94 protein-coding genes, 1 tRNA gene, 1 pseudogene and 1 CRISPR repeat array (2 of these 97 cut by a window edge) are annotated in these 115,343 nt (G+C 60.6%); of the genes and pseudogenes, 35 read left to right on the plus strand and 61 right to left on the minus strand.

Annotation, left to right across the window (positions count from 1 at the left end; genetic code table 11):
- A protein-coding gene (rluD, locus tag EL199_RS00705; protein WP_040355191.1) for a 23S rRNA pseudouridine(1911/1915/1917) synthase RluD crosses the window boundary here: on the plus strand, window positions 1-299 show its 3' portion. The gene continues 664 nt to the left of window position 1, outside the view; the window shows 299 of its 963 coding nt (coding positions 665-963); its start codon lies beyond the left edge, outside the window; the stop codon is at window positions 297-299.
- Here the strand turns inward: rluD and EL199_RS00710 are convergent.
- Window positions 284-685: an acyl-CoA thioesterase gene (locus EL199_RS00710; protein ID WP_004141293.1), complete on the minus strand. Its 402-nt coding sequence runs from the start codon at window positions 683-685 to the stop codon at window positions 284-286. The two genes, rluD and EL199_RS00710, sit on opposite strands and share 16 nt — an antisense overlap.
- A 105-nt stretch (window positions 686-790) precedes the next feature.
- On the opposite strand from EL199_RS00710, the gene sucC reads away from it, so the two are divergent.
- The 5 genes from sucC (at window position 791) to EL199_RS00735 (ending at window position 8,407) form a co-directional block, all read left to right on the plus strand.
- Window positions 791-1,951 (plus strand): ADP-forming succinate--CoA ligase subunit beta, encoded by a 1,161-nt coding sequence (gene sucC / locus EL199_RS00715; RefSeq protein ID WP_004141292.1) that lies wholly within the window; start codon window positions 791-793, stop codon window positions 1,949-1,951.
- 148 nt (window positions 1,952-2,099) lie between these two features.
- Window positions 2,100-2,972, plus strand: coding sequence for a succinate--CoA ligase subunit alpha (gene sucD, locus EL199_RS00720; protein WP_004141291.1), 873 nt, complete (start codon window positions 2,100-2,102; stop codon window positions 2,970-2,972).
- Between the two features lie 155 nt (window positions 2,973-3,127).
- Complete coding sequence (locus EL199_RS00725; RefSeq protein WP_050768080.1) at window positions 3,128-6,763, plus strand: DEAD/DEAH box helicase; 3,636 nt, start codon at window positions 3,128-3,130, stop codon at window positions 6,761-6,763.
- 387 nt (window positions 6,764-7,150) lie between these two features.
- Window positions 7,151-7,993, plus strand: a complete 843-nt coding sequence (locus EL199_RS00730; RefSeq protein WP_004141288.1) for an AraC family transcriptional regulator — start codon at window positions 7,151-7,153, stop codon at window positions 7,991-7,993.
- Between the two features lie 12 nt (window positions 7,994-8,005).
- Window positions 8,006-8,407 carry a VOC family protein gene (locus EL199_RS00735; protein ID WP_004141285.1) on the plus strand — a complete coding sequence of 134 codons (402 nt, stop codon included), beginning with the start codon at window positions 8,006-8,008 and terminating at the stop codon, window positions 8,405-8,407.
- Between the two features lie 64 nt (window positions 8,408-8,471).
- Here the strand turns inward: EL199_RS00735 and EL199_RS00740 are convergent, their stop codons facing one another.
- The 5 genes from EL199_RS00740 to EL199_RS00760 all read right to left on the minus strand — a co-directional run bounded on the left by EL199_RS00740 (window position 8,472) and on the right by EL199_RS00760 (window position 16,195).
- Window positions 8,472-9,221 carry a carbonic anhydrase gene (locus EL199_RS00740; protein ID WP_004141284.1) on the minus strand — a complete coding sequence of 250 codons (750 nt, stop codon included), beginning with the start codon at window positions 9,219-9,221 and terminating at the stop codon, window positions 8,472-8,474.
- 238 nt (window positions 9,222-9,459) lie between these two features.
- The gene (locus EL199_RS13585; protein ID WP_126315941.1) at window positions 9,460-9,633 is read right to left on the minus strand and encodes a hypothetical protein; all 174 of its coding nucleotides are present in this window, start codon (window positions 9,631-9,633) and stop codon (window positions 9,460-9,462) included.
- The gene (locus tag EL199_RS00750) at window positions 9,557-10,402 is read right to left on the minus strand and encodes a transferrin-binding protein-like solute binding protein (RefSeq protein WP_004141283.1); all 846 of its coding nucleotides are present in this window, start codon (window positions 10,400-10,402) and stop codon (window positions 9,557-9,559) included. Before EL199_RS00750 ends, EL199_RS13585 begins: the two co-directional genes overlap by 77 nt.
- A gap of 94 nt (window positions 10,403-10,496) precedes the next feature.
- Window positions 10,497-12,317, minus strand: coding sequence for an AAA family ATPase (locus tag EL199_RS13115; RefSeq protein WP_004141282.1), 1,821 nt, complete (start codon window positions 12,315-12,317; stop codon window positions 10,497-10,499).
- A 14-nt stretch (window positions 12,318-12,331) separates the two neighbouring features.
- Window positions 12,332-16,195, minus strand: coding sequence for a UvrD-helicase domain-containing protein (locus EL199_RS00760; protein ID WP_004141281.1), 3,864 nt, complete (start codon window positions 16,193-16,195; stop codon window positions 12,332-12,334).
- Window positions 16,196-16,209: 14 nt separating this feature from the next.
- Between EL199_RS00760 and EL199_RS00765 the strand changes: the two genes are divergently transcribed.
- The 4 genes from EL199_RS00765 to EL199_RS00780 all read left to right on the plus strand — a co-directional run bounded on the left by EL199_RS00765 (window position 16,210) and on the right by EL199_RS00780 (window position 20,974).
- Complete coding sequence (locus EL199_RS00765; RefSeq protein WP_126315942.1) at window positions 16,210-17,607, plus strand: GNAT family N-acetyltransferase; 1,398 nt, start codon at window positions 16,210-16,212, stop codon at window positions 17,605-17,607.
- Between the two features lie 19 nt (window positions 17,608-17,626).
- Entirely contained in the window at window positions 17,627-19,084 is a 1,458-nt protein-coding gene (locus tag EL199_RS00770) for a subtype B tannase (protein ID WP_004141279.1), read from the plus strand.
- Between the two features lie 168 nt (window positions 19,085-19,252).
- Window positions 19,253-20,083: a factor H binding protein domain-containing protein gene (locus tag EL199_RS00775; protein WP_004141276.1), complete on the plus strand. Its 831-nt coding sequence runs from the start codon at window positions 19,253-19,255 to the stop codon at window positions 20,081-20,083.
- Window positions 20,084-20,134: 51 nt separating this feature from the next.
- On the plus strand, window positions 20,135-20,974 hold the full coding sequence (locus EL199_RS00780) for a lipoprotein GNA1870 (protein ID WP_004141275.1): 840 nt from the start codon (window positions 20,135-20,137) through the stop codon (window positions 20,972-20,974).
- Window positions 20,975-21,020: 46 nt separating this feature from the next.
- Here the strand turns inward: EL199_RS00780 and EL199_RS00785 are convergent, their stop codons facing one another.
- From EL199_RS00785 to EL199_RS00795, 3 genes are all read right to left on the minus strand, one after another.
- Window positions 21,021-21,446 carry a hypothetical protein gene (locus EL199_RS00785; protein ID WP_126315943.1) on the minus strand — a complete coding sequence of 142 codons (426 nt, stop codon included), beginning with the start codon at window positions 21,444-21,446 and terminating at the stop codon, window positions 21,021-21,023.
- Window positions 21,447-21,752: 306 nt separating this feature from the next.
- Window positions 21,753-22,502, minus strand: a complete 750-nt coding sequence (locus EL199_RS00790) for a carbohydrate-binding family 9-like protein (RefSeq protein WP_126315944.1) — start codon at window positions 22,500-22,502, stop codon at window positions 21,753-21,755.
- Between the two features lie 139 nt (window positions 22,503-22,641).
- Window positions 22,642-22,941 carry a PepSY domain-containing protein gene (locus EL199_RS00795; RefSeq protein ID WP_004141272.1) on the minus strand — a complete coding sequence of 100 codons (300 nt, stop codon included), beginning with the start codon at window positions 22,939-22,941 and terminating at the stop codon, window positions 22,642-22,644.
- Window positions 22,942-23,064: 123 nt separating this feature from the next.
- Between EL199_RS00795 and EL199_RS00800 the strand changes: the two genes are divergently transcribed.
- The 3 genes from EL199_RS00800 to glyS all read left to right on the plus strand — a co-directional run bounded on the left by EL199_RS00800 (window position 23,065) and on the right by glyS (window position 27,128).
- Window positions 23,065-23,970, plus strand: coding sequence for a mevalonate kinase family protein (locus EL199_RS00800; protein WP_004141271.1), 906 nt, complete (start codon window positions 23,065-23,067; stop codon window positions 23,968-23,970).
- A 186-nt stretch (window positions 23,971-24,156) separates the two neighbouring features.
- Entirely contained in the window at window positions 24,157-25,062 is a 906-nt protein-coding gene (gene glyQ / locus EL199_RS00805; protein ID WP_040355401.1) for a glycine--tRNA ligase subunit alpha, read from the plus strand.
- On the plus strand, window positions 25,059-27,128 hold the full coding sequence (gene glyS / locus EL199_RS00810) for a glycine--tRNA ligase subunit beta (protein ID WP_004141269.1): 2,070 nt from the start codon (window positions 25,059-25,061) through the stop codon (window positions 27,126-27,128). The genes glyQ and glyS overlap by 4 nt, the downstream gene beginning before the upstream one ends.
- Window positions 27,129-27,390: 262 nt before the next feature.
- On the opposite strand, the gene EL199_RS00815 is transcribed toward glyS, so the two are convergent.
- Both EL199_RS00815 and EL199_RS00820 read right to left on the minus strand, forming a co-directional pair.
- Window positions 27,391-27,975 carry a hypothetical protein gene (locus EL199_RS00815; RefSeq protein ID WP_126315945.1) on the minus strand — a complete coding sequence of 195 codons (585 nt, stop codon included), beginning with the start codon at window positions 27,973-27,975 and terminating at the stop codon, window positions 27,391-27,393.
- Between the two features lie 359 nt (window positions 27,976-28,334).
- Window positions 28,335-30,344 carry a transferrin-binding protein-like solute binding protein gene (locus EL199_RS00820; protein ID WP_004141266.1) on the minus strand — a complete coding sequence of 670 codons (2,010 nt, stop codon included), beginning with the start codon at window positions 30,342-30,344 and terminating at the stop codon, window positions 28,335-28,337.
- Between the two features lie 320 nt (window positions 30,345-30,664).
- Here EL199_RS00820 and EL199_RS00825 point away from each other — a divergent pair, with 320 nt between their 5' ends.
- Window positions 30,665-33,115, plus strand: coding sequence for a PEP/pyruvate-binding domain-containing protein (locus EL199_RS00825; RefSeq protein WP_004141264.1), 2,451 nt, complete (start codon window positions 30,665-30,667; stop codon window positions 33,113-33,115).
- A gap of 398 nt (window positions 33,116-33,513) precedes the next feature.
- On the opposite strand, the gene EL199_RS00830 is transcribed toward EL199_RS00825, so the two are convergent.
- The 10 genes and pseudogenes from EL199_RS00830 to pdxK (EL199_RS13590) all read right to left on the minus strand — a co-directional run.
- Window positions 33,514-34,692: an O-succinylhomoserine sulfhydrylase gene (locus tag EL199_RS00830; protein ID WP_004141263.1), complete on the minus strand. Its 1,179-nt coding sequence runs from the start codon at window positions 34,690-34,692 to the stop codon at window positions 33,514-33,516.
- A 110-nt stretch (window positions 34,693-34,802) separates the two neighbouring features.
- Window positions 34,803-35,354 carry a dihydrofolate reductase family protein gene (locus tag EL199_RS00835; RefSeq protein WP_004141260.1) on the minus strand — a complete coding sequence of 184 codons (552 nt, stop codon included), beginning with the start codon at window positions 35,352-35,354 and terminating at the stop codon, window positions 34,803-34,805.
- A gap of 138 nt (window positions 35,355-35,492) precedes the next feature.
- Window positions 35,493-36,146, minus strand: a complete 654-nt coding sequence (locus EL199_RS00840; RefSeq protein WP_040355175.1) for a CvpA family protein — start codon at window positions 36,144-36,146, stop codon at window positions 35,493-35,495.
- Between the two features lie 37 nt (window positions 36,147-36,183).
- Window positions 36,184-36,786 (minus strand): SPOR domain-containing protein, encoded by a 603-nt coding sequence (locus EL199_RS00845; protein WP_004141258.1) that lies wholly within the window; start codon window positions 36,784-36,786, stop codon window positions 36,184-36,186.
- Window positions 36,783-38,036 carry a bifunctional folylpolyglutamate synthase/dihydrofolate synthase gene (locus EL199_RS00850; protein ID WP_004141256.1) on the minus strand — a complete coding sequence of 418 codons (1,254 nt, stop codon included), beginning with the start codon at window positions 38,034-38,036 and terminating at the stop codon, window positions 36,783-36,785. The genes EL199_RS00845 and EL199_RS00850 overlap by 4 nt, the downstream gene beginning before the upstream one ends.
- The gene (gene accD, locus EL199_RS00855) at window positions 38,033-39,007 is read right to left on the minus strand and encodes an acetyl-CoA carboxylase, carboxyltransferase subunit beta (RefSeq protein ID WP_004141255.1); all 975 of its coding nucleotides are present in this window, start codon (window positions 39,005-39,007) and stop codon (window positions 38,033-38,035) included. The genes EL199_RS00850 and accD overlap by 4 nt, the downstream gene beginning before the upstream one ends.
- Window positions 39,004-39,885, minus strand: coding sequence for a tryptophan synthase subunit alpha (gene trpA / locus EL199_RS00860; protein WP_004141254.1), 882 nt, complete (start codon window positions 39,883-39,885; stop codon window positions 39,004-39,006). Before trpA ends, accD begins: the two co-directional genes overlap by 4 nt.
- 7 nt (window positions 39,886-39,892) lie before the next feature.
- Complete coding sequence (gene trpB / locus EL199_RS00865) at window positions 39,893-41,089, minus strand: tryptophan synthase subunit beta (protein ID WP_004141253.1); 1,197 nt, start codon at window positions 41,087-41,089, stop codon at window positions 39,893-39,895.
- On the minus strand, window positions 41,070-41,711 hold the full coding sequence (locus tag EL199_RS00870; RefSeq protein WP_004141252.1) for a phosphoribosylanthranilate isomerase: 642 nt from the start codon (window positions 41,709-41,711) through the stop codon (window positions 41,070-41,072). Before EL199_RS00870 ends, trpB begins: the two co-directional genes overlap by 20 nt.
- A gap of 197 nt (window positions 41,712-41,908) precedes the next feature.
- A pseudogene (pdxK, locus tag EL199_RS13590) lies at window positions 41,909-42,154 on the minus strand (pyridoxine/pyridoxal/pyridoxamine kinase); the annotation flags it as partial.
- A 200-nt stretch (window positions 42,155-42,354) separates the two neighbouring features.
- On the opposite strand from pdxK (EL199_RS13590), the gene EL199_RS00880 reads away from it, so the two are divergent.
- Window positions 42,355-43,275 (plus strand): transferrin-binding protein-like solute binding protein, encoded by a 921-nt coding sequence (locus EL199_RS00880; RefSeq protein WP_040355172.1) that lies wholly within the window; start codon window positions 42,355-42,357, stop codon window positions 43,273-43,275.
- Between the two features lie 178 nt (window positions 43,276-43,453).
- Here EL199_RS00880 and EL199_RS00885 read toward each other — a convergent pair whose 3' ends face one another.
- Together EL199_RS00885 and EL199_RS00890 are read right to left on the minus strand one after the other, a co-directional pair.
- A complete protein-coding gene (locus tag EL199_RS00885; RefSeq protein ID WP_004141249.1) occupies window positions 43,454-44,218 on the minus strand; it encodes a YggS family pyridoxal phosphate-dependent enzyme in 765 nt (254 codons plus the stop codon).
- A gap of 2 nt (window positions 44,219-44,220) precedes the next feature.
- A complete protein-coding gene (locus tag EL199_RS00890; protein WP_004141248.1) occupies window positions 44,221-44,559 on the minus strand; it encodes a zinc ribbon domain-containing protein YjdM in 339 nt (112 codons plus the stop codon).
- A 108-nt stretch (window positions 44,560-44,667) separates the two neighbouring features.
- Here EL199_RS00890 and fbp point away from each other — a divergent pair, with 108 nt between their 5' ends.
- The 3 genes from fbp (at window position 44,668) to pdxK (EL199_RS00905) (ending at window position 47,937) form a co-directional block, all read left to right on the plus strand.
- Window positions 44,668-45,693 (plus strand): class 1 fructose-bisphosphatase, encoded by a 1,026-nt coding sequence (gene fbp, locus EL199_RS00895; protein ID WP_040355170.1) that lies wholly within the window; start codon window positions 44,668-44,670, stop codon window positions 45,691-45,693.
- A gap of 184 nt (window positions 45,694-45,877) precedes the next feature.
- Complete coding sequence (locus tag EL199_RS00900; protein ID WP_004141246.1) at window positions 45,878-46,729, plus strand: C40 family peptidase; 852 nt, start codon at window positions 45,878-45,880, stop codon at window positions 46,727-46,729.
- A gap of 377 nt (window positions 46,730-47,106) precedes the next feature.
- Window positions 47,107-47,937: a pyridoxine/pyridoxal/pyridoxamine kinase gene (gene pdxK, locus EL199_RS00905; RefSeq protein ID WP_004141245.1), complete on the plus strand. Its 831-nt coding sequence runs from the start codon at window positions 47,107-47,109 to the stop codon at window positions 47,935-47,937.
- Between the two features lie 367 nt (window positions 47,938-48,304).
- Window positions 48,305-49,248: direct repeats of the CRISPR family, unit length 36 nt; unit sequence ATTGAAAAACCGTCCCTGCTCCAAAGGGATTGCGAC.
- Window positions 49,249-49,331: 83 nt separating this feature from the next.
- On the opposite strand, the gene fecE is transcribed toward pdxK (EL199_RS00905), so the two are convergent.
- From fecE to fabG, 5 genes are all read right to left on the minus strand, one after another.
- The gene (gene fecE, locus EL199_RS00910) at window positions 49,332-50,138 is read right to left on the minus strand and encodes a Fe(3+) dicitrate ABC transporter ATP-binding protein FecE (protein ID WP_004141241.1); all 807 of its coding nucleotides are present in this window, start codon (window positions 50,136-50,138) and stop codon (window positions 49,332-49,334) included.
- Window positions 50,138-51,094, minus strand: coding sequence for an iron chelate uptake ABC transporter family permease subunit (locus EL199_RS00915; RefSeq protein ID WP_004141239.1), 957 nt, complete (start codon window positions 51,092-51,094; stop codon window positions 50,138-50,140). The genes fecE and EL199_RS00915 overlap by 1 nt, the downstream gene beginning before the upstream one ends.
- A complete protein-coding gene (locus EL199_RS00920) occupies window positions 51,091-52,542 on the minus strand; it encodes an iron chelate uptake ABC transporter family permease subunit (protein WP_004141237.1) in 1,452 nt (483 codons plus the stop codon). Before EL199_RS00920 ends, EL199_RS00915 begins: the two co-directional genes overlap by 4 nt.
- Before the next feature lie 495 nt (window positions 52,543-53,037).
- Window positions 53,038-53,541 (minus strand): HdeD family acid-resistance protein, encoded by a 504-nt coding sequence (locus EL199_RS00925; RefSeq protein ID WP_004141236.1) that lies wholly within the window; start codon window positions 53,539-53,541, stop codon window positions 53,038-53,040.
- Between the two features lie 97 nt (window positions 53,542-53,638).
- A complete protein-coding gene (gene fabG / locus EL199_RS00930) occupies window positions 53,639-54,400 on the minus strand; it encodes a 3-oxoacyl-ACP reductase FabG (RefSeq protein ID WP_004141233.1) in 762 nt (253 codons plus the stop codon).
- A gap of 104 nt (window positions 54,401-54,504) precedes the next feature.
- Between fabG and EL199_RS00935 the strand changes: the two genes are divergently transcribed.
- A complete protein-coding gene (locus EL199_RS00935; protein WP_004141225.1) occupies window positions 54,505-56,094 on the plus strand; it encodes a peptide chain release factor 3 in 1,590 nt (529 codons plus the stop codon).
- A 110-nt stretch (window positions 56,095-56,204) separates the two neighbouring features.
- Here the strand turns inward: EL199_RS00935 and EL199_RS00940 are convergent, their stop codons facing one another.
- The 4 genes from EL199_RS00940 to EL199_RS00955 all read right to left on the minus strand — a co-directional run bounded on the left by EL199_RS00940 (window position 56,205) and on the right by EL199_RS00955 (window position 58,420).
- Complete coding sequence (locus EL199_RS00940; protein ID WP_004141223.1) at window positions 56,205-56,408, minus strand: glycine zipper 2TM domain-containing protein; 204 nt, start codon at window positions 56,406-56,408, stop codon at window positions 56,205-56,207.
- Between the two features lie 109 nt (window positions 56,409-56,517).
- On the minus strand, window positions 56,518-56,730 hold the full coding sequence (locus tag EL199_RS00945; RefSeq protein WP_004141221.1) for a hypothetical protein: 213 nt from the start codon (window positions 56,728-56,730) through the stop codon (window positions 56,518-56,520).
- A 107-nt stretch (window positions 56,731-56,837) separates the two neighbouring features.
- Entirely contained in the window at window positions 56,838-57,656 is an 819-nt protein-coding gene (locus EL199_RS00950; RefSeq protein WP_004141219.1) for a metal ABC transporter permease, read from the minus strand.
- Window positions 57,657-57,712: 56 nt separating this feature from the next.
- Entirely contained in the window at window positions 57,713-58,420 is a 708-nt protein-coding gene (locus EL199_RS00955; RefSeq protein ID WP_004141217.1) for an ATP-binding cassette domain-containing protein, read from the minus strand.
- A 60-nt stretch (window positions 58,421-58,480) separates the two neighbouring features.
- On the opposite strand from EL199_RS00955, the gene EL199_RS00960 reads away from it, so the two are divergent.
- The 3 genes from EL199_RS00960 to EL199_RS00970 all read left to right on the plus strand — a co-directional run bounded on the left by EL199_RS00960 (window position 58,481) and on the right by EL199_RS00970 (window position 61,289).
- Entirely contained in the window at window positions 58,481-60,631 is a 2,151-nt protein-coding gene (locus EL199_RS00960; RefSeq protein ID WP_170166208.1) for a primosomal protein N', read from the plus strand.
- 109 nt (window positions 60,632-60,740) lie between these two features.
- The gene (dksA, locus tag EL199_RS00965; RefSeq protein WP_004141211.1) at window positions 60,741-61,166 is read left to right on the plus strand and encodes an RNA polymerase-binding protein DksA; all 426 of its coding nucleotides are present in this window, start codon (window positions 60,741-60,743) and stop codon (window positions 61,164-61,166) included.
- Window positions 61,167-61,215: 49 nt separating this feature from the next.
- Window positions 61,216-61,289: transfer RNA gene (locus tag EL199_RS00970), tRNA-Gly, on the plus strand.
- Between the two features lie 90 nt (window positions 61,290-61,379).
- On the opposite strand, the gene EL199_RS00975 is transcribed toward EL199_RS00970, so the two are convergent.
- From EL199_RS00975 to EL199_RS01070, 20 genes are all read right to left on the minus strand, one after another.
- Complete coding sequence (locus EL199_RS00975) at window positions 61,380-63,530, minus strand: RelA/SpoT family protein (protein ID WP_004141209.1); 2,151 nt, start codon at window positions 63,528-63,530, stop codon at window positions 61,380-61,382.
- A 66-nt stretch (window positions 63,531-63,596) separates the two neighbouring features.
- Window positions 63,597-64,517, minus strand: a complete 921-nt coding sequence (locus EL199_RS00980) for a hypothetical protein (protein ID WP_126315947.1) — start codon at window positions 64,515-64,517, stop codon at window positions 63,597-63,599.
- A 196-nt stretch (window positions 64,518-64,713) separates the two neighbouring features.
- The gene (gene pepN, locus EL199_RS00985; protein ID WP_004141200.1) at window positions 64,714-67,359 is read right to left on the minus strand and encodes an aminopeptidase N; all 2,646 of its coding nucleotides are present in this window, start codon (window positions 67,357-67,359) and stop codon (window positions 64,714-64,716) included.
- 27 nt (window positions 67,360-67,386) lie between these two features.
- Complete coding sequence (locus EL199_RS00990; RefSeq protein WP_004141198.1) at window positions 67,387-69,672, minus strand: NADP-dependent malic enzyme; 2,286 nt, start codon at window positions 69,670-69,672, stop codon at window positions 67,387-67,389.
- Between the two features lie 72 nt (window positions 69,673-69,744).
- Window positions 69,745-70,476, minus strand: coding sequence for a 23S rRNA (guanosine(2251)-2'-O)-methyltransferase RlmB (gene rlmB, locus EL199_RS00995; RefSeq protein ID WP_004141196.1), 732 nt, complete (start codon window positions 70,474-70,476; stop codon window positions 69,745-69,747).
- Between the two features lie 119 nt (window positions 70,477-70,595).
- On the minus strand, window positions 70,596-73,076 hold the full coding sequence (gene rnr / locus EL199_RS01000) for a ribonuclease R (protein WP_126315948.1): 2,481 nt from the start codon (window positions 73,074-73,076) through the stop codon (window positions 70,596-70,598).
- Window positions 73,077-73,104: 28 nt separating this feature from the next.
- Complete coding sequence (locus EL199_RS01005) at window positions 73,105-73,743, minus strand: DedA family protein (protein ID WP_040355380.1); 639 nt, start codon at window positions 73,741-73,743, stop codon at window positions 73,105-73,107.
- A 145-nt stretch (window positions 73,744-73,888) separates the two neighbouring features.
- Window positions 73,889-74,245: a RidA family protein gene (locus EL199_RS01010; protein ID WP_004141181.1), complete on the minus strand. Its 357-nt coding sequence runs from the start codon at window positions 74,243-74,245 to the stop codon at window positions 73,889-73,891.
- A 26-nt stretch (window positions 74,246-74,271) separates the two neighbouring features.
- Entirely contained in the window at window positions 74,272-76,116 is a 1,845-nt protein-coding gene (gene ilvD / locus EL199_RS01015; protein WP_315861897.1) for a dihydroxy-acid dehydratase, read from the minus strand.
- Window positions 76,117-76,187: 71 nt separating this feature from the next.
- Window positions 76,188-76,796, minus strand: a complete 609-nt coding sequence (locus EL199_RS01020; RefSeq protein WP_040355163.1) for a BON domain-containing protein — start codon at window positions 76,794-76,796, stop codon at window positions 76,188-76,190.
- Window positions 76,797-77,062: 266 nt separating this feature from the next.
- The gene (locus EL199_RS01025) at window positions 77,063-77,989 is read right to left on the minus strand and encodes a porin (RefSeq protein WP_004141178.1); all 927 of its coding nucleotides are present in this window, start codon (window positions 77,987-77,989) and stop codon (window positions 77,063-77,065) included.
- 222 nt (window positions 77,990-78,211) lie between these two features.
- Window positions 78,212-78,586, minus strand: coding sequence for a holo-ACP synthase (gene acpS / locus EL199_RS01030; RefSeq protein WP_004141177.1), 375 nt, complete (start codon window positions 78,584-78,586; stop codon window positions 78,212-78,214).
- A gap of 59 nt (window positions 78,587-78,645) precedes the next feature.
- Window positions 78,646-79,863 (minus strand): aspartate kinase, encoded by a 1,218-nt coding sequence (locus tag EL199_RS01035; RefSeq protein ID WP_004141176.1) that lies wholly within the window; start codon window positions 79,861-79,863, stop codon window positions 78,646-78,648.
- A gap of 10 nt (window positions 79,864-79,873) precedes the next feature.
- A complete protein-coding gene (alaS, locus tag EL199_RS01040; protein WP_004141175.1) occupies window positions 79,874-82,504 on the minus strand; it encodes an alanine--tRNA ligase in 2,631 nt (876 codons plus the stop codon).
- On the minus strand, window positions 82,494-82,940 hold the full coding sequence (locus EL199_RS01045) for a regulatory protein RecX (protein WP_004141174.1): 447 nt from the start codon (window positions 82,938-82,940) through the stop codon (window positions 82,494-82,496). The genes alaS and EL199_RS01045 overlap by 11 nt, the downstream gene beginning before the upstream one ends.
- Window positions 82,927-84,018, minus strand: a complete 1,092-nt coding sequence (recA, locus tag EL199_RS01050) for a recombinase RecA (protein ID WP_004141173.1) — start codon at window positions 84,016-84,018, stop codon at window positions 82,927-82,929. Before recA ends, EL199_RS01045 begins: the two co-directional genes overlap by 14 nt.
- 21 nt (window positions 84,019-84,039) lie before the next feature.
- Window positions 84,040-84,936 (minus strand): tetratricopeptide repeat protein, encoded by an 897-nt coding sequence (locus EL199_RS01055; protein ID WP_126315949.1) that lies wholly within the window; start codon window positions 84,934-84,936, stop codon window positions 84,040-84,042.
- A 46-nt stretch (window positions 84,937-84,982) separates the two neighbouring features.
- Window positions 84,983-85,777 (minus strand): ABC transporter permease, encoded by a 795-nt coding sequence (locus EL199_RS01060; protein ID WP_004141170.1) that lies wholly within the window; start codon window positions 85,775-85,777, stop codon window positions 84,983-84,985.
- Entirely contained in the window at window positions 85,774-86,538 is a 765-nt protein-coding gene (locus tag EL199_RS01065) for an ABC transporter ATP-binding protein (protein WP_004141169.1), read from the minus strand. Before EL199_RS01065 ends, EL199_RS01060 begins: the two co-directional genes overlap by 4 nt.
- Window positions 86,538-87,518: an ABC transporter substrate-binding protein gene (locus EL199_RS01070; RefSeq protein ID WP_004141168.1), complete on the minus strand. Its 981-nt coding sequence runs from the start codon at window positions 87,516-87,518 to the stop codon at window positions 86,538-86,540. The genes EL199_RS01065 and EL199_RS01070 overlap by 1 nt, the downstream gene beginning before the upstream one ends.
- A gap of 147 nt (window positions 87,519-87,665) precedes the next feature.
- Here EL199_RS01070 and EL199_RS01075 point away from each other — a divergent pair, with 147 nt between their 5' ends.
- The gene (locus EL199_RS01075) at window positions 87,666-88,223 is read left to right on the plus strand and encodes an RNA 2'-phosphotransferase (protein WP_004141167.1); all 558 of its coding nucleotides are present in this window, start codon (window positions 87,666-87,668) and stop codon (window positions 88,221-88,223) included.
- A gap of 273 nt (window positions 88,224-88,496) precedes the next feature.
- Here EL199_RS01075 and vapC read toward each other — a convergent pair whose 3' ends face one another.
- Together vapC and vapB are read right to left on the minus strand one after the other, a co-directional pair.
- Window positions 88,497-88,898, minus strand: a complete 402-nt coding sequence (vapC, locus tag EL199_RS01080) for a type II toxin-antitoxin system tRNA(fMet)-specific endonuclease VapC (protein WP_004141166.1) — start codon at window positions 88,896-88,898, stop codon at window positions 88,497-88,499.
- Window positions 88,898-89,131 carry a type II toxin-antitoxin system VapB family antitoxin gene (gene vapB / locus EL199_RS01085; protein WP_004141165.1) on the minus strand — a complete coding sequence of 78 codons (234 nt, stop codon included), beginning with the start codon at window positions 89,129-89,131 and terminating at the stop codon, window positions 88,898-88,900. Before vapB ends, vapC begins: the two co-directional genes overlap by 1 nt.
- A gap of 331 nt (window positions 89,132-89,462) precedes the next feature.
- Here vapB and putP point away from each other — a divergent pair, with 331 nt between their 5' ends.
- The 12 genes from putP (at window position 89,463) to EL199_RS01145 (ending at window position 106,304) form a co-directional block, all read left to right on the plus strand.
- Window positions 89,463-91,016 carry a sodium/proline symporter PutP gene (gene putP, locus EL199_RS01090; RefSeq protein WP_081447823.1) on the plus strand — a complete coding sequence of 518 codons (1,554 nt, stop codon included), beginning with the start codon at window positions 89,463-89,465 and terminating at the stop codon, window positions 91,014-91,016.
- A gap of 60 nt (window positions 91,017-91,076) precedes the next feature.
- Window positions 91,077-94,679 carry a bifunctional proline dehydrogenase/L-glutamate gamma-semialdehyde dehydrogenase PutA gene (gene putA / locus EL199_RS01095; RefSeq protein ID WP_004141159.1) on the plus strand — a complete coding sequence of 1,201 codons (3,603 nt, stop codon included), beginning with the start codon at window positions 91,077-91,079 and terminating at the stop codon, window positions 94,677-94,679.
- A gap of 158 nt (window positions 94,680-94,837) precedes the next feature.
- Complete coding sequence (locus EL199_RS01100; RefSeq protein WP_126315950.1) at window positions 94,838-95,812, plus strand: IS30 family transposase; 975 nt, start codon at window positions 94,838-94,840, stop codon at window positions 95,810-95,812.
- 145 nt (window positions 95,813-95,957) lie between these two features.
- A complete protein-coding gene (locus EL199_RS01105; protein WP_004141158.1) occupies window positions 95,958-96,626 on the plus strand; it encodes a glutathione S-transferase family protein in 669 nt (222 codons plus the stop codon).
- Window positions 96,627-96,669: 43 nt separating this feature from the next.
- Entirely contained in the window at window positions 96,670-98,424 is a 1,755-nt protein-coding gene (locus EL199_RS01110; protein ID WP_004141149.1) for an ABC transporter ATP-binding protein, read from the plus strand.
- Between the two features lie 44 nt (window positions 98,425-98,468).
- Window positions 98,469-99,230: an SDR family NAD(P)-dependent oxidoreductase gene (locus tag EL199_RS01115; protein ID WP_004141147.1), complete on the plus strand. Its 762-nt coding sequence runs from the start codon at window positions 98,469-98,471 to the stop codon at window positions 99,228-99,230.
- Window positions 99,231-99,299: 69 nt separating this feature from the next.
- Window positions 99,300-99,839, plus strand: a complete 540-nt coding sequence (locus tag EL199_RS01120; protein ID WP_004141145.1) for a YceI family protein — start codon at window positions 99,300-99,302, stop codon at window positions 99,837-99,839.
- Between the two features lie 139 nt (window positions 99,840-99,978).
- The gene (locus EL199_RS01125; RefSeq protein WP_004141143.1) at window positions 99,979-100,752 is read left to right on the plus strand and encodes a glycoside hydrolase family 16 protein; all 774 of its coding nucleotides are present in this window, start codon (window positions 99,979-99,981) and stop codon (window positions 100,750-100,752) included.
- A 93-nt stretch (window positions 100,753-100,845) separates the two neighbouring features.
- Window positions 100,846-102,126 carry a hypothetical protein gene (locus EL199_RS01130; protein ID WP_004141140.1) on the plus strand — a complete coding sequence of 427 codons (1,281 nt, stop codon included), beginning with the start codon at window positions 100,846-100,848 and terminating at the stop codon, window positions 102,124-102,126.
- Window positions 102,078-102,317, plus strand: coding sequence for a tetratricopeptide repeat protein (locus EL199_RS01135; RefSeq protein WP_126315951.1), 240 nt, complete (start codon window positions 102,078-102,080; stop codon window positions 102,315-102,317). Before EL199_RS01130 ends, EL199_RS01135 begins: the two co-directional genes overlap by 49 nt.
- A gap of 106 nt (window positions 102,318-102,423) precedes the next feature.
- Window positions 102,424-105,429, plus strand: coding sequence for a mechanosensitive ion channel domain-containing protein (locus EL199_RS01140; protein ID WP_004141136.1), 3,006 nt, complete (start codon window positions 102,424-102,426; stop codon window positions 105,427-105,429).
- A gap of 191 nt (window positions 105,430-105,620) precedes the next feature.
- Window positions 105,621-106,304 (plus strand): hypothetical protein, encoded by a 684-nt coding sequence (locus EL199_RS01145; RefSeq protein WP_040355156.1) that lies wholly within the window; start codon window positions 105,621-105,623, stop codon window positions 106,302-106,304.
- 206 nt (window positions 106,305-106,510) lie between these two features.
- Here the strand turns inward: EL199_RS01145 and nagA are convergent, their stop codons facing one another.
- The 7 genes from nagA to EL199_RS01180 all read right to left on the minus strand — a co-directional run.
- A complete protein-coding gene (nagA, locus tag EL199_RS01150; RefSeq protein ID WP_004141133.1) occupies window positions 106,511-107,632 on the minus strand; it encodes an N-acetylglucosamine-6-phosphate deacetylase in 1,122 nt (373 codons plus the stop codon).
- Between the two features lie 118 nt (window positions 107,633-107,750).
- On the minus strand, window positions 107,751-108,758 hold the full coding sequence (gene gap / locus EL199_RS01155; protein WP_004141130.1) for a type I glyceraldehyde-3-phosphate dehydrogenase: 1,008 nt from the start codon (window positions 108,756-108,758) through the stop codon (window positions 107,751-107,753).
- Window positions 108,759-108,895: 137 nt separating this feature from the next.
- Window positions 108,896-109,417 carry a hypothetical protein gene (locus EL199_RS01160; RefSeq protein ID WP_040355154.1) on the minus strand — a complete coding sequence of 174 codons (522 nt, stop codon included), beginning with the start codon at window positions 109,415-109,417 and terminating at the stop codon, window positions 108,896-108,898.
- 132 nt (window positions 109,418-109,549) lie between these two features.
- Complete coding sequence (gene pflA / locus EL199_RS01165) at window positions 109,550-110,293, minus strand: pyruvate formate lyase 1-activating protein (protein WP_004141128.1); 744 nt, start codon at window positions 110,291-110,293, stop codon at window positions 109,550-109,552.
- 101 nt (window positions 110,294-110,394) lie between these two features.
- Window positions 110,395-112,677 carry a formate C-acetyltransferase gene (gene pflB, locus EL199_RS01170; RefSeq protein ID WP_004141125.1) on the minus strand — a complete coding sequence of 761 codons (2,283 nt, stop codon included), beginning with the start codon at window positions 112,675-112,677 and terminating at the stop codon, window positions 110,395-110,397.
- Window positions 112,678-112,935: 258 nt separating this feature from the next.
- The gene (gene pgi, locus EL199_RS01175) at window positions 112,936-114,516 is read right to left on the minus strand and encodes a glucose-6-phosphate isomerase (protein WP_004141123.1); all 1,581 of its coding nucleotides are present in this window, start codon (window positions 114,514-114,516) and stop codon (window positions 112,936-112,938) included.
- An 8-nt stretch (window positions 114,517-114,524) separates the two neighbouring features.
- Window positions 114,525-115,343 carry the 3' portion of an alpha-D-glucose phosphate-specific phosphoglucomutase gene (locus EL199_RS01180; protein ID WP_004141122.1) on the minus strand. The gene runs 804 nt beyond the window's last position, so 819 of the gene's 1,623 nt are visible here — the last part of the coding sequence; the start codon falls outside the window, past its right edge — the gene reads right to left on this strand; the stop codon is at window positions 114,525-114,527.

Raw genomic sequence — 115,343 nt, forward strand, 5'->3', positions numbered from 1 at the left:
CCACCCTGCTGCGCGTCTCGCTCGAAACGGGTCGCACACACCAAATCCGCGTTCATATGGCGGCGCAACACTACCCGCTGGTCGGCGACCCGCTGTATGGCCTCGCCACTCCGTCTGGCAAAGGCCTTCCGCCCGAAGTGCGGCAGACGCTGCTCGCTTTCCCGCGGCAGGCGCTACACGCGACCGCGCTCACCCTGAGCCATCCTGCCGACGACGACGAAATCACCTTCGCCAGCCCGTTACCGGCAGACATGCAAACCTTGCTTGCCGCGCTGCGCCCGCTTCAATCCGCCACATAATCCTGAATCGCCGCGAGAAAATCCGGCGGCAGGCGCGTCGGTCTGCGCCGCACCGGGTCAAAACAGACCAACTGCACCTGCGCTTTCGCGCATAACCGCTCTCCCTCGCGTATCTCGCCGACCACTTCCAGGCTGCCGCCGCGCACCTTTTGCAGCGCCGAATGCACCGTGACAGTCGCCGGGTAGCGCAATTCCGCCAGATAACGGCAGCGCACCTCGGCCACCACCAGCGTCGGCAGCGCCACCATCGCGCCGCACAAATCCTCAAACAGCGCAATCCGCGCCGATTCCAGGTAGCGCAAAAACTGCGCGTGATTGACATGCCCGTAGGCATCCATATCGCCCCAGCGCACCGCACAAGAAAACACATGAGAAAACGGCGTCATTCACAAGTCCTCCACAAAAAACCCCAGCAATAATAGCCGCTGCTTAGCAAATTTTGCTACCATTGTCGCCGCAAACCTTCAAAACATCCAAGAGGACACAACCCTATGAACCTACATGAGTATCAGGCGAAAGCGCTCTTCCGCGCATACGGTGTGGATACCCCGCGCAGCATCCTGGCGAAAAACGCCGACGAAGCCGTCGCCGCCGCGCAAGAACTGGGCGGCAGCGTCTGGGTCGTCAAAGCGCAAGTCCACGCGGGTGGCCGCGGCAAGGCAGGTGGCGTCAAAGTCGCGAAAAGCCTGGACGAAGTGCGCGCCCACGCCAGCCAGATGATTGGCAACACCCTGAAAACCAAGCAAACGGGCGAAGTTGGCCTGCCCATCAACATGGTACTCATCGAAGAAGGACTGGATATCGCTGACGAACTCTACGTCTCCGCCGTGGTTGATCGCGCCAGCCGCCGCGTTTCCTTCATCGCCAGCGCCGAAGGCGGCATGGACATCGAAGAAGTCGCGGAAAAAAGCCCGGAAAAAATCCACAGCGTCGGCGTCGATCCGTCTGCGGGCTATTTCCCCTACGTCGGCCGCCGCCTCGGCTTTGCCATGGGGCTGGACAAAAAACAGGTCGGCCAGCTCGCCACCCTGCTGCAAGGCCTCTATAACCTCTTTACCGACAAAGACCTGTCGATGGTCGAAATCAACCCGCTCATCGTCACCGGCGACGGCAAACTGCTGGCGCTGGATGCCAAAATCGGCGTAGATGACAACGCCCTCTACCGCCACAAAGACCTCGCCGAAATGCGCGACCCGACGCAAGAAGATGCGCGCGAAAACCAGGCGCAAGAGCTCGAACTGAACTACGTCGCGCTTGATGGCAACATCGGCTGCATGGTCAATGGCGCCGGCCTTGCGATGGCCACGATGGACATCGTCAAACTGCACGGCGGCGAACCGGCGAACTTCCTTGATGTTGGCGGCGGCGCAACCGCCGAGCGCGTCAAAGAAGCCTTCAAGCTCATCCTCACCTCGCCGGAAGTCAAATCCATCCTGGTGAACATCTTTGGCGGCATCGTCAGATGCGACCTCATCGCCGAAGGCATCATCAACGCTGCCAAAGAAATTGATCTCAAAGTGCCGGTCATCGCCCGCCTGCAAGGCACCAACGTCGAACTCGGCCGCAAAATGCTGGACGAAAGCGGCCTCGGCATCACCTCCGCCGACGACCTCACCGACGCCGCCAAAAAAGCCGTTGCCGCCGCCCAATAACATCCGTTCAACACAGCATACAGACGCATAACGTCCCCCTCCCCTGCATAGCGGGGGAGGGATGGGGAGGGGGTGTAAAAAGCCGCGTGGCGACATCCCCGGAAACACCGCCCCATGCTGAAAAAGAACAGAACCCAAGGACCCCCCCATGAGCATCTACATCAACAAAAATACCAAAGTCATCTGCCAGGGCTTCACCGGCTCACAAGGCACCTTCCACAGCGAACAGGCGATTGCTTACGGCACCCAACTCGTCGGCGGCGTTACCCCCGGCAAAGGCGGACAAAGCCACCTTGACCGCCCGGTCTTCAACAACTGTCACGAAGCCGTCGCCGCGACCGGCGCCAACGCCTCGATGATCTTCGTGCCGCCCGCCTTTGCCGCCGACTCCATCCTCGAAGCGGTCGATGCCGGCATCGAAGTCATCGCCTGCATCACCGAAGGCATCCCGGTGCTGGACATGCTCAAAGTCAAAACCGCCTTGAGCGGCACGAACGTCCGCCTCATCGGGCCGAACTGCCCCGGCGTCATCACCCCCGGCGAATGCAAAATGGGCATCATGCCCGGCCACATTCACCAGCCCGGCGTGGTCGGCATCGTCTCCCGCTCCGGCACGCTGACCTACGAAGCCGTGCACCAAACCACCGGCATCGGCCTCGGCCAGTCCACCTGCGTTGGTATTGGTGGCGACCCGATTAACGGCACCAGCTTCGTGGACGTCCTCGCCGCCTTCCAGGCCGACCCGCAAACCAAAGGCATCGTCATGGTCGGCGAAATCGGCGGCTCCGCCGAAGAAGAAGCGGCCGAATACATCAAGGCGCACGTGAACAAACCCGTCGTTGCCTACATCGCGGGCGTTACCGCCCCGCCGGGCAAACGCATGGGGCATGCCGGCGCGATTATCGCCGGCGGCAAAGGCACGGCGGCGGACAAATTCCGCGCGCTGGAGGCGGCAGGCGTTGCCACCGTCCGCTCCCCGGCAGACATCGGCGCTACCCTGAAACAACTGATGGGCGCCTAAACCACGCCCGCAGCAAAAGCCCGCTCCGGCGGGCTTTTTTACATACATTCACGCTCATAGATTGCGTCAGGCGAAGCAAATCGCGCCCTGTCGTCCCCCATAACCGCCGCAAATCCTTTAAAATCACCCCCTTTACCGCACCAATACCAAACCGCATGCTCCCCACACCAGACGCCATCGACAAATACATCCAAAAACACGCCAGCCGCGCCTCCATCCAGCGCGCCAAAGAATGCCGCGTTGAACAAGATTTCCTCGAAGACGACAGCGCCGAATACACCTGCCTCGGCTCCAGCGGCGCGCATTACCGCATCACCCTGCGCTACGCGAAAAAACTCAGCGCGCACTGCACCTGCCCGTACAACTACGGCGGCCTGTGCAAACACAGCGTCGCCGCCCTGCGCGACCTTGCCGACCACATCCGCGCACAAAATCCACCACCAGTCTCCCGCCCGGCTGCGCCCCCCCCGCCAGTCCGCGAAGCGCTGACCTACACCCTCACGCCCGACCAAACCATCAACCCCGCCGTTATCATCGAAGACTTCGAACGCCACGGCATCAGCGGCGCCTACCGCCACGACAACAACGTCACAATCCAACAACGCACACGCAAAACCCTCACCCTGCGTACCCAGGACTGGGGCGAACACTACGAACAACACCTCACCTACGACCGCGCCAAAAACACCCTCAGCCTGCGCTGCAACTGCAAGCGCAAAACCACCTACTGCCGCCACATGCAAATGGCGCTGGACTACCTCGTCAGCGCCTTCGGCCGCGACTACTTTGCCGACGACTACCCGCAGCGCCACCTCGCCCCCCTCATCAAAGAATACGGCTTTGACCCCGACGACCGCGAGGCGCAGCGCCTCTTTGCCGCCGACATCACCGACCAGGGCCTAAAAATCACCCCGCGCGATCCGGCACTCGCCCCGCGCGACCTCTTTACCCGCATCCGCCTGCCCGAAACCCCGCCTGCCGCCAGCGACTACGGCTATGCCCTGTGCATCGAATTCCGCACAGGACAACTCGCCGGATTCTCCGTCATCGAAGGCAAATACGACAAAACCCGCAGCGAAATCACCACCCGCATCAAGCCGCTGGACGCCTACGACCTCGAAGAGCGCATCCTCAAAGGCCACTACAGCAGCGAAGCGCTGGCCCTCTACTACAGCACCGGCCGCATCGCCCAAAACTACCGCAACCACGCCCGCCCGGAAGCCCTGACCGCCGCCGTGCGCGAATTTGCCGACCTCTGCCGCACCCTCCCCTGCCCCGTTTACGCGCACAACCTCGACGACAACTACACCCGCGCCCACCTCACCCCCATCACCCTCAACACCAGCGACCGCGTCAGCCTCGACCTCGACATCAGCCGCGACGGCAAACTCTACCAAATCGACGCCCGCCTGCGCCTCGGCGACAAAAACTACACCTTCACCAACAAACAACTGCGCATCAACCCGCTCTTCATCTACCACCAAAACACCCTCTACCCCATCGCCGACCCGCAAACCGCGAACGACATCACCTGGTTCCGCAAACACCCGCAGACCAAAATCGCCGCCGACGACGCTGCCGACTTCTACCAAAACGCCCTCGCGCCGCTCAGCCAAAGACACCAGCTCACCAACAACCGACTCATCCGCCCCGCGCCGCCCGCCTCCGACGCCGCCGCGCCGCGCGCCCAAATCTACCTCGACGAACAAAACGGCAACATCACCTTCCGCCCGGCGGTGCAATACCCAGAGCGCCTCATCGACCCCACCAGCCGCGAACCGCGCCTACAAACCACCGCCGAAGGCCACTACCTGCAACACCCGCGCGACGAAGCCCTCGAAACCCGCCTGCTCGACACCCTGCGCGGCCTGCACCCCGACTTCGCGGCGGGCGCGCCCTACCAACTCACCGCATACCAACTCCTCGAAAACCACTGGCTATTGGACGCCGCCGACACCCTGCGCAAAGCCGACATCGAACTGCTCGGCCTGAAAAACCTCAAGCACTACCCCTACAACCTCAACCGCCCGACCCTCAGCACCCGCAGCGAAAGCGGCATCGACTGGTTTGACCTGGAGCTTGCCATCCACTTTGGCGACCAACAAGTCAGCCTCAAAGACCTACAAAAAGCCATCCTCAAAAAACAAAACTACATCACCCTGGGCGACGGCAGCATCGGCCTCCTGCCGCAAGCATGGCTGGACAAAATCGCGCCCTGGCTGAAAACCGGTGAAATCAAAAAAGACCGCATCCGCTTCAGCCCCTACCAACTCGGCATCATCGACGACCTCCTGCAAAACCTCGAAGAGCGTCCCGCCTACCTGCTCGAACTCCAGGCGCGCTACCACCGCCTGCAAAACCTGCACGAACAACCGCCGGTTACCCCCTCGCCCGCCCTGCGCGCCACCCTGCGCCCCTACCAACAACACGGCCTCGACTGGCTCGCCTTCCTCCATGAAAACCGCCTCGGCGGCTGCCTGGCAGACGACATGGGCCTCGGCAAAACCCTACAAACCCTCGCCTTCCTCCAGCACCTCAAAGACCAGGGCGAAGCCACGCGCCCCAGCCTCATCGTCGCGCCGACCTCACTCATCTACAACTGGCAAATGGAAGCCGAAAAATTCACGCCCGAACTTGGCGTGTACGCGCTGACCGGCACCGAGCGCAACCGTGACGCCGCCCACCTCGGCCAACACGACATCATCCTCACCACCTACGGCACCCTGGTGCGCGACATCGAAACCCTGCAACACCAGCCCTTCAACTACATCATCCTCGACGAAAGCCAGGCCATCAAAAACCCCCAATCACAGCGCTACAAAGCCGTGCGCCTGCTCAAAGCAGAAAACCGCCTCTGCCTGACCGGCACACCGATCGAAAACAACACCTTCGACCTCTACGCACAAATGAACTTCCTGAACCCAGGACTGCTCGGTAACAACAGCCACTTCAAAAGCACCTTCGCCGACGCCATCGACAAACACAAAGACGAAACCAGCGCCGCGCTCCTTGCCAAACTCATCCACCCCTTCATCCTGCGGCGCAGCAAAGAACAAGTCGCGACCGAACTGCCGCCCAAAACCGAAAGCATCCTCTACTGCGACATGGGCACGGCGCAGCGCAAACTCTATGACGCGACCAAAAAACGCTACCGCGAACAACTGCTGCACCAAATCGCCGCCGACGGCATCGAAAAAAGCCAACTGCACATCCTGGACGGCCTGCTCAAACTGCGACAAATCTGCAACAGCCCGGCGCTCCTTGCCGACCGCGAAGACTACGGCGACGACTCCGCCAAACTCGACCTACTGCTGGAAAACATCAAAGAAAAAACCGGCGCGCACAAAATCCTCGTCTTCTCCAGCTTCGTCAAAATGCTCGGCCTCATCCAAGCGCGCCTTGACGCCGAAAACATCCCCTACGAATACCTTGACGGACAGACGCGCGACCGCAAAGCCAAAGTCGAAAACTTCCAGACCAACGACGCCGTGCGCGTCTTCCTCATCAGCACCAAAGCGGGCGGCACCGGCTTGAACCTGACCGAAGCTGACTACGTCTTCATCGTCGACCCGTGGTGGAACCCGGCGGTAGAAAACCAGGCAATCGACCGCAGCCACCGCATCGGCCAGGAAAAACACGTCATGGCGTATCGCATCATCTGCAAAAACAGCATCGAAGAAAAAATCCTGGCGCTACAAGACAAAAAACGCCGCATCGCCGAAAGCATCATCAGCGTGGACAGCGACAAAAAAACCTTCGACCTCGAAGAAGTCAAAAACCTCTTTGCCTGAGGGTTATCGCTATACACCAGGCGCTGTTTGCATTTCAGCGGATAAGCCCCCCTCCCCCGCAGGGCGAAGCCCGCAGCGGACGGGTACCCATGCAAAATGCGTCCGCATTTTGCATGGGGTCCGGGGGGAGGGGATGAGCGGTTATTTATGAACAGATGTCTGCATTTTTACATTCGCAGCCCTCACCCCAACCCCTCTCTTGCTGCGCAAGCAATGCTTGTCCCAGAGGGACTGGAACAGCTCGCGTAGCGAGAGAGGGCTTGGCCGTTGAAATGCAAACACGCCCTAAAGCGCAACCCGTAGCGAAGAAGCGCCGTTTCCATTACCCGCGCGAAACCGCAAGATCCGTCCGGTTGCTGCCCGCATAATGCGCGCAAAGGAGAACCCATGCGCCACCTCGAATACAACGAAGCCCGCTTTGCCAAAGTGCTGCAACACCTGCACCAGCACTACCCGCACGACATAGACCTCGCCCGTCTTGCCGACATCGCCTGCCTCTCGCCCTACCATTGGCACCGCCTCTACCGCGCGGTTTTGGGCGAAACCATCTACGAGACGCTGAAACGCATCCGCCTGCACCACGCCGCGCGCCTTCTGCTGGATAGCCACAAACCGCTGCCGGACATCGCCCGCGCCTGCGGTTACGGCGGCAATGCCCAATCCTTCGCCCGCATCTTCCGCGACGCCTACGGCATGAGCCCGCAGGACTACCGCGCCCGCGGCGGCGTGCCCTACCCTGCGCTGCCGCCGGAGCACACAACGGCCACCTACCCCGTGAAAATCCGCGACATCGCCGCCCTGCCCGTCGTCGCCTTGCCGCATCACGGCGACTACATGAGCATCGGCGCAAGCTTCAGCCAGCTCGAAACCCTGCTGACCTTGCGCGGCCACCTGCCCGCGCCGCAGGCGCGATACTTCGGCATCTACTACGACGACCCCGCCGGTTGCCCGACCGCACAACTGCGCGCCGCCGCTGCCGTCGCCCTTGGCGGGGCAGACGCCACGCCGCCCCTGCAAACCCTGACCCTCGCCGCCGGCCGCTACGCCGTGCTAGAGCACCGCGGCGCTTACGCCGAACTGCACCGCGCCTACGACTGGCTCTACCGCGACTGGCTGCTGAACTCGCCTTACCAACTGGCCGACGCGCCCTGCCTCGAAGAATACCTGAACGACTGGCAGCAAGTGCCGCCGCAAGAGCTGCGCACCAACATCTACCTTCCCCTCATCTAACCGGAGAAACCCATGAACGAAAACCCCAGCATCCTCTCGCACGTCTCGCTCGGCACCAACCAGTTCGCGCAAGCCGTCGCCTTTTACGACCAGGTCTTGGCAGCGCTCAACATCGGCCGCGTCCTGGACTTAAGCGAACATCAAGCCGTCGCCTATGGCCGCGCCTATCCTGAATTTTGGATACAAGCCCCGCACGACGGCCGCGCGGAGACTGCCAACGGCACGCACATCGCCTTCTTCGCGCAAAGCCGCGCCGAAATCGATGCCTTTTACGCCGCCGCCCTCGCCGCCGGTGCCAAAGACGACGGCGCGCCCGGTCCGCGCCCGCATTACGGCAAAGAATATTACGGCTGCTTTGTCCGCGATCTGGACGGCCACAAAATCGAAGCAATGGCATGGCTTGCCGACGCATAAAACATCCCGCTACGCACAAAAAAAGCTGCACCCTAAAGTGCAGCTTTTTTTCACCGGAGAAGAATCATTCTTCAATAACCAGACGCGCATTGAGCGGTTGCACCGGACGGTTATTGGCATGTCCGATCATATCCCGCATTGCATCCAGCTGCGCCTTGCTTGCATTAACCGCAGTTTTAAAAACGACCCAATTCACGCCTTCCGTACAAGGCGGTGTCGTCAAAGAGCCATTCAAACGGAAATGGCTCTGTCCTTCTGGAAAGAGCGGCATCACATCCAACTTTTCTGCCAGTTTTTCCTTCTCTCCCGCTTGCAATTTCTTTGCCAAAAGCGGTGCCAATGCGGGATTCTCCTTGCCCTCCTCAAACATCACCGCTAATACGGCAAGTTCGCCCGCTTCCGATTGGTGAACGAAATGCGCTTCCATCGGAAAATATTTGCTTAAAAACGTATGCTCGCTCGGCGTATGAAAATGGAACTGCTTCAGCGCAAAAACCTTGTCGCCCAAATGCAGTGCCTGCACACTTTCCGCAGGGGTCGCCTGAATTGTGTGACCGTTATGTTCGACGGTATAAAGCAGCGGCTCATAATGGAATTTCGCGCTATTGTCGGCAGTTGCTTCCACCGTGGACAAATCCACCGGTGATTGGTTCTTGCCGAGGCGGCAAGTGGCATAAACCGGACTAATATCGCCCCAATGTTCCGGGCTGTCTTTGCCGGTATAAGACCAGGCGGGTGGCGGCGGTTCGGCAAAAGTCACGACGGGGATGGATGCGGCGCAGATTGCGGCCAGTACAGATAAACGCAGTTGCATAAAGCCTCCGGTTGCGTTGGGTTGAATGATCGACGCAGAATTATGCCTGTTCTAAATTTTTTATCAACCAGTAAAAACGCGGCCTCACGCCCCGTCCCTGCCCCCCGTGGCGGGCGCCCATCCGCGCTCGCCCAGCGCTTATATCGCCATCCACATAAAGTTTCAGACAAGACGCGCTGCCGAAAACAACGCCATAGTAAGCATTTGTTTCTTAATTAATGGTGCGCCAAGGCGCACTCTATAATCCCTGGCAATGAAACCCCGTATGGGGCTTTCGGAGATGGCAATAAAAAGCCCCCGCTTTGCAGGGGCTGACAGACCGGATGCTGGAAACGTTATTGCCGCTTCGCGCCAAATACTGCATCAATCTTTTTCGCACTATCGACATAGCGCCCGACCATTTCTTCGGCATTCTCACCAGCGAATTTTCCTTTAATCCCTTCTTGTGAATTGCGGCTAGAATAGAAATTCGCTTCTTTTTCCTGCCCGTTATAGGAAATGATGCCGCTGCTTTTGCCTTGGTAGCCGGGGCTGTTCAAAGTGAAATTCAGGCGTTTGAGGCCAAAATCTACAGCGGCATTGGCCGTCCCGCGCTCGATATGTTCAACGATGCCTTTGTCATTCAGGAAGCCGACAATGCTGTCGCCCTGATAATAGAACAGTCCTTGCTGCGGCATTTTCGTAACCTGCTGCCCGCGCCAGAAATGGGTATAGCCGTTATCTACATTCAGCATGCCGAATTGCGTGTAGCGGTAGGTGTTGTCGCTCATCTGGAATGATTTGTAAGCCAGGTTATCCCGCTTGTTGATACTGCCTTTGCCATCCAGCGAGCCATAAATCAGGATATTGCCGTCTTTGGTGTTGGCATAATAAGTTGGCAGGCGCAGTTTCGGGTGTTTGTTATCTTTCGGACTAATGGCGGTATTGCTGTAATCCGAGGTTTTCGTCGCATCGGTTTCCAGCGTTTTGTGTAGTCCGTCGTCATAATGACGGTGGTGCATGCCGGTATAAAGGGCGATATGTCGCTCAATCTGGAAATCGCTGCTCGGGATTTCTGCGGGCGGCGCCGGATTGTCCGCCTTGGGGCCGGGCGGATCGACTGCCGGATGCTCGTTGTACACGCCGCCGCAGGCGGTGAGCAAGGCAGTGGTGAGAAGCGAGAGCGTCAGGTGTTGTTTCATCGTTCGTTCCTTGATTTATGAATGGGCGGGGTGTTTGTTCCGGTTTCGCAGGAAACGGGACGGCGACTATTGTCGTTTTGTCATCAAGCTGTCGTCAATGGTTTGTTTGCGTTTTGTGCGGGTGGTCGAGATGCCAGGCGAGGCCGGTGTGGCGGCGGGTCGGGGTGGCGGCGGCATTTTTGAGCGCATCGGCGCTGGCGTAGATGTCGAGGCGGCCTTTGCTGCGGGTGATGCCGGTGTAGAGCAGTTCGCGGCTTAGGAGGCGCTCGGCGTGTTCGTCCAGCGCGAGGGCGACGTGCGGGTATTCGGAGCCCTGCGATTTGTGGATGCTCAGGGCGTAGGCGTCGGTGAGCGTTGCGGGATTCAAACGGGCGAGCGGCACGGGTTCGTGGCCGGGCAGGTGCAGTTGCAGGCCGTTGTCGTCTTCGAAGCAGATGCCGGTGTCGCCGTTGTAGAGTTGTTGGCGGTGGTCGTTTTCCAGAATCATCAGCGGCAGGCCGTGGTAGTAGGCAAGGCTCGGATCCGCGCCTTGCGCGCGCTGGTGCAGTTGGCGCAGCGCGGCGTTGATGCGGCGGGTGCCGAGCGCGCCGTGATGCCCGGCACAGAGGATGCGGTATTGGTCGTAGGTGTTGAGGAGTTCCTGCGGGTTGGCAGCTGCGTCTTGCAGTTTTTCGAGGTAGGGCTGGTAAGGCGCGATGAGGGCGCGGTAGAGGTTGGCGTCTGGCGTGGGGTACCAGTGGATGGTTTTTTCGTCGGAGTTTTGGGAGCGCAGGTTTTTGTGTCCGGCGTTTTTGTCGGTCACGGGTGGCTGACCTGCGTCAAAGGATGTTGCTGTAACGGTGTTGTCGCTACGCGATGTTTTCACACCCCCTCCCCTGCCCTCCCCCGCTACGCAGGGGAAGGGGTGCGAGTCGGCGCTTGTTTTTGCACCGGCGGTTTGTAAGCGAAGTCCATCACTTTCTCTACAGAATAGCGGGAGCTGTTCCTTTTTGTACGGCGCGAGCGCCTCCAGCAGGCGTTCGCCGTGCTGTCCGTCATCGCCGTTTAGGATGGCGGCGAGTTGGCCGATGCCACTGTCGGCGCGAAAGCGCTGGCTTTCGCGCAGGGTGATGCGGTGGTTTTGCAGTGCCGGATGGTGGCTCAGGTCGTGCAGGATGGCGCCGGGTTCGACTGCCGCCAGTTGGTCGGCGTCGCCGAGGAGGATGAGGCGGGTATCGGTGGCGGTCGCGGCGATGAGCGCATGCGCCAGTTCGAGCGAGAGCATGGAGGCTTCGTCGATGATGATGAGGTCGTGCGGCAGATGGCGGCTCATGTGGTAGCGCGCCTGGCCGTCCGTGCCGATGCCGAGCAGGCGGTGCAGGGTCTGCGCTGGCAGGTCTTGGACGCCCGCTGCGGCGAGGCTTTCTTCCATGCGTTTTGCCGCTTTGCCGGTGGGTGCGGCGAGTGCGATGCGGATTTTGGGGTCGGCCTGTTGTTCGGCATGGATGAGGCGGGCGATGGTGTAGGTTTTGCCGGTGCCGGGGCCGCCGTTGATGAGGGCGAGGCGACGGCTGCGCGCGAGGCGAATGGCGTTTTGTTGTTCTGCGCGCAGGCCGTCTGCGGGGATGGGTTCGGCGGGGGTGTCGGCCGCGTGCAGGCGCTCGCGGAGCATCGCGGCAAGACGCGCTTCTTGTTGGTAGTTACGGCTGATCCAGAGGCGGTCGCCACGGCGGGTGAGCGGTGCGGCGCGGTCGTCGTCGGCGAGGAGCGGGGTGGCGGCGAGGGTGTCGGCGGCGGCGCGCTGCGCGTCATTAAGCTGGATGAGGGTGTCGCCGTTGTCGTGTGCGTTTTGCAGGGCGGTCAGGAGGTCGGCAAGGATGGAGCCATGTTCGGGGCAGCCGCTTTGCCGGGCGAGGTAGTGGGCGAGGTGGTGCATGGTGTTTTTCGGGTTCAGGCGGCTTCGTGGCCGAGGATGCGGTCAAGTCCGGCGATGAATTCCGGCGGGTAGTTCCAGCCGTATTTGCCGTTTGCCGGATGGGCGGGGTCGATACCGCGCAGGTAGAGGTATTCGATGCCGCCGAGGTGGCGCGCGGGGTCGTAGTCCGCAAGGCGGGTTTGCAGCAGGCGGTGCAGCGCTACTTGGTAGAGCGCGGCTTGCAGCCAGTAGTGGTGGTCGCCCATCGCTGCGCGGATGTTTTCCGGCGTGTAGTCGGCGGGGCTGTTGCCGAGGTGGTTAGTTTTGTAGTCGAGGATGTAGTAGCGGCCGTCGTGCTGGTAGAGGTGGTCGATTTCGCCACGGAGGTAGCGGATATGGCGGTGTTTGTCGCTGAGGTGGAGCGGGTGGCCGTGCGCGGCAAAGTGGGCGTTGATGGCGGGGATGTCGAGGGCGACACGGGCGTCGCTGCCGAGGGTGAAGCCGTATTCGCTGCGGTGCGCGCCTTGTTTGCTCGTGCCGAGGCTGATACGGCTTTGCGGCAGTTCGCAGTACTGGATGGCTTCCAGCCAGTTTTCGCAGGCGTCCAGTTGAGCGGGTTCGAGACCGAGTTGCCATTGGCGGTTGTCGTGTTCGAGGTAGCGGCGCCAGTCGCGACGGTTGTCCGGGCGGATGCGCTCCAGCACGGCGTGCAGGGCGCTGCCGGGCGCGGTGCCGCGTGGGTAGGTGTAGCGGATGTCGGCATCCGGCGGGGCGTCGGGCGCGTTTTGGGGTGTGGCGACGGCGTAGTCAGCAAGGTCGGGCGAGGTGGGTTCGATGGCGTCGCGCAGGAGGGCGCTGAAGCTGCTGCGTTGCCAGCCCTGGAAGCGGGTGCGCCAGACCGGGGCGGTGCTGCGCGGGTTTTCACACCCCCTCCCCTGCCCTCCCCCGCTTTGCTGGGGCGGGGGATTGGTGGGTGGTTCGGTAGCGGCGGTTTGATGGTCATCCGGTTGTTGGGTTACGCGCTGCGCGCTAATCCGCCCTGCGGAAGCAGCTTTTTCACCGCCCTCACCCCACCCCCTCTCCCAAAGGGAGAGGGGCTTTTCGTGCGCATAGGCAGTGAAATCGCATGCACTACCTCCGTTCCCGCCCTCCCCGCCCCCGCTTTGCGGGGGCGGGGGATTGGCGGGTGGTTCGTGGGATGGGTGCGCGCGGTATGGGAGGGCGGCAAGGGCTTCGGCGCTGGTTTCGCCCGCGTGCGGGCAACGTCCGGGGTTTTGCGCGTAGGTCAGGTAGAGTTTTTCGGTCGGGGTCGGGTTGGCTTTGTCCGGTTTGCATTCGCGGTGGGCAACGAGGAGCAGGTTTTTGGCGCGGGTGAGGCCGACGTAGAGCAGGCGGCGCTGTTCTTCGTTTTCTTGTTGGTCAATGGGGGTGTTTGCGGGTTTGGCGAGGCTGATGCGGATGGTGTCGCCGTCGCGGTAACGCCAGGTCGGCACGGGGTTGGCGCCGCCGCCTTTGTGGTTGCTGCCGGTGGCGAGGATGACGACGGGCGCTTCGAGGCCTTTGGCTTTGTGGATGGTGAGCAGGTGGACGGCGTTTTGTCCCGGCAGTGGCGGGGCTTTAGCCCAGTCGGCATCCGGCGGGGCGGCGAGCTGGGCGCGCCACCAGGCGCCAAATTGTGCCGGGCGCTGTTTGGGCGCGTGTTCGGCGAGGATGGTCTGGATGTGGCGCAGGTCGAGGAGGTGGCGCAGGTTGTCCGGCGCGGGGCAGGAGGCGAGGGTTTGCCAGATGTTGTGTTTTTCGTGGGTGAGTAGCGGGTTGAGGGCGGCAAGCAGTCCCCAGCTTTGCCAGGCATCGTGCGCCTGGGTGAGCGCTTCGCGCAGTTCGGCCAGGGTGAGTTCGTCCGCGCGCGCGGGGATTTCGCCTTGTTCGATGGCGGCGAGACGGTCGAGGTCTTGTTGGCTGTAGCCGTAGTAGAGGCCGCTTAGCAGGCGGTTCTGGCGGTCGCGGTGTTCGGGTTGTTCGAGGGCGGCGAGGAGGTCGGCGAAGGTGCGGGCGACGGCGCCGGTGAAGACGCTGCGGTCGTGGCTGCGCTCGCTGTCGATGTGTTGTGCGTGCAGTTTGTTTTGCAGGGTTTCGAGGCTGCTGTTGCTGCGCATGAGGATTTGGATGTCGCGCGGCGCGATGCCGGTGCCATCCGTGAGGCGGGCGACGAGGGCGGCGATGGTGTCGGTTTCGCTGTCCTGGTTGGTGCCGCTGTGCGTCCATTGCATCGGGCGCGCGATGGGGCTGCCGTCGGCGGCGAGGATGGTTTGTGCGGGGTTGGCCGCTTGGGCTTCGTGGTAGGTGATGTCCGTGCCGAGGCGGGCATTGTCGTCTTGCAGGTAGTGTTCGTTCAGCGCGGCGATGAGGTTGGGGCTGCTGCGGCGGTTGGTGTCGAGGCGGTGTTGTTCGTCGGGTCGGAAGCGGGTTTTGAGGCGGTTGTAGTTGGCGACGTCGCCGCCGCGGAAGCCGTATATCGCCTGTTTCGGGTCGCCGACGAGGAGAAGGAAGCCGTGTTTGCGCTCGCCGTCTTCCCGCAGGTAGGTGCGCTCGAGCAGGGCGGCCTGTTCGTCGTTCAGATCCTGGGATTCGTCCACGAGCATGACGGGGTAACGGCGGGTGAGGTAGTGCGCGAGGTTGGTGCCGTGTTGCGGGTGGGCAAGGGCTTCGTTGATGCGTGCGGTTTTTTCGCTGAAGGTGGTTTCGCCGCGCGCTTCCAGCGCCTGCGGGTAGGTTTGGCGCACGGTTTCGAGGAGGCTGGCGATGGTTTGGCGTTTGTGGTGGTCGAGGTGGTTTTGTCGGGCGTCGCGCGCGGCGAGGAGGTCGCGGATGAGGAGGGTGAAGGGGTGGGCGGTGAAGGCTGCGGTAAGCGCGGTTTGTTTGCTGCTGATGCGGGGTTTACCAAAGCCGCTGGCGAGGGCTTCGGTGCGGTCGTTAAATGGCAGTTCTTGATGCAGTTGTTGCAGCAGTTGCGGCAGCGCATCGCGCTGTTTGTACCAGGCGGCGTTTTTGGCAACGGCGGCGGCAAATTCCGGGGCGTCAATCATGGCCTGCCAGTCGGCAATCACCGCCGCATCAAGTTCGCGCAACTGCCGCGTGAGCGCTTGATGGCGGTCGCGGCTGTAGTCGGCAGAGACGTCGCCGCTGTCGATTGCGGCATGGCGGTGGCTGGTCGCCTCGCGCGCGGCGGCGAGGTAGGCGTCGCTGTCGTGATACGCGCCGTCCGCCAGCATTTGCGCGAAGGTTTCCGGGTCGTGCTGGTGGTTTTCGTGCAGGAGGCGGCGCAGGGTGTCGTGGATGGTTTCTTCCAGCGCCGGGCTGTTTTCGTTGATTTGCAGGCGTTCGTCGTTGCCCGTTTCCAGCGCAAATTCCGCCAGCCAGCGCTGGCAGAGGCTGTCGATGGTGCCGATGAACAGCTCGTCCAGCCGCGCTTGCAGGCTTTCGACGCGGCTGAAAATGGCGATGAGGCCGTCCAGCCCATGCTTTGCGACCGCGTTCAGGATGAGGTGGCGGTTGATGAGGTCGCCGCCGCTGCCGCCGATGATGTCGTCCAGGCGGGTCGCGAGGCCGTCGTCATCATTCAGCACCGTTTCTTCGGCAAGATAGCGCGCGGCGATGGCTTTCAGGTTTTCGCGCAGAGCGTGCAGGCGCTTGTGCACGCGCTGCTGCATTTCCGCCGCCGCCTTGCGGGTGAAGGTGGTGGCGATGATTTCGCGCGGCGGGTAGCCGCCTTCGATGAGCAGGCGCAGGATGATGCCGGTGAGCGTCCAGGTTTTGCCGGTACCGGCGGAGGCTTCGATGAGGGCGCGGCCTTCGAGCGGGATTTCCAGAGCGGGGGTGGGTTCGGTCGTGGTGTTCATGCCAAAATACTACCATGCGACGTCTTCTCCTTGTGCCGCCCGACGCCCTGCCCGCGCGCGACGTCTTCGGGCGTGATTTGCATCCGCGCGACTACCGCCGTTACCTCGGACAAACCCGCAGCACCCTCGCCTGGGACGCGAGCGGCGGCCTCTACCCGAACGCCTTTGCAGCGCTCGCCGCCACCCTCGGCGACGGCCACGACCTGCCGCTTTACCTGCCCGCGCACTACCCCGACGGCGACCCCGACCATCTGCGCCTGCTGGATTACGGCGAGGCCGTTACCGCCTGTCGCGACCACTTCAACGCCCGCCTGCGCCGCCTCATTGCCGCGACCGCCGCGCCGCAGACCGCGCCGCCGCCGGATAGCATCGAACACCGCCACCAGCCGCAAATCATCCTTGGCCGTCGCGGCCGTGGCAAAACCACGCGGCTGGCCGCCAAAATCCGCTGGCTGGGCGGCACGCGCGTCCTCGTCGTCACCCCCTACCGCAGCAACCTCGAACGCCTGCGCGCCCTCCTGCCGGATGCCGCCAACTGCCTATTCCTGCCGCCGGACGACGCGCTGAACCGCCTGCCGCCCGCCGAGCACCTCGTCATCGACGAAGCCGCCAGCATTCCGCCCGCCCAACTGCTCGCCCTCACCGCGCATTATCCCGCCTACACCGTCGCCGCCACCGAAGACGGCTACGAAGGCCACGGCCGCAGCTTCAGCCTGCACGTCCTGCCCGCGCTCATCGCCCGCGACGCCGCCCGCGTCTACCGCCACCAACAGGCGCTGCGCCACGCGCACCACGACCCGCTCGAACAACTTCTGGAAAACGCCTTCCTCCTCCACCCCGACGACACGACACCGCCCGCGCCCGCGACCCTCCGCCGCGTCAGCCGCGACGAACGCGCGCACGACGAACCGCTGCTGCGCGCCATCTACGGCCTGCTGCACCAGGCGCACTACCGCACCAGCCCGGACGACCTCAAACACCTGCTTGACCTGCCCGGACAAAGCCTCTACATCGCCGCCAGCGGCGCGGACGTCGCCGGCGTTTTGCACATCCGTCACGAAAACCCGTTACCCGCTGACTTGGCAGCCGCCGTCATCCGGGGCGAACGCCGCCCGCAAGGCCGCCTACTGCTGCAACAACTGCTCGTCCGCACGCAAAACCCGGCGTACAACCGCCCGCTGGCGCGCATCAGCCGCATCGCCGTTCACCCCGCGCACCGCCGCCAGGGCATCGCCGCCGCGCTGATTGCCCGCGCCCGCGCCGACCTCGCCGTGCCGCTCGGCGTCAGCTACGGCCACAGCGACGACCTCGCCGCCTTCTGGCAGGCGCTCGGCTTCCGCGAAATCCACCGCAGCGCGAGCGGCAAGGCGCGGCCAACGAGTTTGCGTTTATCTGCTATCGTGCCTCCCTAAACCCACCCCGGAGCCATCCATGAAAAAAACCGCCATCCTTGCCGCCATGAGCCTTGCCAACCTCGCCCAGGCGCACAGCCTCGACTTCGCCGCCGACAAATACACGGCGAAAACCGCCGAAGTAAACGGCGCTACCATCGCCTACCGCGCCTACGAAGGCATCCCCTACGTCAGCAAGCCCGTTGAGCCCGAATACCAGCAAATCAACATCTACATCCCGGAAGCCTACTTCAACGGCGGCAGCATCAACGGCTACAGCGCCGCGACCGCGCCCATCTTCCTGCCGAACCAAATCGGCGGCTACATGCCCGCCAAACCGGGCGTGCCCGGCGAACGGCGCCACGGCGGACAACCAGGCGCGGATGCGATGCAAACCGCGCTCGCCAAAGGCTACATCGTCGCCTCGCCCGGCGCGCGCGGCCGCACCAGCCCGACCGGCAAAGCGCCCGCTGCCATCTACGACCTCAAGGCGGCGGTGCGCTACCTGCGCCACAACGACGCCGTCATGCCGGGCGACGCCGAAAAAATCATCAGCAACGGCACCAGCGCTGGCGGCGCACTTTCCATTCTGCTCGGCGCGAGTATTACCGACGGCGATGACCGCAAACTGTTTGTTGAAATCATGGGCGCGGCGGACGCACGCGACGACATCTACGCCGTCTCCGCCTACTGCCCCATCAGCATTCTGGAGCATGCCGACGCCGCCTACGAATGGGAATTCAACGGCGTCAATGACTACGAAAAAATGGACATCACCATGCTCGACTACAAAGTAGAGCGCAAACTGGTGAAAGGCACGCTGGACGCCGCCGAGCAGCGCGTCTCGGACGAACTCAAAGCACAGTTCCCCGCGTATGTGAACAGCCTCGGTCTCAAAAACGCGCAGGGCGAGCCGCTCGCGCTCAACGCCGACGGCAGCGGCAGCTTCCGCGATTACGTCGCCGCATTCGTCGCAGCCGCCGCCAACGCCGAACTACAAAAAGGCGCTGACCCCGCCGTGCTGCAAGCCGAAAACCCGTGGCTCACCATCGACGGCAAGCGCGTCAAAAACGTGGACTTCGCCGCCTACGCCAAAGCGATGGGGCGGCAAAAAACCCCGCCCGCCTTCGACGCGCTTGACCTCTCCAGCGGCGAAAACCAGCTCTTTGGCGACGAACACCAGGACACGCGCCACTTCACCGCCTACAGCGCAGCAAACAGCGCGGTCAAAGGCGCGGGCAGCGTCGGCAGGGCGGCGGTGAAAACAATGAACCCGCTCTACTACATCAGCGAAAAAACCGTGCCGCAACACTGGCGCATCCGCGTCGGCACCAAAGACCGCGACACCTCGCACGCCATCGCCGCCATCCTCGCCGCCAAACTGCAAAACAGCGGCAAAAACGTCGATATGGCGATGCCGTGGGGCGTACCGCATAGCGGCGATTACGACCTCGACGAACTGTTCGCCTGGATGGATGGTGTAGTCAAAGGCAAATAAACCTTCCGCCTCTATTTGTCGCGCTCCATGCGCCGTGCGCCTTCAAGAAAGCGTGCTTTAGCAGGAGAGAAATCACCCAAAACGTTTAATATCACAGCAAAATCACCTAAACTGCCGCTGTCGCCATTCCTGGCGACAGCGCTTAAATAAACCGAAAGAGGTACACGCATGAAGCACCACATCCTGACCACCATCGCCACCCTGACCCTGCTCACCGCCTGCGGCGGCGGTGGCGGCGATGACAACGCCCCGGCAGACAAACCGCAAAGCGATAACGGCAAAGTGCCGACGGGGAAATACTTTTTACCGGAGACGGACTGGGATAAAGGCTATGAAGCCTTCCGTGAATTTAGCTGGCAACGTAACGGACAAACCTTTGCCACTTCTGAAGTCAACAAAGGACATACCATAGACTCTGCGAAACTTCCGGCAGGATTTTCCGAATTTCCGGCGCAACTCACCATTACCCGCAGCAACGGCCAGCAAGTGGCGGAAAATGTTACGGTGCGTTCCTATAACGGCTTCCATGCTGGCGTATTCACCACCTCAGGAATCCGCACACAACTACCAAACGATGACAACAACGAGTTCAATCAAATTTTCATCCGCCCGACGACGCAATTACCCAGCGCAGGCAAGGCGACTTATGCCGGCCGGGCTTTTGACAAGAATCCTGCTAACGACACGAACTTCCAATACACCATCAACTTTGGCACACGCCGCGGTTCCGGCGAAGTCGCCGCCTCGCAAGGCGTAGAAAAAATCATCCTTAAGGAAGCAGAAATCAAACGCGAGACGGGTGATGGATTAACAATATATGCCTTGGATGGCGATGCCCATATTGAAGGCGATCGTTTACCCGGCGGCGACAGTGAATACACTTTCGCCCTCGCTGGGCCCAACGCGGAAGAAATTATCGGCAACGTTGAATATACGGACAGAAAAAACCAAGGTGGCTTGCTCCTCATGCACGGTACCCGTGGAGAAATCACTCCATAAAACCCGCCGCCCCATGGGCGGCTTTTCTTTAACCCAAACCGAGAGGTAAACATGAAAACGCAACTTCTGGCGACACTCGCCACGCTTTCACTTCTTACTGCCTGCGGCGGCGGTGGCGGCGACAACAGCCCGCAAACAGACAAACCACAGGTGCCCGGCGGTAGCGCCTCTGGCAAAACTTATTTCATTCCGGACACTGCAACCGAACCCGATAACGACGACGCATGGAGCGATTTCAGCGGCTACACCCTGGCACGTAACGGCAACACCTTCGTCAACAGCCAGTTCGGCAAAGGCGTGACCGTCAATACCGCCTCTGTGCCGAGCGGATTTGCCGAATTTCCCGCGCAAATGACGATGAACAGCAAAAATGGCCGCGGCACTACGGAAAACGTCACCGTTCGCTCCTATCAGGGCTTCCATTCCGGTATCTTCGCCATTAACCCCCCGTCCGGCGGCGTGCTCAGCCGCTTGGAAGTCGCTGAATCCGGCTTGCCCTATTTCAACCCGACGCAAAACCTGCCCAGCGCTGGCAAAGCAACCTACAGTGGCCGTGCCTTTGATGCCAATCCGGCGCACGATGCCACCCTGCGCTACACCATTGATTTTGGCGCACGCCGCGGTTCGGGCGAAATCAGCGCCTCAAGCGGGCTGGGACGCATGACACTGCATGACGCGCCCATTACCCATTTCACCGCAGACCATAGCGAGTTCGGCACGATGCCCGCCTACGGCATTGAAGGCCGCCGCACCCTGGACGGCAGCAAGGCATCCGGCAGTTATACACTCGGTATTGCCGGGCCGAATGCCGAAGAAATCGTCGGCTGGGCGGATATTGAGGGGGATAATGAGCTGAGCCTCCACGGCACCCGCGGCGAAATTGCCAAATAACGCCCGCGTGCAAAAAAAATCCCGCCAATGGCGGGATTTTTTTGGGCTACCACAGCCCCAGCGTGCGTAGCGTGTCATCTTCATGCAGCGGGGCGACGGCGCTCATGTGCGTACTGTATTGCGGCGGCGGTTCGGGCTCAGGCGCTGGCGCATCCGCAACTTCCGCCGCGAGATGGAGCGGGTAACGCTGCATGCCGCCGTTTTCCTGCACGCCGATAAGCGCGCCCTGTCCACGGCTGAAATACTGCTCGATGACGAGCGCGGTCGTGCCGCCAAAGGAGACGTGCAGCGCGTCACCGTAGCGGGCGGCGTGCAGGTTCGGCGGCGCAATGCCGGTCGTATCATCGCAGAACTGATAGTACGCGCCCGGCACCGCGTCAATATGGCGCGGCGCCGCAGCGGGGATGAGATCGAAAAGATCGAGCGTGTTGCCACGGCGGTCTTTCACAATAAGGGTGATGGGGTTGTGCATTTTCTCTTTGTTTATGTAGCGGTTTTTGTATGCGGCCGCGAAGGGACGACCGGAAGCTGCTTCATTTAGCAACCGCCTTGCCATCATGGAGTTTTAAGAGAATCGTAATGTTGTCAGGGAAAAAGTCTGTTTAGCCGCATGGTTGTCGCTGGATTGATTCTGCAAGATGTGGTTTTGCGTGATTTTGATGAACCTTTTTGTGCAGGAAGATGACAAAAATGGTTGAGAGCGACGTGTTTTGCGTGTGAAAAATGGGCGCTCGCACAAAAAAACCGGGCTTTGCGCCCGGTTTGACTGCTTTGCGCCTTACGGCAGGAAGCGGAAGACGCCAAAGGCGCTGTCCACATGGAAATCCGGCTGCGGCGTGTTCGGATTGACCCAGGAAATCCACTCCATGCGCGGTTCGGTGCCGCTGGACGGCGAAAACTCGGCGCGGAAAACGCCGGTACGCATCAGGCCGTCGCGCAGCAGATGCAGTTCTTGCAGCGTTTTCAGCGGGATTTTGCCCTCGACGCTGTAGCCGTCGTCGGTTAGCGCCGCTTTCGTTTCCAGCCCGGCGAGCGACCAGTCGCCGTCAAACTGGCGGTAATAGGCGATGGAATAATCATGCACCCGCCCTTTCGGATCGACTTCAATCGCGTAATAGCGCTCCATGCCCTCCTCACCGGGGCGATCCACCGGCGCGCCCGCGAAGAAAAGTTCGACCCGGTCTTCGCCGTCAACCGTGCTTTCATCCTGCCATTGCTCCGCCGCCAGCACCTGTTTGTCGCGGACGACGAAGGAGAAATAAAAATCCTGACCGTCGCTAAAGCCCTTAAAGACGGTGCGCGGCGCTTCCTGCGTCATCCACGGAAAATGAAACGCGCCGGAAATCGCCGGCACATCCGCCCACACCGCCTCATCGACCTTGCCATCGAGCGACAGCGCGCCGTCACGCTTGACCACATCGTACTGCGCCATGCCGAAGTTCGGGCTGATGACCGGCGTATGCGGCGCGGCAACGGCACCCGCAACGCAACCCGCCAGCGCGGCAGCAGAGGCTATTTTGCAGAACATAGTTAAGACTCCCGTTTTGATGAAGGAGTGCCGATTATAGCGCCAAAAACCGCCGTGCTTCCGGGCGGAGGCGCATAAAAAAGGAGCGCCAAAGCGCTCCAAAACAAGGACAAGACGAAACAGGAAAATGACGGCAGTATCAGTCGTCAATACGCTGGGACAGCACTTTGCCGCTTTTCGCGTCAATGACGATTTCATATTTGTTACCGTCCTTGCCGCGCACGTCCACTTCAAAATGATCGCCGTTCCAGTCGTGCTCGAAATCTACGTCGGTTACCGTACCGGCGACGGCCTGGCTGGCTGCTTCAGCCGCTTTGTCGAAAGTGATGAAATCATTGCGGTGTTGCTCGTAGTACCACTGATCATCATCGGCACGCGCCGGAGCGGTAGCGAGGGCGAAAGCAGCGGCGAGGGCGGCGAAAGGCAGGATTTTGTTCATATGATTTACTCCGTTCAGATAAAAAGTTCCGGTCGGCCAACCCTTCCGGTGCGGCGCATTCTAGGCGGGGAAAATTAGCGCCCGATTAGCTACAATTCGCCCAACTTCAGCAAGGAGCAAACCATGACCAAAACCCTCACCGCCTCCGCCCCCGGCAGCATCATGATTACCGGCGAACACGCCGTCGTCTATGGTGCGCCCGCCATCGTCTGCGCCATTGAGCAACGTATCCGCATCCGCGTCAGCACCCGCGCCGACCGCGAAATCCATATCGAAAGCGCGCTGGCCGCGCATCACACCGACCTCGCCACCCTCGCCGACCATCCCCAGTTGCGCTTTCTCATCGCCGCGCTGCGGCAGAACCCGCCCGCCAGCGGCCTCGATATCGCCATCGACAGCGACATCGACCCCACGCTCGGCCTCGGCTCCTCCGCCGCCGTCACCGCTGCCATTACCGCATTGCTCTACCGCCTGCGCGGCCAAAATCCCGACCTGCTCGCCCTGCACCGCGCTGCCTACCGCACCATCCTTACCGTACAACAACGCGGCAGCGGCGCCGACCTCGCCGCCTCGCTCGCGGGCGGCATCATCGCCTACCAAAACCGCCCCTTTACCGTCATCACCCCGCTCCCCGCACCGCCGAGCGGCCTCAGCCTGCGCTACGCTGGCTATAAAACCCCGACCGCCGAAGTATTGGCGCGCATCGCCGCCAGCGCCACCGTTGACCCCGAATACTACCGCGACCTCTACGACCGCATGGGCGCGAGCAGCGCACGCAGCATCGCCGCCGCCGAACGCGGCGACTGGGCGGATTTCTACCACGAACTCAACCAGTACCAAGAACACATGACCGCGCTCGGCGTCTGCGACCATACCCAGGCAGAACACCTCGCCGCCGCCCGCCCGCAGGCACACGCAGTGAAAATCAGCGGCAGCGGCCTGGGCGACTGCATCCTGGCCCTTGCCGACCAACCCCCGCCGCAACATCAGGCGGTGGTCATTGCAAAAACCGGCGTGCGCTTTATATAAACCGCCCCGCGGTGAGGGTGCTTATTCACGATTGCTGCTCACGACCGCCCGCGCCGAAGAATTGAAGTGGCATGGCGGAACCTTGGTAAAAATCAGGCCGCTATCTTAAGCGCATCAGCCTTGTCCGTCTGGCACGCGCCCCGGCGCGGCGCTACAATGCCGCCCTTTCTCAAACCGGACACCCTTATGGCTGAAGCACTGAATTTCCAGGACATGATTTTTACCCTGCAACGCTTTTGGGCGCAGCAGGGCTGTGTCGTTTTGCAACCCTATGATATGGAAGTGGGCGCGGGGACGTTTCATACCGCGACTTTCCTTCAGGCGGTCGGCCCGGAGCCGTGGAATGCCGCTTACGTGCAGCCGTCGCGCCGCCCCACCGACGGCAGATACGGCGACAACCCCAACCGCCTGCAACGTTACTACCAGTTTCAGGTCGTTATGAAACCCTCGCCGCCGCGCTTTCAGGATTTGTACTTGGAATCGATGCGCGCCATCGGCATAGATCCTGCGGTACACGACATGCGCTTTGTCGAGGACAACTGGGAATCGCCGACCCTCGGCGCCTGGGGGCTGGGCTGGGAAGTGTGGGTGAACGGCATGGAAATCTCGCAATTCACCTACTTCCAGCAGGCAGGCGGGCTGGAATGCAAGCCGGTGATGGGCGAGCTCACCTACGGCTTGGAGCGCATCGCCATGTATCTGCAAGACGTCGATAGCGTCTATGACCTCGTCTGGACGACCACGCCGCAGGGCGTCGTTCGCTACGGCGACGTGCACCAGCAAAACGAGCGCGAGCAGTCCGCCTACAACTTTGAGCATGCCGACGTGGACAGCCTCTTTGCCCAGTTCGAATCCGCCGAAAAAATGGCGCTGCAACTGGCAGAAGCCGGGCTGCCGCTGCCCGCCTACGAACAGGCGCTGAAAGCCTCGCACACCTTCAACCTGCTAGACGCCCGCCGCGCCATCTCCGTCACCGAGCGCCAGCGCTACATCCTGCGCGTGCGCGCCCTCTCCAAAGCCGCCGCCGTCGCCTGGTACCAAAGCCGTGAAGCGCTGGGCTTCCCGCTCTGTCAAAAAGGAGAAACCGCATGAGCGCCACCACCACCCTGTTGATTGAAATCGGCGTCGAAGAACTGCCGACCAAAGCCGTTACCACCCTTGCCGACGCCGGACGCGACCTCTGGGCGCAGGCGCTCGCAAACGCTGGCCTCACGCATGGCGACATCGAAGCGCTCGCCACGCCGCGCCGCCTCGCCTGGCGCATCCGCGACCTCGCCACCCGCCAGAGCGACCAAAAAATCGAACGCAAAGGCCCGGCACTCGCCGCCGCCAAAGATAAAGACGGCAACTGGAGCAAGGCCGCGCTGGGCTTTGCCGCCTCCTGCGGCGTGGACGTCGCCGCCCTTGCCGTCGAAGACACGCCCAAAGGCAAATGGCTGATGTATTACGGCGAACAGCCCGGCCAACCGCTGGAAGCACTCCTGCCCGAACTGTTCCGCCACGTCTGCGACAACCTGCCGATTGCCAAGCGGATGCGCTGGGGCGACCACGAACAGAGCTTCGTCCGCCCGGTGTTGAGCCTTGTCGCGCTCGCCGATGACCGCGTACTGCCGCTCGCATACTTCGGCGTCCAGGCCGGACGCGAAACCCTCGGCCACCGCGTGCACCACCCGCAAGCCGTCGCCATCGCCAGCGCCACCAGCTACGAAGCCGACCTGCGCGGCGCACACATCATCTCCAGCCACGCCGCGCGCATGGAAAGCATCCGCGCGCAAGTCGAGGCGAAAGCGGCGGCGCTCGGTGGCGTTGCCGTCATCCCGCCCGCGCTGCTCGCGGAAGTGGCGAGCCTCACCGAATGGCCGGTTGCCATCGCCGGCAGCTTCGACGAGCGCTACCTCGCCGTGCCGCAAGAAGTCCTCATCACCACCATGCAGGACAACCAAAAAACCTTCGCCGTCGTCGGTGCGGACGGCAAAATCCGCCCGCACTTCATCGCCGTCGCCAACCTCGAATCCGCCGATGAAGCTGCCGTGCGCAAAGGCAACGAAAAAGTCATCCGCCCGCGCTTCGCCGACGCCGAATTCTTCTGGCAACAAGACCTCAAACACAAACTCGCCGACTACCTGCCGCGCCTCGAACACGTCGTTTACCAAGAAAAACTCGGCTCGGTTGCCGCCAAAACCCGCCGCCTCGAAGCCCTTGGCCGCGCCCTCGCGCCCGTCTGCGGCGCGGACGCGGACAACGTCGCCACCGCCGCGCACATCAGCAAAAGCGATCTCCTCACCGAAATGGTGATGGAATTCCCCGAACTGCAAGGCCTGATGGGGCGCTACTACGCCGCTGCCGAAGGCTACGCCGCCGACATCGCCGCCGCACTCGACGAACAATACCAACCGCGCGGCGCGGGCGGCGCCCTGCCGCAAACCCGCACCGGCCTCGCGCTCGCCATCGCCGAAAAACTCGACACCCTCGTCGGCGGCTTCGCCATCGGCGCCAAACCGACCGGTAGCAAAGACCCCTACGCGCTGCGCCGCATGGCCATCAGCCTCATCCGCCTGATAACGGAGAACGAATTGGCGCTGCCGCTCGCCGCATGGCTCGACAAAAGCGCCGCGCAGTACGACGCCGCGCTGGGCGCGCCAATACACGTCGCCGCCGTGCGCGAATACATCTTGGAGCGCCTCGACAGCCACTACCGCGAACAAGGCATCCGCAGCGAAACCTGCCAGGCGGTACTGGCGCTCGGCAGCGATGACTTGGTTGATATCGAGCGCCGCATCCGCGCGCTGGACGCTTTCGCTGGCAGCCCAAGCGCCACCAGCCTGCTGGCGAGTGCCAAACGCATCCGCAACATCCTGAAAAAGAACGGCGAACGCGACGGCGCAGTGCAAACCGCCCTGCTGCAAGAGCCTGCCGAACAGGCGCTGTGGCAAGCGTGGCAGGACAAACAGCCTGCCTTCGAACAAGCCCTCGTCGCCGGCGACTACCGCGCCGCGCTGGAACAACTGGCGACCCTCGGCGCGCCTTTAGACGCCTTCTTCACCGACGTGATGGTGATGAGCGACGACCCGGCGCTACAACAAAACCGCCTCGCCCTGCTCACCACCCTACAACGCGGCTTTGACCAAATCGCCGACTTGTCGCTTTTGAGCGAGTGAGCATTGCAAAAAAAGAAAAACGCCGCATCTGCGGCGTTTTTTGCTTATAGCAATCCTCTTAAAGCCTCAGACGGTGTTTCGTGACTGGGAATTATAGGGTGCGCCTTGACGCACCATTGATACGAAACCAATGTTTTCGCGGCGGTGCGCCGAGGCGCACCCTATGGCGTTATTTTTAGCGGCGCGCCTTGTATGAGGCCTTATAAGCATCGCTATAAAACCAAATGGCAAATAGCCCCCAATCATCAATAACCAGAAAAATCTAATTCTCCTTTTTCGCATCCGAATTTGCATAATGCGCGACAAAATGCCTTTCATCTTCAGGAAGCGTATCAATAGCACAATCCCTAATATCATTCAGCCAGAACTTCAAACCACCAGCATAATAAAGAAAAGGCGGCACGACCGTGTCAAAAGTAACCGTCTGAAAAAGCGCCTGCTGACTGATGTCATCGTAATAGAGCATATCCGTTTCATGAATGCCCTCTATCTCTTGGCGGAACTGGAACGCGCGAATACGCGGCGTTCTTTGCGCGACGGGCGTATAGGCTTTGTCTGCAAATTGCAGATGGCTTTCCTTATCCCCCGCATAAATGGATTGGTTCATGGCATAAAGATGCTGCCATTCCGATTCACCAATCATTTGCCGATAGGCTTCCGGGCTGATATAGCTTTTGGTACCGCCCTGCGTCTTGCATAATTCGCTTACCCGCGCTTGCATCATGAAATATTCCGCAGTCCAAGATACGAGGTAATACCCCGTGGGCAGCATGAATCCGAGAAAGAGACCAAACCATTTGCCCCAGGAAAACGGCAAGCGCCGTCCCAAGAACCAGCCTAAAAACATACAAAGCAGGGTGATGATGAGCCACACCCCCAAGAATAAAAAGATAGCGATGCCTAGCGACGCTTTATAAAAATACTGTCAGCATAAAGCCTTTTGCCCTTGAAATACACAATGCGCCCGCGGAACGCGAGAAAGGCTTTGGAAAGGGGATTTAATGATTTTGGCAACAGGAATATCAATGTGTGACAGCGCCGTCCGCTCCTCTCCCGGTGGGAGAGGAGCTTATCCGCTGAAATGCAAACAGCCCCTAGTACTGCCAAAATTCGTGCTGCAAATGTGTAAGCAATAAAAAACGGCCACTTGCGTGACCGTTTTTAAGGTTTTCCGTTCTGCCGAAGCAGTCGGGAGTGTTGTGGCTATTACAGTGAACCGTAGTTGTTAGCGCCATCGTCACCTTGGAAGGTGTTGCTGGTAGCTGCACCTTTGCTGGCACCGAATACACCACCCCAGTCATCAGCACCGTAGGCAGCGCCGTATTTGTCAGCGTCTTTGACTGAGTTGAAGGAACCGCCAAGCTCTTCTGCTTTTTCACCGAAGAAGGAAGCCTTGAAGGTAGCGTTGTCGTCACCAGCGATGTAGGTACGGTCAGCGGTACCAACCACGGTGTTACCGGTGATAGCGCCTTGGAACTGTACAACGTTGTCACGAGTGGTGGTAGCTTTGGAAGCATCAAGCAACCATTCGTTATAGACTTTACCGATCAGGCGTTTGGTACCGAAGTTGGCTTGGGCTTCAACGAAGTTACCCAGACCCAGACCGTCGGTTGCACCGGCGAAGGCGTTCGGCAGGTTACGCGCGCCGCCACCGTGGTAGCTGTTGTCAATACCGTACATCAAAGCGTGACCGTTATAGGTAACAGTTTGGTCGCTCGGCAGGGCAGCCATTTGCTCGATGGTAGTAGCGTCGGTACCACGGTAGAAGTAGTTATCTACAGCAGCGTTATCATTTTTGTTTCTGTACGGGCTACGAATGAAGCCATCCGGGTAACCAGCCAGACCTTCGTCGATATCCAGGTTGGTGGTTACACGACCGTACTGAACGTGGTTCAGAGTCAGCGGCACTGCGCCCAAGCTGTATTGGGTAGCTTTGGTTTCTTTACCAGTTTCGTATTCAGCGATGAAGGATTTTCCACCTTTGAAGCTGTTCAGGGTAACCGGTTTTACGCCCGGGTTTTTACCAGTCAGGTCAGCATAAGCCAAGTGGTAGTTACCGAAGATACGGGTAGAGGTATTGTGGTGATCTTCCCACTTGTTCTCTTCTTTGTTCCAATTGAGTTCTTGACCCAAAGTAGAGAGGCCACCACCGATACGGACGAGACCGTTGGTTGCAGCTGCGCTGTTCTTCATATCAGCCGGAGCCGAGGGTGCATCTGCTTCTCCACCTACACCACCAGTACGGGTGAATTGGTTTTCGAAAGCAGTTTCCTGAGTGGTCCACCAAACGAGGCCTTTACCATAACGCTCGTTTTTGCTTTCAGAGAAGGTACGAGTAACTGTAGTTTTACCCGGTACAGCTCCGCCCGGAGAAGCGGTAGTTCCTCTGTAAAGATAGAGGTCTTTACCATCTTTGTCTCTGCCAGTGATGTTTTTGGTGCCATCATTCCATTTTGCAGGATCAATAATAGCCGTAACTTCAGCAGCATCTGAATTACTCAAGTTATTATTTGCGGCTGTTACTGCTGCGATTGCTGCGGCCGCGTTACGCTTACCGTTTGTATCTACCGTAGCGTATTGGAAACCAGCAGTTTGTGCAGTACGGCTAATTTTACCTTTGTCATCGGTGTTATTAGCGCTATTAACGTGGCTTGTGTCTGTGTTGGTTGTGGCTACTTCGTAACCACCTGCCAAAACGTCAACGTTTTTGAAGTTTTCAGCTTGCAGGCTGTCTTGGCCGTTAACAGAGTCTTTGATAACGTCGCCGTTCGGTGCAAGCGGCAACGGGTTGTCGCTACCAGTGAACTGTGCTTTTACCGCAGTACCATCAGTACGGGTAATGTCTTGACGCGCCAAAACGATGTTAGTGAGTTTCGGGTTTTGGTCGTTCAGGGTTACACCGAGGAGCGGAGAAGCTGAAGCCGGCTTGGTCGGGTTGTTAACGCGGTCGTATTGAGAGTCTTCACGACGAACGTATTGCAGGGTACCAACAGTATTTTGTTTGGTCAGGTCTTTGTCATCTACTACTTGAGTGCCGGTCGGGTCAACGACTTGCGCATCAGCAGCAGGAGGAGTCGGCTGCTTGTTGTCGGTTTGGCCTTGGTTGTTGTTTTTCGGCGGATCAGCAGGTTTGTTGCTGTTGTCATCGCCGCTACCACCACAAGCAGCGACACCAACCGCTACCATGATTGCCAGTGAAAGGTTAGTCAGTTTCATATTGAATGTACCTTCTTAACTTAAGTTGAAAGAAAATTTCCATAGCCACAACTTGGCTAGGGGGCATCTTAGCCAAACCCCCCCTGCGTTGCAAGTTTTTTTTGGGTTTTTTGTAGTTTTTTTGAAACAGCGGGCGGTCGCAGTATTTTTTCAGTCGGTTTTTCAAATGGTTTTACCGTGTCATGAACACCATCGTACTGTTGTGTTGTTGATACAGCCCGGCTATAGGCGCAACATCTCGATTTATCGTGCCGTGTCCGGTGTCCGATGAGGCGCTACGTAAGTTATGATGCGTCCTCTCATACTTTATAAGGAAACCCATGCTCCTCTCCTTCACCGCTCCCGAAACCCTGGACGTCGCCCGCGTTGGCGGCAAAGGCTTTGGCCTTGCCCGTGCGACGCAAGCCGGACTGCCCGTGCCGGAAGGCGTCATCCTGCCGACCGATGCCTACCGCGCCTGGATGGCGCCGCACCGCGACGAAATCGCCGCCCGCCTTGCCGCGCACGACACGCCGCAGGCGAAAAGCGCCGCCGTGGTGGAATATTTGCAACAGCAGCCGTTACCTGACGACCTTGCCACCGCGCTTGCCGCCCTGCCGCCGCACGACTACGCGGTGCGCTCCTCCGGCAGCGCCGAAGACCTGCCCGGCGCCGCCTTTGCCGGGCTGCACGACACCCTGCTCAACGTGCATGGCGCGGATGCCTTGCTGGCGGCGGTCAAGCAATGCTGGCTCAGCCTGTGGAATGCCGAGGTACTGCCCTACCGCGAGCGCCTCGGCGTCGCCCACAACAGCGCGGCGATGGCGGTGGTCATCCAGCAGATGGTGGACGTCAAGGCGCATGAGGCGGCAGGCGTGGCCTTCTCCGTCGATCCGGTGCGCGGCGATTTGGGTAACGTACTGATTAACGCCGCCTTTGGCCTCGGTGAGACGGTCGTCGCCGGCGAATCGCCGGTCGATGAGTTCCGCGTCGATCGCGCGGGCGCGCTCACCATGCAGCAGATTGCGACCAAACCGCAGGCGCTGGTGCGCGCCGGTACCGTCGCCATCGGTGCGGCGCAGCAAAACCAGCCCGCCATTGACTCGACGCAGGCGGCGGCCATCGCCGCGCTGGCGCGGCAGGCAGAAGCGCATTTCGGCTTCCCGCAGGACATCGAATGGGCGTACAGCGACGGCGCGCTCTACCTGCTGCAATCGCGGCCGATTACCCGCTTCGCGCCACGCTGGACGCGCGACGAATCGGCGGAGCGCTTCCCCAACCCCGTTACCCCACTCACCTGGCAGCTGTGCGAGGCAGGCTTTCACGAATCGCTGAACTATTCCTTCAATCTCATGGGATTGCCGCCCTTCCACGACAAATGGTTCGCGCTGAAAGACGGCTACGTTTACGGCAACCAGAACGCGGTGGACATCTACGCCGGCCGCCTGCCGTTTGCCCCCTTGCGCGATGCGGCGAGCCTCACCGCCTTCATCGAAGCGGGCGGCCTGTGGCGCTACACCTGGATCAGCGAACTGCCGACGCGCTGGCTGAACGAACTCGACCACTACCTGCTGGAAATCGGCCGCTACAACGCGCTCGACTACCGCGATAAAACGCTGGCCGACTGCTGGCGCATCCTGCAGGACATCAACACCCTCGGCACGCGCTACTTCCTGCCCAACATTGCCATCTCGCTCACGCAAACCCTGCTCTACCGCGTGCTGCGCCACATCCTGAACCTGCTCGATGCGGCGAGCGCGCAAGAAACCTTCGACCGCCTCATCAGCGTGGTTGAGACCAAAACCGGCGCGGTCAACCAGGCGATGTGGCAACTCTCGCGCCAACTGCGCGCCTGGCCTGCGCTCATCACCGCACGCTATCACGACGCCGCTGCGCTCGATGAGGCACTCAAAAGCGCGCCCGCGCTTGCCGCAGCGTTTACCGAATTCCTCGCGCTGCACGGCCACCGCGAAGTGGATTTCGACGCCTACCACCCGACCTGGCTGGAAGCGCCGCAGACCGTCTTCACCCAAATCCAGATGATGGCGACGCAGGACGACGTCGCGCGCGACGAACACTACTGGCAGAAAAAAAGCGCGATGTACGAAAGCGAACGGGCGCTCCTGCAGCGCGCACCGGCGGAATGGCGCTTCTTCCTGCAAGAGCTCGTCCGCCTTGCGCGCAGCTACACCGCGCTTGACGACATTGAGCACTACCAAACCACCCGCCTCACCATCCCCTTCCGCCGCGCTGCGCGCGAAATCGGCAAGCGGCTGGTAAACCTCGGCGCGCTGGACACCCCGATGGACGTCTTCTTCCTGCCGCCAGACGTACTGGCGCAGGCGATAGCAAACGACGACTACCGCGCCATCCGCGCGACCGCCGAACGCGAAAAAGCCACCTACCAGGCGGCGCAACAGCGCGCCCCGGACTGGGTGTACGGCACGGACGCCCCCGCCGTGACCGCAAGCGACGGCTGGCAAGGCCTCGGCGGCAGCCCCGGCGTCGTCGAAGGCGCGGTGTACATCATCACCGACCCGGCGCAGTTCGCCGACTTCCCGCAGGGCGCGATACTCGTCGCCCGCACCACCAACCCGGCGTGGACACCGCTGTTCTACCACGCCAAAGGCGTCATCACCGAAAGCGGCGGGCCGCTGTCGCACGGCGCGGTTACCGCGCGCGAGCTGGGCATCCCGGCAGTGATGGGCATCCGGGATGCCTGCCACCGCCTGCAAAACGGCCAGCGCGTGCGCATTGACGGCGGCGCGGGCAGCGTGGTGCTGCTGGACTGAAGTGCGGCGGTATCCCTTACGCAGAATGTGTAAATGCTGAATGTATGGCTCGTAGGTGAAGTTAGGGGCTGTTGGCAATTCGACGAACGAGCCCCTCTCTCGCTACGCGAGCAATGCTTGTCCCTCTGGGATAGGGGTTGGGGTGAGGGCAGCAATCAATTGAAAAACCGGAATTTCGATTCATCAACAACATCGCCCACCTCCTCCCCCGCAGGGCGAAGCCCGCAGCGGGCGGGGGATGGCTATATAAAGGCTGTTTACCATTTGTTTTGCATACCGCCCGCAGAAAAAAGCCGCCAACAGGGGCGGCGTTTCGTGAGGTGGTGAGCATCCCGCTGCTGTTTTTTCAGACGCGATAGCAGGACGGGAAAAAGGCGGGAGACCCCGCCTTTTTGCTGTCAGTTTTTCAGGCCTTGGGCGAGGGCGGCGCAGATGTCATCCGCGTCTTCGAGGCCGACGGAGAGGCGGATGGCGCCGTCGCCGAGGCCGATGCGCGCTTTTTCTGCCGCATCGACGCGGCTGTGCGTGGTGCTGTCCGGATGGGTGATGATGGTGCGGGTGTCACCGAGGTTGCCGGTGTTGCTGAGCCAGTCGCAGTGGTCGATGAGGTGCCAGGCCGCGTCTTTGCCGCCTTTTACGTCAAAGCTGACCATGCCGCCGAAGCCGCCGTGCATTTGTCTCGCGGCAAGCGCGTGTTGCGGGTGGCTTTCGAGGCCGGGGTAGTACACGCGGGCGACAGCGGGTTGTGCTTCCAGCCAGCGCGCGACATGCAGCGCATTTTCGCTGTGCGCGCGCACGCGCAGGGCGAGGGTTTCCAGGCTTTTCAGGTAGAGCCAGGCTTCAAAGGCGCCGAGGCCGGTGCCGATGCCGCGCATCAGTTGGTAGAGCGCGGTGCCGTCTTCTTCGGCTTTGCTGATGATGATGCCGCCCAGCGCCCGCCCCTGGCCGTCAAGGTATTTGGTGGCCGAGTGCACGCTGTAGTCCGCGCCGAGTTCAAGCGGGCGTTGCAGGACGGAGGTGGCGAAGCAGTTATCGACCGCCAGTTTGGCGCCGCCGGCGTGGGCGATGTCGGCAATGGCGGCGATGTCGCCGATGGCAAGCAGCGGGTTGGACGGGCTTTCAAGGAAGAGCAGGCGGGTATTCGGACGCATTGCCGCACGCCAGTCGTCAAGGTCGGTGAGTTCGACCAGCGTGGTTTCGATGCCGAGTTTGGCCAGGGTTTTGCTAAAGAGGTTCAGGATGGAGCCGAAGCAGTTGCGCGCGCAGACGACGTGGTCGCCCGCTTCCAAGGTGGCGAGGGCAAGCGTCAGGACGGCGCTCATGCCGGTTGAGGTCGCGGTGCCGCGCGCGCCGCCTTCGAGGTCAGCCATGCGGTCTTCAAAGGCCTGCACGGTGGGGTTGCCAAAGCGGCTGTATTGGAAGGCCTGTTCGCGTTCGGCAAAGATGTCGGCGGCTTGGGCGGCGCTTTCAAAGGTGAAGGAGGAGGTGAGGTGCAGCGCCGGCGAGTGTTCGCGGTACTGGCTGCGGTAGTGGCTGCCGCGAATGGCGCGGGTGGCGAAGGTTTTTTTGTGGCTCATGGTTGTGTCTCCTTTAGGAATGTTCAATCAGGTTGGTGTTTACATACGGGTAAACATAAGTGTAGGTAAAGTAGCGCTCCACTCTCTCCATAATACATAGTCTATATTTCCTATTCTCGGATAGAATGGCTCCTTATTTGGTAAAACAATTCAACAAATTGACCATGTCTGCGACAGTCCGTTAATTTCAGTCGATAAGGACAATCAAGCGCTGTAAACAAGGGAACTCCGTCTCCTAGAAGAAAAGGAGCAATCATCACTTGCAGACAATCCAATAATCCCTCTTGAATCAGCTTTGAGATGAGCAGACCTCCGCCAACAATCCAAATATCTTGCTTGGAATTTTCTTTCAAATTTGCAAGTAGCAGGCGAGCAGACGAGGCAAGGCGGACACTCTTTTCCAGCTCAACAGGCTGACTGCTCAAGAGATAACAGTCTTTATCCTGATAGGGAAAGGTCTCTAAGTCCTGCTTGATAAGCCAATCATAAGTCCTTCTTCCCATGACTACACTGGAAATACTGTCATAAAAAGCACCATAGCCATTGTCTCCTTGACCTTTGACTTCTTCCAGCCAGGTCATTCCTTCTGCTGTATCGGCAATATAGCCGTCTAAACTCATGCCCAGATAAGCAATCGTCTTCGGATGCTTTGTTACAGCCATAATCTCCTCCTCGTAGCGACTAGGGGTGTATGTAAATGGATTGGAAGCAGTTCAAATGCTGCCCCCACCCCAGCCCTCCCCCACAGGGAGGAAGCGGGCGAAAATTTTAACGGGAGCTTGCGCTCCCGTTGTGTGTGGTTATTGGGTGGATTCGAGGCCGTTCAGGGTCGGCTCTTCTACGCCGCTGGTCGGCTGTGCCGGGACGGCGTGCAGGACGCCGGTGCTTTGTGGGTCCGGTTTGGCGGCGGCGTTGTTCGTCTGGGTTTTTTCGCCTTTGAGGTTGTTTTCTATCCATTTGTGCGCGTCGGCGGGCAGTTGTTGGTAGCCCCAGGTTGCCATGCTTTCAAAGTACGGCGCGAGTTGGGACTGTTTCCACATTTCGAGTTTGTCCGGGGTGCCGACCATGAATTTGAGGGCGAAGACGACGAGCGCGCCGATGAGCACGCCGCGCACGGTGCCGAGGATGAGGCCGAGCAGGCGGTCGAGGAAGCCGAGGCCGGTCGCTTTCAGCACTTGTGAGATGAGGAGGTTGACGATGCCGATGAGGAACAGCACGCCGATGAAGATGCCGCCAAAGGCCGCGACGTAGGCGATGTAGCTGTCCGGCAGGAATTTGACGACGTAGGTTTTGGCGACGGGCTCGGCGAGTATCCAGGCGGCGTAGAGCGCGACGCCCCAGGCGATGAGCGAGAGGATTTCTTTGAGGAAGCCGCGCATCAGGCCGACGAGCGCCGAGATGATGAGCGTGCCGCCGAGGGCGATGTCTATCCAGTTCAGGGTTTCGAGGTTCATGGTGAGGTTCTTCTCCGTGAGGGTTGTGGTTTAGGGGTTAGCGGGTGACTTGGCGGGCATTCACGCCCATTTTGCCGAGGATGTCGATGTAGGTGGGAACGTCCGCCGCCGAGAGCGGGCCGACGAAGACGCGGTGGACGCTTTTGCCGTTGACTTGCGCCAGTTCGGTATCGACCGGCCAGCCGCGTTTTTGTAGTTGTGCCATCAGGTTGTCGGCGTTTTCTTTGCTGTTGAAGGCGCCGGCCTGTACCCAGGAGCCGCCTTTGCGCGGTTTGGGTTTTTCTGCCGGGGCGGGCGGTGCGCTGTCGTTGGCGGCGGTTTTGCCCGCGCTGGGGGCTGTGTCGCGTGTTTTGTTTTTGTTGGCGCCGGGGTTGCTAAGCACGGGTTGCGGGCCGCTGTTGTCTTCGTCCAGGGATTCGAGGGTGAAGGCTGGCTGGGATGGCGGCGCGGCTTCGCGCGGCGGCGTAGCGGTCGGCGGTGTCGGCGGCGGGGGGATGGTTTGGCTTTCGCCGTCCACTTCCAGCGAGATGTCTTGTTGTAGCGCGGGCGGGACGTCGGGCGTGAACCAGTTGTCAAAGATGACGAGACCGATGACAAGCAAGATGAGCAGGCCTATCAGGCGTTTCGTCCAAACGTTCATATGTGTTTCTCCAGTACGGCGGCGACGGTGACGAAGGAGCCGAAGACGACCACGGTGTCTTCCGGGCGTGCCAGCGTGCGGGCATGATGGTATGCGGCGGGAATGTCATCGCATGATAGCAATTTTTCCGTGGCGATGCCCGCCTCGCGCGCGTGCGCGGCGAGGGTCTGGACGTCGGTGCCGCGCGGCCCGCCGAGGCCGGCGAGTATCCATTGGTCGATTTCCGGGGCGAGGTGGCGGTAGATGGCGTGGTGGTCTTTGTCGCGCAGCATGCCGCACAAGGCGATGAAGCGCCCGTGACGCGGCATGTCGTGCAGCCAGGCGGCGAGCACTTCGGCGCTGTCGGCGTTGTGGGCGACGTCAAACAGCCAGCGCGGGCTGCCGGGGATTTGCATCAGCCGCGCCGGGTTTTGGGTGTGCAGCACTGCCTGGGTGACGCGCGCGGCGTCGAGTTGCAGCCACGGCGCCAGTGCGGCGAGGGTGGCGGCGAGGTGGCCGTATTGGTGCGCGCCGGGCATGAGCGGTGGGCGCGGCAGGTCGGCGCTAAAGCCGGGGACGCGGACGCTGATGCCGTCGGGGCGTTCTGTCACTTGCAGTTCGTGGCCGTAGCGGTAGGTGGTCGCGCCCAGGGCAGCGGCGTGTTCGCCGAGGATGGCGGGCGGGTGATTGTCAGCGAGGTAAACGCGCTGGCCGGGGCGGATGATGCCTGCTTTTTCGCGGGCGATGCTGTCGATGGTGTCGCCGAGCCAGTCTTGGTGGTCAAGGCCGATGCGGGTGATGATGGCGGCGTCGGCGTCGATGAGGTTGGTCGCGTCCAGCCTGCCGCCAAGGCCGACTTCGAGTACGGCGACTTGCGGCTGGCGGCGGGCGATGAGGTGGAAGGCGGCAAGTGCCGACCATTCGAAGTAGCTGAGCGAGATGTCGCCGCGCGCGGCGTCCACCGCTTCGAAGGCGGCGATCAGTTCGGCTTCGTCCACCCACGCGCCGTCAAAGCGGATGCGTTCGCGGTAGTCGCTGAGGTGCGGTGAGGAGAAGCTGGCGACGCTTGCGCCATGCGCTTGGCACAGGCCTTCGGTCCAGCAGACGCAGGAGCCTTTGCCGTTGGTGCCAGCGACGGTGATGATGTGCCGGGCAAGGCGTGGCGCGCCCATCGCCTGCCAGACGGCGCCGATGCGGTGCAGTCCCAAATCCCAGGCTTTGTCGTGCGCGGTTTCTTGCCACGCGAGCCATTCGTGCAGGCTGCGTTTCATGGTTTTTCGGCGGGCTCTGCTTCGCTGGCGTCGGTTTCGGGCGCGACTGCGGCTTCGGCGCTGGCGGGTACGGTTGTAACGGGCGGCAGCGTGTCTTCGTCGCCGGTTTTCGGCAGCGGCGCTTCGTTCATCAGCATGCCGAGCAGGTCGGCGAGGGTTTCGCGCATTTGGCGGCGGTCAACTATCATGTCAATCGCGCCTTTTTCTAACAGGAATTCGCTGCGCTGGAAGCCTTCCGGCAGTTTTTCGCGCACGGTTTGTTCGATGACGCGCGGGCCTGCGAAGCCGATGAGCGCGCCCGGTTCGGCAATGATGAGGTCGCCGAGCATGGCGAGCGAGGCGGAGACGCCGCCCATGGTCGGGTCGGTCAGTACCGAGATGAAGGGCAGTCCGGCGTCGCCGAGGCGGGTGAGGATGGCGCTGGTTTTGGCCATTTGCATAAGCGAGGTCAGGCCTTCTTGCATGCGCGCGCCGCCGCTGGCGGAGAAGCAGACGAAGGGGGTGCGCTCTGCCAGCGCGTATTCGGCGGCCAGTACGAAGCGTTCGCCGACGACTGAGCCCATCGAGCCCCCCATGAAGTCGAATTCAAAGGCGGCGGCGGTCAGCGGGCGGTCGTAGAGCAGGCCGCTCATGGCGACCATGGCGTCGTGTTCTTCGGTTTTTTTCTGCGCCTGGGTGATGCGGTCTTTGTAGCGTTTGCTGTCTTTGAATTTGAGGAAGTCGGCGGGTTGCAGGGCGGTGCCGATTTCCGTGGTTTTGCAGCCTTCGTCAAAGAGTTGGGTCAGGCGCTGGCGCGCGCTGATGCGCATGTGGTGGCCGCATTTGGGGCAGACTTGCTGGTTGAAGGCGAGGTCTTGCGCGTAGAGGACTTCGTTGCAGCCGTCGCATTTTTTCCAGAGGCCGTCGGGAACGGAGGGGTTTTTGTTGCGGGTTTTGATGCGCGACGGCATCAGGCTGTCGAACCAGCTCATGTTGGCTCCTTGTCGAGATGGGCGCGGATGTCGCGGATGAAGGCGGTGGCGGTGTCGCCTAGCGGTTGTTTGGCGTCAAAGGCGGCGTGCAGACGGGCAACCAGGGCGCTGCCGATAACAACGCCGTCGGCGAGTTCTGCCATTTGCCGCGCGGTTTCGCCGTCGCGGATGCCAAAGCCGATGCAGATGGGGACGTCGGTCTCGTTTTTCAGCGTGCGGATGTCGGCGGCGATGGCGTCGGCCTGCGCTTCTTGTGTACCGGTAACGCCGCGCAGCGAGACGAAGTAGAGGAAGCCGCCAGCGTGGGCGAGGATGTGCTGGCGGCGGTCGGCGGTGGTGGTCGGCGCGACCAGCATGATGGGGGTGATGCCGCTCGCTTTCAGGTCGGCGTCGTAGTCGGCGAGCGCTTCTACCGGGCAATCGACGAGGATGACGGCATCGCCACCAGCGGCGGCGATGTCAGCCATGGCGCAGGCAAAGCCGGCGCGCTCGAAGCTGTTGAGGTAACCCATCAGGATGAGTGGCGTGTCGTGGTCGGTGGCGCGGAATTCGCGCACGATGGCGAGGGTTTGCGCGAAGGTTACGCCACGCGCCAGCGCGCGTTCGTTTGCCTGCTGGATGGTTTCGCCGTCAGCGGCGGGGTCGGAGAAGGGGATGCCGAGCTCCAGCGCGTCCGCGCCGCCTGCGACCAGCGCGTGCAGCACGGCGGCGGTCTGCGCCGGATCGGGGTCGCCCGCGCTGATGTAGGGAATGAGTGCCTTGCGCCCCTGCGCCTTGAGCGCGGCGAAGCGTTCGGCAAGCCGTTCGCGCTTTTGGGCGGGCTGCGCTTCGTGGCTTTGTGCCTTGGGCGCGAAGAGTCGTTCGAAGAATCGGATCATGTTTGCCTCACAGGGTGATGCCGTCGCGCGCGGCGATGGTGTTGATGTCTTTGTCGCCACGGCCGGAGAGATTGACGATGATGCGTTTGCCGCGCCCCAGTTCGCGCGCCAGTTTCAGGCCGTAGGCGACGGCATGCGCCGATTCCAGCGCCGGGATGATGCCTTCGAGACGGCAGAGGTCGTGGAAGGCGGCGAGCGCTTCGTCGTCGTTGATGGCAACGTACTGCGCGCGGCCGCTTTCTTTCAGCCAGGCGTGTTCCGGGCCGACGCCGGGGTAATCGAGCCCTGCCGAGACGGAATGGGTTTCCGCAATCTGCCCGTCGTCATTGCTCATCACGTAAGTGCGGTTGCCGTGCAACACGCCGACCGGGGCGTTGGCGGTAAGCGGCGCCGCGTGCGCGCCGGTTTCCACGCCGTGTCCGCCTGCCTCGACGCCATAGAGCGCGACCGGGTCGTCATAAAACGGATAAAAGAGGCCGATGGCGTTCGAACCGCCGCCGACGCAGGCGACGACCGCATCCGGCAGCGCGCCGAAATGTGCCTGCGCCTGCGCTTTCGCTTCCTCGCCGATGACCTTCTGGAAATCGCGCACCAGCTCCGGATAAGGATGCGGGCCGGCGGCGGTGCCGATGATATAAAAGGTGTTGTCCACATTCGCCGCCCAATCGCGCAGCGCCTCGTTCAGCGCGTCCTTCAGCGTGCGGCTGCCCGCGCTGACCGGAACGACGGTCGCGCCGAGCAGTTTCATGCGATAGACATTCGGCGCCTGCCGCTGCACATCATCCGCCCCCATATAAATGACACATTCCAGACCGAGGCGGGCGGCGACCGTCGCGCTCGCCACGCCGTGCTGCCCCGCGCCCGTCTCCGCAATCAGCCGCGGTTTACCGAGGCGCTCCGCCAACAGCGCCTGGCCGATGGTGTTGTTAATCTTGTGGGCGCCGGTGTGGTTCAAATCCTCGCGCTTCAGCCAAATCTCCGCGCCGCCTGCTTTTTCCGTCAAGCGTTTGGCGAAATACAGCGGCGACGGGCGGCCGACATAATCAGCAAGCTCCGCGCGAAACTGCGCCCAGAAAGCGGGGTCGTGCTGCGCGGTGCGGTAGGCGTCCTGCAATTGCAGCACCGCTTGCATCAAAGTTTCGGCGACGAACTGTCCGCCAAAGCGGCCGAAATAGCCGCGCGCGTCAGGGAGAGTCGGGTTCATAAGCATTCCTTACGGCGGTGATGAAAGCGCGCATTTTAGCAGAGGACTTTACGCCGGGCGCGCTTTCCACGCCGCTTGACACATCCACCGCAAACGGGCGGAAACGGCGGATGGCATCGCCGACATTGCCTGCGTGCAAACCGCCGGCGAGGATGACGGGACGGTCGGTCGGCGGCAGGCACGACCAGTCAAACACCTCGCCGCTGCCGCCCATCTGCGCACGGCCAAACGCATCAAACAAAAAGGCGCTGCTGTCAGGATAAGCGGCGAGCCAGGCGGCGGCGCTGGCCGCATCGGGCAAATCGCGCATCGGCACCGCCTTGAACCAGCGGCGGCCGAACTGGCGGCAAAAATCAGCGGATTCCGCGCCATGAAACTGCAACTGGTCAAGCGGCACGGCGGCAAGCGTCGCGCGCACCGCTTCCGCAGACGCATCGACAAACAGCCCGACCGCGCTCACCAGCGGCGGCAGCAGCGTGAGCAGTCGCTCCGCCTGCGCGAGCGATACATGGCGCGGCGAGCGTTCATAAAAGACAAAACCGAGGGCATCGGCGCCGCAGTCAATCGCGGCTTTCACATCGTCGGGGCGGGTCAGCCCGCAGATTTTGATTCGGGTGTGCATAGCGGGAGGGCGGGTTAAGGCTGGAAAATATAGGGCAATCCACGCAAAGCCCGATGTGGTTTGCGTGGATTGCCATACAAGATATTTGCCCCGCTCCGGCACGGGGCAGCGGCGTCCGGCGTCATCCCGTATTTTTGCGGTTCGTCCGAGGTGTTGATTTGGATGAAGACGTCAAGGCTGCGCCCTTCTTGTTGCAGGCGGCGGTCGAGGTCGGCGAGATAACCCGCAAACCAGTCGGCGGGAATGGCGCCGCCGTGGATCGTGTCGTAGTGCGGGGTGTTGGAGAAAAGGACGGTTGGCACGGCAGCGGCACGCAGGCCGTGCGCGGCGAGTGTCGGCAGGGCAGCGTTGTTGCCGACAGTGCCATAGACGACTTGTGACTGGATGCTGATGACATCCAGCGGCAGCGGGTTGCGGGCGGCGTAGTCGAGGGTGTGGGTCATAGGGTTCCTTTGTCTTTGGGATAGGGGCAGGCTGCTGCCAGAGAAGATTGTTGTGTCACGGAATGTGTCAGTAACAGAAACGTTATTGTAACGGGGCTGTTATCGCAAGCCTGCATGGGTATCCCGTTAAAAAAGCAGCAAAGCCCATCTCTTCCCCCTATATAATGCTCGCCCTTTTATTTCAGAACCGTAGGAAAATCATGAAAAAGCACTTCGTCCTCAGCGCACTTACCCTCGCCCTGCTCAGCGCTTGTGGTGGCAGCAATGGTGGCAATAGCGATGGCGCCGTCCTGCCGCCTGCCGATATAAATGGCAGCCAGACCGCCCGCAGCAGCAATCCGTCTACGCAGCAGACGGGTAACGCCCCCCAGCAGCCCGGTGGCAATACGCAGCAGGCAGGCAATACCCAGCAAAATCCGCAGCAACCCGGCAATAACAACCAAAACAACCAGCCCAACAACAGCGCGCTGACCATCACTCCCCGTAGCGGCGAACTGACTGGCTTTACCTACACCTTGACGACCGGGATTCTGAGCACTCCGGTTTCCCGCAATATCCGTGACCAAAGCAACCTCAGCGTTGGCCAGATCAAACTGCCGACCTTCGCCGCCAGCGAGCACAAAGGTGGCCTGCTCATCTTCAACAACATCAACGGCAAAGAAGACCTGTCCTACAACAGCTTCCAGGTCAGCGACAACAGCTACCGCTACATCCAGTTCGGCAACTTTAACTTTGACCAGAATGATGAACGCATGGTTTTCGTGCGCGGCAACGAAACCACACAAATGCCGGGCGGCGGCAGTGCCACTTACAGCGGCGACAGCATCCTGAACTTCCACAACAAAGACGAACAGTACCTGCGCACCGAGACCGGCACGATGAGCGCCCGCGCCGACTTTGCCAAGGGTACCCTCGACCTTAGCGTCAAAACCCCGTCGCACAGCGGCAGCATCACCGAAGCCCACATCAACGGCAACGGCTTCTTCGGCGCCGACGAGAAAAAAACCGTCATTGGCGGTAATTTTGCCGGGCCGTTGGCTGAAGAAATCTTCGGCTCTTACAGCCACATCGACCAGGACGGCAGCACCGTATGGGGCGGCTTTGGCGGCAAAAAACAATAATTTATGCCTCGGCCTGTCCAAAAAGCCCCTGCCCGCAGGGGCTTTTTTAATGTTTCTCTTGACGGAGCCAGTAGCTACGCCGCTTGGCGGGCCCAGGTTTTATCTCGCTTGGCGGGTCCAGGTTTTGTCCCGCTTGGCGGGCCCAGGTTTTATCCCGCTTGGCGGCCGAAGATGTGCATTAACGGTTTTCCGGCGCGAGTCCCGGCCAGTATTCGCTGTCCGGGGTCTTGCGGGCGCCAAAGATGGCCTGGCCGACGCGCACGGTGGTCGCGCCTTCGGCGATGGCGAGCTCAAAGTCGCCCGACATGCCCATCGACAGTTCGGCGATGGCGGGGTTTGTCTCACGCAGGCGGTCGCGCAGTTCGCGCAGACGGACGAAGCAGCGGCGCACGGCGGCGTGGTCGTCGCTAAAGAGGGCGAGGGTCATGAGGCCGCGCAGGCGCAGGCTGTTGTACTGCGGCAGGGCGCGGATGAAGGCGTCGGCAGCGTCCGGCGTCATCCCGTATTTTTGCGGTTCGTCCGAGGTGTTGACCTGCACGAAGACATCCAGACTGCGCCCCTCCTGTTGCAGGCGGCGGTCGAGGCTTTCGGCGATATCCAGGCTGTCCAGCGCCTGAAATTCGGCGGCAAAACGGGCGACGTATTTGACTTTGTTGCTTTGCAGGTGGCCGATAACGGCCCAGTTAAGGCCATCCAGATCCGCCAGCGCCTGCCATTTGTCGTAGGCTTCCTGCACCTTGTTTTCGCCGAGCAGGCGGATACCAGCGTCGTAGGCGAAATGCAGGCGCTCGGCGGGTACGGTTTTGCTGACGGGCAGGAGGCGCACTTCATCGGGCTCGCGGCCGCAGGCGGCGCAGGCGGCGTTGATGCGCGCCTGAATGGTGGCAAGGTTGGCGGTGATTTCGGCGGCAGTGGTCGCCTGTGGGTAAAGCGGTGCGGTCATGGTCAGGCCTTTTTGACGAATTCGGATTTGAGCATCATACCGCCGAAGCCTTCGATTTTGCAGTCGATGTTGTGGTCGCCGCCCGGCACGAGGCGGATGTTTTTCACTTTTGTGCCCTGTTTGATGGTTTGGCTGCTGCCTTTCGGCTTGAGCGCCTTGATAAGGACGACGCTGTCGCCGTCAGCAAGCGCCACGCCGTTAGCATCGAGTACCGCCGGGGTATCGTCGCCCGCGCCCGTATCGCCGTCGCGCCATTCGTAGGCGCATTCGGGGCAGATGTTCATCTCGCCGTCGTTGTAGCAGTAGTCGCAGGCGCATTTGGGGCAATGCAGTTCGCTCATGGGGTTCTCCGGTTTTTTCTTTGGGCGCGCATTTTAAGGCAATGGCACGCGCCGCGCATACGGCGTTATAATATCGCTGTGGATTTTTGTGAATATTTGGGAGTTTTTATGCAAAGTTTGGGTGAGTTCATCGTCATGCGTCAGGCCGAATACCCGCAGGCGAAAGGTGAATTGAGCGGCATCCTCGCCGCCATCCGCCTCGCCGCAAAGGTGCTGCACCGCGATATTAACCGCGCCGGGCTGGTGAACGACATTCTCGGCGAGGCCGGTTCGGAGAACGTGCAGGGCGAGGCGCAGAAGAAGCTGGACATTTTCGCGCACGAGAAAATCAAGGCGGCTTTTTTGGCGCGCGATAACGTCGCCGGTTTTGCCTCGGAAGAAGAAGAAGATTTCATCGCCTTCCAGAGCGAGAAGAACCGCAACGCCAAATACATCGTCCTCACCGACCCGCTCGACGGCTCATCCAATATCGACGTAAACGTCGCCGTCGGCACGATATTTTCCATCTACCGCCGCGTCACCCCCATCGGCACGCCGGTCACGCTCGAAGACTTCTTGCAGCCGGGCAACCGCCAGGTGGCGGCGGGCTACGTCGTCTATGGCTCCTCGACCATGCTGGTGTACACCACCGGCAACGGCGTCAATGGCTTCACCTACGATCCCTCGCTCGGCATCTTCTGCCTCTCGCACGAAAACATCCGCATCCCGGACGACGGCACCATGTACTCCATCAACGAAGGGCAGTACCTCAAATTCCCGCTCGGCGTGAAAAAATACATCAAATACTGCCAGGAAGCGGACAAAGACACCAAGCGCCCCTACACCTCGCGCTACATCGGCTCGCTCGTCGCCGATTTCCACCGCAACATGCTCAAAGGCGGCATCTATATGTACCCCTCCGGCAGCAGCTACCCCAACGGCAAACTGCGCCTGAACTACGAAGCCAACCCGATGGCGTTTCTTGCCGAACAGGCGGGGGGCAGCGCTACCGACGGCTACCGCCGCATCCTCGACATCCAGCCGACCTCGCTGCACCAGCGCGTGCCGCTTTACGTCGGCTCCAAAAACATGGTCGGCAAAGTGATGGAGATGATTCGCGACAACCCCGATCCGGAGCGCAAACCCGCGCAGTAAGCGCCATCCGCCCATATACATACACCCTGAGCGCTCCGGTGTATGTATAAAACGCAAGGAGGCGAAGCCCGGACGAACCGCTACAGCGACAACAAAACAGTACAATGCCGCGCCCCGCGACGTGCGTTGCTCTGCCTGACAGCGCCGTCGCGAGGCACATCCCCCGCGCGACAAGGAGCAAACCATGTACGACATCGAAGTCCAAAGCGAAAACGACTCCCGCCTCTACCCGGCGGGAGAAACCCAAGGCTATGCCCGCATCCGCCAGCCCGAAACCTGGGTGCACGCCGCACCGGATGCCACGAGCGCGCGCCTGAGCCAATACACCTACGGCGAACCGCTGCGCATTCTGGACGCGCGCGACGGCTGGCTGCACACCCAATCCCTACGCGACCACTACAGCGGCTGGATTGACGCGGCAGCCACCGAGCCGCACAACAGCGAACCGCACTGGACGCACACCACCATCGCCGTTGCCCCCGTCACCGCCGCGCCCGACCTCAAAAGCACCTGGCTGACCGCCCTGCCGCCGGACGCCTGCCTCGAAATCATCGGCGAAGACGGCGACTACCTGCAACTGCACGACGGCGGCTGGCTGCACCGCCGCCACACCAGCCTGCCGCACGAACTCACCGACCCGGTCAGCGCGGCGCGCAGCCAAATCGGGCGCAGCTACGTCTGGGGCGGGCGCGGCATGGCGGGACTTGACTGCTCGGCGCTCGCCCAATGGAGCTACCGCCGCGCCGGATGCAACATCCCGCGCGACAGCGACCTGCAAGAAAAATACCTGCGCGCGCACCACAAAACCATCAAACTGGAAGACCTGGCGCGCAGCGACCTGCTCTACCTGCCCGGCCACGTCATGCTGGCGAACGACCCCTACACCGTCATCCACGCCAGCGGCCACCACATGCACGTCGTCGCCGAAAACCTCGCCGACGCGCTCGCCCGCTACCGCGACACCATGGGCGACAAATACCGCCTGAACATCTACCGCTGGGACGCGAAAAAACCCTTCGTGCACGTCTTTGACTGAACCCTAGGGGCTGTTGATAATTCGACGGCCAAGCCCCTCTCTCGCTACGCGAGCAATGCTTGTCCCTCTGGGACTGGAACAGCTCACGCAGTGAGAGAGGGGTTGGGGTGAGGGCAGCAATCAATTGAAAAACAGGAATTTTGGTTCATCAATGATTGCTCACCCCCTCCCCGGGTTCCCTTGAAAAAGGCGGACGCCTTTTTCAAGGGGAGCCCCGACCCTCCCCCGGGCCCCATGCAAAATGCGGACGCATTTTGCATGGGTACCCGCCCGCTGCGGGCTTCGCCCTGCAGGGGAGGGGGATGTCTCAATTGCCAACACGCCCTGGTGCTGCCCGTGCCCATCCCGATAACCCAACAACAAAAAAGGAAACCCACATGACCCTCGACTACGCCGCCCGCAACCCGCTGCCGCTGGACGTCATCTCCATCCAGTCGCAAGTCGTCTATGGCACCGTCGGCAACAACGCCGCGCTGCCAACCCTCGCCCGCCACGGCATCCGCGCCACCGCCGTGCCGACCGTGCTCTACTCCAACACCCCGCACTACGACACCATCCACGGCGGCGCCATCCCCGCCGACTGGTTTGCCGGCTACCTCAAAGACCTCGAACGCCGCCGCGCACTTGAATCGACCCGCGCCATCATCCTCGGCTACCTCGGCAGCGCCGAACAGGCAGACATCCTCGCCGACTGGCTGGACGGCGAAAAAGCGCGCCGCCCGCAGCTGCACATCAGCATCGACCCGGTACTGGGCGACCACGACAGCGGCCTCTACGTGCGCCCCGAACTCGCCGCCAGCTACCGCGACCGCCTCGTCGCCTGCGCCGACCTCATCACGCCGAACCACTACGAACTCGGCTACCTGAGCCAGCGTCCGACCGACGACTATGACGCGACCGTCGCCGCCGCGCGCAGCCTGCTCGGCGCGCGCCTGAAAACCGTCATCGTCACCAGCAGCCCCGGCGCCAAAGACGGCGAAATCGCCAACCTCATCGTCACCGCCGAACACGTCACACAAAGCAGCCATCCGCGCATCGACAGCGACGTCAAAGGCACGGGCGACGCCTTCCATGCCGCGCTCACCGCCGCCTTGCTCAATGGCGCAGCGCTTGCCGACGCCGTACAAAGCGCGGGCGACTGGGTGGTTGCCGCCCTGCGCTATACCGCCGCAGAAAACAGCGGCGAGCTGCGCTTCCCGCCGCAATAACTCGCCCCAAGAACCATAGAAAACAGAAACGGGAAAACCGCCGATAGCCCCCTCTCCCCTCTCTTGCTGCGCAAACCATACTTGCGCAGCAAGAGAGAAAAGGAGTGCGCGCTAAAACAGCACGTTTTACAGCTTGGCATCCTGAAATACCACAAATAACAACGTTGCAACCACATCCAAAACAAATGACAAACAGCGCTTAAGCGGTGCATACAAAAAACCAATACCCCTCAAAAAACTGCTAAAATACATCCCATAACAATCCCCAACAAAATCCGAATGATAAAGCCCAACTTTTTGCAGATTACAAAAGTTGGAAAACCCCCTTCTAATAACCTAAAAACAAAAAAGAAAAACACACCTCGCTATTGAAAAACCGTCCCTGCTCCAAAGGGATTGCGACACCGCTGACATCACTTCGGTCAAATCAACATAACATTGAAAAACCGTCCCTGCTCCAAAGGGATTGCGACTTGCGCAGGTCGACCACGTCCCGTCGGACATCGGATTGAAAAACCGTCCCTGCTCCAAAGGGATTGCGACTCAGTGAACTTCTTTATAGTAAGCCCAATATTCATTGAAAAACCGTCCCTGCTCCAAAGGGATTGCGACGCTAAAGCTGCAATTGATAGCAGTGCGAAAATTATTGAAAAACCGTCCCTGCTCCAAAGGGATTGCGACGTAACCGGCTGCGCTTTGCAAGACGCGCAGATATTGAAAAACCGTCCCTGCTCCAAAGGGATTGCGACTTCTCAAGAACATCATCAGCATCCGCGATATAAATTGAAAAACCGTCCCTGCTCCAAAGGGATTGCGACAAACACCGGGCGGGGTGTATTCTCGGCAAAATCATTGAAAAACCGTCCCTGCTCCAAAGGGATTGCGACGATTTGTTGGCGTTCTTCGATCAGTTCCATCAATTAAAAAACCGTCCCTGCTCCAAAGGGATTGCGACCCATGGGTTTTCTCCTGTTTTAGAAAAAGAAAAATTGAAAAACCGTCCCTGCTCCAAAGGGATTGCGACTCGCATTCCTCGCGCTGCGCGATGCGTACACCTGATTGAAAAACCGTCCCTGCTCCAAAGGGATTGCGACGACGACTGCGAAAAACGTTATATAAATCTGCATATATTGAAAAACCGTCCCTGCTCCAAAGGGATTGCGACCCCTGTGGGCTTGCCCATTGATTTGAGGTATCGATTGAAAAACCGTCCCTGCTCCAAAGGGATTACGACCTCGCCGTCCCGACATGGGCGGCTTCTTGCTTGGATTTTGGATTAGAAACCCGTCCCTGCTCCAAAGGGTTTTCCATAAAAAATGCCGACATTCGTCGGCATTTTTTTATCGGTGATGCGCGCGTTGGATGCGCGGCGAGGTTTCGCAGGCGGGTTCAGGTCATCTCCCTGCCGCTTCCGCCTGCGCCTCCAGCGCGCTTTCTTTGACGATGCACATCGGTTTGCCGCTGACCGGGCAGGTGTACGGCGCGGCATTGACCGCGAAGACGTCGGCGAGCAGCGCCGGGGTCAGCACTTCCGCCGGGCTGCCTTCGGCAACGAGTTGCCCCGCTTTCAGCACGATGAGGTGGTCGCAGTAGCGCGCCGCCTGGTTCAGGTCGTGCAGGACGGTGATGACGGTCGTCCCTTTTTCTTGTTGGGCGCGCATCATGTCCATCAGCGCGATTTGGTGGTTGAGGTCGAGGTAGGTGGTCGGTTCGTCCAGAAGCAGGTACGGCGTTTCCTGCGCCAAGGTCATGGCGAGGAAGGCGCGCTGTTGTTGGCCGCCGGAGAGTTCGTCCACGCGCTTGTCGGCGAGCGTGTCGGTGTGGGTGGCCGCCATGACGCGCGCGACGATGTCCAGGTCGGCTTTGCCGAGGCGGCCCCAGAGGTTGAGGTAGGGGCTTCTGCCGTAGCCGACGAGGGTGCGCACGTTGATACCTTCCGGCACCATGTGGTGCTGCGGCAGGAGCGAGAGGCGGCGCGCGAAGCGGCGCGGGCTCATGTGGTAGATGGCTTCGCCGTCGAGGGTGATGTCGCCGCTTTGCGGTGGCAGCAGGCGGGCGAGGGTTTTGAGCAGGGTGGATTTGCCGCAGCCGTTCGGGCCGATGAGCGCGGTGATTTTGCCTGCGGGCAGGGTGGCGGTGATGCCGCGCAGGATTTTGGCGTCGCCGTAGCCGTTGTGCAGGTTGTGGATGTGCAGTGCCATTAGAGTTTCCGTCGGAGGAGGTAGAAGAAGTAGGGCGCGCCGATGAGGGCGGTGAAGATGCCTGCCGGCAGTTCGAGCGGCGGGCGGATGCTGCGCACGGCGATGTCGCTCACTTGCAGGATGAGCGCGCCGGTGAGCAGTGCGGCGGGCAGGAGGACGATGTGGCGGCCGCCGACGAGTTTGCGTGCCAGATGCGGCGCGACGAGGCCGAGGAAGGTGATGGGCCCGGCGACGGAGACGGCGACGGCGGCGAGGACGACGGCCAGCGCCAGGAGCAGGTTGCGCTGCGCACGCACGCTGACGCCGAGGGTCGCCGCTTTTTGGTCGCCAAGGGTCAGGAGGTCGAAGGTTTTGCTGGCGAATAATGCGAGCGGCAGCAGCAGGGTAAGAACGGGCACGGCAATCTGGACGAAGACCCAGGAGCGGTTCCAGAGGCTGCCGGTAAGCCAGACCATCGCGGTGTTGAGGTTTTGCGGCCAGGTGAGCAGCAGGTAGTCGGCGATGGCGGCGTAGAGCGCGGAGAGGGCGACGCCAATCAGCGCCATTTGCAGCGGCCCGGTGTTTTTGCGGGTGAGCGCCAGCAGGATGGCGAAGGCGGCCGCGGCGCCCAGACAGGCGGCGAGCGGCAATGCCCACAGCGGCAGGTTACTGATGAAGGTGAGGGTGAGGACGGCGGCGAGGCTCGCGCCGTGGTTGATGCCGAGGATGTCGGGCGAGGCGAGCGGGTTGTGGATGATGCCCTGGATGATGGTGCCGGAGAGGGCGAGCGCCGCGCCGATGTAGATGGCGAGGATGGCGCGCGGCAGGCGGTATTGCCAGATGTCAAAGTCGCGCGCGAGGAAGCCGTGCCAGATTTCGGCGGGCGTCAGGGTTTTGGTGCCGAAGGCGAGCGCGCCGTAGAAGGCGAGGATGACGAGCGCGCCGAGGATGAGGAGTTGGCGTTTGGGGTGGTTCATGTGTCGCTCCGGCGTTTGGCGAGCAGGACGAAGCAGGGCGCGCCGATGATGGCGAGCACCGCACCGGCGGGCAGTTGCGCCGGGTGGGCGAGGTGGATGGCCAGCACGTCGGCGGCGACCAAGAGCAGCGCGCCGAGCAACGCGCTCATCGGCACGGCGAGGCGCAAGTCGTAGCCAATCCAGAATTTGGCCAGATGCGGCACCAGCAGGCCGATAAGGGCGATGGGGCCGGTGATGGCGACACTCGCGCCGACCCAGAGGAGGACGATGACGTTCACCATGCCGCGCAGTTGGCGCACGGAAAGGCCGAGCGACTGCGCCGCGTCGTCGGAAAGGCGGAGCAGGTTCAGCTTCGGCATCAGCCAGAGCAGCGGCAGGATGGGCAACAGCACCCACGGCCAGAACTGGTGCAGTTGCGACCAGGTGAGATTGCTCAGACTGCCCGCCAGCCAGCGCATGACGCTGCCCGCTTGCGCCTCATCCAGCAGCAGCGCGGCGCGGCCATAGCGGCGGAAGAAATCGGCGAGCGGCTCAAGCCACGTCTGCCACGCCAGCTCACGCCGCACCAGTCCGGTACGCACCAGCAGCATTCCTGCCAACACGGCAGCAGCCAGCCCGCCCGCGAGGCGCAGCGTTTCCCGTAACAGTGCCAGTATCCCGCCATTGGCGGCGGGCAGCGCATCCAGCGCGCGATAAGCGGCGATGAGCGCGGCGACGGTGACGGCAAAGAGTGCCAACAGCCGCAGGTTGTCGCCCGGCGGACGCGGCGCGGTACGGGCAACGGCGGGCGGTTCGCGCACCAGCAGCGTGGTGGCGATGCCGATGCCCATTAGCGCCGCCATGATGAGATAGGTCGAGCGCCAGGCGGGGTAGTGATACACCAGCGCGGTGGAGCCGAAAAATCCGGCGAGCAGCAGCGCCCCCGCGCCGGAGAGAATCATGCCGCAGCGGTAGCCCGCGGTGTAACTCGCCGCCGTCGCCGCCTGCATCGCCGCGTCATGGGGGGCAATCTCGATGCGGTAGGCGTCAATGACAATGTCCTGCGTCGCCGAGGAAAAGCCGAGCAACACCGCCGCCAGCGCCATCTGCGGCAAAGCCCCTGGCCGCGCCGGGTCAATCAGCGCCATCAGGCAAATGGCGGCAATGACCCCGCATTGCGCGAGCAGCAGCCAGGCGCGGCGCCGCCCCAATGTGCGTGTCAAAAGCGGCAGCGGCAGGGCGTCGGCCAGCGGCGACCAGACGAACTTGAAGGAATAAGCGAGTGCCGCCCAACTGAAACGGGTGACGGTATCGCGCGCCACGCCCGCTTCGTTCAGCCAGATGGAAAGGCTGGAAAAGATGAGGAGGAACGGCAGCCCGGCGGCGATGCCGAGCAGGAAAAGCGTGATGGCGCGGCGGTCGGTGTAAATGGCGGCGGCGGCGAGCCAGCGGCGAAGGGCGGTGGGCATGGGCAGTACGGGTTGAAAGGAACAAAACGGCGCGCAGTATAGGTGGATTGCGGCGGCGATGCGGCAAAGGCGACAAATATAGCCGTCCACCGAAAACCTCATACGGTGTTGCGCCGCTTGACCGGGCACTCTAAAAAATGGCGAAGCCGTTATTTTAGAGGAACCCGCGCTGTACAACCGCGTACAGTCTTCCGCGGTGCGTCTTGTACGGAACTTTGCGTGTATCGCTATAGCTCCCTATAGCTCCGCTGCGCGCTAACCCAACCTACGCGCAAAATCATCGTGTTATGACCAATTACTATCGTTCGGGCGGTTACGGACTTCGTCCTAACCGCCCCTACGGGCTTTGCCCTGAAGGGGAGAGCAAACACGCGCTAGGGGAATTTTTCAATTGTAAACAGCTCTTAACGCAACCTGCAAAGGTTCACGGCGGAATGGTATAGCCAAACAAAAGCCCGCCATATTGGCGGGCTTTTTGCGGGCGTCGTTATGCGCTCAATAGCGACTGCGCGCCATACCGAGGGCGATGAGCGAGATGCCGTTGGAGAGCAGTTCGATGGCGAGGAACTGGCCAAGGATGACGTTTGCCGATTGCGGGAAATCCGCAAAAATCAGCACGGCGAGGACGAACGAGAGCAAACCGGAAACCAGCAGCGTGCCGCGAAAATAGCCGTAGAGGCGCAGCGCGGCGCTGATGCGGAGGATGCCCGCGACCAGCAGCAGGCTGCCGACGGCGGCGGTGAGCGAGACCACGCCCCGCAGCGGGTCAAAGACAAGATGCACGCCAAGCGCCAGCGCCAGCAGGCCGAGGAGGAACACGGCGAGATGGAAGCCAAGCGGGTGGTTGGCGGCGATGAGCATCAGCGTGCCGACGGCGATAAAGCTCCAACCGGCGAGTACGGTCGCGGTCAGGCTGGCGGCGAAGGGGTTGGCAAGCGCGAGGATGCCGCCGAGAAGCGACAATCCGCCAGCGAGGTAGCAAAGGGTTGTGTTTTTCATGGTTATTTCCTGTGATCGAAGGGACGGGCATTATAGCACGGTGGGGCAGTGCTCCGCACAGCGAAAAACCCCGCCGCAGCGGGGTTTTTGCCTTCACTTACAGCAGCGCCTCCGCCGATTCCGGCAGGATTTGCCCGCCGTCAATGATGATCGTCTGCCCGGTGATGTAGGCGGCTTCGCGGCTGGCAAGAAAACAGGCGGCGTAGCCGATGTCCGCTGGCGTGCCGAGGGTGTGCGTCGGGATGGCGGCGCGCATTTGCGCAAGATAAGTTTCGCCTTGCGCCTGCAAGCCTTCGCTCAGGACGTTGCCCGGCATGACGGCGTTGATGGTGATGCCAAAGCGTGCGTATTCCAGCGCCGCCGAGCGCATGAAGCCCAGTTGCCCCGCCTTGCTCGCGCCGTAATGACTCCAGCCGGGGAAACCGGTCACCGGCCCGGTGATGGACGAGGTGATGACGATGCGTCCGTAACCGCGCGGGCGCATCGCTTCTGCCGCCGCCTGCACCATGAAAAACGTGCCTTTGAGGTTGATGCCGTGCGTTTCGTCCCAGTCGGCTTCGTTCATTTCAGCGAGTGTTTTTTGCGGAAAAATGCCGGTGTTGGAGCAGAGGATGTCCAGCGCGCCAAAGCGGGCGACGGCAGCGGCGATGGCGGCGCGGCAACTGTCCTGCACGCGCACGTCCAGCGGCTGGTAATGCCCGCCCAGTACGGCGGCGGTCGCTTCGCCGTGTTCGCGGTCAATGTCGGCGATGATGACTTCCGCCCCCGCGCGGCGCAGCACGGTGGCGATGCCCTTGCCGATGCCCTTCGCGCCGCCGGTGACGAGTGCGGTTTGACCCTGTAACGAAAAAAGTTCCATGAGCGTTCTCCAGTTGAAAACTGCGGTGAGGATAGCGCAAAAAGCGCCGCCCCGCCCGGCGATTGCGCTACAATCCGCGCCCTTGTTTTCATAGCCAAAATCCCATGAGCGACATCCTTTCCAACGACTACCGCGACCGCCGCACCTTCGCCATCATCTCCCACCCCGACGCGGGCAAAACCACCCTCACCGAAAAACTGCTGCTCTTCGGCGGCGCCATCGCGCTCGCTGGCACGGTCAAAGGGCGCAAGGCGGCGCGCCACGCCACCTCCGACTGGATGAAAATGGAGCAGGAGCGCGGCATCTCCGTCACCAGCTCGGTGATGCAGTTCCCGTACCAGGGGCGCGTCATCAACCTGCTGGACACCCCCGGCCACGAAGACTTCTCCGAAGACACCTACCGCACCCTGACCGCGGTGGACTCCGCGCTGATGGTCATTGACTGCGCCAAGGGCGTGGAAGAGCGCACCATCAAGCTGATGGAAGTCTGCCGCCTGCGCGATACGCCCATCTTCACCTTTATCAACAAGTTAGACCGCGAAGGACGCGAGCCGATGAGCCTGCTCGACGAAGTGGAAGACGTGCTGAAAATCCGCTGCGCCCCCGTCACCTGGCCGATCGGCATGGGGCGCACCCTGCGCGGCGTGTACCATCTCCTTGAAGACAAAGTCTATTTCTACGAGCCGGGCAAAGGCGCGCTGGTCAATAACGGCGAAGAAGTGGAGGGACTCGACAACCCGCGCCTCGACGAACTGCTGCCGGACAGCATCGCCGCCTTCCGTGATGAAATCGAGCTGTTGCGCGAAGCGGGCAACCCCTTCGACCACGACGCCTACCTCAGAGGCGAACTGACGCCGGTGTACTTCGGTTCAGCCATCGGCAACTTCGGCGTGCGCGAAATGCTGAACGGCTTTGCCCGGTACGCGCCGCCGCCGCGCGCCCGCGCCACCACCGCCCGTACCGTCGCGCCCGAAGAAACAAAATTCAGCGGCTTCGTCTTCAAAATCCAGGCGAATATGGACCCGAAACACCGCGACCGCATCGCCTTCATGCGCATCAACTCCGGCACCTTCACCCCGGGCATGAAACTGCGCCAGGTGCGCCTCGCGCGCGACGTGAAAATCCCGGACGCGCTCACCTTCCTCGCCGCCGAGCGCGAACACATCGACACCGCCGTCGCTGGCGATATCATCGGCATCCACAACCACGGCACCATCCGCATCGGCGACACCTTCACCGAAGGCGAAGAACTGCAATTCACCGGCATTCCCGACTTCGCGCCGGAACTCTTCCGCCGCGTCCGCCTGAAAGACCCGCTGAAAATGAAGGCGCTCTTGAAAGGGCTGGAACAACTCTGCGAAGAAGGCGCGACCCAGTTTTTCAAGCCGCTAATTGGCAACGACCTCATCCTCGGCGCGGTCGGCGTGCTGCAATTTGACGTCGTCAAAGAGCGGTTGAAAAGCGAATACAACGTCGATTGCCAATTTGAAGGGGTGAACGTCGCCACCGCGCGCTGGGTAGAAGCGCCGGACGACAAGGCGCTGAAAGCCTTTACCGACAAAAACCAGGCGAACCTCGCGCACGACCACTACGGCCAGCTGGTGTACGTCGCCCCCAGCCGCGTCAATCTGCAACTGACGCAGGAACGCCACCCCGACATCCGCTTTGCCGCCACCCGCGACCATTTGGCATAAAGCGCACCACGATAAAAAACGCCGCAGGATGACCCTGGCGGCGTTTTCATATGAGGCACAAAAAAACCGCCTGCAAAGCAGGCGGTCGAGAGCCGGGAGACAGAGGCGAATCAGCGAACCTGACTGCCGATGACACCGCCGAGGGCGGCACCGCCGAGAATCGCGCCGGTATCGCCGCCAATCATACTGCCCGCTGCGCCGCCAACAGCAGCGCCGATAGCGGTGTTGCGTTGCGCCGGGGTCAGGCTGTTGCATGCGCCGAGCGATGCGCCCAGCGCGAGTAGCAGGATGGCTTTGCCAATTACAGATTTCATGAGTTTCTCCTGTGAGTCAGCACTTGTGTGCGGGCGCAGTATGGCATAGCGGCCACGAAAATCGCCTGAACAAAGCCTTACTTTCCGGCAAGTCGTCGCCGTAGCTGGATTATTGCTTGTCCACCGCGTCCAGTTGCTGTTGGGTTTGTTGCACGCCCGCGTCGATTTGTTTCTTCGCCTTGTTGACGGTTTCGTCTTGGTATTTGAGCAGCGGATTGTCTTCGCGCGCGGAGGATTGCTGCGCAGGCGCCGTTTTCGGTTTGTCGTCGCAGGCGGTAAGCGCGGCAGCGAAGGCAAGTAGTAGCAGGGTTGTTTTTTGCATGGGAAACTCCTATGGGTGGTTAAAAGCGGGGCATGACTATAGCGCTATCGCGGCGCTGGCACCAGTCATCGCCGCCGATTATGGCGGCTGCAGCGGCAAGCCATCTTTCATTTAACCGCCGCTGTTCGCGGCTTCTTCCCCGCGCGGGTATGAATCAGCACCGCAAAATAGAGTACACCGGCCACGCCGATAATCGCCGGACTGACCGGCAAGTTGGCGTTAAAGGCGAGGGTGAAGCCGAGGATGGTTGCCATCGCGGCGAGCAGTGCGGCGATGGCGGCGCTTTGTTCCGGCGTTTTGGCGAGGCGGTTGGCGGTGTTCGCCGGGATGATGAGCAGCGCGATGACCAGCAGCAGACCGAAGTACTGCACGGTCGTGCCAATAAAGAGGCCGATGAGGAGGAGAAAAACGAGGTCGTAGCGGCGGCTCGCCGGGTATTCGGTTTTGGCAATCGCCGGGCTGACGGTCATGAGGATAAGCGGTTGCCAGAGGACGCGCAGGGCAAGGAGCGAGACGGCGGCGGCGATGGCAATGGCGACGAGGTCGTGCGCTTCGGTGGCGAGAATGTCGCCAAAGAGGTAGGCAAGCAGGTCGGTGCGCACGTTTTCCATTTGCGACATAACGAGGTAGCCCAAGGCGAGCGCGATATGCGACAGGCTGCCGAGGATGTTGCTTGGGTTTTCCCGCCCGCTGCGCTCAATGAGGTAGAGGAGCAACACCAGGAGCAGGGTGATGCTCCAGATACCGATGGCGGGCGGCAGGCCGAGCCAGAGCGCGAGGGCGATGCCGAGGAGGGAGGCGTGCGACAGCGCTTCGCCGAAGTAGACGAGGCGGCGCCAGCCGATGAGCGCGCCGATGGGCGCGGCGGCGGTGGCGGTGGTCAGCGCGCAGAGGCAGGGGATGAGGATATATTGGTAGAAGAACATGGGCTTATGGTTGCGGGTTGGGTGCTCTCCCCTGCTGCTGGGGAGAGGTCGTATTCTTATAGATGACTGTGGTCATGATGATGGGTGTAAATACCGATGGCGTCCAGATGCCGCCCTTCGCCCAGCATGTGGCGGAAGGCGGGGTTGCTGGCGACTGCTTCCGGGCTGCCGTGGCAACAGATGTGGCGGTTCAGGCAGAGAATGTGGTCGCTTGCGGCCATCACCAGATGCAGGTCGTGGCTGACCATCAGGACGGCGGCACGTTCGCTGCGCTGCCAGTCGCGGATGGTCTGGTAGTAGTCGCCGAGCGCCACCGGATCGATGCCCGCCGCCGGTTCGTCCAGCACGATGAGGTCGGGGCAGCGCAGCATGGCGCGCGCCAGGAGCAGACGCTGCGTTTCGCCACCGGACAGGGTTTGCAGCGGCGTGTCGAGCAGGTGGGCGATGTTGAGCCGCGTCAGCCACAGGCTTTTTGCCGCCTGCGGGATGTCGCGCACAAAGCGGCGCGCGGTGATGGGCAGGTCGGCGGGCGGGTGGAATTTCTGCGGTACGAAGCTGGTTTTCAGCCCCTTGATGCGGCTAATCGTGCCGCGCGAGGGGCGGTTGTGGCCGAGGATGAGCGAGAGCAATGTGCTTTTGCCGGCGCCGTTCGGGCCGACGATGGTGAGGATTTGGTCGCGACTGATGCTGAAATTGATGTCGTGTAGAATGTCGCGCCCGTTGGCGCTGAAGGCAATGTCGCTGAGGGTGATGAGAGCGCTCATGTGTGTCAGGATAAAAATGAAGTTATATGTTATCGGGTTTGGACGGGCGAACCAATGCTAATGCGGGTTAGCGTCGCGGTGCCGCGTCCGCTTGCGGGCAGTTTTGATTATTTGTGCCATGAGCCGATCGCGGTTGGCGCGCGGGTGCGGGTGCCGTTTGGCCGCGGACAGGTGATTGGCGTCGTCGTCGCCGTCGCGCCGGATGCGCTGGACGACGGCTCGCTGAAAACCGTCGCCCGCGTGTTGGACGACGCGCCGCTGCTGGACGCGCCGCTGCTCCAGTTGCTGCACTTTGCCGCGCGCTACTACCAGCACCCGCTGGGCGAAGTGGTGCAGGCGGCGCTGCCGAAACTGCTGCGCGAAGGGCGGGCGGCAACGCGCGACCTGCCGCGCTACTGGCGCATCACCGCCGCCGGACGCGCAGCGCTTGCCGGACGCCTCGGCGGCAAACAGGCGGCCGTTCTCAGCGCGCTCCATGAAAACGAAATCGACGAAGCCGCGCTGCGCGCCGCGCACCATTGCGGCGCGGGCTGGTTGCGCGACCTCGAAAAACGCGGCTGGCTGGAAGCACGCGCCCATTGGCACGGACTTGACGCCCCCGCCGCCGCCGCGCCGACGCTGAACGCCGAACAGACCGCCGCCCTCGCCGCCCTGCCCGACCGCGGCTTCACCGCCACCCTGCTCGATGGCGTTACCGGCTCCGGCAAAACCGAAATCTACATTCGCTGGATTGAGCGCTTAACCGCAGACGGCGGCCAGGTACTGCTGCTCGTACCGGAAATCGGCCTTGTCCGCACCCTCGCCGCCCGTCTCGCCGCGCGCCTGGGCGACCGCATCGCCGTGCATCACTCGGCGCTGGCCGACGGCGCCCGCCTCGAACAATGGCTGGCGGTACGCGCTGGCGACGCGCAAGTGCTGGTCGGCACGCGCTCCGCCGTCTTCGCGCCCTGCCCTGCCCTGCGCGGCATCATCATCGACGAAGAACACGACGCCGCCTACAAACAACAAGACGGCTTCCGCTACCACGCGCGCGACCTCGCCTTAAAACGCGCGCAACAGGCAGGCATCCCCATCCTTCTCGGCTCGGCAACGCCCTCGCTGGAAAGCTACCACCAAGTGTGGCGCGGCCACTGGCAGCATCTGCGCCTGACCGCACGCGCCGCCACGACAACGCCCCCCGCCATCCATCTGGAAAACATGGACGGCGCAGCGGCCAGCGGCGGCATGAGCCACGAACTCATCCGCGCCATGCGCCGCACCCTCGCCGACGGCGGCCAAACCCTGCTCTTTCTCAACCGCCGCGGCTACGCGCCGCTCCTGCGCTGCGACGCCTGCGACTGGCACGCCGCCTGCGACGCCTGCGACGCCATGCTCACCGTGCACACCGCCAGCCACCGGCTGCAATGCCACCACTGCGGGCGGGAACAACCCTTGCCGACGCGCTGCCCCGCCTGCCACAGCGACAGCCTGCACATGCTCGGCCTCGGCACGCAGCGCCTCGAACAAAGCGTCGCCCGCCAATTCCCGCAGGCGCGCCTCCTGCGCATCGACAGCGACAGCTACACCACCAGCCGCCAATTCGAAGCGGCGCTGGCACAAGTACAGGCGGGCGAAGTGGACATCATCCTCGGCACCCAATGGCTCTCCAAAGGGCACCACTTCCCGCGCCTGCACCTTGCCGTCGTCGTCGATGCCGACCAGGCGCTGTACAGCCTGGACTACCGCGGCGAAGAACGGCTGGCGCAACTGCTGGTGCAAGTCGGCGGCCGCGCCGGACGCGAAAGCCAGGGACAAATCTGGATACAAACGCGCCAGCCGCAGCATCCCGTCTTCACCGTCCTGAACAGCCCCTACGAAGACACCGCCCGCCGCCTCTACGAACAGCGCGCGCGGGCGCAACTGCCGCCGCACCGCGCACAGGTGGCACTGCTCGCCCGCCATACCGACGCCGAACGCGCCCTGCAAACCCTCGCCTTCACCCGCGACGGCGCACAACAGGCAGGCATCGGCCAAAACTGGCAATGGCTCGGCCCCGCGCCAGCCCTCATGCCGCGCAAAGACGGACAGCACCGCGCGCACCTGCTGGTGCAAGCCGACAGCCGCGCCGCCTTGCAAAAAGAACTGCCGCAACTGACCGCCTGGCTACAGGCACAGGGCAAGGCCTTTCGCGTGCGCGTCGCGGTGGACGTCGATCCGCTCTGGCTGGAATAAGGCGGCAAAAGCGCAGCAGAAGCGCTGAAAAAATTTACCATTTACAAGAACAAGCCGCTCCGCTACCATGCGCCGCCAATTTTCCGAAACAACACACAGGAGCGTGAAAATGGCCAAAGAATTCAAGGCGAAAAACCAGTACACCCCGAAAAAAGACGAAGAATACATGAGCGAGGCGCAACTCGCGCACTTCACCCGTCTGCTCGAAGACTGGAAAAACGAAATCCTCACCGACAGCGACCGCACCAAAGAACACCTGCGCGACGAACGCGCGCCGACGGCCGACCTCAACGACCGCGCCACGCAAGAAGAAGAATTCTCGCTGGAACTGCGCACCCGCGACCGCGAACGCAAACTGCTGCACAAAATTGACAGCGCGCTGGACCGCATCGCCCGCAAAGACTTCGGCTGGTGCGAAAAATGCGGCGAAGAAATCGGCATCCGCCGCCTGGAAGCGCGCCCTACCGCAGAACTCTGCATTGACTGCAAAGAAATCGCCGAACGGCAAGAACGTAACTTCCACGACGCCCGCTAAACGGCTGCCCGAAAACTCACGCGAAATCCACTATAATCGCGTCCACCCTGCGGGTGTAGCTCAATGGCAGAGCAGAAGCTTCCCAAGCTTACGACGAGGGTTCGATTCCCTTCACCCGCTCCAAATTATAAAAAAAGCGCCTTTTGGCGCTTTTTTGTTGCCGCTCCCTCCATCGCTTTGTCGCGTAGCGAACCGCTCAGCGCCCGCTTCTTCCTATTTCTGCACCCGTCGCACACCGGCGACGTCTTTCACTTGCGCGATGCGGTCAATGACGCGCGAGAGTTGTTCCATGTCGGTGATTTCCAGGCCGAAGCTGCCGTAGATGCGGTTGCGGTCGTCCTGTTGCATTTTGACGTTCAGGATCGGGATTTTTTCGTTGGCCAGTATTTGGCTGATGTCGCGCAGGAGATGCGGGCGGTCGAAGGCGTCAATGGCGATATCCACGGCGAATTGTCCGCCTGCGTTTTGGTTCCAGTGCACGTCCATGATGCGCTCCGGGTGCGCTTTGGCGAGGTGTTGCAGGTTGGGGCAGTCGGCGCGGTGGATGTTTACTCCCCGCCCCTGGCTGATAAAGCCGGTGATGGCAACCGGCGGCACCGGCTGGCAGCAGGTGGCGAAGTTCACCAAGAGGTTGTCCACGCCGGCGACGTCGATGTTTTGCCGGCTTTGTTTGCGCGGTGCCTTGACCGGGATGCGCGCGAGACGTTCGTCCAGCGTCGGCTGTTCGGCGTTTTTTTGTTGGCGCAGGGTGAGTTCGTGGATGACGCTCAGGACGCTGATGTCGCCAAAGCCGATGCCGGCGTAGAGGTCGGTCGTGCTGTGGGTGTTGTAGTGTTGGGCGAGTTCGTTCAGCAGTTTGTTGTCAAGCGGGACGCCAAGGCGGCGGCTTTCGCGCTCCAGCATTTCTTGTCCGGCCTGGACGCTTTTTTCTTTTTCGAGTTTTTTGAAGTAGCTGCGGACTTTGGCTTTGGCGCGCGCGCTTTGCAGGTAGCCGAGGTGGTCGTTCAGCCAGTCGCGGCTGGGGTTGGCTTCTTTTTGGGTGAGGATTTCAACGCTGTCGCCGTTTTTCAGCGCGGTGGTGAGCGGCACGATTTGTCCGTTCACTTTGGCGCCGCGGCAGCAGTGACCGAGCTGGGTGTGGATGTGGTAGGCAAAGTCCAGCGGCGTCGCGCCTTCGGGCAGGTCAACCACGCGCCCCTGCGGCGAGACGGCGTAAACGCGGTCGCGGAAGGCTTCGTTTTTGAATTGGTCGAAGACGACGTCGCCGCGGTTGTGGTCGCCGCTTTCGATCATGCGCCGCAGCCACTCGATTTGTTGTTCGAATTGTTTGCTGTGGCGCACGCCTTTTTCTTTGTAGAGCCAGTGCGCGGCGACGCCAAGCTCGGCGTGTTCGTGCATTTTGCTGGTGCGGATTTGTACTTCGATGACGCGGTTTTCCGGGCCGATGAGCGAGGTGTGCAGTGATTGGTAGCCGTTGGCTTTGGGGTGGGCGATGTAGTCGTCGAATTCTTCGGCGATGGGTTGCCACAGTTCGTTCACGACTGACAGGGTGTGGTAGCAGTCGGCCTCGTTTTCGACTTCAACGCGCACGGCGCGAATGTCGTTTAACTGCTCAAAGCGCAGGCCTTTGCGCTTCATTTTCAGGTAGATGCTGTTGATGTGTTTGACGCGGCCGTAGAGGCGTTTGACGGTGACACCGGCGTCGGCAAGTTTGTAGCGCAAGAGGTCGATGATGCGCGCGATGTAGCGCTCGCGGTCAACGCGCTTGCCTTCGAGTTCGCCGGAGATTTCCTGGTAGATGTCCGGCTCGAGGACGCGCAGGGCGCGGTCTTCGAGTTCCCATTTGAGTTGGGCGATGCCGAGGCGGTTGGCAAGCGGTGCCAGCAGGTCGCGGGTTTGCAGGGCAAGGCGCTGCTGTTCGGCGGCGGTGTAGCGGCTGAGGTCGCGCATGAGGACGACTTGCAGCGCGAGTTTCAAGATGACGGCGCGCATGTCGCTCGCCATCGCCAGGAGCATTTTGCGCAGGCGTTCGAGGTCGCTTTGTTCTTGTTCGTGCAGGTGGTCGATGAGGGAGAGGTCGTCCAGCGCTTGCAGGAGCGGGGTCGCGTTTTTGCAGGGGGTTTCTGCGAGCGCTTCGGCGTCGAGGTGTTTTTTCCGCCACGGCGCGACGAGGAGCCCCGCGGCGAGCAGGCTGGCGTCGCCGCGCAGGTCGAGCAGGAGTTTGATGAGCATCTGGCTGCGTTCGTCCGGCGGGGTCGGGGTTTGGGCGGCCAATTCCCAGGCGGCGGCGATGAGTTCACGCGCGGCGGTGTCGGTGTAGTGTTCTTGGGCGCTGATGAGCCAGGCGGGGTGGGTGGTGTTCATGGGTTTTGGTGGTTGGCAGATTGTTTACATTCGGGGCACAATTAGTGTATGTAAATTATAACGTGTTCAACGCACTTGAGTTCCTGGTAGCGGCAGGGTGAGTGTCTGTACACCTTGCTGCGTTGGCAGCAGGTCAATGTATAGGAATGCGCCGTCGCTGCGTATTCCCTCCGGCAAATGCGCCGGGTCGCGCAATACGGCAAAAGCCGCAAGGTAGCGGTTTGCGTTTAGCAGGCGCGCTTGGTAATCGCGCATTGAGGTGAGTCTGCACAAGCCGTTCAGCGGGGAGCAGAAGTCAAATACGGGATGCGGGGATGGCACAGCGGCCTCGCCGCGCGCGACCGCTGCCAGCAGTTCCGGCGCAGCGTAGCGAGTAAAGGCGCGAATGAAGTAGCGGGGTATATGCCGCATTGCAAATGAATAGGTTGCTGTTATCCAATCGCCATACACCTCTATTTCGCCCGACATGAAAAAGCGCCATTCGCCATACATCTGCGCCGCTAGCGCCAGTTGCGTGTTTGCCAGCGGCTGTAATTCGCCGCACGCTGGAGGTAGTGGTGTATTCGCGGGCAGCTCTGCTCGCATCGCCGCCAGCAGGCGCACGTTCTGCTCAAGCAGCGCCACGCCCAGCATGGAATCCAGCAGCAGGTTGTCGCTCAACAGCAAACGCCGCCCGATAACCGCCGTATCACACGCCGATTGCAGCGCCGCTTCTTGTTTGCCGCTGACAAAGCGGAAGGCATTAATTTCGCGCAGAGCAAAGAGGCGCGTAAATTTCGGTAAATTTTCAATGCTTGCCGCGCGGCGGAAATGGGTAAAGCGCAGCAACAGCGGCAAATCCGGCTGCAACGCGGCACGTTCTGCCGCAGGTAATGTCTGCCACAATGACAAGTTTTTCCACGCAACAGCGAGCGGCTCCGCTTCATCTCGCTCCATGCGTGGAATTTCCGACGGCAATGATGCTGTAGCCTCCAGCGTCGCCGTCAACGTGGCAAAACCGCTTGCGCCGCTGACCGGCGTGCGGGCGTTTTGCAACAGGGCAAGGTCGACAGGGGCTGGCGTGGAGAGTATGCAGAATGATGCGAGTAAGGCGGAAAGGGTGAGGATTGAAGCAAGCATGATGGTTGGCGCTATGTTCCTGCATCTACGTTAAAAAATGGTGCGCCGAGGCGCACCTTGTTTTTTATTGCAGGCCGCGTTGCAGGCGTTCTAGCACTTCGCGCACGTCCACGCTGATGTTTTCCACGGCGGCAAGCGCCTCCAGTTCGGCGCGCACTATGGCTTTGCGCGCGTCGTCCATGCGGCTGACGATGGCGTAGCCGTTCAGCATTCTCGCCGCGATTTGCGGGTTGCTGAGGAGGACGCGGCGGATTTGCCCGGCGGCGAAGCGGTAGCCGCTGCCGTCTTCGGCGTGGAAAACGGCGGGGTTTTGTTGCATCAGGGTGCTGACCAGCGCGCGGAAGCGGTTGGGGTTGTCCGGGTGAAATTCGGCGTCTTCGGCGAGCGCCGTGATACGCGCCAGTGCGCCTTCGCTTTCGTCTTTGGCCTGCACCGCAAACCATTTGTCCACCACCAGCGGCAGGGCGCGGTAGCGCTCCAGGAAGTCGGCAAGCGCTGTTTCGCGGTGCGCGTCGTGCTGGCAGTTGAGTGCGAGCAGGGCGTTCATGCGCGTGGTCATGTTGTCGGCGTTTTGGTATTCGGCCAGCAGTTGTTGGCGGAAGGGTTCGTCTTCAAAGAGCGCCAGGGTTTTTTCGGCCAAGCCGCGCAGTTTGCGGATGCCCGCGTCTTTGACGTTGTATTTGGGCGATGCTGCGACGGGCGCGGTTTCGAGCCAGTCCATCCAGTTGCGCCGCATTTTCAGCGCGAGGATGCGCACGATGCGGTCGTGCGCGGCAATGGCGGCGCTCATGTTCACCGGGTCGGGCAGGGTGTTGAGCAGGGTGTTGAGCGCCGGGATTTCGAGCAGCAGTGCTTTTTCGGCTTCGCTGCGTTTGTCGTGCGCCAGCACCGCCTGCATGATGTCGTACAGGGCGGCGCTGTTTTCGCGCAGTTCGCGCGGTTTTTTCAGTGCCTGTTCGAAGAGGCGGCGGTAGAGGATTTGCATGGCTTCGAAGCGGGCGAAGCCATCCGGCGCGTGCGAGACGATGGCGGCGAGTTCGTCGTTGTCGTAGCGGTGCTGGTAATAGACGGGCGCGGAGAAGTTTTGCAGCAAGACCGGGATGAGGTCGGCATCTGCCCGCTCGAAGGTCCAGGTGGCACTGTTTTTTTCGAGGAGCAGGGTTTGTTCGTAGTTGCCGTCGGCGAAGCGGTAGAGGCGGCCGCTGCGGTTGATGAGCGCGAGGCGGATGGGGATGACCAGCGGGCGCGGCGGGGTGACGGCTTCGATGTCTTGCATGGCGGCGACGGTGAAGCTGCGTTCGTGCTGGTTCCAGGAGGAGGTGAAGGTGATTTTCGGCGTGCCGCGGGTGGTGTACCAGTGGAAGAACTGGCCGGTGAAGTCGTATTCGCCGCCGTCGCTCATGGCTTGCGCGAAGTCTTCAATGCGCACCGCCTGGCCGTCGTGGCGCTCGATGTAGCGTTTCATGCCTTGTTGGAAGGCGACTTCGCCCAGTACGGTGTGGTACATGCGGATGATTTCCGCGCCTTTTTCGTACACGGTCGCGGTGTAGAAGTTGTCGATGGCGGCGTATTCTTGCGGCTGCACCGGGTGGCTCATGGGACCTGCATCTTCCGGGAATTGCATGGCGCGCAGGCGGATAACGTCACCGATGCGCTCCAGCGAGCGTTCGCCCAGGTCGGCGGAGAATTCTTGGTCGCGGAAGACGGTTAGCCCTTCTTTGAGCGAGAGCTGGAACCAGTCGCGGCAGGTGACGCGGTTGCCCGTCCAGTTGTGAAAGTATTCGTGGCCGATGACGGCGCGGATGCCGTGGTAGTCTTCGTCGGTCGCGGTGTCGGTGTCGGCCAGCACGAAGCGGGTGTTGAAGATGTTGAGCGATTTGTTTTCCATCGCCCCCATGTTGAAGTCGCTGATGGCGACGATGTTGAATTGTTTGAGGTCGTAAGAGAGGCCGAAGCGTTCTTCGTCCCAGTGGATGGCGTCAATCAGCGATTGCATGGCGAACGCGGTCTGGTTGATAAAGGCCGGTTCGGTGTAGAGGTTGAGGCTGATTTTTTTGCCTTTGGGCGTGGTGATGCGGCGGCTGACTTGCGCCAGGTTGCCCGCAACCAGCGCGAAGAGGTAGCTCGGCTTGGGATGCGGGTCGTACCACTGCGCGTAGTGGCGGCCGCCGGGCAGTTCGCCCTGCCCTTCCGGGTTGCCGTTGGAGAGCAGCACCGGGCAGGTTTTTTGGTCGGCTTCGATGCGCACGCGGTAGGTGGCAAGCACGTCCGGGCGGTCCAGCGTCGGCGTGATGCGGCGGAAGCCTTCGGCTTCGCATTGGGTGCAGTAGATGCCGTTGGAGCGGTAGAGGCCGGAGAGTTCTTTGTTGTCGTCCGGTTTAAGGCGCACCACGGTGTGCAGGCTGAAGCTGTCGGCGACGTTCTTCAACAGCAACTGCGCGCCGTCGTATTCGTACTCCGCTGCGTCAAGTGCTTTGCCGTTGATTTCGATGAGGTCAAAGGCGAGATGCTCGGCATGAAGCGCCACGTGTTTGTCCTGCGGCAGTTCCCAGCCGCTTTCGTCGTGGCTCGGCTGGCTGCGCACGATTTTCTGCACATGGCTGACCACGACTTCGCCATGGTTTTGCAGTTCGAATTTGATTTCGTGGTGTTTGACCGTGAAGGCTGGCGGTTGGTAGTCCGCCAGTCGGATGGTGTTCAGTGCCGTCATCTCGCTCCGTCCGTGATGGGTTGAGGGTTAGTGGGTCTGGTTTTTCGCCATTTGTGCTTCAACGACGGCGACCGCCGCCATGTTGATGATGCGGCGGGTGGTGGCGTTGTTGGTCAGCACGTGTACCGGCGCGTCCACACCGAGCAGCATCGGCCCGACCATGGTGGCGTCGGTAGCGGCTTTCAGCAGGTTGAGGCTGATGTTGCCCGCGTCCAGGTTCGGCATAATGAGCAGATTCGCCATACCTTGCAGGCGGTTGCCGGGGAAGACTTCCTGGCGCAGCTGCTCAATCAGCGCGTAGTCCGCCTTCATCTCGCCTTCGATTTCCAGATCGGGGCGACGCGCGCGGATTTTGGCGAGCGCGGCGTGCATGTGTCTGGCGCTCGGCAGGTCGGCGCGGGTGCCGAAGTTGGACGCCGACAGCAACGCGACTTTCGGCGTGATGCCGAACATTTCCACCGCTTTGGCGGCGTGCAGGGTGATGGCGGTCAGCTCGTCGGCGTTCGGGTTTTCATGTACCTGGGTGTCGGTGATGAAAATCGCGCCTTTCGGCGTCAGCATCAGGCTGAGCGCGGCCGGTTGTGTCATGTCGTCATGCAGGCCAAAGACGCCGCGCACGCGGCGCAGGTGGCGGTCGTAACGGCCAATCACGCCGCAAAGCATGGTGTCGGCATAGCCGAGTTTGACCAGCATCGCGGCGAGCGTCGTCGGGCGGGTGTTCATCTGTACCCGCGCTTCCGCCGGGTCAATGCCCTCGCGCGCGCGCAGCTCGTGGTAGGTGCGCCAGCATTCTTCATAATGCGGGTTGTTCATCGGCTCAATCAGCTGCACGTCTTTATCCAGATCGAGTTGCAGATGGTTTTCGGCGAGACGCTCTTCGATACGTTTGCGCCGGCCGATGAGAATCGGCTTGGCGATGCCTTCCTGCATACAGGCGATGGCAGCGCGGATGACGCGCACATCTTCGCCCTCGGCAAAGGCGACGCGCAGCGGGTTGGCACGGGCGCGCTCAATAATTGGCTTCATCGCAAAAGCGCTCTTGTTAAAGAGCAACGCCAGTTTCTCCTGATATTCGCGGAGGTTTTCAATCGGACGGCGGGCGACGCCGCTTTCCATCGCCGCCTTGGCAACCGCAACCGGAATGGTGGAAATCAGGCGCGGGTCAAACGGTTTGGGGATGACGTAATCCTTGCCGTAAACGAGCGCCTGCCCGCCATAAGCGGCCATGACTTCCTCGCCGGCAGGCGACTGGGCAAGATCGGCGATGGCATACACCGCCGCCATTTTCATCGCCTCATTGATAGTGGTCGCGCCCACATCGAGCGCGCCACGGAACAAGTAAGGGAAGCAGAGAACGTTATTGACCTGGTTCGGATAATCCGAGCGGCCGGTGGCAACAATCGCGTCATCGCGTACCTTATGCACCTCCTCCGGCATGATTTCCGGCACCGGGTTGGCGAGCGCCAGCACCAGCGGTTTCGCCGCCATCGTCTGCACCATCTCGCCGGTGAGCAGTCCCGCTTGCGAAACGCCGAGGAAGACATCCGCGCCAGAGAGCGCTTCCGCGAGGCTGCGCGCTTCCGTCTTGGCGACAAACTCCGCCTTGCGTCCGTCGAGCTTGCCGGGGCGGCCTTCATAAATCGGCCCCTTGGAATCGCAGACGATGATGTGCTCCTTCTTCACGCCCAGATTCACAAACATATCCAGACACGCCATACCCGCCGCGCCCGCGCCAGAGGCGACCACGCGCACCTGGGCGATGTCCTTGTCCTGCAAGCGCAATGCGTTGATGAGCGCCGCCGAGGCAATAATCGCGGTGCCGTGTTGGTCGTCGTGGAAAACCGGGATGTTCATCCGCTCCTTGAGGCGGTTTTCAATTTCAAAACATTCCGGCGCCTTGATGTCTTCCAGGTTGATACCGCCAAACGTCGGCTCCAGCGCGGCGACCGCTTCGATAAACTTCTCCGGGTCGGCCTGATCCACTTCGATATCAAACACATCAATCCCGGCAAACTTCTTGAACAGCACGCCCTTGCCTTCCATGACGGGCTTGCCGGCGAGTGCGCCGATATTACCGAGTCCCAGCACCGCCGAGCCGTTGGAAATCACCGCCACCAAATTGGCGCGTGAAGTGAGAAAGTCCGCTTGCAGCGGATCGGCCTCAATCGCCTGACAGGCAAACGCAACCCCCGGAGAATAGGCCAGTGACAAATCACGTTGATTGTCCAGCGCCTTGGTCGGCGTTACCGAGACCTTGCCCGCAGTCGGAAAGCGGTGATAACGCAGGGCTTCTTCCTTCAAAGAATCGCTCATGATGAAAAACTCCGTAGGTTGCGAAAAAGTTGCGTCAGTTTAACAGAAAGCCACAAACACGGGTGTCGGTTTTCAGGAAAAAAGCCGCTGCCGCCGCGCTTCAAACAGCATCACGCCGCAGGCGACCGACACGTTCAGACTCTCCATCCCTTCCGCCATCGGAATCTGCACGAGAAAATCGCATTGCTCGCGCAGGCCGTGGCGGATGCCCTCGCCTTCGTTGCCGACAATGACGGCAAGCGGCACGGTGAGGTCGGTCGCATAGAGCGACTGCGCCGCCCCGCCCGCGCCGCCGACCACCCAGATGCCCTGGCGCTGCATCCGCTCCACCTCGCGCCGCAGGTTGCTGACGCGGAACAGCGGCAGGATTTCCGTCGCACCACAGGCGACCTTTTCCACCACTGGCGTCACATCCGCCGCGCGGCTGTTGGGAATCAGCACCGCGTGCACGCCCGCCGCCGCCGCGCTGCGCAGGCAGGCGCCGAGGTTGTGCGGGTCCTGAATGCTGTCCAGCACGAGCAGCAGCGGCTTTTCCACGCCGGCGATGGCATCCGCCCAGTCCGCCGCCTGGCCGCGCGCCTCGCTCACTGCTGCCACACCCTGATGGCGCACGCCGGGCAGCATCATTTCAATTTCATACAGCGCGACTGTCTCGACCGGCACGCCGCGCGCCTGCGCCTCTCCCACCAGCGCAGTGAGGTTTTTCGATTTTTTGTTATCGGCGACATAGAGGCGCAAGACATGACCGTCTGCCAGTAATTGCTGCACGGTGTGAATGCCGCCGCTGATTTTTTCACGTTTCATAAGGACTCCAGATGAGAAAGAAAGAAGCCCTCCCGCGCCGCATGAATTTCAGGGCGGGGGAGGGTTTGTAGCGAGTGGCACCGGCGAATGTATTATCCGTACCCATGCCCTCCCGGGTGTCATGATTTTTTGGTTTTTCGCGATTTTGTGGCCGTTGTGGCTGCTGCCGTTTTTTTCGCTTTTGTTGCTTTCGGTTTGCCGGATTTTGCCGCTTTCTTCGGTGCAGCGGTTTTTGCTGTTTTCTTTTGTGCCGACTGTTCCCGTTTTTCCGCCTTGGTTGGCGGTATGTCGGCCGATTTTTTTCCTGCTGTTTTGACTGTTTTTTTGTCGGCGGCTTTCGCGGCTTTGCCCGCAATGGCTTTTGCCGCCTTTTTCGCCGGCTTTTTATCTTTGCCGTTTTCTGCCAGCCATTTGCCTTTATGCGCCAGCAATTCAAAATCGATTTTGCGCTCTTCGATATCCACTTTCGCCACCTGGATTTCCACCGCATCCATCAGGGCAAAGCGGGTACCGCTGCGCTCGCCATTTAAGGTAAAGGTTTCGGCGCTGTAGTGGTAATAGTCGTTTGTGAGTGCCGAGACGTGTACCAGGCCATCAATATAGATATCATCCAGCGTGACAAAGAAACCGAAGTTGGTGATATTGGCAATGCGCCCGGTGAATGTTTCGCCAATGCGATGACTCATAAATTCGCATTTAAGGAAATCCATTGCGTCGCGCGTTGCTTCGTCGGCACGGCGTTCGGTCATCGAGCAATGTTTGCCTTTTTCTACCATGCTTTCCGCGCTATAGCGGTAATTGTCGCGCGTGCCGCCCTGCAATTGGTGACGAATGGCGCGATGCACCAATAAATCGGGATAGCGGCGAATGGGCGAAGTGAAATGCGCGTAGTGTTCGAGAGCGAGGCCGAAATGCCCACGGTTCTCCGGTATGTAAATCGCTTGGCTCATGCTGCGCAATACCATGATTTCTATTTGCGCGAAATCGGGACGGTCGGCGCATTGCGCGAGTAATGCGGAGAATTGTGCCGGGGTGGCGTTATCCAGCGCGCCCTGCCATTTAATGCCGCGCTTGCCGAGAAAATCAATCAATTTGCCGAGACGTTCGGCGCTGGGATGGTCATGCACGCGGTAAAGCGCCGGCAATTTGTGGCGACCAATGTATTTGGCGGCGCAGATATTGGCGGCAATCATGCATTCTTCAATCAGGCGATGCGATTCGAGGCGCGCGCGTGCCTGAATGGTTTCTATCTTGCCTTCGCTGTCGTAAATGAATTCCGGCTCGCTCGCGTGGAAATCTATGACGCTGCGTGCCAGACGCGCCGCGCGCAAAATACCGTAAACGGTTTTCAAATTATCCAGCGGGCGCTGCAAGGCAGCAAAGGATTCGCGCACCATCTGGTTATCGAGGAATAATATTTCCTCGACGGTTTCGTAAGTGAGGCGGGCGTGCGAATGAATGACGGCATCGTGAAAGGCGCTGCGTTTGATGCTGCCATCCGGTGCCAGGGTAATTTCGCAGACCATCGCCAGGCGATCGACATTGGGATTGAGCGAGCAAAGTCCATTTGATAATTTCTCCGGCAGCATCGGAATGACGCGGTCGGGGAAATAAACGGATGTGCCGCGATTGTAGGCTTCAATATCGAGCGGGCTATCCGGGCGCACATAATGGGCAACGTCGGCAATGGCGACGTAAAGGCGGTAATTCTCGCCGCGCTTTTCGGCATAGACGGCATCATCGAAATCACGCGCACTAATGCCGTCAATCGTCACAAAGGGCAAATGGCGCAAATCGAGGCGGCCTTCGTAATCCTGGTCGCGCAGGGCATCGGGAATTTTCTCGCATTGTTCGCGCACGGCTTCGGGAAATACTGCCGGGATATTGTGGTTTTCAATGGCGATATCTACTTCCATTCCTGCCGCCATGGCCTCGCCCAATACCGCAACCACTTTGCCAATCGGCTGCTGAAAACGCGAAGGGTAGGCGGTGATTTCGCCAATGACGACTTGCCCCGCCTTGCCGCCGCCAAGGGCATCTGCCGGAATGATTAAGTGATGGGTCAGGCGGCGGTTATCCGGCAATAATGACCATACGCCCTGTTGTACGGCCAGTTTGCCCACGATGCGTTTTTGTGCGCGCTCCAGGATTTCCACCGGCGCGTAATCCTTGCGGCCGCGTTCGTCGGTATCCTTGACGCGGGCGAGGATTTTGTCGCCGTGCATCAGTTCTGCCATGTATTTGGGTGGAATGAATCCGTCCGGTTCACCATTTTCCGGGCTGAAAAATCCATAGCCTTCTTGATGCGCCACGACGAATCCGGAGATTAAATCCATTTTGCGTGCCACGCCGAATCTTCCTTGACGGTTGCACATGAGTTGTCCCGCACCGAGCATGGCTTTCAGGCGGATTTGCAGTTTTTCACTTTCTGCCGCGTCCATGTCAAAGGCACGGGCAATTTGTGCGAATGTGAGCAATTTGCCCTGCGCTTCCAGCCAATTCAAAATAAATTCGCGGCTGGGCAGGGGATTGTCGCCATATTTTTGTTGTTCGCGCGCGAAAAAGGGATCGAGTGTGCGCCATTGTTTAGCGTCTGTCATAATAAACTCCTTCAAGTCATGGGGCGCATCATACGCGACGCGCCCGGATAATTTCAATGATGGCGGGCAATATGGAAATCATGATGATAGCGAGCAAAATAAGCGTCAGGTTTTCTTTGACGATTTGTCGCTGTCCGAACCAGAATCCCGCATAGGAAAACAAGGCGACCCAGGCAATGCCGCCGATTATGTTAAAACGGAAAAACCGGCCATAGCGCATATGCCCCATGCCGGCAACAAACGGGGCAAAGGTACGCACAATGGGAACAAAGCGGGCGAGGATAATGGTTTTGCCGCCGTGTTTGGCATAAAAGGATTCGGTTCGCTGTAAATGGCTGCGGCGAAAGATGCGTGAATCGGGATTGGCAAAAAGGCGTTCGCCCAGGTATTTGCCCACGGCAAAATTGACGGCATCGCCAATAATGGCGGCAATGATGAGCAGCAATGCCATCGCATGAATGTTCATGCTGCCCAGCGCGGCAATGCTGCCGGCGGCAAACAGGAGGGAATCACCGGGCAGGAATGGCGTTATTACCAGGCCAGTTTCGCAAAAGATGATGGCAAAGAGAATGGCATAGATCCAGGCGCCGTATTGTGCGCTGAGTTCGCTTAAATGGCGGTCAATGTGGAGGATAAAGTTGATGGTGCCATGCAGGGCGCCGCTCATAAATAAGGCGGCGAGGAGGGCGATGAAAATAATGGCTGCAAGGGCAAGCCAAAGGCCGGTTTTTTTCGTCATTTTTTGGGTTTATGGGAAGACACAACGCGCATCATAAAAGAAAAAGCGCCGCTTGGCGCTTTTTCGTCATCCGTCAGGTTATGCTTTTCTGTACGGCCGTCAGCTTGATTTCCACTTTCCAGCCGGGGTGCGCCAATCTCGCTTGAACGCAGGCGCGGGCGGGCGCGCGTCCGGGCGCTGTCCAGCCGTCCCAAATGCGGTTCATCGCATCGTAATCGCCGAGGTCGGCAAGATAGATAGTCGCTTCGAGGATATGCGCTTTGTCCGAACCGCAACGCGCCAGCAGGGCGTCAATTTGTGCGAGTACGCTGCGGGTTTGGGCGGCCGCATCGGCGCTAGCATCTTCCGGCACTTGTCCACCGAGGTAGATGATGCCGTTGTGGATGGTCGCATCGCTATAGCGCGCTTCGGGGTCAATGTAGGTAATCATGGTTGCTCCGGTTACGATGAGGCGCGTCAGTCCAGTTTGCTCAAATCGCGCACGGCGCCACGGTCGGCGCTGGTGGCGAGCAGGGCGTAGGCTTTGAGCGCCGCCGAGACTTTGCGCGTGCGCGGTACGGCAGGTTTCCAGCCTTTGGCGTCCTGTTCGGCGCGGCGGCGGCTCATTTCTTCGTCGCTGATGTCAAGATGGATGCGCCGCGCCGGGATGTCGATGTGGATGGTGTCGCCGTCGCGCACCAGGCCGATTGCGCCGCCTGCCGCGGCTTCCGGCGAGGCGTGGCCGATGGAGAGGCCGGAGGTGCCGCCGGAGAAGCGGCCGTCGGTGAGCAGCGCGCAGGCTTTGCCCAGCCCCATGGATTTCAGGTAGCTGGTCGGGTAGAGCATTTCTTGCATCCCCGGGCCGCCTCTGGGGCCTTCGTAGCGGATGATGACGACGTCGCCCGCCTTCACTTTGCGCTTCAGGATGCCTTCGACGGCGGCGTCCTGGCTTTCGTAAACGATGGCGGTGCCGGTGAAGCGGTGGATGCTTTCGTCCACGCCGGCGGTTTTGACGACGCAGCCATTTTCGGCGATGTTGCCGTAGAGGACGGCAAGGCCGCCTTCCTGCGAGTAGGCGTGTTCGATGGCACGGATGCAGCCGTGTTCGCGGTCATCATCAACGCTGTCAAAGCGGCAGTTCTGCGAGAAGGCGGTTTGGCTGCGCAGGCCAGCAGGGCCGGCTTTGTAAAATTCGCTGATTTCCGGCGCGGGGGCATTTTTCAGGTCGTAGCGGTCAATCGCCGTTTGCAGGCTGGGGCTGTGCACGGTCGGCATGTCGGTGCGGATGAGTTTCGCGCGCGCCAGCTCGGCGAGGATGTTCATGATGCCGCCCGCGCGGTGCACGTCTTCGATGTGGTATTGCGGCGCGTTTGGCGCGACTTTGCACAGCTGCGGGATGCGGCGCGAGAGGGCGTCGATGTCTTTCATGCTGTAGTCCACGCCCGCTTCTTGCGCGGTGGCGAGCAGGTGGAGGATGGTGTTGGTGGAGCCGCCCATGGCAATGTCGAGGGTCATCGCATTCTGGAAGGCATCCCAGTTGGCAATGCTGCGCGGCAGGATGCTGGCGTCGCCGTCGCGGTAATAGCGTTCGGTGATGGCGACGATGGTGCGCGCGCCGTTCAAAAAGAGCTGTTTGCGGTCTGCGTGGGTGGCGAGGGTGGTGCCGTTGCCGGGCAGCGACAGGCCAAGCGCTTCGGTAAGGCAGTTCATCGAGTTAGCGGTGTACATGCCGGAGCAGGAGCCGCAGGTCGGGCAGGCATTTTTTTCGTAATCATCAACGGTGGCGTCATCCACTTCGGGGTCCACGGCGTAAACGATGGCATCGACCAGATCCAGCTTGTGTTTGGCGAGTGCGGTTTTGCCCGCTTCCATCGGCCCGCCGGAGACGAAAACGGCAGGGATGTTGAGGCGCATCGCCGCCATCAGCATTCCCGGCGTGATTTTGTCGCAGTTGGAGATGCAGATCATCGCGTCGGCACAGTGGGCGTTCACCATGTATTCGACGCTGTCGGCGATGATGTCGCGGCTGGGCAGCGAGTAGAGCATGCCATCGTGCCCCATGGCGATGCCGTCATCAACGGCAATGGTGTTGAATTCTTTGGCAATCGCGCCCGCTGCTTCGATTTCGCGCGCGACCAGTTGCCCCATGTCTTTGAGGTGGACGTGACCGGGGACGAATTGGGTAAAGCTATTGACCACGGCAATGATGGGTTTGCCGAAGTCGCTGTCTTTCATGCCGGTCGCCCGCCACAGGGCGCGGGCGCCGGCCATATTCCGTCCGGAGGTAGAGGTGCGGGAACGGTAAGGGATTGCCAATGCCATGATGTTTTCCTGTTGTTGTTAAAGACGAAAAAGCCGACCGCGGGCGGCCGACCTAGAAGGGTTGCAAGGCGTCAGAGCGTGCCGCTGAGATTATGCGCCGAAGGGTCGTTGGAAATCTCGAACATGGTGACGACTTCTTTCACGCCGGTCACGCGGCTGGCAACACTGGCGGCCGCTTCCGCTTCTTCGCGGCTGACGATACCGAGCAGGTAGGTGTAGCCGTGCTCGGTGACAACTTTCACCCGCGTCGGATCAAAGCCGGGCAGCTTGATATCCAGCAGCGCGGTTTTAACTTTCGCGGTCTGTTTGGAATCGTAAGCGCGCTCCATAAAAGTACTGCGGCGACCGATAACCAGCTGGTTCTCGACCCGTTTGACGCCAGGGACGGATTTCGCCATGGCGGTGATTTGCTGGCGGATGTTGTCGTCAAACGCCTCGCCGGTGAGCAAGACCATGCCGTTGTAACCGGTCACGCTGACGTTGCTGTTATCGGCGAGCAGTTTATTGCTGGCGATGGTGCCTTTTACTTTGACTTCCAGCGTATTGTCGTCAATCAGCGTCCCGGTTGAACGGCGGTCGTGCGCAACACCAACGCCTGCTGTCGCCGCACCTCCCAACAAGAGCGGAGCACAGCCCTGTAACAGTAAAGTCGCGATAAGTAGTGAAAGAATTTTTTTCATAAACCAGCAAATATCCGCTTTTGATTCAAGATGCCGCATTATATAGCGCCCTCCGCCCATATGCCATATAGCAATCGCTGTAAAGCCCTGTTCGGCGTTGCGTCGCCTCACCATACAACAGCGTACTGTCTTCGCTCAGTCCCTTGATACAGAACAGAACTTAGCATGTATTACTATAGCGTCCCACAGAAACCCTTTTCTTCTGCGTGAGATAGCCAAAATAAAAAAGCGAGCCTTGCGGCTCGCTTTTAAGCGGACAATACCGATTAGAAGTCGTGGCGAACACCAACAACCACTTTGTAGTTTTCGTCAACGCCTTTAGCACGCGGATCGTAGTAAGCGCCTTCAACCCAAGTGTAGGTACGTTCGCTCAGGTTGTATTGGTAACCCAAAGCGTATTCGAACCAGTCGTTCTTGCCTTTGTTGTCGTCGTAACCAAAGCCAGCGCGGAAGGTGTTGTTACCGAGGTAGTATTCACCAGCCAAGTTGTAGTAGCTGTCAGCCTTGTCTTGTTTTTCGTAACCAAAGCCAACTTTGAAGGTGTCGTTCTTGTAGCCGACTGAACCGCCGTAGTATTTGTCGGTTTTACGGCCAGCGTCACGAGATTGGTAAGCACCACCAGCGAAGATACCGTTGGCATCGTAGAATGCAGCGGCTTCCCATGCATCAATGCCTCTGGAGTCAGAAGTGGTGATAACGCTGTTATCGCCATCCAGAACCATTGAAGCGCCGAGCTTGAAGCCAGACATATCCGGGCTGACGTAGCTGATAACTTTGCTCAGACGGTTCGGACCGTGGTGGAATTCACCAAAGTAAACGTCTTGGAAGTTATCGTTGAAGCTGGTAGCTTGTTTGAACAGGGTGTCTTGACGCCCCAGAGTCAGGGTACCGAAGTCACCGCGCAGACCGAGGTAAGCATAACGGGTACCTTCTTTGCCGCTCAGACCATTGTCATAAGCGTTGAATTCAAAGCGGTAGAATGCTTGCAGACCGCTGCTCAGGTCTTCAGTGCCACGGATGCCGAAACGGGCAACGCTACGGTCCAGATCCCAATTGTTTTTCTTGTCGCCATTAAATTTTTTGGCAACAACAACGGAGTGAGCCATTGAACCATAAAGGGTAGTAGTGTTTTCTGCTTGTGCAACGCCAACCACAGCGGCCAGAACGCCCAAAGCAATCAGTGATTTTTTCATGATAGTCTCCTAGCAATAGCTAAATTCAATTTCGCGGATCGCCTAATCCGGGGTCAATAATACTGGCTTTTTTGTGGCCGTGCAACCATTTTGTTGCATAGAACCAACAACGTTTTTTTTGTTGTTATTTTACAACTCGCTATCTGTCTGCGCGCGCAGCCCCAGTGCGATATTGTCAAAATCTTTTTTGCTTTTGCGATGATACGGGATTTTTCTGGTGCGCTATCGCGCTGCCTCGCACCAGACAAAGGCGACGGCGTAGTCGTGTTCGTCGCTCAGGCTCAGATGGATTTGCGCGATGTGGCGCGCGGTTTGCATCGTTTGTACGACAATGGTCGGCGCGAAGGCGGGAGCGCCGAGGGCGTTCTTGCTCAGGCAGATGGCGGGCATGACCAGTGGCGCACGCAATCCTGTTCCAAAGGCTTTGCCGAGTGCTTCTTTTGCCGCCCAGCGCAGCGCAAGGTAGCGCACCGGATCTTTTTGCGCGGGCAGTTGTGCCAGTTCGTCAGGGTGCAAAATTTTTTCGGCGAGGCGTTGGCCGTGTTTTTGGTAAAGCGTGGCAATGCGGCGTTTGTCGATGATGTCGGTTCCGATCATTTTTGTGATGTGGATGTGAAAAAAGCGGGACTTGCCCGCTTTTTGGTATTGCTGGCACTTCAGGCTTTATCCAACCCGAATGCTTCGTGCAGGGCACGCACGGCGAGTTCGAGGTATTTTTCGTCTATGCCCACGGAGATTTTGATTTCCGAGGTGCTGATGATGTGGATGTTGATGCCTTCTTTGGCAAGTGCCTGGAACATGGTGCTGGCGACCGCCGCGTGCGAGCGCATGCCGACGCCGACGATGGAGACTTTGGCGATGTTTGAGCCGTGGATGACGACGCCGGTTTCCGGCGGGAAGGTTTTGCGCAGAATTTCGACGGTTGTGTCGTAGTCGCCGCGCGGCACGGTGAAGGTGAAGTCGTTTTTGCCGTCAATGCCGATGTTCTGGATGATCATGTCCACGTTGATATTGGCCGCGCCAACGGGGGCGAGGATTTGGTAGGCGATGCCCGGCTGGTCGGGGACGTCCACGACGTTGACTTGGGCTTCGTCGCGACTGAATGCGATTCCGGTGATGATGGCTGATTCCACAGGGTTCTCCTCTTCGAGACTGATCAGGGTGCCTTCGCCGTCCTCGAAGCTAGAGAGGACGCGAAGCGGGACTTTGTATTTGCCGGCAAATTCGACCGAGCGGATTTGCAGTACTTTCGAGCCGAGGCTGGCCATTTCCAGCATTTCTTCGAAGGTGATGCGGTCGAGTTTGCGCGCTTTGGGTTCGACACGCGGGTCGGTGGTATAGACGCCATCGACGTCGGTGTAAATCTGGCATTCGTCGGCGTGCAGGGCGGCGGCAAGGGCGACGGCGGTGGTATCGGAGCCGCCACGGCCGAGGGTGGTGATGTTGCCGTGTTCGTCCACGCCCTGAAATCCGGCGACGATGACGATTTTGCCTGCATCCAGATCGCGGCGGATGTTGTCGCTGTCGATGCCTTTGATGCGCGCTTTCATGAAGGCGCTGTCGGTGAGGATTTTTACCTGGCCGCCGGTGTAAGACACCGCCGGTACGCCGCGTTTTTCGATGGCGATGGCGAGCAGGGCGATGCTGACTTGTTCGCCGGTGGACATCAGCACGTCCATTTCGCGCGGGCTGGGACGCTTGTGGATGTCGTGCGCGAGTGCGATGAGGCGGTTGGTTTCGCCGCTCATCGCCGAGACGGTGACGATGATGTCGTTCCCCGCTTTTTGTGCGGCGATGCATTTTTCGGCGACGTTTTCGATGCGCTCCACCGAGCCCATCGAGGTGCCGCCGTATTTTTGTACGATCAATGCCATGTAATGCTCCTCAGTTTTTTTCGGGCAGGACTTGCGCCAACGCGGCAAGCGCGGCGGAAAGGCCTGCGGGGTTTTTGCCGCCCGCTTGGGCGAAATCGGGGCGGCCGCCGCCCTTGCCGCCGATGTGTACGGCGAGTTCGCGGATGATGTTGCCCGCATGCAGGCCGTTCGCTGTTTTGCCGACGCTGACGATGAGGCGGGCGGTGTCGTCATCCACGCTGCCGATGACGACGACGTCCGCGCCGAGGCGGTCGCGCAGTTGGTCGGCGGTGTCGCGCAGGGTGGCGTTGTCAATGCCGTCGCGTTGCAGCGCCAGTGTTTTCCAGCCGTTGATGACCTGGATTTCGGCACCGCCACCGTCGCCGCCTTGGGCGAGTTGGCGCTTCAGCGTTTGTACTTCTTTTTCCAACGTTTTCAGTTGTTGTTGCAGGGCGCTGATGCGCTCCGGCAGGTGTTCACCGTCGGTTTTCAGCAGCGCCGCGCTTTCAGTGAGCAGGGCGTCGCTGTGCGTGAGGTGTTCCAGCGCGGCAAGGCCGCAGACGACTTCGATGCGGCGCACACCAGCGGATACGGCGCCTTGCGAGACGACTTTGGCGAGGCCGATTTCGCCGAGGCGGCCGACGTGCGTACCGCCGCAGAGTTCGATGGAGAAGCCGTCGTCGCCCATGCTGACCACGCGCACGACGTCGCCGTATTTTTCGCCAAAGAGCGCCATCGCGCCTTTTTTCTGCGCGGCGTCGCGGCTCATTTGTTCGATGACGACCGGCGCATTGCCGAGTATTTGCGCGTTCATCATTGCTTCTACTTGCGCGATGTCTGCGGCGCTGAGCGCCTTGTCGTGCGAGAAGTCAAAGCGGGTGCGGCGCTCATCGACGAGCGAGCCTTTTTGTTGGACGTGCGTGCCGAGGGTGCTGCGCAGCGCTTTGTGCAGCAGGTGGGTGGCGGAGTGGTGGCGCTTGATGGCGGCGCGGCGTTCGCGGTCGATTTCTGCTTGTGCGGTTTCGCCGACGCTGATGTCGCCCTGTTCGACGTGGCCAATGTGGAGGAAAGCATCGCCCTGTTTTTGTGTGTCTTCGACGCGGAAAACGCCGCTGGTGGTGCGCAGGGTGCCGCTGTCGCCAACTTGTCCGCCGGATTCGCCATAGAACGGGGTACGGTCAAGAACGACCACGCCCCGCGCGCCGGCATCCAGTTTGGTGACCGCTTTGCCGTCGGCGAAGATTTGCATGATTTGTGCGCTGCCGCTTTCTTTTTCGTAGCCGTCAAAGGCGGTTTTGCCGCTGATGTCCAGTTTTTGCGCGGCATCGAATTTGCCCGCCGCTTTGGCGCGCTCGCGCTGTTCAGCCATTGCTGCGTCATAGCCGTCCATGTCCAGCGTCAGGCCGCGTTCGCGGGCGATGTCGGCGGTGAGATCGACCGGGAAGCCGTAGGTGTCATACAGTTTGAAGACAGTTTCGCCGGGGATTTCTGTGCCGCGCATTTCGCCCAGCGCTTTTTCCAGCACTTCCAGCCCCGCTTCCAGCGTCTGCGCGAAGCGCTCTTCTTCGCGGCGAACCGCATCGGTGATGCGCGCTTCGGCTTCGACGATTTCCGGGTAGGCCTCGCCCATCTCGGCGACGAGTGGCGCGACCAGTTTGTAGAAGAACGGCTGATTTTGCCCGAGTTTGTAGCCGTGGCGGATGGCGCGGCGCATGATGCGGCGCAGGACGTAACCGCGGCCTTCGTTGCCTGGCAGGACGCCATCAACCATGAGGAAGACGGTGGCGCGGATGTGGTCGGCGATGACTTTGAGCGAGGTTTGCGCGAGGTCATCACAGCCAGTCGCTTCTGCCGCGGCGGCAATCAGGTTGCGGAAGATGTCGATTTCGTAGTTGGAATGCACGCCCTGCAACACGGCGGCGATGCGCTCCAGCCCCATGCCGGTGTCGATGGACGGACGCGGCAGCGGTTTCATCGTGCCGCTGGCGTCGCGCTCAAATTGCATGAAGACGATGTTCCAGATTTCGATGAAGCGGTCGCCGTCTTCTTCCGGCGAGCCGGGCGGACCGCCCCAGACGTCCGGGCCGTGGTCGTAGAAGATTTCCGAACAGGGGCCGCAGGGGCCGGTGTCGCCCATCGCCCAGAAGTTGTCCGATTCGTACTTGGCTTTGCCCGGTTTGTCGCCGATGCGGATGATTTTGTCCTCCGGCAGGCCGACTTTGTCGCGCCAGATGGCGAAGGCTTCGTCGTCTTCGTGGTAAACGGTGACGCAGAGTTTTTCCGGCGGCAGGCCGAAGACTTGCGTCAGCAGGTTCCAGGCGAAGGGGATGGCTTCGGCCTTGAAGTAGTCGCCAAAGCTGAAGTTGCCGAGCATTTCAAAGAAGGTGTGGTGGCGCGCGGTGTAGCCGACGTTTTCCAGGTCGTTATGCTTGCCGCCGGCGCGCACGCAGCGCTGCGAAGTGGTAGCGCGCTTGTAGTCGCGTGATTCGCTGCCGGTGAAGATGTCCTTGAATTGCACCATGCCCGCGTTGGTAAAGAGCAGGGTCGGGTCGTTACCCGGCACCAGCGAGGAGGAATGGACGATTTTGTGGCCGTGTTCGGCGAAGTAGTCGAGGAAGGCGCGCCGGATTTCGGCGGTGGATTGGGGGGGGTTATGCTTCATCTTGGGTTGCTGTCATTGCTTGCTGGATTTCTTCGTAACTGAAGCCGCGCTGCGCCATGAAACGCTGCCGCTTCGCCCGCTCCTGCGGCGTCGTCGCCGGAGCGCTGTATTTTTTTTGGTAAACCTCACGGGCGGCGGCGAACCAGTCGGCGCTATCGAGGGTCTCGCGCAGAAGTTCACCACGGATGCCGCGCGCTTCCAGTTCGTGCCGTATTTTCAGGCGGCCGTAACCGCGGTGACCGCGCAGATAGCTTTCGGCAAAGCGGGCGTCGCTTTGCCAGCCGCGTTCCGCGAGGGTTTCGAGAACGGCGGCGACGTCTTCGGCGGGAAATTCGCCCAGTTTGGCGGCAAGCTCGGCGCGGCTGTATTCGCGCCGACCGAGCGCCGCCAGACAGCGCGCTTCTATCGCACGCCGGGCGTCATCAGAAGAGCTCATTGCCGTCCGTGACGGGGGCTTCGCTGGCCTCTGCGTCGTCACCGCTATCTTTGCTTACCGGCAGTTCGGCATGGGCGTTGCCGATGTAGTGTTCACGGATTTTGGCTTCGATTTCGGCGGCAAGTTCCGGTTTTTCGGTGAGATAGGCGCGGACTTTTTCTTTGCCTTGGCCGATTTTGTCGCTGCCGTAGCTGTACCAAGCGCCGGATTTCTGGATGACGTCAATCGCCACGCCGAGGTCAATGATTTCGCCGATGCGCGAGATGCCCTGACCGTAGAGGACGTCAAATTCTGCCTGTTTGAAGGGCGGCGATACTTTGTTTTTCACCACTTTGACGCGGGTTTGGTTGCCCAGTACTTCATCGCCTTCCTTAACGGAGCCGATGCGGCGGATGTCGAGGCGCACTGAGGCGTAGAACTTGAGCGCGTTACCGCCGGTGGTGGTTTCCGGCGAGCCGAACATCACGCCGATTTTCATGCGGATTTGGTTGATGAAGATGACCAGCGTGTTGGCGCGCTTGATGTTGGCGGTGAGTTTGCGCAGCGCCTGGCTCATCAGCCGCGCTTGCAGGCCAACGTGCGAGTCGCCCATTTCGCCTTCGATTTCCGCTTTGGGCGTGAGGGCGGCGACGGAGTCAATGACGATGACGCTGAACGCACCGGAGCGCACCAAGGCGTCGGCGATTTCCAGCGCCTGTTCGCCGGTGTCGGGTTGGGTGATGTAGAGGTCGTCGGTATTGACGCCGAGTTTGCGCGCGTAAATCGGGTCGAGGGCGTGTTCGGCATCAATAAAGGCGGCCGTGCCGCCTGCTTTTTGCGCTTCGGCGATGACGTGCAAGGTGAGCGTCGTCTTGCCGGAAGATTCCGGGCCGTAGATTTCGACGATGCGCCCGCGCGGCAGGCCGCCGATGCCGAGCGCGATGTCCAGCCCCAAAGAGCCGGTAGAGATGGCCTGAATGTCGTGTTCGGTGGTCTGGTCGCCAAGACGCATCACCGTGCCTTTGCCGAATTGTTTGTCCAGCTGTGCCAGCACCGCTTTCAGCGCTTTTTCCTGTTCTTCCGAGATTTGTTTGCTCATAAATTTCCGGTTTTTTGGGGGTTACTGCATGGCCTTCAAGGCCTCAAGTTTGCGCGCAATCATAGCATTATCAGGGGTGTCTTTCAGCGCCTTTTCGTACTCCGCCTGCGCCATTTGTACGTATAAACGGGCGAGGTTGACCCGCGCCGAGGTGTGGTCGGGATGTTTTTCCAAAAGCGCGCGCAGGGCGGCTTCGGCGGCGGGCAAATCGCCACGTCCGGCGTAAATCACGGCAAGCGCGTTGCCCGGCTGCGGCAGGTCGGGGAAGTTCGCCTGCATCATTTTGTACCAGCGCTCCGCTTCTTCGCTGCGGCCGAGCTGCATCAGCACCAGTCCCTTGAGGTAGGCGGCGCGGCTGTCGTCGGGGCGGGTGGAAAGGCGGGTTTCCAGTTGTTTCAGCGCGCCGCGCGGGTTGCCGTTTTCCGCCATCGACTGCGCCTGCGCGTAGCCTGACCACGGCGGGCTGGCTTCTTCTTCGGCGGCGGTTGGTTTGGGCGTGGCGCTATCGGGCGCGGGCGGCGGGGCCGTGGTCGCGGTGCCGGTAGGCGGCAACGGCTGCGTGGTGTCGCCCTCGCCGCCGGTCGGGTCGGGCGCCTTTTCCGGGCTTGCCGCGTTTTCTTTATGCGCCGCACTGTCGTCGGGCTTTTTCGCCGCTGCCGCTTTTTCTTCGGCAGGCGGCGTTTCGGGCGGTGGCGAGAGTTTGATGGTCTCGATGGTAGGGTCGTCGTCGGGCGGTGCGGATGGCGCTTCTGCCACGGGGGTTTCTTTCGCCGCATCCGGGGGCTGTTTGGCTTTTTCCTGCGCTTTTTCTGGCGTCAGCGTGTCGCCCTGCACCGGCAGCAGCGCCACCGGCGGTTCGTCCTGCGCCCAAGCGGGGGCGAGCAGGGCGGTTAGAAGGAAGAGCATGTAACGTGTCATATATATGTCTCCTGTAAAACTTTCCCCTGTGGGGAGAGAAATCGCTTTATTCCCGCCAGCGCAGCACCCGCCGTTCGCAGACGCCGAGCAGCCACGACAGCACGATGCCAAGCAACGCCAGCAGGGTCACGCCGGCCAGCAGCTGATCCATCTGGTACAGCTGTCCGGCGGCCGCGATGTAGGCGCCGACGCCACGGTCGGCGTTCATCATTTCCGCCACCACCAGCATGGTGATGGCGATGGAAATGGAGATGCGGAAGCCGGCGAAGATGCCCGGCATCGCCCCCGGCAGGATGATTTTGCGCACGATGGCCGCAGGCGGCAGCCCGAACGACTGTCCCATGCGGATGAGGTTGCGATCGACGTTATCGACCGCCGCGTAGGTGGCAATCACCGTCGGGAAGAGCGTGCCGATCAAAATCGTCGCCACTTTCGAGCCTTCGTCAATGCCGAACCAGACGAGAAACAGCGGCAAGAGCGCGATTTTCGGCACGGGAAAGAGCGCCGATACCAGCGGCAGCAGCGTGCCGCGCGCCACCCGCGACAGACCGATCATCAGGCCGATCATGATACCGAGCGCACTGCCCAGTCCCCAGCCGATGAGCAGGCGGCGCAGGCTGGCGCCGAGATGCAGCCACAGTTCGCCGGACAGCAGCAGGTTCTGCAATTGCACGATGATTTCCGCAGGCGAGGCGATAAAGGTGCGGCTAATCCAGCCGGCGCGCACCGCCATTTCCCACAGGGCAAGCAGCACGGCGAAGGTCGCCCAGCCCATCCAGCGCGGCGCCGCACCGCCAAATGCGCGCGCCCGCAGCGGCACGGGTATGCGTTTCTCGCTCATCCTTCCAGCTCCCGTTCTGCCGCGCGCGCTTCGTCGCGCATCAACTGCCACAGTTGCCGCTCTACCGCCTGCAATTCGGGCGCGTGTTCATCGCGCGCATCCAGCGGCGTATCGAGCGCGACCACTTCGCGTACCTGCCCGGGACGGCGCGACATCACCACGATTTTGTGGCCGAGGCGCACCGCTTCGCGCAGGTTGTGCGTGACGTACGCCGCGGAAAACGGCGCCGCCGACCACAACCGCACGAAATCATCGAGCAGCAAATCCTTGGTCTGGCTGTCGAGGGCGGAGAGCGGCTCGTCCATCAGCATCACCGCCGGATTGACCGCGAGCGCGCGGGCAATCGCCACCCGCTGTTTCATCCCGCCGGAAAGCTGGCGAATCCAGGCATGGGCAAATTCGGTAAGCTGGGTGCGCGCCAGCACGTCATGGATGCGCTCGCGCCGCTCTGCCGCCGAGAGCGGGTGCTGCTCCAGCACCAGCGCGATATTATCCGCCACCGTGCGCCACGGCAGCAGGGCAAAATCCTGAAAGACGAACGTCAGCGGGTTAAGCGATGCCGCAGGCGGCGCGCCTTCCATCCACACCGTGCCCTGCTCGGCGCGCTCCAGCCCGCCAATCATCCGCAGCAGCGTTGACTTGCCGCAGCCGGACGGGCCGATGATGCAGACAATCTCGCCCGCCTCAATCGCAAACGACACATCCTGCAACACCAGCCGCCCGTGATAGCGGTGGGAAATGCCCTCAACCAAAAGCCGCATCAGTCTGCCAGCAGCGCGTTTATGTCCAGCGTATCCGGCACCAGCTTCTGCGCCTTGAACCAGCCGATTTGCTTGCGCACATCGTCGCGGTTCAGCCGCGCCTCCGGCGAAATCAGCATCGCGCCCTCGCGGATGAGGCGGCTCGCCTCCTCGGCGCTGCGATCGACGTACACATATTTATGAATAGCGGCGATGACCGCTTCCGTTGCCGCCGCATCCAGCGATTTATCCACCAGCGCCGCGTTGTAATCCGCCGCGCCCTTGGCAAACGCGCGCTTGAATGCCGCCATCTGCTCAGGCTTCTCCTGCGCCAGCTTCGTGCCGGTAAAGAGTACCGTCACCTGATAGCCCGGCAGGAAATCCACCACCTTGCCAATCTCGACCGCCGCCCCCTTGGCGACCAAATCGGCGGCAATGCCCGGCTGGGCGACGGCAACGTCCACCTTGCCCGCCTGCAACGCCGCGGCGATTGCCGGCATATTGTTCAGCGCGACCGTCTTCACCTTCGCCTCCACCTTGGCGGCAATCTGCGCGCCCATATATTCAAACGAAGAGCCTTGGGTGGTGATGGCAAAGCGCTTGCCGTCCAGCTCCATCGGCGACTGCAAACCGCCGTCAAACGCCGCCTTGCTGGCGAGGATTTTATGCCCCGGCACGCCGTCGGCTTCCTCCAGCGCACCGCCAAAAATACGCACCGTATCGCCGCGCGCCGCCAGATTCAGCAGCCCGCCGGACACGGCAGTCACGCCAAAATCAATATCGCCGGAAGCAATGGCAACCGCCATCGCCTGCGCCGCCTGAAACGGCACCAGCTCGGCATCCAGCCCCTCGGCGGCGTAATAGCCTTTTTCTTTGGCAATAAAACTGGGCGCATGCGAAGGCAGGGCGATATAGCCGACCTTCACCTTGTCCGCCGCCTGCGCGGCAAACGCCGCTACCGCCAAAACCGCCGCCAGCGCGGCGCGCAACATAGCTTTCATAAAACCTCCGGTAAAAAACCGCGCAACCACGCGCGAAGGCGGCTTTTTAACATAGCGGTAAGGGTTGTTCAAGCAGCAGCGGCGCAGCCAGCGCGCGTTGGACTCGGTAAAATGCCCTCCCCTAATCAATCCTTACACCGCAAAAACATGAAGCAACCCCCAGATCCCGCCACCCGCATCAGCAAGCGCCTCAGTTTCATCCTGCGCCACCAACCACAAAGCATCGGCATCACCCTCGATGCGCAGGGCTGGGTAGACGTCGCCATCCTCCTGCAACAACTAAACGCGCACGGCACTGCCATTGACCGCGCCCTGTTGGACCACGTCGTCGCCACCAACCCGAAACAGCGCTTCAGTTACGATGCGAGCGGCACGAAAATCCGCGCCAACCAGGGACATTCCGTCGCGATTGACCTCGCCTACACCCCGTGCGTGCCGCCGGAGACGCTTTATCACGGCACCGCACGCAGCACCTTCGCCGCCATCCGCGAAAGCGGCGGGCTGGACAAGCGCACGCGCCACCACGTCCACCTCTCGTCCGACGTGGAGACCGCGATGAAAGTCGGCCAGCGCCACGGCAAACCGCTGGTGCTGCGCATCGCAGCTGGCGAAATGCAGCGCGACGGCCATGTGTTCTACCAGAGCGACAACGGCGTCTGGCTCACCGAGCACGTCCCCCTCGCCTATATCAGCGCCGACGCTTAACCAAATTGCAAGAAACGCCCGCGCCCAAACCCCTAAGAATCCGTGAAAAACTATGCTTTTAACGTCCTGTGTAGTGACCAAAGCGAGGCAAGTCGCCGATATGTCCCCTCTCCCGTGGGAGGGTTAGTGTGGGGGCAGCAACTGTGAAAAATTGAAACCTCATCCCGCAAGTTGCATACGCGCACCCGCCACGGCAAAACCAAAGGGCGTCCAACGGACGCCCTTTAATATTTCTGCACACACAACCGTTTGAATTTCTGCCTACAGCTAATTTCAAACAACCCAATTCTCCAGCCGCAATCCTTCAACCCGCTGAAACTCCGCAAGATTATTGCTAATCAGCACCAATCCCTCGCTGCGCGCATGTGCGGCGATGTGAATGTCATTGCCGCCGATAACTTTTCCTGCCTTTTGCAGCTGAAAGCGGATATTTCCATAGTGATACGCGGCTTTAAGCCCGTAGGGCAGGATTTCCAGACGCGAGAAAAAATCTTCGAGATCCGCGCGGTTACGTTCAGGCCACGCGCTTTTTTCCACCCCGAAACACAGCTCGGCGGCGGTAATACTGCTGATACAGAGCTGCGAAACCAGGCGGTTGAAGCGCTCCTGCATCCCCGCAGGCCGGTTCTTCATCGTATAGATGATGGTGTTGGTATCCAGCATATAGGTCAGCATTACCAGTCTTCCCGCTCTTGCGGCGGCTCCTGTTCAACGCTGAAATCTTCGCTTAGCCACTGTTCCTTGGGCTTGGCAAAGAAGCTGTCCCATGACTGCCCTGCGGGCGAGATGATGCGTTCATTACCCTGTTTGCGCACTTCGACTTTTTTGACATTTTCATCAAAGCGCATGTCCGCCGGCAGGCGGACGGCCTGGGTTCGATTGTTCATAAAAACCGTTCCTTCACTCATGTATCACTCCGGTTCACAGGAATGCGCCGCACTATATAGCCGTGATGTATGGCTGTCAAACCCACGCAACGATTTGATTTCAAATAGCTGCTGCGGCGCCTTGCCGCAATGTTTTTCCATAATCCCCGTCTGCCCCTTTTTACCAACAGCGCGGCATCATTAAATTCTTCCCTAGCTTTTTGAGATTATAAAAATGTATGGGAAATAATTTGCTTTGGCAGGGATTGACGGGCTGTTAAATTTTCCTGTATAACTGGTAAGGCGCATAGTGTTCTGTTCCGGCAGGCGTACCGCGTTTGCCGTGTTTTTTATACATCAGTGAGGTATGTTTATGGGCGATTTTAATCCGATGCACATTACTTTCGGCATTTATTTGATTGTGGTGTTATTGATTGGCATGGCGGCGTATTTTTCGACGCGCAGTTTTGATGATTATATTTTGGGCGGGCGCAGTTTGGGGCCATTCGTGACGGCAATGTCGGCGGGCGCTTCTGATATGTCCGGTTGGCTGTTGATGGGATTGCCCGGCGCGGTTTTTGTGGCCGGGATGAGCGAGGCATGGATTGCCATTGGTTTGACGGTCGGCGCGTATTTGAATTGGCTGTTGGTGGCAGGTCGCCTGCGCGTGCATACGGAATACAATAATAATGCGCTGACGTTGCCGGATTATTTTTTCCACCGATTCGGTGCGCAAGGGCGCGCAATGAAGGTAATTTCCGCCGCCATTATTCTTTTCTTCTTTACCATTTATTGTGCTGCCGGTGTGGTTGCCGGGGCGCGTCTTTTTGAAAGTCTTTTTAATCTTTCTTATACGCAGGCGATGTGGCTCGGCGCGGGCGCAACGATTGCTTATACTTTTATCGGCGGCTTCCTCGCGGTGAGCTGGACGGATACGGTGCAGGCGACTTTGATGATTTTTGCCCTGATTTTGACGCCAATTATGGTGCTGATTGTCGTCGGTGGTTTTGATGATGTCGCCGTTTCTATTGCCAAGGTCGCTACAGAGAAAGGCAAGGATTATAGTGAATATAGTGGTCTTTTTGCCGGTACGACTTTCCTCGGTATTGTTTCGACTGCTGCTTGGGGTTTGGGGTATTTTGGCCAGCCGCATATTCTTGCCCGTTTTATGGCTGCGGAAAATGTACAGTCTTTGAAAAGCGCACGCCGTATTGGCATGACTTGGATGATTTTGTGCCTGGGCGGTGCTATTGCCGTGGGTTATTTTGGCATTGCTTATTTTGGCGCGAAGCCGGAAGAGATTGGTGCATTGGGTGGCAAAGATGAGCGGATTTTTATTGGTCTGGCTACTTTGTTATTTGATCCGTGGATTGCCGGTGTGATTCTTTCTGCGATTCTTGCCGCGGTTATGTCCACGTTGTCTTGCCAATTATTGGTTTGTTCTAGCGCTATTGCCGAGGATTTTTATAAGGGCTTTTTGCGTCCTAATGCGGCGCAGGCGGAACTCGTGTGGGTGGGCCGTTTGATGGTTCTTGCGGTCGCGGTGATTGCCATCGTCATTGCCGCTGACCCCGAAAGCAAGGTGCTGGGGCTGACTTCTTATGCCTGGGCAGGCTTTGGCGCGGCGTTTGGCCCGGTGGTGATTTTCTCGCTCATTTGGAAGCGAATGACCGCAACTGGTGCGTTGGTCGGCATGATTGCTGGCGCGATTACGGTGGTCGCATGGGCAGAACGTGTGAAAAAGCCCGCTATTGCTGCTGGTGGAAGCGGTTGGACAACGATGTATGAAATCGTCCCCGGTTTTATTGCCTGTGCGCTGGCGATTGTGGTGGTGTCACTGTTCGGGAAGCCCGCGCCTGCGGTGGTCGAACGCTTCGAGCAGGCCGACCGCGATTATCATGCCAACAAGCATGGAAAAGTTGCATAATTAGTGGGGTGGCTTGTCCACCCCGTTTTTCATCCCGCTATTTTATAAGGAGTTATCATCATGTTCGTATTCACCCGCCCGCAGTCCGCGCTGCGCGATGCCATTACCAATGCCTACCGCCGCGATGAGGCGGAAGCCGTTGCCGATATGTTGGCGCGTGCGCAGTTGAGCGAGGAAGAGGCACGCGAGGCCGAGGCGCTGGCGCGTCGTTTGGTCAAACAGGTGCGCGAGAACCGGCGCAAGGCGAGCGGTGTTGATGCGCTGATGCACGAGTTTGCGCTCTCCAGCGAGGAAGGAGTGGCGCTGATGTGTCTTGCCGAAGCCTTGCTGCGTATTCCAGACAAGGCGACGCGCGACCGCCTCATTGCCGACAAGCTCTCCGGTGGCAACTGGAAAAGCCACCTCGGTCACAGTCCGTCGATGTTCGTCAATGCCGCCGCCTGGGGGCTGCTGATTACCGGCAAGCTGACCGCGCAAACGGATGAAAACTCACTCGGCACGGCGCTCACCCGCGTGTTGGGACGCGGTGGCGCGCCGCTGATCCGTCAGGGGGTGAATTATGCGATGCGTCTGCTCGGCAAGCAGTTCGTTACCGGGCAGACGATTGATGAAGCGCTGAAAAACGGCAAGGCGCGGGAGAAAATGGGCTACCGCTATTCTTTCGATATGCTCGGCGAAGCGGCGATGACCCAGGCCGACGCCGACCGCTATTTTCAGGATTATGTGAACGCCATCCACGCCATCGGCAAGGACGCTGCTGGGCAGGGCGTGTACGAGGGCAACGGCATTTCCGTCAAACTCTCCGCCATTCACCCGCGTTACGCCCGCGCGCAGCATGAGCGCGTCATGACTGAGCTCCTGCCACGACTCAAGGAACTCTTTTTACTCGGAAAAAAATACGACATCGGCATCAACATCGACGCCGAAGAAGCCAACCGCCTCGAACTCTCGCTGGATTTGATGGAAGCGCTGGTTTCCGACCCCGACCTTGCCGGCTACAACGGCATCGGCTTCGTGGTGCAGGCCTACCAGAAGCGCTGCCCGTTTGTCATTGATTACCTCATCGACCTCGCGCGGCGCAACAAACAGAAGCTGATGATTCGCCTCGTCAAAGGCGCCTACTGGGACAGCGAAATCAAATGGGCGCAAGTCGATGGTCTGGACGGCTATCCGGTGTACACGCGCAAAGTGCATACCGACGTCTCCTACCTCGCCTGCGCGCGCAAACTGCTCGGCGCGCAAGACGCCATCTTCCCGCAATTTGCCACGCACAACGCCTACACCCTCGGCGCCATCTACCAAATGGGCAAGGACAAAGACTTCGAGCACCAATGCCTGCACGGCATGGGCGAAACCCTCTACGACCAGGTCGTCGGCCCGCAAAACCTCGGCCGCCGCGTGCGCGTTTACGCCCCGGTTGGCACGCACGAAACCCTGCTCGCCTACCTCGTGCGCCGCCTGCTGGAAAACGGTGCCAACTCCTCCTTTGTCAACCAAATCGTCGATGAAAACATCAGCATTGACGACCTCGTCAAAAGCCCGCTGGCAGCCGCCGCACAAACCCAAGGCAAAATGCACGCCGCGCTGCCGCTGCCGCGCGCCCTCTACGGCGCGAGCCGCCCGAACTCGCGCGGCCTCGACTTCAGCAACGAATTCACCCTGAAACAACTCGAAAGCGAAATGAACCGCGCCGCCGCCACGCGCGTGCAGGCGAGCAGCATCACCGCCGCGCCCGTCGAAAGCGAAGCAGTGCACGACGTCGCGAACCCGGCGAACCACAAAGACAGCGTCGGCAACGCCGCCTTCATCAAAGTGGACGCCATCGCCGACGTTGTCACCACCGCCAAAGCAGCCGAACACAGCTGGGCGGCCATTGCTCCCGCCGCGCGTGCCGCCATCCTGCGCCGCATCGCCGACCTCTTTGAAGCGCACACCGCCGAACTGATGAGCCTCGCCGTGCGCGAAGCGGGCAAAACCCTCACCAACGCCATCGCCGAAGTGCGCGAAGCGGTGGATTTCTGCCGCTACTACGCGAATGAAGCCGAAACCACCTGCGCCGCACGCAAACCGGTCGGCACCATCGTCGCCATCAGCCCCTGGAACTTCCCGCTCGCCATCTTCACCGGCGAAGTCGTCGCCGCCCTCGCCGTCGGCAACACCGTCATCGCCAAACCGGCCGAACAAACCAGCCTCATCGCCTACCGCGCCGTACAGCTCATGCACCAGGCGGGCGTACCGCGCGACGTGCTGCAACTCGTCCTCGGCGCGGGCGATGCGGGCGCCGCACTCACCCAGGACAAACGCATCAACGGCGTCGTCTTCACCGGCTCGACCGAAGTCGCCCAACGCATCAACCGCACCCTTGCCGCGCGCGACGACAACCCGGTACTCATCGCCGAAACCGGCGGCCAGAACGCGATGATCGTGGACAGCACCGCGCTTGCCGAACAAGTCTGCCTGGACGTCATCAACAGCGCCTACGACAGCGCCGGACAACGCTGCTCCGCGCTGCGCATCCTCTGCCTGCAGGATGACATCGCCGAGCGCACCCTCGCCATGATCAAAGGCGCGATGAACGAACTGCGCATCGCCGACCCGAGCGCCATGACCACCGACATCGGCCCGGTCATTGACGCCGAGGCGCAACAAAACCTGCGCGCCCACATCGACAAAATGAAAACCGTCGCCCGCGCGCACCACGAAACCGCGGTCGCAGACAACATCGACCCGGCGGCCTCCACCTACATCGCGCCCATCCTCTTCGAACTCAACAACCTCGACGAACTCCAGCGCGAAGTCTTCGGCCCGGTGCTGCACGTCCTGCGCTACCGCGCGGGCGAACTCGACAGCCTGCTCAAACAAATCAACCAAAAAGGCTACGCGCTGACCCACGGCATCCACAGCCGCATCGACAGCACCATCGCGCGCATCACCGACCAAATCGAAGCGGGCAACATCTACGTCAACCGCAACATTGTCGGCGCCGTCGTCGGCGTGCAGCCCTTCGGCGGGCACGGCCTCTCCGGCACCGGCCCGAAAGCGGGCGGCAGCTTCTACCTGCAAAAACTCAGCCAGGGCGACGCCTGGCAAGCGCCGACACTTGACCACGCGGGTGCGCCCGATACAACGGCGCTGCCGAAACTACAGGCACTCATCGCGCAAAGCGGACTGGACGACGCGGCGCAAAACCGCCTCAAAGCAGCGGCAGAAGCAGCACAAAAAACCACCCTGCGCCACGCCGTACAAACCCTCGGCGGCCCGACTGGCGAGAACAACCAAATCAGCTGGCACCTGCCGCCGCACATCGCCCTCTACGGCGGCGACCTCGAACGCGGATTGAGCGCGCTCATCCCGGTCGCCATTGCTGGCGGACACCTGCACGTCGCCAAAGAACACCCGCTGGCGCTGCTCGAAAAAACCGCCGACGGCCTCATTCGCGTCAGCGCCGAGCCCGTCTCCGACCACGCCCGCCACGTACTGGCGCTCGAACCGCTGCCCGCCGCGCTCAAAACCGCGCTGGCCGCGCGCGACGGCGCACTCGTCAAAATCGTGGACGCAAGCGGCGAAGTGGACATCCTGCCGCTCTACGAAGAAACCAGCTGCAGCACCAACACCACCGCCGCCGGCGGCAACGCCAGCCTGATGGCAATGGCGGAAGCCTGACCCCGCCGCTTCGGCAACCCAAAGCCCGCCTTGTGCGGGCTTTTTCACGCAGCAAGCGATCCATTTACGGCGAATTTACAATTCAAGTGCAACAGCTACAAAAAAGACATCCATAAGCGATACTGCAAAAAACATCAAAACATTGCAGGAGACCGAAAATGGATGCCTACAGTCATATTACGCCCATTGAGCGGGGTTGCATAATGACTTTGTTCAACCAAGGTCATTGCCCCGCTGCTATTGCCACCATGTTGAAGCGTCACAGATGCACCATCTTGCGCGAACTGAAGCGCAATAGCGCTGGCGAAAACTACGACGCCAGCAAGGCGCAGGAGAAATACGACAGCAGGCGTAAGCTCTGCCGCCGCAAGCGTAAACTTGATGACCCGGAACTTTTTGCCCTGGTCAAGGAGAGGTTTCTGAAACTGCACTGGTCGCCGGAGCAGATTCAGTACCGCTTGCGCCACGAAGGCCGCACGCACGCCATCAGCTACGCGACTATCTACCGCGGTATCTACGCCAAGCGTTTCAATGACCCCGACTGGGTGATAAGCGGCAAGCAAAGGCTGCGCCACCGTGGCAAGAAGCGGCGGCGCAAGGGCGAGCCGACACGTGATAACTTCCCGGTTGAGCATGCGCTGTCGGAGCGTCCGCCAGAGGCACAGGCGCGGGAGCGACTTGGCGATTGGGAAGCCGATACCGTTGCAGGCGTGGTGGGTGGTGCGGTGTTGCTGACGTTGGTTGACCGTAAAAGCCGCTATCTGCGGTGCGTCCGGCTGGAGAAGAAAACGGCGGACGGCGTAAATGCGGCGATGATTGAAGCCTTGCGCGAGCAGACGGTACACAGCATCACGCCGGACCGGGGCAAGGAATTTGCGCGGCATGCGGTGGTGGCGGAGGCGTTGGGGATAAAAATATACATTCCGCCGCCGTACCAGCCGTGGCAACGCGGCACGAACGAGAACACCAACGGCTTGTTGCGTGAATATTTTCCGAAGCATCAGGATATTGCGCAATATTCTGATGATTACATTGAAAAGGCGGTGCTGGCATTGAATAACCGCCCGCGCAAATGTTTGCAGTGGAGGACACCTTATGAAGTGTATTTTGATGAGGTGTTGCACTTGGTTTGACAATTCGCCACATACACTATGAGCACTCAGGCGTATGTATAGCCATCCCCCGAAAGCCTCATACGGCGTTGCACCGCCTCGCCAAACACATTTGCAGCACCATCACCCTGAAACCAAACCCTCCACACACAAAAAGGAACACACCATGCTCACCCTGCACCTGCTCGAACAATCCCGCGCCCTGCGCATCCTCTGGCTGCTGGAAATACTCGGCGCGGACTACACGCTGCAAACCTACCCGCGCGACCCGCAAACCCTGCTCGCCCCCGAAGCCTTAAAACGCATCCACCCGCTCGGCAAATCGCCGCTCTTGCAAGACGGCAGCCTCACCCTGGCCGAAAGCGGCGCGATTACCGACTACCTGATCCGCAGCTACGGCCAAGGCCGCCTGATGCCCGCCGAAGGCACAGCGCAATACTGGCAGTACCAGCGCTGGCTGCACTACGCCGAAGCCTCGCTGATGCCGCTGCTGCTGCTCAGCCTGATTTTCCGCAAAATCGAAACCGCACCCGCGCCGTTTTTCGTCAAACCCATCAGCCGCAAAATCAGCGCCAAGGTCAAAGCCTCGTTTATCGCGCCGCAAACCGCGCTGCATCTTAGCCATATCGAACAGGAGCTGTCCGGCAAAGACTGGCTTATGGGCGAGCTCAGCGGCGCCGACATCATGATGAGCTACCCGCTGCAAGCCGCCGAAAGCCGCTTCGGGCTGACAGGATACCCCAACCTGCAAGCCTACCTGCAACGCATCGCCGCCCACCCCGCCTACCGCCGCGCCGTAGCAAAAGCGGGCGAGGCCGTGCTGCGGGTGGATTGACACCAAAGGCAGCCTGAAAACCGTTGAAACCGCAAAGGAGCCCATGAACCCCATCCACATCTACCGCACCATCCTGAGCGCTGCCGGTGAACAGGCGCCCGTCCTCAAACGCTGCCTGCGCGACAGCGTCATCGCTGCCAGCCTGCAAGGCGCGAGCTTCGCCCTGCTCGTCCCCATCTGCCTGGCGCTGGGCGCGGGCAACAACCGCGCTGCCGTCCTCTGGCTGCTCGCACTCACCGCGCTGCTCATCCTCTCCAGCATCTTTCGCTGGCGTGCGCAAGATTACGACTACCACGGCAACTGCGCCCGCGCGGGCGACACCATGCGCCGCCATTTGGGCGAACACCTGCGCCGCATTCCCTTGCAAATCCTCTACCGCCAGCGCAGCGGCGAGCTAAATGCGCTGCTCGCCGGTACCATCGACGAAACCTACAACCACACCCTCATCGTCAGCAACATGCTGATTGCTGCCGTCTTCACCCCGCTTGCCACCGCGCTCATCACCCTCATTTGGGACTGGCGCCTCGGCCTCATCCTCCTCATCAGCTTCCCGCTTATCGTCCCCATCCAGCACGGGACGCAGCCGCTGATGGCGCGTGCCAAAGCGCGGCTTGCCCGTGCCAATGCCAGCCTGAACGCCGAACTGCTCGAATACAGCCAGGGTCTGCCCGTCCTCAAAGCGGCGAACAGCGCCGGTACCCGCCTGCCGCGCCTGCAACAAGCCATTGGCGCGGTCGAGACCATCCAGCGCGACGCGCTCCTCGCCGAAGCCCTGCCCAACGCCCTGCTTGGTTCCGCCGTTGAACTGCTGATGCTGCTGATTCTGCTGGCGGGCATGGTATGGCTAACCGGCGGTAGCCTCGACGCCTGGCTGCTCGCCGCGCCGATGGTTGCCTGCATCCGCTTTGCCGAGCCGCTCGGACAAATCCTCTCGATGAGCAGCATCTACAGCATGGTGCAGCAGGGTTACGCGCGCTTGCAGGAACTGCTTGCCGTCGCCCCGCTTGAGCGCGTTGGCGAAGCGGCAGCGCCCACGCGGCACGACATCACCTTTGAAAACGTCCACTACCACTACGATGCCAACCCCGAACCCGTGTTGCGCGGCATCAACCTGCACATTCCCGAACGCGCGCTGACCGCATTGGTCGGGCACAGCGGCTGCGGCAAAACCACCCTCATCCGCCTCATCATGCGCTACGCCGACCCGCAGCAGGGGCGCGTCCTCATCGGCGGCAGCGACATCCGCGCCCTGACGCAGCAAGAACTCATGCGGCAAATCTCGGTCGTCTTCCAGGACGTGTACCTCTTTGACGACACCATCGGCAACAACATCCGCCTCGGCAAAGCTGACGCCACAGACGCCGAAATCGAAGCCGCCGCCCGCGCCGCGCGTTGCCACGACTTCATCATGGCAATGCCGCAGGGCTACCAAACCCGCGTCGGCGATATCGGCGGCAAACTTTCCGGCGGCGAACGCCAGCGCATCACCATCGCCCGCGCCATCCTGCAAAACCGTCCGGTGCTGATTCTCGACGAAGCCACCGCCTTTGCCGATGCCGAAAACGAAGCGCTCTTGATGCGCGCGCTGGCGGCGTTGATGCAAGACAAAACCGTGCTGATGATAGCCCACCGCCTCGCCACCATCCGCCACGCCGCGCAGATTCTCGTCTTCGACCACGGGCAACTGGTCGAACAAGGCGACCATGCCAGCCTTATCGCGCAAAACGGCCGCTACGCCCGCCTGTGGCAAGCCGGAGAAGCCGCCCGGCACTGGCGCATCGGCAGCGCAGAACAATAGGCAGCCTGCAAACCAAACCCTCCACACACAAAAAGGAAAACCCCATGCTCACCCTCCTCATCACCGGCGCCAGCAGCGGCCTTGGCGCTGCCCTCGCCCGCCATGCCGCCACACGCGGCCACCACCTGCACCTCGTCGCCCGCAGGCCAGACGCCCTCGCACAAACCGCCGCCGCTTGCGACGGCGCCGCCAGCATCACCCTGCACCCGCTCGACCTCACGGACGCCGACGCCGTCGCCGCCTGGCTACCTACCCTGCCGCCGCTCGACATCCTCATCAACAACGCCGGCAGCGGCATCTTCCAGACCGCCTGCGATACGACCGACGCGGAAACGGCGGCGATGTTGCGCCTCAACACCCTCGCGCCCATCCAGCTCATCCATGCACTTGCCCCGCTCATGGTGGCGCGCGGCCACGGCCACATCATCAACATCATCTCGCAGGCGGGCAAAATCGCCACGCCGAAAACCGCCGCCTACGCCGCAAGCAAGCACGCGCTGCTCGGCTACACTAACGCCTTGCGGTTGGAGCTCATGGGCAGCGGCGTCATCGTCACCAGCGTCAATCCCGGCCCGATGCAAACCGCCTTTTTCGACCATGCCGACCCGGGCGGCCACTACCAAAAAGCGCTCGGCACCTTCTGGCTGACCGAACCGGAGGCGCTTGCCGCCAGCATCTGCGCTGCCTTCCACCGCCCGGTGCGCGAAATCAACCGCCCGCGCCTGATGGAAGCCGCCGCCCGCCTCTACCCGCTTGCGCCCCGCCTCGGCGACTGGCTGACCCGCCGCTTTTTCAGCCGCAAATAGCGGCTTTGTCATGCAGAAATGGCGATCGTCCGTTATGATGCAGCTTCCATTTATTCGGAGGACTGATTCATGAAAATACGCACCGCTTTATTTGCCGCCACTTTGTGTTCCGCTGCCACTTTTGCCGCGCCGGTCAAATTTGAAATTGACCCGACCCATTTTTATGTACAGATTAGCGCTTCGCATTTGGGGTTTAGCCATATTCCCGGATTGTTCAAAGAAGTGAGCGGTTCTTATGTGTATGACAGCGAAACGGGCGAAATTAAAGACGTCCAAGTCGTCGTCAAAATCCCTTCGCTCGATACCGGCTTTGCCGAGCGCGACGAACATTTGCAGAAATATTTGGAAAGCGCGCAATTCCCGGAAGCGACATTCAAATCAACCGGCTGGAAAGACGGGCAATTAACCGGCGAGCTGACTTTCCACGGCAAGACGCAAAGCATTACCGTCCCTGTCAGCAAGAATGGCGAAGGCAAAGACCCCTGGGGCGGTTACCGCAGCGGTTTTGAAACGGCCTTTACCCTGAAGCCCGCCGATTATGGCGCGGTAATTGAAGTCGCGCCGGAAATTGCCGTCAAGGTTTCCGGCGAGGGCATACAGGCGAAATAAGCGCCACGGATGCGATGAATATGCCACGGTTCGCCGTGGCTTTTTTGTGCAGTATTTATACCGCTGATAGAATGGCTCTCGCGATAATATAGCCATCCACGCCGGTATTGCGCTTATTCGCCACAACAAGGAGTTATTTATGGACATTCGTCGTTTTTTACTTGCCGCCGTTTTGTTTTCTGCAACGCTTTTCGCCGCGCCCCAACCGAAGCCACCGGTTAGCGGTGCCTGGCGGCTGGTTTTCGCCGAGGAATTTAACGGCACAAATCTCAATCCGAAGGTCTGGATGAAACTGCGGGGGCTTGGGCCGGGCTACCGCGAGCCCTACAACCCGGATATGGACGACTCTGCCTTCGATGCGGGCTATACCACGGTCAGCAACGGAATGCTGCGGATTCACTGGAAAGCAGCACCGATTACGGTCAAAGGCGCCACTTACCCGTACACCACGGGCGTTGCCACCACCGCCACCGGCTTCAATTTCCGCTACGGCGTGATTGAAGCGCGCATCTGGCTGCCGCGGATTTCCGGCATCGCCCCGACGTTCTGGCTGCTGCCCACGCCGGTGGATTCCACCTGGCCGCCGGAGATTGATATCGCCGAGTTCTCGACCGGCGCACAGGGGAAGGTAGATGCGCATTTCAACGTGCATTATCAGAAGAATGGGCGCCTGCGGCAGATTGCGGGCTTTCCGACGTATGGCGAGAATCTGGGCGGCGCCTGGCACACTTACACCCTCGACTGGCGGCCGGACAGCATGACCATGCTGCTTGATGGCAAGGCGGTCTACCGCTATACCGGTGAAGGCATCCCCTCGACGTCGATGTATATCGTCTTATCCAACGGGGTCATGAAAGGGGAAAAGCCGGGGCCGGGCTCCATGCTGGTTGATTATGTGCGCGTCTGGCAGTAAGCAGACGCCTGCTTTTGGCGCGCACGAAAAGGCAGGACAAATCCGCGCCACCCTCAAGCTGTTGCAGGCATAGCCCCCGCCAAGGAGTTCCCCATGTTTTCCCAGACCCTACGTTACATCTTCAAGGGCGGTAACCAGCTTTGGCTGTGTCTTCCCTCCGTCCTGGTTCTGCTGTCTTTGCTTTTCATACCAGGAGCCATCACTTTTGACACGGGCGACGGCATCTTAGGCTCGTTGCTGCAATGGCTGATTATGGTGCTGTTGTGGCTGCCATCGCTCTGCAAGACGATTGACAATGCCGCCCGTATCCGCGCAGGCAAAAGCATTGAGCCTGTGACGTCTGCACTTTCGGGCGAACTCCGCCTACCCGAATTCGCGCAGTATCTCGCCGGCATCGTTATTCTCACCCTGCCTTTTGCCTTCCCGCCCGCCAAGTTTTACGCGCCGGTTCTCTTCGCCCTGCTGCCTGCCATTCATGAGAGTTTTCTGGAATCGCGTACCCTCGTGGCAATCTTTTCGCCCGCCGCACTGCTTGCCGCCTACGCGCGTATCGGTTTCGCACGTTACTTCCATATCCTGCTGATTTATCTGATGGTTTGCCTCGCTTGGACAGGGTTCGGCATGCTGTTGGCGGTGCCTGTCGCCTATGTCTTGTTCGCCTTAGTCGCGGGGGTTGCTCAGGGCGCCAATGTGAAGCCTTTTTTGGCTCTAGCTATCGCCCTTTCCATGTTGGTGCTTTACCTCGGCGGACTGGTGTGGATGTTCGCTATCCTCTATCCGACAATGCTCTGCCATGGCTGGCGGCGCCCACCCATCTCGGACGATGATGACGACCCGCCGTCCGCAGCATGGTCATCGACAGAAACTCACGCTGATATGAGAAGTTCTTCCCGCGACATTGACCAAAGCGCGCAACCGGCGATTGCTACCGCCCCTGCTGCTCAGGACGACATTCCACCGCCCGCCCCCGCAAAAGGCGATACCCCGCCCGATTACAGCCTGCTCACTGATGCCGACACCAGCGACATGAACCCGGAGACACAGAAAACCTTTGCCGCCGTCCTCGCCCGTGCCGACGTGCTGCTCGGCAGCAACCGGATTGACGCCGGACTTGCCCTGCTCGCGCTCTATGCCGACGAGGCGCACGATGCCGCCGCCTATTTCCCCGCCTACCGCCGCATTTATGCGCTCGCGCCGCAATACGCGCTGTTGCAGCGGCTCATCACCGCCGCCGCGCGTGGCCACCAGCCGAGTTTCGACCTTATCCGCCCGGAACTCGCCCGCATCGACCCCGCCGACCTCCCGGCGGATGAGATCTATCCGCTGTGCTATACGCCGCGCGCCAGCGGCAATACCAGACGGTGCTGGTACTGACGCGGCAGTTCGCCAAACACCATCCCAACCACCCGCAGCTTATCGACAATTACCTCCTTGCCGCCCGCGCCCTTGCCAAAACCGGCCACGCCGACAAGGCGCAGCAAATGCTCACGCAGATGCTCGCCCGCTTTGGCGAACACGAAAAGGCGGGACAAATCCGCGCCACCCTCAAGCTGTTGCAGTCATAGCACCCCGCCAAGGCGTTCCCCGTGTTTTCCCAAACAGCCCCTAATACGGTTTTGCGTGGCAAGCCGCTACAATACCCGCCCTTTTCCGTCTGCCTTTTCTTCATCTATGCGCGTTTTTTTTCTGATTTTCTGTTTTTTCGTCGCCGCCGCTTTCGCCCAGTCGCTCGATAATGCCGGCTCGGTGCCGTCCGAGGCGCAGCTGGCGCAGTTGGAGTCGGCGATTGTCCAGGTGGAGGCACGCAATGGCGAGTGGCAGAAGTCGCTGCCCGCCGCGCAGGATGAGGCCTTGCCGGAGGCGGTCAGCGAGAGTGAGTTGGCGGCGATTCGTGTCGCGCTGGAGCAGGTGCAGGCGGATTTGGCGGGCTTGCGCAGTGAGCAGGCGGCGATCGGGCAGGAGATTGAGGCGGGCAAGCGGCGCAGTGATGCGTTGAATGCGTTGTTGCAGAAGCAGTCCAACCCGCTGTTGAGCGGCGGTAGCGAGGCGTACGGCGACCGCGCGCAGACGGAGGCGCAGCTCTCCGCCAGTCAGCGCCACAGTCAGTTGTTGCAACGGCAACGCAATGCGCTGGTGCAGGCGGTGGCGATTGCCGAGCAGTTCCGCAGTGCGCTGGAGGCGCGTTATCAGCGCTTTAATGAGCGCTATTTGGAGTCGCGCCAGGGCGGCGGCACGGCGAAGGCGCGCGATGAGGCTTTGGCGCGGCTGGAGCGGCAGTTGTCACAGTTGAGCGAGCAGTTAAACAGCGGCAGTTTGAGCCGTGAGGCGCGGCTTGACCGCTATATTGAGCTGGCGCTGGTCAATACGCAGATTTTTTTCACCAACAGCGAGCATGAGTTGTTGGCGCTGGAGGGGCGTTTGCAGGAGTTGCAGTTTGCCGATTTGACGTCGCTGTCGCTGGAGCGGATTGACCGCATCCGCGCCGAGTTGGGGACGACGCTGCAACGTTTCGAGACGCTGCAACCGCAGCTGGATAATAGTCAGCATGTCATCAGCGAGCAGTTTTTGTTGTATGAGCGCCAGCGCGGCACGGTGCCGGAGGCGGTCGCCACCCGGCGCAAGGCGGTGGAGGAGCAGTTCCAGCGGTTAAAAATCCTATTGGACAACAACATGATGAGCCTGAAGATGAACCGCGATATCGCCGACCGCCGCTACACGCAGCTGGCAAAGGACGAGCTCACCGAGCAGTACCGCTTCGGCGGCGACCTCGCCGCCCTGCCGCAACGCGCCACCGCCATCCTGAAAACCAGCGGCATGTTCGTCGGGCAATATGCCGTCGCTCTGCAAACCCTCTACCGCAGCCTGCAAACGCTTGCTGTGCAGCAATGGCTGCTGCTTGCCTTCGCCGCGCTGCTGTTGCCGCTTGCCACCCTCGGCGTCATCCGCGTCTTGAACCGCGCCATCCGCCGCTACGCCAGCCAGAAAAAGCTTACCTTCGCCGGACGCCTGCTGTTTTTCCTCTGCAAGATGCTGAAGAACAATCTGCCGTATCTGGCGCTGTTCCAGTTTGCGCTTGTCCTCATCCACACCAGCGGCATCACCGCCCCCGCCTCGCACATGCTGATGCTCCTGCCCGCGGTGCTGCTTTTTAACACCATCCCCTACTACGCCGCGCGCAACCTCATTTCCACCGACCTCATCGCTACCCCGGAAAAGCGCCGCATCATCCGCCCGACCGTCATTTACGCCGCCGTCGGCAGCCTGCTCTTCTCGCTCGTCCTCATGGCCGACTGGATTCTGGACGACGACCTCATTACCGACGCCTACCGCTGGATTTTCGCCCTCTACAACCTGCTCGTCGGCATCCCCGTCTGGCGCGCCACCAGCCGTAGCCTTGCCTACATGGACGGCTTCTACCAGGAATACTCCACCTACCGCATCCTGCGCCCGCTCATCCGCGCCATCCCGGCGGGCATCCTCGCCTTCGGCCTGATTGGCACGCTTGGCTACCTCAACCTCGCCTGGATTATCGCCAAGCACCTGCTCATCTTCATCCTCTACGCCCTCATCTGGGTCGCCATCACCGCCATCCTCAAAGACAGCGCGCGCCGCGCCAAACGCTACGCGCTGCGCACCGGGCGCGGCGTCTTCTGGACGCAGGACGTCATCAACCCCGTGCACACCTTCCTCACCTACGGCAGCCTGCTCCTCATCCTCCGCCTGCTGCAAGGCGCCTACGGCTGGGACGAACACACCCCGGTCATCCAGGAAACGCTGACCCTGCTCAAAACCCCCATCACCAAAGGCGACAACAGCCACTTCACCCTGCTCAACATCCTGCTGATGAGCATCCTCCTCTACATCATCTACCGCGTCGGCGGCTGGATAAAATCCTTCAGCTACCGCTGGATCTACCACGCCATCGCCGATTTGGGCATCCGTAACAGCCTCTCCGTCTTCAGCCAATACGCCGCCGTTACCCTCGGCTTCTTCCTCGCGCTGCGCGTCATCGGCATCGACCTCACCGCCTTTACCGTCTTCGCCGGTGCGCTCGGTGTCGGGATCGGTTTCGGCATGCAGACGATTGCCAACAACTTCATCAGCGGCATCCTGCTGCTCATCGAGCGCCCCTTGCGCAACGGCGACATCATCACCGTCGGCAACTACGAAGGCACGGTCGAGCGCATCGGCATGCGCTCGCTCACCATCACCACCTTCAACAACGAAAGCGTCATCCTGCCCAACTCCGACTTCGTAACCAGCGCCTTCATGAACTGGTCGCACCAGGACCCCATCACCCGCGTCCTCCTCTACCTCGACCTCGGCTACCGTCACGACCCCGGCTACGTCAAACAACTGCTGACGCAAACGCTGGCCCAACTCGCCGAAGAAGACCACATCCTCGACAGCCAAGAACACGACTACGGCGCCTTTGCCTACGACTACTCGCCGCGCGGCATGACCTGGCGCGTACAATTCCACATCCACATGCAAAACCACCACCGCCTGACCAGCCGCCACCTCGTCATCGAGCGCATCTGGCAAACCTGCCGCGCGCATGGCATCGAAATCGCCTACCCGAAACAGGACATCTACTTCCCCGACAGCCCCGACCAACCGGCACGCCAACTGCGCGACTGGCCGGAAATCCCGCAACTGCCAGGCGGGAAAGGCTGATGTAGGCTTAATAAGGCACTTTGCCGCCATGCTTACCTATTGCACAGAAAATAAGGCGGTTGCGCATTTCATCTAAATCGCTCTTTCAACCTTGATATTCAAATCCATATCAGCGAGAATCTGTTGCCTCTGATGCGTAAAAAACTTTCACATCGGAGATGTTTATTCATTGTCTACTTGAGGAACAAGTTATGAAGAAAGCCTTTATCTTGGCATTAGGAACTTTAGTGCTTACCGGCTGTGGTGAAAAAGATGCAGAATATTACTATAATCACCCTGATGAAATTAAAACTGTCATGGCAAATTGCGAAGGAAAAATTGCCAATACCGCAGACGATGCACTTGCCACACTTAAAGATGATAAGACCTGTAAAGCAGCTACATTGGCGGCCGCTGGAATAGAAATGGGAGACCTGAAAAAGGCCGTGCTAAAAGAAGATAAGATGGGCTGGGGTGCTTATATTCAAAGCCTTATTGATGGCAAGCAGAAACTTAAAGAAGATTTCGCTTTGTTAGAACAAATTGAAAAAATGCCTGATGATGAAGCGGAAGATGCACTTCTCAAAAACTTCTTCAGATGCCCGGTAGTAGGATTAAGAAACAAGGCGAAACCACATGAAAAAGAATTGTGTGAGCGTGTAGATGTTTTATATACCAGAGGAGATTTCAAAACTCTTGATAAAATTGACGAAATACTCAAAAAGAAAAATGTCTATATGCTTGAAGATATATCATCAGACGTATTCAAGCTCAGTTCCAGTTGCAATAACAAAAATTCTGCATCGAAAAAGAAAATATGTGACCGCGTTGAGAACATACAAAAAGAAATCAAAGACCTCAAGGAAGCGGAAGCGGCTAAGCAGAGGAAAAACTAATCTACGACTTCGCATTAAAATCGGATACCGTGTACCCGATTTTTTATGCTTTAAATCTGAAAATATAGCAATCCACACCATAGGGTGCGCCTCGGCGCACCGTCGCGGAAATATTTCTTTCTTATCAATGGTGCGCCAAGGCGCACCCTATAACCCCTATAAAAAACCTCCGCCTATGGCGGAGGTTTTTTTATATGAGCGAATCCTTACGGCAACGTTTGCAGCGCCAAGTCATCGCTTAACCACAAAATATCGTCCAGACGCCGCGCGGTGATGCGGGCGAGGTCGGGGCGGTCAAGATAGCGGGCGGGGTTGACGATCGCCATCGCCAGCGCGTCTTCCACCGCGATGTGCATGTAGCGGATGGCGTTTTTCACGCATTGCAGCAGGGTGACGTGGGCGCCTGCGAGCGAGCCGTGTTCGTTCACCAGGCGGTCTTCCTTGACGAAGACGCGGATGCCGCCCGGCAGGGTAAATTCTGTGATTTCCGGCGCGCCGATGGTGTGCATCGAGTCGGTGACGAGCAGCAGGCGGTCTTTGCCGATGAGCTTGCAGGCGGCGGCGAGGGAATAGGGGTCGCTGTGTACGCCGTCGGCGATGATGCCGCAGTAAAGGCGCAGTTCGGCGGCGCTGCCGATAACGGCGGGATCGCGTCCGGCGAGCGGCGGCATGGCGTTATAGAGGTGGGTAACGCCGCCGAGGCCTTCCGCCCAGGCGCGCTGCATGTCTGCCTTGCCCGCCATGGTGTGCGCGGCATTGACGCGGATGCCCATCTCGCGGATGCGGCGCACCGTGCCCGCCGGGACGCGCTCTGGCGCGAGCGAGATGATGCTGTGCTGCAAGGCGTCCGCGTGCGCGGCAAAGCAGGCGAAGTCGCTTTCGTCCGGCGTGCGCAGGTAGGCGGGGTTGTGCGTACCTTTTTTTTCCGGACTTAAGAATGGTCCTTCGAAATGGCCGCCGAGGATGCCCGGCACGGTGCGCGAGGCTTCGGCAATGGAGGCAATGGCGCGGTGGTAGTTGTCCTGCGCGTCGGTGATGAAGGTCGGCAGCATGGCGACGGTGCCGTATTGGCGGTGCGCGGCGAGGATGTGGGCGAGGCCGTCAGCGTCGAAGCGGTCATTGACGAGGTAGCCGCCGCCGCCGTTCGCCTGGGTTTCGATGAAGCCGGGGGTGAGGATGCCGCCGTCCAAGTGGTGGACGGTCGCGTCTGCCGGGATATCGCCCGCGGCGACGACGGCCAGCGTTTTGCCATTTTCTGCCAGCAGGGCGTGGTCTTCAATCAGGATGCCGTCGTGATAGATGCACGCGCCCGAATATGCGGTTTTCATGTTTTGGTCTCCGTAGGAATGATGCGGCTATTTTACGCCGATGACGCATGGGCGACAGCCCGCCCAGCGCCCACAAAAAACCGCCCTTGCGGGCGGTTTTTTTTTCGCGGTGCCGGATTTATTTGATCAGGCTGGCGAAGTAGGTCAGGGTGCGGATGAGCTGGTTGGTGTAGCTCATTTCGTTGTCGTACCAGGCGACGGTTTTGACCAGTTGTTTGTCGCCGACGGTCATGACGCGGGTTTGGGTGGCGTCAAACAGGGAGCCTTCGCTGAGGCCGATGATGTCGGAGGAGACGAGTTCTTCTTCGGTGTAGCCGAAGGATTCGTTGGCAGCGGCTTTCATCGCGGCGTTGATTTCGTCAGCGCTGACTTTTTTCTCCAGCACGGTGACGAGTTCGGTCAGGGAGCCGGTAACGACCGGTACGCGCTGGGCGGCGCCGTCGAGTTTGCCGTTGAGTTCGGGGATGACAAGGCCGATGGCTTTGGCAGCGCCGGTGCTGTTCGGCACGATGTTGGCAGCGGCGGCACGGGCGCGGCGTTTGTCGCCTTTGCGGTGCGGGGCATCCAGGGTCATTTGGTCGCCGGTGTAGGCGTGGATGGTGGTCATCAGGCCTTCAACGACGCCGAATTTGTCTTGCAGGACTTTGGCCATCGGTGCCAGGCAGTTGGTGGTGCAGGATGCGCCGGAGATGACGGTTTCGCTGCCGTCCAGGGTTTTGTGGTTGACGTTGTAAACGATGGTTTTGATGTCGTTGCCGCCCGGTGCGGAGATGACGACTTTTTTCGCGCCGGCTTTGATGTGTTTTTCGGCTTTGTCCTTGCTGGTGAAGAAGCCGGTGCATTCGAGGACGACGTCAACGCCCAGTTCGCCCCACGGCAGTTCTTCCGGATTGGCGTTGGAGAGTACTTTGATTTTTTTGCCGTTGATCACGAGGTTGTCGCCATCGAGTTCGGCGGTGCCGTGGAAGCGGCCTTGTGCGGTGTCGTATTTGAAGAGGTGCAGCAGCATGTCTGCCGGGGTGAGGTCGTTCACGGCAACGACTTCAACGCCTTTGGCTTTGTCCATTTGGCGCAGGGCAAGACGGCCGATGCGTCCGAATCCGTTGATGGCTACTTTGATACTCATAGGTTCACTCCTAGGTTGTGGGTTGAAAAGCGGGCGCGATTATAGCATGGCGGCTGGGGATGCGTTCATTTCGTTACTATCTCGCCTTTGGGTTATCAGGTGATTTATATACGCTTGAGCGCGTATGTTTCGGGGCACTATTTTACTGGCGGTTTGTCCGGGCTGATGTAGGTTTGCAGGCTGTATTGGCAACTGGCGGTGTGGCAGGAGGCCATGATGATGCTGGCGCGGTATTTGCCGCTGCGCGCTGGGGTGTAGCGCAGGACGGGCGCGGGGGTATCGCCGCTGGTGTCGGCGGCGACGGTTTGCCGCAGGTTGTCGCTGGGGGTGAGGGCAAGGTCGAGGTCGTGGCAGGTGTCGGTGCAGTTGGCAAAGAGGGTGTAGTGCTGGCCCGCGTCCAGTTCGATTTCGATGTCTGCCTGTTCGCCCGGCAGGAGTTCGCTGATGATGGTTTTGTGCGAGAGTTTGCTTTGCGGGTTTTCGGCTTTCATCCGCGCGCGGTTGGCTTTCATCAGGTGGTAGAGCTGCGCGTGGTTGGGATCGTCCGGGATGCGTTCTTCTATGGGTTCTTCTGCGGCGGCGGGTTTCAGGAAGTCGAGGTTGAAGGTTTGGCAGGCGGTGAGCGCGAGGCAGAGGGCGATGAGGGCGGGGGTTTTCATGGCGATGGCGTTCCTTGCAGTAAACGTGGTCTGGGTTCGGGGGGGATGCGGCATCGGTGATTTTTTCACGTTTGCTACCCCCACCCCAACCCTCCCCCGCTGCGGGCTTTGCCCTGCGAGGGAGGGGGTTTTTCAGTGCATAACTTCTTTGCCGTAGCTTTTGATGATGTCGGCGATGTGTTCGACGGTTTCTTTCGGCGGCGGGTGCACGCCTTCGAGTTGGTAGGTGTCGCCGCACAGCGCCCATTTGTGCGCGCCGAGTTCGTGATACGGCAGCAGTTCGACTTTTTCGATGTTGTCCATCGGCGCGATGTACTGGCCGAGGAGGTGGGCGGAGTGGTCGTCATCGCTGTAGCCGGGGACGATGACGTAGCGGATGCGGGTAAGCTGGTTCCGTTTTTGCAGGTGCTCGGCGAACATCAGGGTGCGGTTGTTTGGCACGCCGACGAGTTTTTTATGGATTTCGTTGTCGAGCTGTTTGAGGTCGAGCATGACGAGGTCGGTGTGGTCGAGCAGTTCTTCGAGGGTCTTGTCGTAATGGCGGGCATAGCCATTGGTATCGAGGCAGGTGTGGATGCCGTAGGCTTTGCAGGCGACGAACCAGTCGCGGATGAATTCGGGCTGAAGCAGTGATTCGCCGCCGCTTGCGGTGACGCCGCCGCCGGTCGCCTTGAGGTAGAAGCGGTACTGGATGACTTGCTGCATGAGTTCATCGACGGTGATTTTGCGCGATTTGTCGGTTTCCATGTCCCAGGTGTCGCGGTTGTGGCAGTAAAGGCAGCGCATCAGGCAGCCCTGGGTGAAGACGACAAAGCGCAGTCCCGGCCCGTCAACGGTGCCGCAGGTTTCGATGGAGTGGATGATGCCGTAGCGCATGGGAGGGTTCCGGATGGGTGTTTGGGCGCAATTTTACTGGATTTGGATGCGAAAAAAGTGCCGGTTGCCCGGCACTTTTTCTAGGTCGCAAGCGGGGTCGCTTACATGGTTTGGGTGAAGGTACGGGTGATGACGTCCATCTGCTGCTCTTTGGTGAGCGAGTTGAAGCGCACCGCATAGCCGGAGACGCGGATGGTCAGCTGCGGGTACAGTTCCGGATCGTTCATCGCCTCGATCAGCATTTCGCGGTTCAGGACGTTCACGTTCAGGTGTTGTCCGCCTTCGAATTCGCTGTCGTGGTGGAAGTAGCCGTCCATCAGACCAGCGAGGTTGGCTTGACGGCTGGCGTCGTCTTTGCCGAGCGCGCCCGGGATGATGGAGAAGGTGTAGGAGATGCCATCTTTCGCGTAGGCAAACGGCAGTTTGGCGACAGAGGTCAGGGAGGCTACCGCACCATTGACGTCGCGGCCGTGCATCGGGTTTGCACCCGGTCCGAACGGGGCGCCCGCGCGGCGACCGTCAGGGGTGTTACCGGTTTTCTTGCCGTAAACGACGTTGGAAGTGATGGTGAGTACGGACTGGGTCGGGGTCGCACCGCGGTACATTTTGTGGCTGGCGACTTTTTTCATGAAGCGCTCAACCAGGTCGCAAGCGATGGCGTCCACGCGCTCGTCGTTGTTACCGAATTGCGGGTATTCGCCTTCGATTTCGAAGTCCACGGCGATGCCGTTTTCGTCACGCACCGGACGCACTTTGGCGTATTTGATGGCAGACAGTGAGTCAGCCGCAACAGACAAGCCGGCGATACCGCAAGCCATGGTGCGATAGACGTCGCGGTCATGCAGTGCCATCAGCGCTGCTTCGTAGCTGTATTTGTCGTGCATGTAGTGGATGCAGTTCAGGGCAGTCACGTACTGGGTTGCGAGCCAGTTCATGAAGCTGTCCATGCGCTTCATTACGGCGTCATAGTCAAGCACTTCGTCGGTCATCGGCGCTTCTTTCGGGCCGACTTGTTCTTTGGATTTTTCGTCCACACCGCCGTTGATTGCGTAAAGCAGGGTTTTGGCGAGGTTGGCGCGCGCACCGAAGAACTGCATTTGTTTGCCGACTACCATCGGGCTGACGCAGCAGGCGATGGCGTAGTCGTCGCTGTTGAAGTCCGGACGCATCAGGTCGTCGTTTTCGTACTGCACGGAGGAAGTGTCAATGGAGACTTTGGCGCAGAAGTGTTTGAAGCCGACCGGCAGTTGTTCTGACCAGAGGATGGTCATGTTCGGTTCCGGTGAGGGGCCCATGTTGTACAGGGTGTGGAGGAAGCGGAAGCTGTTTTTGGTTACGAGCGTTCTACCATCCAGTCCCATACCGCCGATGGATTCGGTTGCCCAGATGGGGTCGCCGGAGAAGAGCTGGTCGTATTCCGGGGTACGCAGGAAGCGAACCATGCGCAGTTTCATGACCAGGTGGTCAATCATTTCTTGCGCTTCGCCTTCGGTGATGACGCCGTTTTTCAGGTCGCGCTCGATGTAGATGTCAAGGAAGGTGGAGACACGGCCAAAGCTCATCGCAGCGCCGTTTTGCGATTTGACGGCGGCGAGGTAGGCGAAGTAGGTCCACTGTACGGCTTCTTTGGCGTTGGTGGCCGGGCCGGAGATGTCATAGCCGTAGCGGGCGGCCATGTCTTTCATTTGGCCGAGGGCGCGGTGCTGTTCGCAGATTTCTTCACGCAGACGGATGACGTCTTCCAGGTCTTTGCCTGCTTCCAAGTCGGCTTGCAGGGAGTTGAACTGGCGCACTTTGTCGGCCATGAGGAAGTCGATGCCGTAGAGGGCGACGCGGCGGTAGTCGCCGATGATGCGGCCACGACCGTAAGCATCCGGCAGACCGGTCAATACGCCGGATTTGCGGCAGCGACGGATGTCCGGGGTATAGACGTCAAATACGCCTTGGTTGTGGGTTTTGCGGTATTCGGTGAAGGCTTTGGCGACCTGCTCGTTCAGCGGAGTTTCGTAGATGCGGCAGGAATCCATGACCATCTTGATGCCGCCGTAGGGCATGATGGCGCGTTTCAGCGGCTCATCGGTTTGCAGGCCGACGATGACTTCGAGGTCTTTGTCGATGTAGCCCGGTGCGTGGCTGTTGATGCCGGAGACGATGTCGGCGTCGATTTTCAGCGGGGCTTTGGTGCGGTTTTCTTCTTTGATGCCCACCATGACGCTGTCCCACAGTTTGGTGGTAGCCGGGGTGGCGGGGGCGAGGAAGGCGCCGTCGCCTTCATACGGCGTGTAGTTCTTCTGGATGAAGTCACGCACGTTCACGCTAGTTTCCCAGTCGCCAGAGATGAAATTGGCCCAAGCGGCAGGGCGATTTTCAGTTTTTGTCAGCATAGTTACTGTTACTCCTATATCAAGATAAAAGAAACGTGTACGGAGCAAGCGCGCTTACTGCCGCGCTTGCCTCGTGTTCTGATAATTATTGTAAATTTTTTATAAAAAAATGGCAAACAGCGGTGCTGGTTTGCAGGGATTTTCCGCCGTGTTTGGCGGTTTTTTCGCATTAAGAACAGTGTTATCAATTTTTATCGATAACCTGAGGGAGATTTCGTGAATGGGCGGGCGACGTGTTTGCCGCCCGCCGTTCGCGTTTTAGGATTTGAGGTAGTCAATGATGGCGGTGGTGGACGGATCGTGCGCGCCGGTTTTGCCCGCAAGGCTCGCTTCTGTGCCTTTCGCCAGCACTTTGCCGAGTTCAACGCCCCATTGGTCGTAGGCGTTTACGTCGTAAAGGATGGCTTGCACCGTCACTTTGTGCTCGTAGAGGGCGATGAACGCGCCAAGGCAGGCCGGGGTGAGTTCGTCCAGAATGATGGTGGTGCTGGGACGGTTTCCCGGGCAGGTGCGCTGATAGCGCTCGGCTTCCGGGATGTTTTGCAGGTCGCTGTCGTCGCGGCCGCGCATCAGTGCTTCGGCCTGCGCGGTGCAGTGGCCGTGGATGATGCGTTGTGCGTCTTCGTAGCCTTTAGGCGGCGTTTTCACGGTAACGAAGTCAATCGGGATGTTGCGCTGTCCCTGGTGGACGAGCTGGAAGAAGGCGTGCTGCGCTTCTGTTCCGGTGCCACCCCAGACGATGATGCCGCTTGGTTTGGTCAGCGCTTTGCCTTCGCGGTTGGCGCGTTTGCCGAGGCTTTCCATGTCAAGCTGTTGCAGGTATTGCGGGAAGGGCTCCATCGGGTTGCAGTAGGTGATGACGGCGCGGTTGTTCCAGTTGAAGTAGTGGTTGTACCAGGCTTCCAGCGTCGCCAGCCACACGGGCATGTTGGCCATGAGCGGCGCGGTCTGGAAGTGTTTGTCCATTTCGTGCGCGCCCGCGAGGAGCTGTTCGTAAGCGCCGTAGCCGTTTTGCAGGATGAACGGCAGGCTGATGGCTGACCACAGCGAGAAGCGGCCGCCGACCCAGTCCCAGAACGGCAGCACGCGCTCGGCGGCGATGCCGAAGGCGGCGGCTTTATCGACGTTGGCAGACAGCGCAATCATCTGGCCGTCGGCTTTTTCGCCGCCGGCGGTGCGCAGCCATTCGCGCATGTAGCCCGCATTCGACAGGGTTTCTTCGGTGCCGAAGCTCTTGGAGGCGACGATCAGCAGCGTGGTTGCCGGGTTGAGGCGGCGTTTGAGTTCGCTGATTTTGATGGGGTCGGGCGTGGCGAGGAAGTGGACGCGGATGCGGTCGTCGGCGAGGTGTTTGAAGGCGGTGCAGAGCAGGCGCGGGCCCAGCTCGGAGCCGCCGATGCCGATGTGGATGACGTCGGTAATCGCCTGTCCGTCAAATCCTTTCCATTCGCCGCCGCGCACGCGCTCGCTGATGGCTTTCATGCGCTCGCGTACCGCGCGGATGTGCGGGCTGACGTCTTCGCCATTGACGACGAAGGGCTGGTCGGCGGGGGCGCGCAGGCGGTGGTGCAGCGCCGGGCGGTGTTCGCCGGTATTGACGTTGTCGCCGCGAGTGATGGCGGCGATGCCCTCGGCGACGCCCGCTTCATCTACCCACTGCTGCCACAGCGCTTTGGTCTGCGCGTTGATGTGGTTTTTGGAGAGATCGAGGTAGATGCCGGCGTTTTTCAGTGTCCAGTCGGCGACGCGGCTTGGCTCGGCAGCGAACCATTCGGTCATGCGTTTGCCGAGGACGGTTTCTTTGTGCGACTTCAGTTTGTCGTGGAGATTGCTCATCATGGGATTCCTTAAACGATGTTGTCAGGTTGGCTGCGGCCAACGAAATGCTCAAGATTCATCATGCCTTGCGCCATGCTGGCGAGGGTAGAGGTGGTGCCAGCCAGCGCGGGCGCACTGTTCACGTCCTGCTGCCAGTATTCGACGTACATGCGCATGGTCGCGCCACGGGTGTCGGTGCCGGAGAGGCGGCAGATGACGCGCGCCTGCGGGCCGAACTGCACCTGCAAGCCCTGGTTCGGGCTGTTCTCGCCGTTGGTCGGGTCGGTGTAGTTGAACTGTCCGGCGTCGGTAATCGGCAGGCCGCTCACCGTCTGGCCAATCATCTTGGCAAGCTGCGTTTCAAACGCTTTGAGCATCTCGCCCGCCTTGTCCTTGTCCAGCCCGGTGTAATCGAAGCGGTTGAAGATATGGCGGCCGTAACGCTGCCAGTGCGCCTCGATGATTTCGTCCGGCGTCTTGCCCGTCGCCGCTTGCAGGTTGAGCCAGCACAGTACCGCCCAGATGCCGTCTTTTTCACGGATATGGTTGCCGCTGGTGCCGAAACTTTCCTCGCCGCAGAGGTGAATCATGTCGGCATCGAGCAGGTTGGCAAAGAATTTCCAGCCGGTCGGCGTTTCATAATAATTGAGCCCGCGCGCGGTGCAGACCGCATCAACGGCGCGGCTGGTCGGCATCGTCCGCCCCACGCCCTTGAGCGTCTTCAGGCAGGGAATGAGCGCGTGGTTGTCGGCAATAATCGCCAGACTGTCGCAGGGGTTCACAAAATGCTGCCGCCCGGTGATGAGGTTGCGGTCGCCGTCGCCGTCGCTTGCAGCACCCATGACGAC

Source organism: Cardiobacterium hominis (assembly GCF_900637305.1).
Taxonomy (GTDB): Bacteria; Pseudomonadota; Gammaproteobacteria; order Cardiobacteriales; family Cardiobacteriaceae; genus Cardiobacterium; species Cardiobacterium hominis.

What these genes read in the sequence shown, in the direction of transcription:
- EL199_RS00710 (WP_004141293.1), bottom strand. Translation starts at nt 685, where the DNA reads ATGACGCCGTTTTCTCATGTGTTTTCTTGTGCGGTGCGCTGGGGCGAT.
- sucC (WP_004141292.1), top strand. Translation starts at nt 791, where the DNA reads ATGAACCTACATGAGTATCAGGCGAAAGCGCTCTTCCGCGCATACGGT.
- sucD (WP_004141291.1), top strand. Translation starts at nt 2,100, where the DNA reads ATGAGCATCTACATCAACAAAAATACCAAAGTCATCTGCCAGGGCTTC.
- EL199_RS00725 (WP_050768080.1), top strand. Translation starts at nt 3,128, where the DNA reads ATGCTCCCCACACCAGACGCCATCGACAAATACATCCAAAAACACGCC.
- EL199_RS00730 (WP_004141288.1), top strand. Translation starts at nt 7,151, where the DNA reads ATGCGCCACCTCGAATACAACGAAGCCCGCTTTGCCAAAGTGCTGCAA.
- EL199_RS00735 (WP_004141285.1), top strand. Translation starts at nt 8,006, where the DNA reads ATGAACGAAAACCCCAGCATCCTCTCGCACGTCTCGCTCGGCACCAAC.
- EL199_RS00740 (WP_004141284.1), bottom strand. Translation starts at nt 9,221, where the DNA reads ATGCAACTGCGTTTATCTGTACTGGCCGCAATCTGCGCCGCATCCATC.
- EL199_RS13585 (WP_126315941.1), bottom strand. Translation starts at nt 9,633, where the DNA reads ATGCCGAAGAAATGGTCGGGCGCTATGTCGATAGTGCGAAAAAGATTG.
- EL199_RS00750 (WP_004141283.1), bottom strand. Translation starts at nt 10,402, where the DNA reads ATGAAACAACACCTGACGCTCTCGCTTCTCACCACTGCCTTGCTCACC.
- EL199_RS13115 (WP_004141282.1), bottom strand. Translation starts at nt 12,317, where the DNA reads ATGCACCACCTCGCCCACTACCTCGCCCGGCAAAGCGGCTGCCCCGAA.
- EL199_RS00760 (WP_004141281.1), bottom strand. Translation starts at nt 16,195, where the DNA reads ATGAACACCACGACCGAACCCACCCCCGCTCTGGAAATCCCGCTCGAA.
- EL199_RS00765 (WP_126315942.1), top strand. Translation starts at nt 16,210, where the DNA reads ATGCGACGTCTTCTCCTTGTGCCGCCCGACGCCCTGCCCGCGCGCGAC.
- EL199_RS00770 (WP_004141279.1), top strand. Translation starts at nt 17,627, where the DNA reads ATGAAAAAAACCGCCATCCTTGCCGCCATGAGCCTTGCCAACCTCGCC.
- EL199_RS00775 (WP_004141276.1), top strand. Translation starts at nt 19,253, where the DNA reads ATGAAGCACCACATCCTGACCACCATCGCCACCCTGACCCTGCTCACC.
- EL199_RS00780 (WP_004141275.1), top strand. Translation starts at nt 20,135, where the DNA reads ATGAAAACGCAACTTCTGGCGACACTCGCCACGCTTTCACTTCTTACT.
- EL199_RS00785 (WP_126315943.1), bottom strand. Translation starts at nt 21,446, where the DNA reads ATGCACAACCCCATCACCCTTATTGTGAAAGACCGCCGTGGCAACACG.
- EL199_RS00790 (WP_126315944.1), bottom strand. Translation starts at nt 22,502, where the DNA reads ATGTTCTGCAAAATAGCCTCTGCTGCCGCGCTGGCGGGTTGCGTTGCG.
- EL199_RS00795 (WP_004141272.1), bottom strand. Translation starts at nt 22,941, where the DNA reads ATGAACAAAATCCTGCCTTTCGCCGCCCTCGCCGCTGCTTTCGCCCTC.
- EL199_RS00800 (WP_004141271.1), top strand. Translation starts at nt 23,065, where the DNA reads ATGACCAAAACCCTCACCGCCTCCGCCCCCGGCAGCATCATGATTACC.
- glyQ (WP_040355401.1), top strand. Translation starts at nt 24,157, where the DNA reads ATGGCTGAAGCACTGAATTTCCAGGACATGATTTTTACCCTGCAACGC.
- glyS (WP_004141269.1), top strand. Translation starts at nt 25,059, where the DNA reads ATGAGCGCCACCACCACCCTGTTGATTGAAATCGGCGTCGAAGAACTG.
- EL199_RS00815 (WP_126315945.1), bottom strand. Translation starts at nt 27,975, where the DNA reads ATGTTTTTAGGCTGGTTCTTGGGACGGCGCTTGCCGTTTTCCTGGGGC.
- EL199_RS00820 (WP_004141266.1), bottom strand. Translation starts at nt 30,344, where the DNA reads ATGAAACTGACTAACCTTTCACTGGCAATCATGGTAGCGGTTGGTGTC.
- EL199_RS00825 (WP_004141264.1), top strand. Translation starts at nt 30,665, where the DNA reads ATGCTCCTCTCCTTCACCGCTCCCGAAACCCTGGACGTCGCCCGCGTT.
- EL199_RS00830 (WP_004141263.1), bottom strand. Translation starts at nt 34,692, where the DNA reads ATGAGCCACAAAAAAACCTTCGCCACCCGCGCCATTCGCGGCAGCCAC.
- EL199_RS00835 (WP_004141260.1), bottom strand. Translation starts at nt 35,354, where the DNA reads ATGGCTGTAACAAAGCATCCGAAGACGATTGCTTATCTGGGCATGAGT.
- EL199_RS00840 (WP_040355175.1), bottom strand. Translation starts at nt 36,146, where the DNA reads ATGAACCTCGAAACCCTGAACTGGATAGACATCGCCCTCGGCGGCACG.
- EL199_RS00845 (WP_004141258.1), bottom strand. Translation starts at nt 36,786, where the DNA reads ATGAACGTTTGGACGAAACGCCTGATAGGCCTGCTCATCTTGCTTGTC.
- EL199_RS00850 (WP_004141256.1), bottom strand. Translation starts at nt 38,036, where the DNA reads ATGAAACGCAGCCTGCACGAATGGCTCGCGTGGCAAGAAACCGCGCAC.
- accD (WP_004141255.1), bottom strand. Translation starts at nt 39,007, where the DNA reads ATGAGCTGGTTCGACAGCCTGATGCCGTCGCGCATCAAAACCCGCAAC.
- trpA (WP_004141254.1), bottom strand. Translation starts at nt 39,885, where the DNA reads ATGATCCGATTCTTCGAACGACTCTTCGCGCCCAAGGCACAAAGCCAC.
- trpB (WP_004141253.1), bottom strand. Translation starts at nt 41,089, where the DNA reads ATGAACCCGACTCTCCCTGACGCGCGCGGCTATTTCGGCCGCTTTGGC.
- EL199_RS00870 (WP_004141252.1), bottom strand. Translation starts at nt 41,711, where the DNA reads ATGCACACCCGAATCAAAATCTGCGGGCTGACCCGCCCCGACGATGTG.
- EL199_RS00880 (WP_040355172.1), top strand. Translation starts at nt 42,355, where the DNA reads ATGAAAAAGCACTTCGTCCTCAGCGCACTTACCCTCGCCCTGCTCAGC.
- EL199_RS00885 (WP_004141249.1), bottom strand. Translation starts at nt 44,218, where the DNA reads ATGACCGCACCGCTTTACCCACAGGCGACCACTGCCGCCGAAATCACC.
- EL199_RS00890 (WP_004141248.1), bottom strand. Translation starts at nt 44,559, where the DNA reads ATGAGCGAACTGCATTGCCCCAAATGCGCCTGCGACTACTGCTACAAC.
- fbp (WP_040355170.1), top strand. Translation starts at nt 44,668, where the DNA reads ATGCAAAGTTTGGGTGAGTTCATCGTCATGCGTCAGGCCGAATACCCG.
- EL199_RS00900 (WP_004141246.1), top strand. Translation starts at nt 45,878, where the DNA reads ATGTACGACATCGAAGTCCAAAGCGAAAACGACTCCCGCCTCTACCCG.
- pdxK (WP_004141245.1), top strand. Translation starts at nt 47,107, where the DNA reads ATGACCCTCGACTACGCCGCCCGCAACCCGCTGCCGCTGGACGTCATC.
- fecE (WP_004141241.1), bottom strand. Translation starts at nt 50,138, where the DNA reads ATGGCACTGCACATCCACAACCTGCACAACGGCTACGGCGACGCCAAA.
- EL199_RS00915 (WP_004141239.1), bottom strand. Translation starts at nt 51,094, where the DNA reads ATGAACCACCCCAAACGCCAACTCCTCATCCTCGGCGCGCTCGTCATC.
- EL199_RS00920 (WP_004141237.1), bottom strand. Translation starts at nt 52,542, where the DNA reads ATGCCCACCGCCCTTCGCCGCTGGCTCGCCGCCGCCGCCATTTACACC.
- EL199_RS00925 (WP_004141236.1), bottom strand. Translation starts at nt 53,541, where the DNA reads ATGAAAAACACAACCCTTTGCTACCTCGCTGGCGGATTGTCGCTTCTC.
- fabG (WP_004141233.1), bottom strand. Translation starts at nt 54,400, where the DNA reads ATGGAACTTTTTTCGTTACAGGGTCAAACCGCACTCGTCACCGGCGGC.
- EL199_RS00935 (WP_004141225.1), top strand. Translation starts at nt 54,505, where the DNA reads ATGAGCGACATCCTTTCCAACGACTACCGCGACCGCCGCACCTTCGCC.
- EL199_RS00940 (WP_004141223.1), bottom strand. Translation starts at nt 56,408, where the DNA reads ATGAAATCTGTAATTGGCAAAGCCATCCTGCTACTCGCGCTGGGCGCA.
- EL199_RS00945 (WP_004141221.1), bottom strand. Translation starts at nt 56,730, where the DNA reads ATGCAAAAAACAACCCTGCTACTACTTGCCTTCGCTGCCGCGCTTACC.
- EL199_RS00950 (WP_004141219.1), bottom strand. Translation starts at nt 57,656, where the DNA reads ATGTTCTTCTACCAATATATCCTCATCCCCTGCCTCTGCGCGCTGACC.
- EL199_RS00955 (WP_004141217.1), bottom strand. Translation starts at nt 58,420, where the DNA reads ATGAGCGCTCTCATCACCCTCAGCGACATTGCCTTCAGCGCCAACGGG.
- EL199_RS00960 (WP_170166208.1), top strand. Translation starts at nt 58,481, where the DNA reads ATGCGGGTTAGCGTCGCGGTGCCGCGTCCGCTTGCGGGCAGTTTTGAT.
- dksA (WP_004141211.1), top strand. Translation starts at nt 60,741, where the DNA reads ATGGCCAAAGAATTCAAGGCGAAAAACCAGTACACCCCGAAAAAAGAC.
- EL199_RS00975 (WP_004141209.1), bottom strand. Translation starts at nt 63,530, where the DNA reads ATGAACACCACCCACCCCGCCTGGCTCATCAGCGCCCAAGAACACTAC.
- pepN (WP_004141200.1), bottom strand. Translation starts at nt 67,359, where the DNA reads ATGACGGCACTGAACACCATCCGACTGGCGGACTACCAACCGCCAGCC.
- EL199_RS00990 (WP_004141198.1), bottom strand. Translation starts at nt 69,672, where the DNA reads ATGAGCGATTCTTTGAAGGAAGAAGCCCTGCGTTATCACCGCTTTCCG.
- rlmB (WP_004141196.1), bottom strand. Translation starts at nt 70,476, where the DNA reads ATGAAACGTGAAAAAATCAGCGGCGGCATTCACACCGTGCAGCAATTA.
- rnr (WP_126315948.1), bottom strand. Translation starts at nt 73,076, where the DNA reads ATGACAGACGCTAAACAATGGCGCACACTCGATCCCTTTTTCGCGCGC.
- EL199_RS01005 (WP_040355380.1), bottom strand. Translation starts at nt 73,743, where the DNA reads ATGAGCGGCGCCCTGCATGGCACCATCAACTTTATCCTCCACATTGAC.
- EL199_RS01010 (WP_004141181.1), bottom strand. Translation starts at nt 74,245, where the DNA reads ATGATTACCTACATTGACCCCGAAGCGCGCTATAGCGATGCGACCATC.
- ilvD (WP_315861897.1), bottom strand. Translation starts at nt 76,116, where the DNA reads ATGGCATTGGCAATCCCTTACCGTTCCCGCACCTCTACCTCCGGACGG.
- EL199_RS01020 (WP_040355163.1), bottom strand. Translation starts at nt 76,796, where the DNA reads ATGAAAAAAATTCTTTCACTACTTATCGCGACTTTACTGTTACAGGGC.
- EL199_RS01025 (WP_004141178.1), bottom strand. Translation starts at nt 77,989, where the DNA reads ATGAAAAAATCACTGATTGCTTTGGGCGTTCTGGCCGCTGTGGTTGGC.
- acpS (WP_004141177.1), bottom strand. Translation starts at nt 78,586, where the DNA reads ATGATCGGAACCGACATCATCGACAAACGCCGCATTGCCACGCTTTAC.
- EL199_RS01035 (WP_004141176.1), bottom strand. Translation starts at nt 79,863, where the DNA reads ATGGCATTGATCGTACAAAAATACGGCGGCACCTCGATGGGCTCGGTG.
- alaS (WP_004141175.1), bottom strand. Translation starts at nt 82,504, where the DNA reads ATGAAGCATAACCCCCCCCAATCCACCGCCGAAATCCGGCGCGCCTTC.
- EL199_RS01045 (WP_004141174.1), bottom strand. Translation starts at nt 82,940, where the DNA reads ATGAGCTCTTCTGATGACGCCCGGCGTGCGATAGAAGCGCGCTGTCTG.
- recA (WP_004141173.1), bottom strand. Translation starts at nt 84,018, where the DNA reads ATGAGCAAACAAATCTCGGAAGAACAGGAAAAAGCGCTGAAAGCGGTG.
- EL199_RS01055 (WP_126315949.1), bottom strand. Translation starts at nt 84,936, where the DNA reads ATGACACGTTACATGCTCTTCCTTCTAACCGCCCTGCTCGCCCCCGCT.
- EL199_RS01060 (WP_004141170.1), bottom strand. Translation starts at nt 85,777, where the DNA reads ATGAGCGAGAAACGCATACCCGTGCCGCTGCGGGCGCGCGCATTTGGC.
- EL199_RS01065 (WP_004141169.1), bottom strand. Translation starts at nt 86,538, where the DNA reads ATGCGGCTTTTGGTTGAGGGCATTTCCCACCGCTATCACGGGCGGCTG.
- EL199_RS01070 (WP_004141168.1), bottom strand. Translation starts at nt 87,518, where the DNA reads ATGAAAGCTATGTTGCGCGCCGCGCTGGCGGCGGTTTTGGCGGTAGCG.
- EL199_RS01075 (WP_004141167.1), top strand. Translation starts at nt 87,666, where the DNA reads ATGAAGCAACCCCCAGATCCCGCCACCCGCATCAGCAAGCGCCTCAGT.
- vapC (WP_004141166.1), bottom strand. Translation starts at nt 88,898, where the DNA reads ATGCTGACCTATATGCTGGATACCAACACCATCATCTATACGATGAAG.
- vapB (WP_004141165.1), bottom strand. Translation starts at nt 89,131, where the DNA reads ATGAGTGAAGGAACGGTTTTTATGAACAATCGAACCCAGGCCGTCCGC.
- putP (WP_081447823.1), top strand. Translation starts at nt 89,463, where the DNA reads ATGGGCGATTTTAATCCGATGCACATTACTTTCGGCATTTATTTGATT.
- putA (WP_004141159.1), top strand. Translation starts at nt 91,077, where the DNA reads ATGTTCGTATTCACCCGCCCGCAGTCCGCGCTGCGCGATGCCATTACC.
- EL199_RS01100 (WP_126315950.1), top strand. Translation starts at nt 94,838, where the DNA reads ATGGATGCCTACAGTCATATTACGCCCATTGAGCGGGGTTGCATAATG.
- EL199_RS01105 (WP_004141158.1), top strand. Translation starts at nt 95,958, where the DNA reads ATGCTCACCCTGCACCTGCTCGAACAATCCCGCGCCCTGCGCATCCTC.
- EL199_RS01110 (WP_004141149.1), top strand. Translation starts at nt 96,670, where the DNA reads ATGAACCCCATCCACATCTACCGCACCATCCTGAGCGCTGCCGGTGAA.
- EL199_RS01115 (WP_004141147.1), top strand. Translation starts at nt 98,469, where the DNA reads ATGCTCACCCTCCTCATCACCGGCGCCAGCAGCGGCCTTGGCGCTGCC.
- EL199_RS01120 (WP_004141145.1), top strand. Translation starts at nt 99,300, where the DNA reads ATGAAAATACGCACCGCTTTATTTGCCGCCACTTTGTGTTCCGCTGCC.
- EL199_RS01125 (WP_004141143.1), top strand. Translation starts at nt 99,979, where the DNA reads ATGGACATTCGTCGTTTTTTACTTGCCGCCGTTTTGTTTTCTGCAACG.
- EL199_RS01130 (WP_004141140.1), top strand. Translation starts at nt 100,846, where the DNA reads ATGTTTTCCCAGACCCTACGTTACATCTTCAAGGGCGGTAACCAGCTT.
- EL199_RS01140 (WP_004141136.1), top strand. Translation starts at nt 102,424, where the DNA reads ATGCGCGTTTTTTTTCTGATTTTCTGTTTTTTCGTCGCCGCCGCTTTC.
- EL199_RS01145 (WP_040355156.1), top strand. Translation starts at nt 105,621, where the DNA reads ATGAAGAAAGCCTTTATCTTGGCATTAGGAACTTTAGTGCTTACCGGC.
- nagA (WP_004141133.1), bottom strand. Translation starts at nt 107,632, where the DNA reads ATGAAAACCGCATATTCGGGCGCGTGCATCTATCACGACGGCATCCTG.
- gap (WP_004141130.1), bottom strand. Translation starts at nt 108,758, where the DNA reads ATGAGTATCAAAGTAGCCATCAACGGATTCGGACGCATCGGCCGTCTT.
- EL199_RS01160 (WP_040355154.1), bottom strand. Translation starts at nt 109,417, where the DNA reads ATGAAAACCCCCGCCCTCATCGCCCTCTGCCTCGCGCTCACCGCCTGC.
- pflA (WP_004141128.1), bottom strand. Translation starts at nt 110,293, where the DNA reads ATGCGCTACGGCATCATCCACTCCATCGAAACCTGCGGCACCGTTGAC.
- pflB (WP_004141125.1), bottom strand. Translation starts at nt 112,677, where the DNA reads ATGCTGACAAAAACTGAAAATCGCCCTGCCGCTTGGGCCAATTTCATC.
- pgi (WP_004141123.1), bottom strand. Translation starts at nt 114,516, where the DNA reads ATGATGAGCAATCTCCACGACAAACTGAAGTCGCACAAAGAAACCGTC.